The sequence below is a fragment of the Bacillus cereus group sp. BfR-BA-01524 genome (assembly GCF_022662595.1).
GTDB classification, from domain to species: Bacteria; Bacillota; Bacilli; order Bacillales; family Bacillaceae_G; genus Bacillus_A; species Bacillus_A thuringiensis_S.
Genome location: NZ_JAKUDW010000010.1, coordinates 1 through 97755 on the forward strand (window position 1 = coordinate 1; position 97755 = coordinate 97755).

Consider the following 97755-nt stretch of genomic DNA (forward strand, 5'->3'; position numbering starts at 1 on the left):
TTGGCTCGTCATAAAGGCGTAAACATTTTGACCAATTTCCACATAACGTTTCCCATTCACCAGCAGGATATACTTCCGTACGCAATATATGAAGTGGTATACGTAAATTCAATAACCGACCACTAAGCGTCGTACGAGTAACTCCCGCTGGCATTAAAAACTTTGCTTCAATTACCTTTTTCAGCTCCATCAACGAGTATTCTGGATAACTCATCAATATTTCATTTGAATGAGGCCAGACCTCAGTATCATTTGAATGACGGCGTACCGTATACTCATGTTGATATAAGCCGACAATACGATGCCATATCTCTAAATGGTTAAATAAATCGCTATTTAAATCCCTTGCATATAAAAAATGTTCTTGTTTATTTACTTCTGTAATTTTTGCAAGCAAACGTTTATTAGCAATAATCTTACCTGACCAAATTATTGTAGGTTCTTTCTTTAAATTATTTACCCATTCCCCCATTGGTAATAAATGATTCCAAGCACGAATTTTTATTTTTTCATCAGGTACTACCTGTACAGCAACGCGTTTACAACCTAATGCCATCATAGCCTTCATACGATGGGCACCATCAAGTAACAGATAATTACCATCACTAAGCTCAGATACTAAGGGAGGATTCCGTAAAACACCTTCGCTTTCCATTACACGACAAATTTGTTCCAATCTTTTGTGTTCATATGATTCATGAAAGCGAATTTGCTTGGGATGTAAGAGATCTAAGGCCGAAATAATTTCACTCATAAAAACAGCTCCTCAAATAATTACATAAATTCTAAGCTTATCAAATAACTAATTTTTTATAATGATTAGTCGTGTTTACCGATATTTAGCAGCCATTAGACAATTATTTCAAACTGCATTTTAATAATTTTACTAGTCTTCTAATAAAACACCAATTTCATTTTCCCTAGCCCTTTGATAGTAATAAGCAGCAATGACTACATCAAATATGGCCATACCCATTGGATTAAATAATATTGCTTTGTCATAAGGGAAGTTTTGCAGTGCTCCTCGGATTACAACGTCAGCAATTAATACTGTATCTTCTTTTTGTAAACCTCTTTCAAGGTGCATCCTTTCAACATCAGTTTTTTCACGACAGACTTCTTCCCAATTATCAACAACTAGTGTTTTTGTATATTCTAAGATATCAGGCTTAAAATCACGAAGAGAAACATTGAGTAGTAGCGCCCCATCTTTAGGTTTCTTATCAATATAACCTTCTGCAGAAACAGTACAAGTAATAAAAAATATCAGCATCATTATAGGCTTCTTCATATGCATTAACCTTTTGAGTTTTAGAATAAATTTCCTCAGGAATTAATTCGTCTTTAATTCCATTGATATCATATAAGTAAACACTTTCGATTTTATCGCCTAATAGGGCAATTACCATCTTTAAATGCATCTGACCAATAGGTCCAAATCCAATAATTCCAACTTTAACATTATTTAAATCTCTTAACTTGGCAAACTCTCTAATTTCTTGAGCATAATTTGCTTCCTTTCTTGGTTAAAATCTAAAAAAATAATTAAAGATAAATATGTGTAAATGTTCTTTCGAATGTACTTCAAATAGAACTTATACCTGAAAGACAATAAATGCTAGATTCTTTAGTATCGATAAGCTAAGCACCATTCAAGTACTGCCATAGCACTATTTAACTTATTTTCGGCCTGGGTAAATACAATACTTTTCGGTCCATCAATAACTGTTGCTGCTACTTCTTCACCTCGGTGTGCTGGAAGGTCATGCATAAAAGTAGCTTCCGGATATAAAGTCAAAATTTTCTCTGTCACTGCAAATGGATTAAATGCATCTTTCCATAAAGGATCTATTTTGCTTGTCCCTGTTGTTTGCCACCTTGTTGTATATACAACATCCACTTCACTAGGTAACATTTTTATATCATGACATTCTATAACTTTAGCGCCAGAAAATCGTGCATATTCTTTTGATTTTTCAAGCACACTTGGAGACACTCCATAACCAGCAGGTGTAAAAAGATATAACTCCGTACCTGGAAAACGAGATAAAGAAAGAGCTAGAGCTGCTGCACTGTTATTACCTTCTCCCATATATAAAACCCGTAATCCAGCTATTTCACCAAATTTTTGTTTCATTGTTGTTAGGTCTGTTAGCGCTTGTGTTGGATGTTCTTCCGCACTCATTGCATTAATGACTGACATACGACTTTGAGATGCCAGTTTTTCCATTTCCTTTTGACTATCTGCAGTTCTTGCTACTAGTCCATCCAGCATTCGCGAAAGCACTTGAGTAGTGTCTTCTATAGACTCCCCTGTATTTTCTTGCAAATCATTTGGACCATACGATACAATTTGTGCACCCATCTTTAATGCTGCAACAGAAAATGCCGATCGAGTTCTAGTCGATGTTTTACGGAAGTAAATCCCAATTATATTTCCAGTTAATATGTGATTAGGTTGCGATTTCCCTGTGGCAAATTCTACCCCACGAGTTACAATTTGGTTAAGATCACTATCAGTAAGATCCTCAAGAGTAATTAAATGTTTTCGAATAGCCATTATTATATTACCTCCCTTTTGAATAAGTGCATGTAACAAAAATGTATTTACATATGCATTTAAATAAAAACTATTAAACAGCTAAGGTAAAAAATAATAGATTGCAAATATAATTCATGTGGATCCATTACCACACTTTTCTATATTTGTTTTTAAACTAATGTATAGCAGTTGATATATAGCCTATATGAACTCGAATACTATTTTTACTCATAAATACTTACATATAATTCTATTGTTAGTCTATATTCCTATTTTTTATGATATGGCTCTGCTGAATATATTACACACTACAACGCTAAAAATATACTTAAAATACTGAATTTTCAGCTTTCTCAATTCTTTTATCAATTTTCTGTCAATTCATGCTTGAATTCTCTTTTTTACTAATAATATACATACAAAGTTGACCGTTTCTTTTATAGCCCCATCTCTAAAAAATCTCCCCATTCAAAAGTATCGTTTTCCAGATTATCAGTTAAGATGCAAATTACTGCTGCAGTTATTAAAGAGCCCTCTTTAAAAGAGATATACTCCTTCTACTGGCTCGCTATTAGTAGTTATGATAATCTCTTAATTGTTACAGCTACAACGTTAACAATTGCTATTTCAACTATTGATCTAAGTAAACAAACAATGAATGACATACTAATATATACAAAAAGTAATCTATTAAGCGTAAAATGATTGCATCTCCAGCAAGTTTAATTACTTATTTAGATCTTTATTTTCAGAATTTTCAAAATTAAATTCTCGAAAATTTTATTTCCTTAAGGAAATATCGATCATTTTATACTATGTAAGAATGCTTATCTTCTATAAAGTAATTACACAAATCAACAAAATCAATTTCAATTATTGATTCTGGAAAACTATCTATAGAAGCACAACAAGAAAGCTTATAATCTTTACCAATAGTAAACTTTTTATAATAAACCTCATTAGATAGCATGTCACCATAAAATATTGTATTTTTATTAATAACAAAAGAGTTTAAAGGTATAGTTAGTCCTTTCCCTATCCATTTAACAAAGCTTTCTTTTATAGTCCATAATTCATAAAACACCTCTAATTGTTGTTCTACATTTAATGAATTTAAATAATTAAATTCTTCCTCAGTAAATATATTTTTAATCATTGTAGTATCTATGGGCCGGACTTTTTCTACATCTATTCCTACTTCTTCCTCATGAATAGCTCCAACAACCCAACTTTCGGAATGTGATATATTAAAATGAAAATTATTTAACTCATCAACATAAGGCTTTCCGTACTCATTGTATTCATATTTAATATCTTTATTTTCTATTGAGAAGTTTGTAGTAATTAAATATCTTATTAAAATGTCTCCAATTAAGGCGCTATATTGATCGGGCTTTCTTTTATATTTCTGTATTTTCATCTGCTTTTCTTTCGAGACCAAACGTATAAGCTTCTGCATAATATCATGTTCTATATTTCCTGGCACACGTACCTTATATATATTCATTATATCCTTACCACCTAATCCCTTATATAGATACAAAAAACTCACAATGAATAATTCCCATTCATTTTCTAACCTCTTTATGTTTATTATTGAATAGGCTCAAAGTAAAAAGCCTCATAATATGTTATACACGAATTTATGAGACTTTTAGAAAATTAATAGTGTACAATTTTAAATAATATTTCACTTATTTACATGTGCTAATAAGAGCATTTGTTTAAAACTCCTTTTTATACTCTTTACCAATTCATGAATATGCTGCTTCTCTAACATACTCAGATGGGAACCTGGCACTTGCATAGCGTATACTTCCCCTGATGTATATTCATTCCATCTGTTACAATCTACTAGTGGGTGAATGTCATTAATAGATGCATTAAATAGAAAGATATCTGCTTTTATTTTTTGTTTACAATTATATTTTAGGTATGCATATCTATTAGCTATCATTACTTTTAACTTATTCATCATTGGATCTTCAAAATTTTGCTGAAAACTATTTTTATTCAATTTAAATTTTTTTAGTAAAGATTCTATTAATTGTTCTTCACTCATTTGTTCAAAACTAATTTTCTCAATCCCTAACTGATCATTGAATTTTTTCAATTCTTCAAATGCATTCTTAATATTTAAACTAAGAATCTCCTTACCTTGTTCAATAGGATGAACATCAAGTAAACCTAGAAAACTAACTTTATCACCTAGTTCTTCTAATTTTCTGGCCATTTCAAATGCAACTATTCCTCCAAAAGACCATCCTAATAAGGTGTATGGCCCTTCCCTTTTTACTTGTTTAATCTCTTCTATATATCTTACCGCCATTTCCTCTACAGATAAGTTTGGAAATCTACAATCATCATATCCTATAGATTGTAATCCATATACAGTCTTATCCTCCCCTAATTCTCTAGCCAAATCATAATAGTTTAATATACCCCCGCCTTGCCCATGAACAATGAACCATTGACTATCCTTGTTTGTTCCATTTTGAATTGGAATTAGACACTCACTGTCTATTCCTTTATTCCTACTTATTACATCACTTAATTGTTCAATAGTAGCCTTTTGAAATAATAAACTTAATGGCAGTTGCACATTAAACATTCTCTTGATACTTTCGAATAACTTTAATCCCTTAAGAGAATGACCACCTAATTCAAAGAAATTATCATTTATACCAATATTATTTACGCCTAATATACTACTCCAAATATCAATTAAACTACTATCTATTTCATTTCTTGGTGGTACATAATTACTATTGCTCATTGTATTTAGCTTCGGTAACTTGCTTCTATCTATTTTCCCATTTTGTGTTAATGGTATATTGTGAATTGGTATAAGTTGTTGAGGTATCATATAATGTGGTAACTTTGTTGCCAAATATGCTCTTACCTCTGGAATACTAATATCTTTTTCGGTAACTACGTATGCACATAAATACTTTTCTCCAGCTTCATCTTCTTGATCTATTACTACGGCCGTTTTGATTGTCTCATATTTTAACAAACTCGCTTCTATCTCACCTAGTTCTATTCGATATCCCCTTATTTTCACTTGATGATCCACTCGGCCCAAGTATTCAATGTTACCATCAGATAGCCACCTTGCTATATCTCCTGTTTTATATAGTTTCTCACCTGGTTCAAATGGATGATCAATAAATTTATCTACTGTTAATTCTTTTCGATTGATGTATCCTCTAGCTAACCCTATGCCAGAAATACATATTTCTCCTGGAACACCTATAGGTTGTATCCTGTGAAATGAATCCAATATATAAATTTTAGTATTTAACAATGGCGAGCCTATCGGTACGTTTTGTGTTGTAATTTCTTTATCACTCTCATATTGATAAGTTGTACAACAGACTGTAGCCTCTGTAGGTCCGTATCCATTTAATATTTGGAGGTTCCCCCTAAATAGATGATCGTATTTTGCGAGTAATTCTGTTTTAATTGGTTCTACTCCTACAAGTAGCTTATTTAACACTATCTTCTGGTTATCTCTAACAAAATAATCATATATTTCATTTAATAAAGTAGGTGGAATATATGATAATGTAACCAGTTCTTCAAGAATGACTTGTACAAGTTTTGAAACATCAAACTTCTCACCTTGATAAATAGTCATTCTTGCGCCATATATCAATGGGACAAATATCTCAAAAATAGTAACATCAAAAGAGATACTACTAGAGAATAGAACATTATCAGTTATCCCTATATCTTGAGAGAAATCTTCATACATTGCACACAAAAAATTAGTCAAGGATCGATGTTCAATCATTACTCCTTTAGGTTGTCCTGTAGAACCTGATGTATAAATAACATACGCTAAGTTGTGAGGTTCTATCATCATTTGCATGTCTTCTCCTGGTTCTTCTTCAAAAGACATATCCATTAGATCTATTACATTACCTTGAAATTCTATCCCCTTTATAATAGAGTTTTGATGTACTAATACATGTGAACACCCACTGTCTGTCAGCATATATTCCACTCTTCGTTTTGGTAAGTCGGTATCAATTGGTAAATACGCCCCACCTGCTTTTAAGACACCTAATATACCTATAACCATCTCGATGGAGCGTTCCATCATCACTCCAACAATGGATTCTCTTTTAACTCCTTGGTCTAATAACCTTCTCGCCAACTGATTAGCTTTTATATTTAATTCATTATATGTAATTCCTTTTTCATTACATACAACGGCTATTTGATTAGGGTTCTGTTTTACTTGTTCTTCAAACATTTTATGCACTAATAAATGATTAGAATTTGAATTCTCTTTTTTGTTAAATTCATTCATAATACAATGTTCTTCTTCTACAGATAACATATTAATATTACGCAATCGTACTCTAGGGTTATTAGTTACTTCCTCAACTATATTTGTAAAATGTACCATTAACCTTTCTATTGTCTCAGCTTTAAATAACTTAGTACTATATTCTACTTTTAAATGAATGTTATTATCTATTTCCGTTGCTACTAATGACAAATCAAATTTTGAAACTGACTGCTTAAACGGATACGGTGTAAATTCTAATTCCCCAATAGATATTGGATTCATATCCATGTTTTGAAAAACAAACATGGTATCAAATAATGGATTTCTACTTGTATCCCTATGCAAGTCTAAACCTTCTAATAGTTCTTCAAAAGGATAGTCTTGATTTTCATAAGCTTCTAATGTATTGAGTTTTAATCTACTCAAAAACTCAATAAACTCATCGTCATTTTCTAGATAATTTCTCATTACCAAAGTATTAATAAACATACCAATCATATGATTAGTATCAGAATGAGACCTTCCAGCAATAGGCGAACCTACAATAATGTCTTCTTGACCTGTGTATCTAGATAAAAGTATGTTATAAATGGCCAATAAAATCATATATGGCGTGGTACCAGTTTCAGCTGCTAGCTTATTTACTTTAAAAGTTAAATCTGCTCCCAAATTAAAAGAACAAACCTTACCTTTAAAGCTTTGTATAGTCGGTCTTTGAAAATCGGTTGGAAAATTTAAAACTGGGAGTTCTCCTTTTAAAGTTGTTAACCAATAATTCTTTTGTTCACTAATTAGATTCTTATAGTAAGGTCCATTTTGCCACATCACATAGTCTTTGTACTGCACTCTCAATTTTGGAAGCTCATTTCCTTTATACAATTCTACAAACTCTTTTATTAATATCCCCATTGATAAACCATCAGATATTATATGATGCATATCTACTACAAGGATATGTCTTTCTTCTGCTATCCTTAAAAGCAACACCCTTAATAATGGAGGTTTTGATAAATCAAATGGACTTATAAACTCATGTATTAAATAATCCGCATCTTTTTCATTTACATGAACGTATTCAATATTGAATTCTACATTAGGCTCAATTTTCTGCACTAATTCCCCATCTAAAATTTGAAAAGAAGTTCTTAATATTTCATGTCTTTGCATTAAAGATTGAAATATATTTTCAAACTTATCTTTACAAATATCCCCTTCTACTTTAAGTATAGTGGGCATATTATAAGTTGTATTTGTACCATCTTCGAATTGATCTACTATAAACATTCTCTTTTGTGACGTAGAAGCTAAATAATACTCTTGTTGTTTTACAGGTTCTATGGAAATATAATTACTTTTTTCCATTTCCAATATACATTTTGAAAAATCAATCAAAACAGGAAACTTAAATAGGGATTTAATAGATAATTGCACATTAAATTCTTTATTAACGATAGAAATTAGCCTAGCAGCCTTTAATGAATGACCACCTATCTCAAAAAAGTTATCCTGTATTCCTACCCTTTGAATTCCTAAAACATCTTTCCAAATCTCAACTAATTTTCTTTCTGTAGAATTTGTCGGCTCTATATGACTAGATTTTAAATTATAAATAGGTTGAGGTAATTTTTTTCTATCTATTTTTCCGTTTTGTGTTAACGGTATGTTTTGAATGGGTATGATCTGTTGAGGTAACATATAATATGGTAACTTTGTTGCTAAATATGCTCTTACCTCTGAAATAGGAATATCTTTTCCGGTAACTACATACGCACATAAATACTTTTCTCCACTTTCATCTTCTCGCTGTATTACTACGGCGGTTTTGATTGTCTCATATTTTAACAAACTTGCTTCTATCTCACCTAGTTCTATTCGATATCCCCTTATTTTCACTTGATGATCGACTCGGCCCAAGTATTCAATGTTACCATCAGGTAGCCATCTCGCTATATCTCCTGTTTTATATAATTTCTCACCTGGTTCAAATGGATGATCAATAAATTTATCTGCTGTTAATTCTTTTCGATTGATGTATCCTCTAGCTAACCCTATGCCAGAAATACATATTTCTCCTGGAACACCTATAGGTTGTATCCTGTGAAATGAATCCAATATATAAATTTTAGTATTTAACAATGGCGAACCTATCGGTACGTTTTGTGTTGTAATTTCTTTATCACTCTCATATCGATAAGATGTACAACAGACTGTAGCCTCTGTAGGTCCGTATAAATTTAATATTTGGAGGTTCCCCTCAAATAGATGATCGTATTTTGCGAGTAATTCTGTTTTAATTGGTTCAACTCCCACGAAAAGTTTATTTAACAATATCTTCTGATTCGCCCTTACAAAATAATCATATATTTCATTTAATAAAGTAGGTGGAATATATGCTAACGTGACCTGTTCCTCAAGAATGACTTGTACAAGTTTTGGTACATCAAACTTCTCACCTTGATAAATAGTCATTCTTGCGCCATATACCAATGGGACAAATATTTCAAATATGGTAACATCAAAAGAGATGCTACTAGAGAATAGAACGTTATCAGTTATCCCTATATCTTGAGAGAATCCCTCATACATTGCACACAAAAAATTAGTTAAGGAACGATGTTCAATCATTACCCCTTTGGGCTGGCCTGTAGAACCTGATGTATAAATAACATATGCCAAGTTGTGAGGTTCCATCGTTAACTGCAAATCTTCTACTTGTTCTTCTTCAAAAGGAATATCCATTAGATTTATTACACTACCTTGGAATGCTACTCCCTTTATAATAGAGTTTTGATATGTTAGTACATGTGAACACCCACTGTCTGTCAGCATGTATTCCACTCTTTGTTTTGGTAAATCGGTATCAATCGGTAAATACGCCCCACCCGCTTTTAAGATACCTAATATGCCTACAATCATCTCAATAGAGCGTTCCATCATCACACCAACAATGGATTCTCTTTTAACTCCCTGTTCTAATAACCTTCTCGCCAACTGATTAGCTTTTATATTTAATTGCTTATAAGTAATTTCTTTTTCATTACATACAATCGCTATTTGATTAGGATTCTGTATTACCTGCTCTTCAAATAATTGAGGAACTGTTACAGTCTCACAAAGTAATGTTTTATGAACTCTAGTCGTATGATTGAAATCATATAATATTTGATTCTTTTCTGTTTTAGACATTACATCTAGATCCATTGCAGATTTATTTGGATCTTTCATTAATATATCTAAAATATTATATAAATGATTAACTATTCTACTAACTAATCCTTCACTATATAAAGTAGAATTGTAATCCACTTGAACCTTTAACTGTTCTTCATTTTTCATAAACCTAATAACCATATCAGAGTTTATTTTATCTGTACTCTCATAACAATGAATATCATCTAACATTACTATTGTATTTAATAAGGGAAGATTATTACTTTCTCCATCTAGACTTAATAATTGAGTAAGTTTATTAAAAGGAAAATGACAATGTTCATTTGACTCTAAAATTGTTTCTTTAATTTTATATATTATTTCTTTGAAATTATCTTCTTGATTTATTTGAGTACGTAATAATAAAAAGTTGTTTTGAAAAACCGTCTCTTCTTGACCTTGTTTAAAAACTGGCATTCCAATTACTACATCATCCTTATCGGTATATCTACTTAAGAGATATTTCACACCTGATAATAAAATAGTGTACAGTAACATATCAGAATTATTGCTAATTGCTACAGCTCTCTTCGCAATATCCGATGGGAATTGACAATAATAACTTTCTTTAGAAACCTGAATACTATTTAAAGACAAACAATCACAAGGAAATCTACTTAACTCAACATCACCTGATAACTTGTCTAACCAATATTCTTTTTCCTTTTTAAATTTTTCACTAGATAATAAAACCTGCTGGGTAAATTTATCAAGCATTTTTTCTTCCCACCATTCTCTATGATATTGATACTAAATACTACATATTTATTGGTTATGTCCCTCATAGACCGATCCGTTTTATCATGAGGGGCACAATCATACTCGTCATTGGGAGTTTTCTTCCTCGGTAATAAAACTCTCCCAATGACGACCAATTGGATTGCTACTTTAACGATAGAAGTTTCAACATAAAGCATAGAAATGCACTTTTCTCTTACTCAGATACATCTCTTAATTTTTTTACTTCACAGATTTTACCCTATCTAGTATTTTCATAATTAACTCGCCCACGATGTCAGCTTGATGTAGTAAAAACATATGACCACCATTAACTGTTAGAAAATGAACCTCATTGCCCCATTCTACCCACTTCTTAGCCCCTTTTACTGTATAATTAGAGTCTGTTGTTCCACTAATAATGTATAGTGATGCTTTCAACAATGTTGTGTCATCATTTATATAATTCTCAATGGCACGAAAGTCTGATCGAATAACTGGAAGGATATAATTTAAAAGCTCCTGATGTTGTAATACTTCATCCGGTAATCCTCCCAAAGACTTTATATAATCTATAAAGTCTTTATCGTCTAGATGATTTGTTTTTCTTCTTATTTCCGGTGGATTCATAGCAGAGATAATAACATTTTTAGGATTTATGCCCTTACTTTCTAAAATTTGAGCCATACGGTGAACTATAATTCCTCCCATGCTATGGCCAAATAATGTAACCTCTCCCTCTAAAATTGGTTGCATCTCCATTAAATATAAATTAACAAGATCATCTATGTTATCAACTAGTGGAGAAAGATTAGGACCATGGCCTGGAGGATCAAATGAAATAAGTTTTATATCTTTCGGTAAATAATTCTTTAAAGGTAAAAAAGAATTCGAATAACCCCCAGCATAAGGAACACAAACCAAATATTTGTTACTCTTCAATCCTGGCGATAAATCTTTCATTAATTTTCTCAAGTGACTTCTCCTTTATTAAATAAAATTTTCATCAAATAGTTGTTTAATCAAACAAATTATCAATTTCTTCATCACTAAGGTTTAAGGTTTCAAAATCTGATGAAGTAAATTCTTTTGTTTGCATTTGACAACAGGATTGGATATATATCTGTAGTCGTTCTAGATAATCTGAAAATAAATTTTCTACAAAATTCTTTTGAAAATGACTTGTACTAAATGTCACATGAATTTCTAAGTTTTTATTCTTAACCATGGCCACAATATCTAATAATGCAGTAATATGATTATCTTTTGATTGTTCACTGCCACTTTGATAATCAACAATAGTAAACCATCCATCCCCGAGAGAATTATCTATCTCTCCTAAATAGTTAAAACGAATTGTATTTTGAGTTAAATCTTTGCAAGAAGGAAACTTCTCTTTAAGAATTCCATATCCAATTCCCTTATTAGGTCTTTTACGAACCTCTTCTTTAACACTCTTTATTTGATTAGCAATATTATGCGAAACTTGTAATACAATAGGATACATTGTCGTAAACCACCCTACTGTACGTGAAATATCAAGATGCTCAAATAATTCCTCTCGACCATGGCCTTCTAACTCAAATTTAATTTGATCTTGGTTTGTATATCTACCTAAATTTTCTGTCAACACAGCAAGTAACAACTCCATTGGCTGTGTATTGTAAGGTACATTTGCAGTAGTTAATAGTTTTCTTGTATCATCTGCATTCAATGTAAAGGTAAGAGTAGTACAACTTTTAGCAGTACTATTTTCTTTTTCTCTATTAATTTTAAAATTATTATCTAGCGTGTTATCTATGGATTCCCAATAATCTAATTCAGCACGTACTAAATTAACTCCTCGATTATTTAAAGCTTCAGACCAATCTTGGAAAGAGTTAGTTTTTAATGGTAGCGATGGAACTTCTCCTAAATACAAGCTATTCAAACATCGGTTTGCATCTTCAATTAAAATACGCCAGGACACAGCATCAACAATAAGATGGTGTGCAGTTAATAACAACAACTGTTGATTATTTGAAAGCTGGAATAAGGCCCCTTTAAATAATGGTCCTACATTCAATTTTAAACTTCCTTTTAACTCTTCGCCTTTTATATGAACCTGATTCAAAGCCATTTCAATTGGAATTCCAGACAAATCAAACATGGTAACCTTAGAATCAACAATCGACATATCTTCGTCATAATAGAAGTAATCCTGCTTATCCTCATACCTTAGCCGTAACAAATCATGATGATGCATGATCGTATTTAACATCTCATTAACATATTCTTCTTTAACCGGCTTCTTCAAAGACAGTAATACCGATTGATTCCAATGATGCGGGTTTTTAAACTGTTGATCAAGGAACCAACGCATAATAGGAGTAGGCTCTACCTTTCCTGTTACCAATGTTTGTGAGACTGTAACATCTTTTTGTTTAACTAACATTGCTGCCAATTCACTTACAACTGGATAATTTAGTACATCTTTAACTCTAACTTTCCATCCCAGTTCTTGTAATCTAGCGCTCACTTGGATCGCTTTAATAGAATCTCCACCTAAATGATAAAAATTACTATGCAATTCGATTCTATCAGTCTGTAATATTTCCTTGAGAACTTCACTAACCATTCCAGTAACATCTTCATCTACTTCTTCTAAATGAGTATGGTTAGAACCGTTATTTAACATCGGATCTGGCAACGCTTGACGATCTACCTTTCCATTGATAGTAAGCGGTAGCTGATCCATATAGATAAAAAATGAAGGAATCATATAACTTGGTAGCATATGCGAAATAAAGCTGCGTATTTCTATATTTTGAACACTGTCTTTCAAAACAATGTAAGCAACTAGATGATTTGAATTATCCTCACCTTGCCAATTCACCACTACTACATCTTTAACAGACTTGTGTTGTAACAGTGCATTCTCAACTTCCCCTATTTCAATACGATATCCTTTAACTTTCACTTGAGAATCCATCCGTCCTTGATACTCAATTAATCCATTTGGCAACATGACAGCTAAGTCACCACTTCGATACATCTTCTCACTCGAAATAAATGGATTGGATAAAAAACGTTTCGCTGTTAAATCCGGACGATTTAAATAACCTTTAGCTACCCCATCACCCGATATATAAATTTCTCCTTTTACACCAATAGGAACCGGCTGAAGATTCTTATCCAATAAATATATTTGAACATTATCAGCTGGTGTACCAATTGGTACGGATGCTCTTCGATCTAGGTCTGGATCATAACGATGAATCATACATCCAACCACAGTTTCAGTTGGTCCATATTCATTAATTATTTCAACTTTACCGCTAAAAAGATCATATATCTTTTCGGCTACTGAGGTTTTCAAATCCTCTCCACCCACAATCAATCTGCGAAGAGATGAAACTCTTGGGGGTGAATAGTTATTTAACAATGCTAAATGTGAAGGCGTAACTTTCAACACTGTTACTACATTTTCCTTTAGTATTTTTGACAAAATAAACTCATCTTCATTATCATGATATATTACTAACAATAAACCACTTATTAAAGGAGTGAATATTGAAGTTACTGTTAAATCAAAAGAAACGGATGAATATAATGCAAAAACATCATTTTCACTACTAATATAGTTCTTTTTAGCCCAGGAAATATAGTTAACCAATCCACGTTGAGTGATTACAGTTCCTTTAGGATTCCCCGTGGTTCCAGAGGTATAAATTATATATATTGGATCATTTGGTGCAGTTACTAGGGTTAGATTGGCATTATCTCCTTCATAAAGTTTCTGATCACATATATTAATTTTCTCACCTAAATATTCTAAATTACCCTCATTTGTATAGTCAGTTAAAAGTAATGTTGTGCCGCTATCATTCAAAATATAACGAATTCGGTCCTCTGGGTAGGAAGGATCTATAGGCAAATATGTACCTCCAGCCTTAATAACTCCCCAAATTGCAATTACTATCTCAAGTGAATGTTTAGCTAGTATACCCACGACTTGACCATTTTTGACTCCTTTTTCTCGTAACTTTCTTGCTAACTGATTAGATTTCTTATTTAATTCAAGATACGTCATTGATCTATCAGCATGTTGAATTGCTATTTTTTCTGGTGTCTGTTTTACTTGTTCTTCAAATAATTCTTGAATAGTTTTTTCTTTCGGATACACAACAGCTGTATTGTTAAATTTCTCTAACATAAACTTTTGTTCATCATCCGATAACAAAGATAATTCTTTTATTGATTGATCTTCATTACGTATAACTTGTTCTATTAAAGCTAAAAACCTCTCATGCATACAATTGATTTGATCTTCTTCAAAATCCGCGACTTTATAATCATATTGAATTTCTAAACCTTCATCTGCCCATTCCTTAATAACTAACTGCAATGAATAGGCTTGGTAGCCACTATAAAACTCCACGTTTTCTAAAGAAAATCCATCGATAGTATTTTTAAGTTTTGTATTATAGTAATTCACACTATATTGAAATAAACCATCGTATCCTTTACTAGTCAATTGCAAGTCTTTTACCAATAAGTTATAAGGATAACGCTGGTGAAATAGACATTGTTTTATTTCATGATTTACTCTTTTAATGAAAGATAGAACACTCTCATCTTCATCCACATTTAACCGTAACGGCATTGTGCTAGTAAACATACCCACTATTTTCTTTTCTAGTACGCCGGAACGATTTAGTACAGGAGATCCAATAATTATGTCTGATTGATCATACATTTTATGAATATAAATAAGCATAAAGGTTGAAAATAATGTATTCATAGATATTCTATGTTTTTGTATAAAAGACTGTAGTGCAACCGATTTTTCTTTTTCAATTAAAAATATCTTTCGTTTCCCTTCTAGAGAATGAGATGTTTTTGATAAAAAGAAATCTGGCAGATTCATAAATTTCTCATTCCAATAATTCTTATTTTTTACGTATCGAGGGGATTCCAGATATTTCTCCTCTGCTTGTAAATAAGACAGATAAGTAGATTCAACCGTATCATTTATATGCTCATTATTCTTTAACTTAGAGTAAAAATCGATAATTTGACTCGTCATAAGTTGGATTGTCCAACCATCAGCTATAATATGATGAAACTTAACAAAATAGGAGCTTTCTACATCACTTATTTTCAAGAGCACAAATTCAAACAGAGGGCCTCCTTCAAGTGGAATTTGTTTTTGAAATTCATCCTGGGCCCATTTTCTAGCTTCTAAACTTGGATTATGATGATTTGAAAAATCAATTAAACGTATTGGTGTAGGTTCAAATGGTGATATATATTGGTGGGGTTCTCTATGTTGTTGAAAAATCCGTAGACGTAAACCATCATTTTTCTTAATGAATAATTGAATTGCTTTTTCTAAAATTGTAAAATTAATTTCCCCATTAATAAGAACCATCCCTCCGATGTTATACATAGATGTGTTTGGATAAATTTGTTCATTATACCAAACTCTTTTTTGTGGATGCGTAAGAGAATGCTTTACAATTGTTTGTTGCATATTTCCACTTCCCCTCTATCCACATCCGTTGGTGTTTCCGGAAATTGTATATTAATATAGTGAGGATAAGGATTTATATTCTCAAGATTATGTTCTAAAATTAATATTCCATTTTCGTTGCTAGTTTCCTTAAATCCAGCTAATCGATACGTAACAAACATCATACGGTTACGGTCAGTCTGTCGAAACTCAGCCAAAAAGCGTTTACCTGCCTGTTTTGTTCTTTCCATTAGATATGTGAGGAGTATAGTACCAACGCCACGGGACATTACACGACAAGACATGAGAAGAAGTTTTAGGCAGTCGGCTTCCTCCGTCCTTTTTACAAGTGTTAAACCAATCTTCCCATAGGAGCCATATTTATCTGATAACTCACAAACTAATAATAAATAATCTGGATGATTACGATAATAGTTTAATTCATCATAATCATAGGTAATACCAGTCGAATTTAATTGATTCGTACGTACTGTTAACTCCTCAGCACGCTGCAAATCTTCCTCACGAGCCTCACTAATCACAAAATTCATCCCAAGTGAAGCTAAAAATTCTTCTTTTGGGCCTTCATATTCTTCTTCATCCTTCGTTCTCTTAAGATTTTCTAAATACATCAGTCTTCGACGGCGTGAATCTTCTGTAATTCTTTTTGGTTGTAGTCGTGGCAAGTCTAATAACGACTTATATTCATTTACATGTATACACAGAATATCATTATGAACACTCTGTACTTCTTCTAATTCAAAAGGTTGGTCATCAATGAACGCAAAAGTATCAATACCTATGTTTAAATTTTTTCTAATTTTCTCAATGGAACTAGATTTAGAGTTCCAATGAATCTCTGGATATAAAAAATACTCTTCTATTCCAAATTCCCGTAATTTAGCTATTGCATCTTCGTAGTTATTTTTACTAGCAACTGATTGCAGTATTCCACGTCGATCTAATTCACATATAATTTCATAAATTCCAGGTTTTAAAGTAACTGTACCACTCTCTAATAAAACACCATCCCAAATTGTACAATCTAAGTCCCAAACAACACATTTAATTTCCTTACTCATGATAATGCCTCCTTTGTTTTATTCATTTTCACAGTTCCCATCTCCATCACTATAAGCTTATCTGCTAAATGAAAATATTGATCGTCGTGAGTAATAGCAATAATACATTTACCCTTCGCTCGCATTTGAGGTAACAATTCTTCATAAAAGAAGCGTCTATAACCAGGATCTTGATCCGCTGCCCATTCATCAAATAAAAGTATAGGTCGATCTTCCAAATACGTAACCAGCAATGCCAACCTTTTCTTTTGTCCAGTTGATAGTTGCGTAGTAGTAAAACGCCCATTCTCAATGCCAACCTTGTCACTCAGTTGGAGAAGTTCTAAATAATGATCGATTTCTACTTTCATTCCTTCTGTATTAATCCCATATAACCTATCAAAAACATGAAAATCACTAAGGATAGCTGAATAGTATTGATTCAATTCCTCTGGAGCTATTTCTTTTCCATTTAATAAAACGTTACCTTCATTAGGTTCATATAACCCAGTAATCAGTTTTGATAAAGTAGATTTTCCACTCCCATTACCACCAGCAATAAAGACTATTTCTCCAGAATTAAACTCCATGTCTATTGGACCAATACCAAAACCAGTAAAATCTCCATCTTTATTCTTATACTTATAACTTACATTTTGAAGCTGCAAACAAATTGGCACATCTAAGTACTCTTTTGTTGTCGCGATTTGCTCATTTGCCTTTATATGATCTACACTCTTCACCATTTGTTGAATACGTTGCCAAGAAATACGTACATTTACGAGCTGAGGGATACCGCCCAGTATTTCATTAACTGGACCTGTCATATACAGAAAAACAATTACATAGTTACTTATCGTCTCTTTCGGCATATTAACAAAAATTTCTGGAAATACGAAAACTACAATACCAATAACAAAAATGAATAATAGTTCTCCCAGAACAAACACATTTGCAAATTTAATATCTCCTATCGTTCGTTTAACACGATAGTTATTACAGCTTTCATTCATAACTTCTCGAAAATCGTTTCGTTTTCCAGTATGAAGCCTAAGCTCTTTGAAACCATGCCTTAGATCACCAATCAAACGAAAATATACATTCTGAATATCTCTTGTTTCATTCCAAACTTTATCTGCTTGCCGTCCGATCAGAGAATATACCCCTGCAGTAATAAAGATGATACACAAGGATAGTAAAAAGGCATACATATTCATTACACCAAGATAGAGAAAACAAAACAGTAACGTTAATAAACTTGTTCCAGCAGTAACTAATAGATTGAGAGAACGAGAGATAACTTCCGTATCGTTATTTAATGTCGCCTCTATTCGGCCCTTCTCAATCAACTCCAATTTGTAATAAGGAGTCTGTAACAACTTATCTGTTAATTCCATCCTTTTTTCATAAACTAGCTCGTTTGTATACGATACAATGCTAGTTCTAATAATACGTTGTGAAAAGACATACATAACGATTCCAAGTACAAAGTAAAACAACAAGCCATTTTCCAAATTATTCGATCTAACAAACGTTTCATTAATCACAAAAATGAGAAAGGCATTACCAAATCCTGATATTAGCCCCAAAACAATTAATGTCAAAAGCGACTTTCCCTTTTGTCTTGGAAAACACAGATTTAAGAATGTATGGATAACATAGGCCAAACCCACCCCCGCAATTGCATATATTGCAAGTACAACAGTTGAAGGAGCCCAAACTTTTATAAATGCCCACGGAAGCCCTCCAAACAAGAGATTTGGTAGTTGATAGAGTGCATAAATCATTAGCCCATATATCGCAACAACTAATACCATATGTAACCATGTTTTTCCCGTTGGTAATATAAATTTTCTTTTTCTAAAAATAATCTCTCTGATTAAATGAAATAACATGACCAATAACGTTAGTAAACACAAAGATGAGATCACAAATAAGGCTGTTCCTATTTGATCTGTTTTCTTATATTCATCATAGAGTAACGGTTTAACTTCTTTATCTATCATCATATTTAAAAGACTGCTACCAATATAGTAAGTGTAATTACTATTCAGATTTGCTAATACTACGACCCCTATCTGTTCCTCATCACGGAAACCAATATACGATGAATAATTTGGGTTACTTCCACCATGTGAAATTTCCCCTCCACCACTTTGATAGACCTCCCATCCAGCTGCATATGAAGCTCCATTGTTATCTGGGGCAACCTTTCTATTCGCTTTATGAGAATCGTTAATCAATTCCTCCGGAAACATCCTAGGCTTTTCAACCCCAAGCTGTAATTTTAACCATTTTTCCATATCATTTATATTTGAAATAAAATATCCAGCCGGTGTATTCCCCCTATAATTAGGAGCGTCATAGGGTAATGATTGTAAGAAATTACGCTTGTAACCTTGGGCCATGTTATCTAATGGGGCCATCTCACGTCCAGCGTATGTACTCAATAAATCCAACTTTGATAGCACATGATCTTGAACATATCTTTCAAATGATTGATTAGTTGCCTTCTCGATTACTAAGCCTAATAGATCGTAGTTAACCGTAGAATATTCAAAACTGCTACCCGGCTCTCGGTTTAGTCCTATTGGCATAACATTTCTAATCGTTTTCTCAATAGAATCTTTGCCATTGGTTATAGGAATATATCCAATGGCCTTTTCCGGTATTCCACTAGTATGGTGTAATAAGTCATAAAGTGTAATTTCATAAGGTTTGCCTTTATACTCCATTTCAAACCATGAAACATATTTAGTTAAAGAATCACTAAGTTTAATTTTCCCTTCTTTTTCTAGCTGCAATACAGCTAATGCCGTAAAAGCTTTTGAAGTAGAACCTAGCTCGAAAAGCGTCTCATTCGTAACTTGACGTTTTTTGTCTGTATCGGCATAGCCATAATTCTTCTTATAAATCGTTTCGTTTCCTTTTACAATTACTACTGAAAGTCCAGGAATACCCGCTTGAGATATTTGTTCTTCTATATGCTTCTGTATTTTCTTCTCATTAAACTGTACCGTTTCCTGTGCTTCCACCTGTCGATAAGGGAGTACTATTAAAGTCATTAAAATGATAAACTTCAACCATATGTTTAACTTCATATTTTTAGCCCTCTTTTAGTTAACTTGGATTAACTTTTCAATTTTCTTTTTAAATGGTTGCACAACATTTTGACCAATACGTTCAATTTCATGCTCACTAATCTGAGAAGTAATAAGAAAATAATTTGCCCCTATTTCCCAAAAATCAGTTAACGTCGAGATGACTTCCTCATAGCTACCAACTATAGAAATTGAATTAGATGGGTTAACTAAACTTAGACCTCCCCAAAGATGATCATCTATCCACATGCTATCTTTTGTAATTAAATCTTTGTATCGGCGAAGTCCAACAGAATCTGCATTATCTAAAAATAGCTTAGTCATCCTCTTTAAGGCTGCTGGTGTTCTCTCAAGTAATTCATATGCCTCTTCATATGCTTCTTCTGAAGTCTCACGAGCAATGATGTCTACTAAAATAGCACCTGGAATTTTCTCGCGCCCATATTGCTTAGCGTAATTATTAACTGTTTGATAGTGTTCTCTAAGACTTTTGCGGTCTGTTGCATAAAGTATATAAGCATCACCATACTCTGCAGCTATTCTCATTGCCTCCTCGGAGGACCCCGCTACAAAGTAGCGGGCACTTCGAGAGAGATCTTCCTTTGGATAAATATCACTATTTTCTACTTGATAAAACTCACCTTTATAGCTAGTTACTCCTCGTCTTAATTGTTGTAACAGCTCAATATATTCTTTTGTCCTAGCATATCGAACATGGTGCGGTTCTGGTAATCCATCACGCGCAAGGACAAGCGAGGCACTACCAGTTACAATGTTAATATCTGCACGATTACCAATTAAACTATTTAAAGTATTCAATGCTTTTGCTGTTACAGTAGGAAGCATCTGGTTTGTATTTTGCGCAACCAAAATCTTTACAAACTCCGTATTCATTCCAATCATAGACGCTGCTATCATTGGATCAACAGATGTTGGTGCAATCGAAACCAATACCGAGTCAAAGTTATTCTTCTCGGCTCTTTTAGCTTGATTAACATATTCCTCTAGAAGTTCTTTTGTTTGTGGCGTTGGAATAACAGGTAATCCCCAGCAAAACTCAACTTTTGACGGAACTACTTCTTTATTAATCATGTTGTTCCCCTCCCTTTACTACTTTCTACTTTTTAAAGCAGATAATGTATTTTTCATAACCGATTTCGCTTTCAATAACTCTTTTTTATTTGTTAAATTGTTATTTACTTCTTGATTACTTAAATATTTAGCAAGAGATTTAATTGACGTATGCTCATAAAGAACAACTATAGGTAAGTCTCGTTTAAAAGCTTCTTTTAATTTCACATTAATACGAACAAGATCTAAAGAACTCATTCCTAGATCGAAGAAATTATCGTAAATTCCTATTTCTTCAATTCCAAACATATCTTTTAATAATTCGTATAATTGTTGTTCAATTTCATTAGTTGGTGGTCTATACGTTGTGGAAACATCTGAACGATTCTGCTTTAATCTATTCTTACTTCCTTTTTCCAATAGTTCATTATAATAGTTGGCACCATTTAAAAGTTTCCAATGTAAATCTATTGGAGAAACCACAACTTGTTGTTGATTTCTATTGATAATACTACGGAATACCTTTAAGCCCTCTTCTACAGTTACACCATCATGTAATACACTTTCCATATCCATATTAAATTGCTTTGCCCATATTTCAGCAGACTTAAGTGACATACCCACCTCTTGCCAATCTGGCCAGTTAATAGCTACAGTGAACACTCCATCATGAGCCCGCTTATAAAACGCAAATGCATCTAAAAATTCATTCGCTGCATTATAACCACTCTGACCAAATTTCATATGATACGCCACATTACCAATTGATGAACATAGTACAAAGAAATCAATTGGTTCATCTTTTAATAAAGCATCGAGTACTAGTGTACCTTTAATTTTCGGAGCTAAAATTTTATTATTAGATTCTTTTTCACGATTCATCATAATACCTAGATAATCAGCGACACCTGCTGCATGAATTACACCATTAATAGAACCAAAACGAGATTTAGCCTTTTCAATTGCCTGTTTCATATCATCTTGATTGGAAACATCAGAACTTAGTATCATGTATTCTGCACCTTGAGACTCCATCGTCAACAAATCAGAAATAACTCGGCTTACACGCTCGTCTTTATTTTCTAGGTACTGTTCCCATTGATTACGAGGCGGGAACTCTGAGCGGCCAATCAATATAAGTTTGACATTTGGTACTCTATTAGCTAAATCTTTTGCAATTTCAAATCCAATTCCACCAAGTCCACCAGTAATTAGATAGACGCCACTCTCTCGTAATCTATCAATTTCTACATCTTCTTCCTCAAAAGGACTTTGAATAATCGTTTGCGCCCATCGATGACGTCCTCGATAAGCTACAACTATATCAGTAGAATCCACAAAACTCTCCATTAAACCCGCTTCTTCAAACATTTGTTGAGAATCTGTATCCATATCAATGGTACGACATTTTATATTTTGAAACTCAAGATTGCATATTTTTGAAAAGCCTAGAATTGTAGCTTGCTCTGGTTTTAAATTCAGCTCTGTACCTGTAACTTCGAACATACGGTCAGTAAAGATATTTAACTGTAATGCTCCCTCATAATTAATTTTCCCAATTGTTTGTGCAATATAAAGTAACGAATAATATCCTTCATCCATTGATCGTTCAATTCTCTCTTGATCGAGAATAACCTCATTAACTGGATTAAAGCTCCAAGCATGTATAATCTTATTTGGTAATAAATCTTTTTGTTCTAATTCTGAAAATAGCATTTCATAATGCATTTTTTGAGATGGACATATCGTATATAAACCGTCGGATTTTTCAGAGAAAATACCACCTGTTTTAACTTCAATTACATCATGACCTTCTCTTTTTAATTTTTCTATTAGTCGATTGAATCGATTTAGATGATCATTGAAAATAAGCCATTTATATTTTTGTTCTTTCTTTATTTGTATAGATTTTAATGTTTTGCGTTCCCAAGAAGGCAAATAAAACCAGTCTTTAATATTAGCCTGTTTATTATGGCCTCTTGTTTCCTGAGTTAAACTCTGAGATTGTGTATTAAAAAATGGATCAGCTTTAAATCGTTTTTTCATGAAAGGATACGTTGGTAAATCTAATAACCTTTTATTTTCACTGTTATTAAAAGTATTCCAATTTATAGTTCCACCTTGCATCCATAACCGTCCCATTTGCTTGCATAAAAGCTCGAAGTCATTTGATTTATCCAGAGGATGACGCAACATGTTTAAAGCCAATTGATCTTTACTTCTATTTAAATGTTTTAATACAAAAGTTGATAATGCATTACCTGGGCCAATCTCAAGGCAAATTACATTTTTTAAATGAAAAATTTCAGATAATCCCTTTGAAAATTGAACAGTACTTCGTAGATGCTGTGCCCAATAAGAAGGTGATGCGGCTTGATTTGCTGTAATCATTTCACCTGTAACATTAGATATATAAGGTATTTTAGGACTTGATAATTTTATATTTCCTACAGCTTGCTCAAATGAATCTAGAACTTCATCCATCATTCGAGAATGGAAAGCATGCGAAGTAAATAGACGCGTTGTCTTTACTCCATGATTTAAAAGTAATTCCTCAATTTTATTGATTGAAAGTACAGTACCAGAAATTACTGAATGTTGAGAGGAATTTACAGCCGCTATATCTACATCATCTGTTATATAGGTTTGTAATTCTTCAACAGATAAATTTACACTTAGCATAGCGCCTTCTGATACGCTATTCATTAACTTCCCTCTAATCATTACTAAATGTAATGCATCTTCATAAGACATTACTTCTGCTAAACAAGCTGCTACAAACTCACCAATACTATGGCCAAACATTACCCTTGGATAAACACCCCAATTCATTAGAAGCTTGGCTAATGCATATTCAATAGTGAATAGTAGAGGTTGCGTCATTGAAGTTCTATTTAACTGTTCAGTTGCTTTATCCTCTGTCTCCTTTGTAGGATACAAAATATTTTTCATGTCTATATCTAGCCAATTTGAGAGTAAGGCTAAACCTTGATCAACGTGTTCACGAAATACAGGTTCATTTTCATATAAATCTCTACCCATATTGATATACTGTGATCCTTGCCCTGAAAAAAGAAAGGCTAAAGGTCTACTCTCCATTGCGTTTGTTTTCTCTAGTCCTGTATCAACAAGTTTTTCTATGGCATCCTCTATTCCATTAGCAACTACAGCAGTTCTATATGGAAATTCACGACGACCTTTTTGTAATGTATAAGCTGTATCAGATAGTGATATCTCTGGATTCTCCTTCAAATACACTAATAGATCGTTAGTAGCTTTATCTAAAGATTCCTCTGTTTTTGCTGAAACAGTTAATAAGTTCCAAGATTGTTTTTCAAAATTCTTAGCATTGTCAGGAACAGACTCTAACACTATATGTGCATTAGTTCCACCCATCCCAAACGAACTAACACCTGCTCTTCTTACCTCTTCTTTCCATGGGATAAGTTCCGTATTTACACGAAACGGATTTTTCCCAAAATCAATGCTAGGGTTTGGGTTATTATAATGAAGGCTCGGCGGAATTTTCTTGTTTTTCAAAGCTAAGACCGTCTTTATAAATCCTCCGACTCCTGCTGCAGCATCTAAATGTCCAATGTTCGTCTTCACTGATCCAATTAAAACTCTACCTGGTTCTTGCTTACCAAAAGCTAACTTCAATGCTTCTACTTCTATAGGATCACCTAGTTGCGTACCAGTACCATGAGTTTCTATATATGAGATTTCTTCAGGCTTAACACCAGCTATTTTATGAGCCGATTTTATAACAGCAGCTTGTCCATCAACCCCTGGCGCTGTAAATCCAGCCTTATTGGACCCATCATTGTTTACTGCAGCTCCTTTAATAACTCCATGTATTAAATTTCCATCTCGAAGAGCGTCCTCTAACCTTTTCAGTACTACAATACCAGCACCATTTCCACCCACTGTTCCTTGCGCATCCTTATCAAAAGCACGACAATGACCATCTGGTGAGAAAATCATACCATCTTCATATAAATATCCTGTTTTCGTTGGATAAGTTATACTTACTCCCCCGGCCAAGGCTATATCGCATCGTCCATCGATAAGATCTGCCCATGCATTTTGAATAGCAACTAAGGAGGTAGAACAAGCAGTTTGTACTGTAATCGCTGGTCCTTTTAGATTTAATTTATAAGCCAATCGAGTAGCAAAGAAATCTTTTTCGTTTAACAACATTGCTTGGAAATCTTCTAATGTATTAGAAGATTCACTAGCAATAGAACGAAGCCAGTGGAAATTTGGTGATCCTCCAACATAAACTCCTGTATTCATATGAGAAGAATTAACCTCACCTGCTTGTTCTAGTGCTTCCCATGCGCATTCATGAAGTATACGCAGTTGTGGATCCATCATTTCAGCTTCTTTTAGACTGTAATCAAAAAATTCATTATCAAATGCATCTACATCTTCTAAATACCCTTTAGATTTTATATAATTAGGTTTTTGAATCACTTCTTTTGGTATGCCCATCTCACTAAGTTCTTCATCTGTAAATGTACGAATGGATTCTATCCCTTTTTCTAAGTTTGACCAGAATTGCTTAAGATTAGATGCACCTGGCATACGAACCGCCATACCAACCACTGCTACATCATTTTTATTCATAGATAAAAGATTTTCTTTCTTAACTTCTTCAGGATGGTGGTCCATATCATTATCACTTCTAAAGTAGGAAGCTTGATCATGAACCGTTGGGTATCGGAATAACATAGGCATTGTAAGTTCTTTTTCAAACTTGCTTCGTAAACGAGAGAACAATCGAACCATTTTTAAGGAGTTCCCTCCAACATCAAAGAAATTATCATACAATCCTACTTTTTCTACCCCCAAAACTTCCTTCCAAACATCAGCTACTGTTGTTTCAAGCTCATCTAGCAAATCATTTGGTTGTACTAACTTAGTAGGCTTAGGTAAAGCACGACGATTAACTTTTCCATTCGTAGTTAATGGCATTTCACTTAAAAGCACAAAACACATAGGTATCATATACGAAGGTATTTTGTCAGTAAGATAATAACGTAATTCATTTTGAGATATATCTTGATCAGTTAGTATATAAGCACACAGTTCTTGCTCCTCTCCAAAAGCAATAGATAAAACTACCGCTTCCTTCACATCCGCATGCTGTTGTAAATGATGTTCTATTTCCCCTGTTTCGATTCGATAACCACGTATCTTCACTTGATGATCACTACGACCTATATACTCCATCTCGCCATTTTCAAGAATACGAACTAAATCTCCTGATCTATATAATCTTTCACTTGGATTATAAGGATTCTGTATAAAACGTTCACTGTTTAGTTCAGGACGATTTAGATATCCCCGCGCAACTCCATATCCTCCAACATAAAGTTCCCCTTGCATTCCCTTAGGTGTAGGATTCATATGTTTGTCAAATACATAGCACGAATACGTAGGAAGAGGCACGCCTATAGCACTAAGATTACTGTGCATTTCTTTTTCTCCAATTTCCTTATAAGTAACATGTACTGTCGTCTCAGTTATTCCATACATATTTACTATGACCGTATTAGGTGAACGCTTAAACCAACTTTGCAGTAAACCTGGCTTCAGCATTTCCCCTCCAAATGTAATTAACCTAATTTTAAAAGTGAGTTTAGGCATCTCTTCAACTACTTGTTGAAAAACATAGAATGCAGATGGAGTTTGATTCAATACCGTTACTCCCTCATCTGCAATCAACTGAGCAAGTTTATACGTATCACGGATTGTTTCTTTTGTTGCCAGGACAAGACGTCCACCATAAGTAAGTGATCCAAATATCTCCCAAACTGACATATCAAAACAGAAAGAATGAAATAGTAACCACACATCATTACTAGAGAATTTAAAACTATTTGGTTGATGCATGACAAGTTGTATTACATTACTATGTTCAATCATAACCCCTTTAGGACGTCCTGTTGTTCCAGAAGTATAAATGACATATGCTAAATTATTTGGGGCAACATCTACTCTCTCGAAATCTTGCATCGGTGTCTCATTAAGTTCTTCAATAAAAAGCATTGTGCTATCAAATTTAACTTTATCCTCAAATAAATTTGAGGTTATTATTACATTTGAACCACTATCTTGAAGAATAAAATCAATTCGTTCCTGAGGATAATCAGGATCAATTGGAACATAAGCCCCACCTGCTTTTAAAATACCAAGTAGAGAGATAATCATATTAAATGAGTAATCCAACATTACAACTACTGGAGAATCTAAAGTTACACCTTCTTTTAAAAGAGCAAATGCCACTTTATCCGCACGCTCATTCAACTCTCCATAAGTCATCTCACTATTCTCAAATGTAAGTGCTACTCTCTCAGGATGCTTTTCAGCTTGCATCTCAATTAATTGATGAAGTGTTGTGTGTGGGAATGTAGCACTTTGATTTTGACCACCTTGAAGCAAAAACTTTTCTTCTGCCTCATCTAACATTTTAAGAGTTTGTATTGGTTGTCCTTCATCTAAAAGCATTGAATCTAATAGCTGTATAAAATGGTTAGTTATACTGATAATAATAGATTCATCAAATACATCTTCAGGCCACATCATTGCAAGTTTAATAGAATCGAAACACTCTATTGAGACGGTTAAATCATAGTTGGTCATTTCATTTACTTCATAACCTGAAATTCTTACACTTTCATCAATTTCTTTCAGCTTTTCTATATCAAGAGGATAATTCTCAACTACCATAATAGTGTCGAATGACACGTTTAAATCAACAATTGGAGTCGTTTCATATTCAGTTCTTCTTTGGACATCACTTTGAATTCTTTGTAAAAGATCTGAAACAGTCATTCTCCCATCAGCACTTACACGAAGTGGTGGTGTATTTATAAATAAACCTACCATTTCACTCAGACCGTGCATTGGAATTGAACGCCCGGATACTGTTGTACCGAATATTACGTCCTCTGAATTTTTGTACCTTTGTAATAATAGACCCCAGGCTGTATAGAATAATGTAGCCAATGTTACACCTTGATTACTTGCAAAACTTCGAAATCTATCACTTAGCTCTTTATCTATCTCTTTTACATATGTTTTTGCTTTTTTTAGTTGATTAGAATTTTTATTGGATAAATTTATTTGTTCAGTTAATTCATTTAAATATTGTTCCCAAAAAAGCTTTTGTTTTGATTTATCTTGTTTTTGTTGCCATAGTATATATTCTTTAAATTTCTTTTTATTTATAGATGATGGTACATCTCCCTTTATTAACTCTCGATATACCTTAATAAACTCTTGTAAAATAATACTATTACTCCAACCATCAAACAAAATATGATGATGACGTAAAACCATTTCATATTCGCCTTCGTTCAAGTGGCATAGTTCAATAGAAAAGGGAACTGTTTGTAAATCAAAGCTTTCTATATCATTAGAGACTTTACCATCACTATATATAATGTTCGGAGTATGCTCTTTTAGTATAAGTTGTACAGGTTGTTTAACTTTTTCCCATCGAAAAATTGTACGCAGCATTTCATTTTCCCGCGTTACATAATTCCACGCCTCTTCAAACTTTGGAATATTAATTTTTCCAGTTAAGCAAAGTCGAAGTTCTTCATGATATAGCTTTCCTTCGGGTTCTTTCAAATAATGATAAAGAATACCTTCCTGCACTGGTGTAAGGGCGATTACATCTTCAATATCTTCTTTATGAATCTTTACTGCTTTCCTCATTAACAGAACCTCCTACAAGTGTGGTATGGTGTGAATATTTATCGGAACCTAATAAGGCAAGTACTTTTCTATCTATCTTTCCGCTATCCGTTAATGGCATTTCATTTACACGTACAAAACTGTTAGGTATCATATAATCTGGTAAAAATAAGCGTAGATATTTTTTTAACCTCTCTAACTCAATATCATTTTCTGACTCATAGAAAGCTATTAACTTAACTACCATCTCAGATTCTTGTCTTACAATTACCGCACATTGTAAAACTCCTTCACAAGACATTAAACACGATTCTATTTCCCCTAACTCAATACGAAGCCCATTAACTTTAACTTGAAAATCAATTCTTCCATGAAACTCAATATTTCCATCCGATCTTATTAAAGCTAAGTCACCGGTTTTATATATACGGGTATCAAGGGAATATTGTACAAACTTTTCTGCCGTTAATTGCGGCCTATTTACATATCCACGTGCTAATCCTATACCTGAGATACATAATTCTCCTATATGGCCTTCCGGAAGTTTATTACCATATTTATCAACAACAAACATCTCAATATTCTTAATTGGTCGCCCTATTGGAACGCTCCCTTCTGTAATCTCATATGTCGGACAATCATAAGCAGTCACATCAATGGTTGCTTCAGTAGGTCCGTACAGATTAGTAAGAAGTGTATCATTAGAGAAATTTAGCAGCTTGTTAAAACGGTTTACATGTTGAGATAGTAGTGCCTCACCACTAACAAATACTTGTTTCAACGATTTTATTCGGTTAGTTTCACCTGTCACATCAAGATAGTGTAAAAATGCACTTAACATAGATGGTACAAAATGCATAATTGTCACGTCATTACTTTCAGTTGTCTCAATAATAGCCTGTGGAAACTTCTCCATCCCTGGCGCAAGAATACATACTTTGGCTCCAACTATGGACCACCAGAACATTTCCCATACGGATACATCAAATGTATAAGGGGTCTTTTGTAATATAGTATCCTTTGAACTAATTGGATAAGCCTCTTGCATCCACTCAATTCGATTTATCAAGGCCGAATGCTCAATCATAACACCCTTAGGTTTCCCGGTTGAACCGGAAGTGTATATTACGTACACAAGATCAGAGGGTTTGTTAATACACTCTAGATTTTCACTCTTTCCTTCATAGGAAATCGAATCTAAAGCCAACATATCAGCTTTCAAACTATCTTGAAAACGATGTAGGATTTGCTTTTGCGTAAGTATTAATTTAGCACCGCTATCTTCTATAATGAATTGTAATCGTGATGATGGATGATTCGGGGAAAGCGGAAGATATGCTCCGCCCGCTTTCAATATCCCGAAAATTCCGACAACCATTTCGATAGATCGCTCTACCATAATACCTACAACTGTATCTGGACCAACTCCACCTTCACGTAAAAGACGAGCTAATTGGTTACTTTTTTCATTTAATTCCTTATAGGTTAATGTTTCTTTTTTAAAGATAACAGCAACCTCATCTGGCGTACGGACTACTTGTTCTTCAAACAGCTTTTGTATACATGTACTCATCCGGGTTGTATCACTCCTTTAGTTACAGGTATTTTTTCAATGGCACGTTTCGCTTTTTTAGCAAATCCCTTACCAAGTAATAGCTGATGAATCTGATTACTCCCCTCAACGATCTCCATTGTTTTAGAATCTCTAAAACACCTTGATATTGAATAATTATCATTACAACCAAGTGCTCCCATAATCTGTACAGCATTCGTTGAATGCCTTGTACCTGAGCGCGATGCAAAATATTTTGCAATCATAATCTTTTCAGTAGCATCAGCTCGATGTTCATTTTTGGCCTTACAAGCTTCTAAACTAAGGAGTATAGAAGCTTCTAAATCTACTCCCATATCCGTAACCATATGTGAAATCATGCCATGATCAATTAGAGAGTTACCAAATGCGCTTCTATGTAATACATGATTCCCACAGATTTCTAAACAAGTACGTAATACACCAAGAGCAGCAAAGGCAATTGAAATACGCCCAAATTCTAAAGCATACGGTGCAAGGTAAGTAAAAGCAAATCCTGGTCTACCAATGATATTTTCTAAAGGTATTTCTACATTATTGAATTCAATTTCTGCCAAATATGCAGCTTTAAATCCAAGCATGTCTCTTATATGAGTAACATTTACACCCACACTATCTTTTGGTACTAAACAGGCAATTGGTTGTTCACCATTTAGTTTTCCAAATACCAAAAACACATCAGCAGCTGCACCAAAAGTGATCCACTTCTTCACTCCATTAAGTATTAATTTATCCCCGTGTTGATCGAAGTTCGTTTTAATCATATTTAAATCTGATCCTGCTCCAGGTTCAGTAAGAGCTAATGCAGCTATTTGATTACCAGATGCAAGTAATGGTAACCACTGATTTTTTTGATTTTCTGTTCCCCATTTTAAAATCGTTTCTGTTACCATCGTATGGACATTAAATAATCCCGAAAGAGAGACACTACCTCTTGCTATCGCTTCAGTAAATAACCCATACGTTACATAATCCCACTCTAATCCACCATACTCTGCTGGAAGAGTTCCACCTAAATAACCATTTTTAGCACAAGTCTTTATAATATCTGATGGAATGCCTTGTTCAATCTCCCACCTATTAGCATGAGGTTCTATATTTTCACAAACAAAATCCAAAAAATTCTGATACATTTTATGTTGAGATGGCTCTAAGTATTGTTTCATGTCCATTACCGAACCATTTGCTTATTTCTTATAAAATTACCAATAGAATTTACAGACTTATAGTTATCCATATCTAAGTCATCCATAGTTACCTTTATGGCAAATTCTTTTTCAAGAAAAGTCATCAATTGGATTGCAAATAAAGAATTAACTAATCCTTCTTCAAAAATCTCAGTATCATCATTAAATTCAATACCTACATGATCTTGAATATACATATGAATAATTTGTTCCAAATTTTTATCTTGCATTTTATACACCCCTATTTGTAATTTTTAATTTTAATAAGCGTAAAAACCTTTACCACTCTTTCTACCACATTCACCTGCATCTACCATCTTTTTAAGTAATGGGCAACATCTAAACTTTGGATCTTGATATTCCTCATAAAGTACATTTAATGAATGTAATACTGTATCTAACCCAATTAAATCTGCTGTTTCTAATGGACCCATTGTGTGTCCGAAGCATTTTTTAAATATATCGTCTACCTGTTTAGGTGTTGCTACACCATCCATTACAACCCAAGCTGATTCATTCATGAATAAGTGGGAGATACGGTTAGAAACAAAACCAGTCTGATCATTAACAACAATTGCATCTTTATCTAATTGTTTGAGGAAAGATTGAGCTTTCTCGACCGTTTCATCTGAAGTTAAATGCCCTCTAATAACTTCTATAGATGGTTTCATATATACCGGATTCATAAAATGCATTCCTATTATTTTATCTGGACGCTTTGTTACTCCTCCTACTTTTGTTATTGAGATACAAGACGTATTGACCCCGAAAATTGTATCCTTTTTACATATCTCATCTAATCTTCTATAGATCGGCTCTTTAATTTGCCAGTTTTCTGGAACATTCTCTACTATATAATCACATTCAGCCACTTCATCAAGATTAGTCGAGCTACTTATTAACGAAAGTACTTCTTCCTTATGCATTCTAGGAAATGCTTTATTAATCAGAGGAGCAAAGCGAACTGTCTCTAATATTTTCTCTTCCGCTTTTTCTAACTGCTCTTCTGTAACATCAATTAATACCGTTTCTAGACCATGCAGCACTAAATCTACTGCCATGCCGATCCCCATTGTTCCAGCACCTACAATACCAATTTTCTTGAACATTTATCCATCATCGCTCCCTTAATATATTTGTAATTTATATCTAAAAACTTTTACATTGAAGAACTCTTTGCAGGTAACGTTTTTGTTCTCTCTCTTTAATCTGTTTTTCAGTAAGTGCTATTTTCATCATTTGGATTGCTTCTTCTACATCACTTTTCTCCACTGAATACCCCGAATTAATTTTTTCTTCGAATTGACTTTGGACCTTTTGAAATGGGCGTACTACCTTTTTCTGATACTCACTTAAATCTGTATTATAATTTTTTGTACTTACAACTACAGTTAAACACCCTGATATTACTTCTTCATAATCAGATTCTTGTAATGTAAAAGAATTTTTTGTATTTAGGATATCTTTCTCCCTTTCATAATTACATGTCGATATAGCAGGGTTAATAGCTTGCAGAAGATACTTCAAGACTTCCTTTGGTCCCATTTCAATAGCTTTCATCGACCCTTGATTCATTAGATAGTGAATCATGTCCAACCATTTCACAGGCTTTATTAATTGTAAGTAAAGGTTTTCTCTAATATTTTCTACACCTTTATACATTGAACTATCATGATTCGCTATGACAGGTACTAATGGCTGTTTCATATCTATATTTTCTAGTACACTCTTATATTTTTCAGCAGCAGGTTGCATCATAGGAGAATGAAATGGCCCACTTAATTTAAGGGGGATTGCAATTCCCCCATGCTCTACTACCATTTCACAAGCTAACTGAACCGCAGAGTTTGTACCAGAAATTGATGTTTTATTTGGAGTGTCATAAGCCGATATATATACTTCCTGTCCCTTGGTTAACAATTCTGAACAAATACCTTCAACAATTTCTGGAGCAAGATTGTTAACCCATGCCATAGTTCCATCTATAGTCAATGCATAGCTACTCAAAATCGTACTACGTTCTTGTACTAATTTTAAGGTATCTGAAAATGCAATTGCTCCAGAAGCACATAGAGCTGTATATTCTCCCAAAGAATATCCAATCATTGCCTCTGGTTTATTGCCTATTTCTTGTTCAAAAACTCGAAAAGCTGCCATGCTAGTTGTTACTAAAGCAGTCTGTGAATTTTGTAACTTTTCAAGGTCAGCTTTGTATATCTTCTCCATACAAAGGGAAGCCATGTCTATTTTTAGAGTGTCACTTGCTTCTTCAAATATCTCACGTGCTACAGGGAAGTTTTCATAAAGGTACTTACCCATTCCAGAATAATGGGATCCTACGCCAGGAAACATAAATACAATATTCATCTTTTTATCTCCCTTATTTTCATCTTAAACTATCTTCAACTCTATCTAATAAAGCTCGTCCCTCTTCAGTTTTTCTTAAATTCACTAAATCAACTACATAGCGAATATCTGATACATCATTCCATCCTAGATCTAGTGCAAGATTCATATGCTTTAACGAAAGATCGATTCTATCAATTAATGAATAACCACATGAAAGTAAAAAGTGATGCCATGCATTTAAATCTCCTAGAGTACGAGCTTTTTGTACAAACTCACTAGCTTTATTAAAATTTGAATAGTATCTTAATTGATGGTACGCGGTAAAAACGAAATTATCTAATTCGTTATAAGGAAACACATAAGCTGTATAGGTTTGAAGATTTGTGAATCCAACTTTTCCCGCTAGTTTAATAGATGGAATACGAAAATCCTCCGTCTTCCAATGTGGTGTTCTTCCTTGCCTTAAACAGTCCTCCAAGAATGCTCTTGCAGCCAACCAAGCATACCCTTTACCTCGCTGGAATAAATCATAAGTATTAATTCCAATTTCCACATCAGTATCTGTTGCAAAAACCGATAAGCAACTAGTTACAACTTGTTCATGTACCATTACTACATAACCAAATCCATTTCGGATGAAATCCTGAGTTGACTCCCAAAAATCAACAATATCATCCCGTACCATTGCGAACTTTTTATCTGATAGCATTTCGATTGTAATACGTTCCACCGTTACCTCATCAGGCATATTAGGTTTAGATAACTTATTATAAGACTCCGGATCAAAAGTAAATGTTACTCGAGTGTAAGGTTTAGGAATAAACATTTGCAATTGTTCCTCAACAACCTGTTTCCATTTTGATTCGGGTAATAATTCAACCTGAAAAAAGTCATCCCCTATCTGCTCAGCCTCAGGTGCAATTACTTCTTTAATAAAAGTTGGTAGACTTGAAACAAAATTACTTGTAGGATCACCTAATAAATAAAAAATTTCTTGTTCTGCCCATACAAGTGCACATCTAGGGTTATTAGGATTATCCACATAAATATGTCCCTTATTGTAACCATAAGTTATACCGTTAAGTATTGGATGGTTCTTATAATCAACGAGAAGTGGAGATATTTGTTTGAATTCATCCTTTTCTTTTACCAATTCATAAATCATATTCTTAAAAGTCCTCCCTTTTGAGAACAAGTGTGAAGTGCATGCTGCGCAATAATTGGCTGAAGTACCTGCGAGGTACCTTCAATAATTTCTAAAACCTTTGCTTCCCTAAATAAACGCTCAACAGGATATTCTCTTGAAAATCCGTTTCCACCAAACACTTGGACAGCGTCTGTGGCTACCTTCATAGCCATCTTTGAGGCAAAATATTTTGCAATGGTTGTTTCAATTACAGCATCAGTATGTCTATCCTGACGCTTTTTCCCAGCCTCTTGGCATAACGAACGAGCTGCTTTTATATTTACACTTGCTTCTGCTAAAATTGTTTGAATTGCTTCATATTCACATATATATTTATTCCCTTGTTTTCTTCTTCTTGAATAAGCTACCATTGCTTCTAGTGCTTCTTGAGCAATGGCTACTCCCGCCCAGGCAATACTATATCTACCATGATCAAGAGCTGTGTTAACTACATAACTCCATCCACCCCCAATTGGTCCTAACAAATTTTCAGCTGGTACCTTTACATCTTGCAAATGAATCTCAGCTATATGCGAGGAATTACTTGCTAACAGTTTACTCATTTTATTTGTAGAAACACCCGTCATTGACCGTTCAACAATAAAGGCGCTAACTTTTCCCTCACTAGACGCAAAAACTAAAAAACAATCCGCAATGTCAGCAAAAGAAATCCATTTTTTGTGCCCATTAAGAATAAAATGATCATTAACTTGTTTATAGGAAGTTCTAACAGCTTTTGCATCAGAACCAACCTCTGGCTCAGTTAGGGCAAATGAAAATAATAGGTTCCCCTTTGCCATCTCAGGTAACCACTTTCTCTTTTGCTCTTGAGTCCCCCACCTTTTAATTGATTCCCCTACTAAAGATACATGAACTGTAAGTAATTCACGAACCGAATTACAAGCTTTACCAATGATTTCAGTAAGACGACCATAATCTAAAGAATCAAGAGAAAGTCCCCCATATTCTTTTGGTATCGTTGCACCCAATACACCATAACTTGAGAGTTCTTGTATCACATCATAGGGAAGCTCTTCATTACTTTCAAACTCACTTGCTCGAGGCCGAAGCCTCTTTTCCGCAAACTCATCAACTACTCCCAGAATCCCTTCTGCATTACTCATACCGTGAAATTTCCATTCTTCTTTTTGTTAATTAGATCAACCATATTATTAATAGTAGAAAAGTTAATAATATCAAGTTCATCATTATCTACTACTATATCAAACTCCGTTTCTATGAAATTTAACATTTGCATAGCAAAGAGCGAATTTACATAACCTTTTTCAAATATGTTGTCATCATTAGCAACAATAGTTTCCTCTGCATTAAAAATAATAAGATTTTTTTTAATGTATTGACGTATTTTTTCATGATTATCCATGTAATTACTCCTTCTGAGACCTGGGAAATCAATTAACCAATATCCCAATTAAAATCGGTCTCTATTTTTATTTTTTCTTTCTCCTGAGTTGCAGATAAAACAAGTTCTTTTTCCTCACTTGTTAACATTTGAATATCTTTTAGACTAACATTAGGATGAGTTGTTATTTCTTCTAATAGAAGGTTAAATCGCCGTCCAAATTCTACTATTGTTGATTTATCAAATAAAGATGTAGCATATTCAAAAGTGAATTCATATATATCTTTATTTTCTTCAGCAATAAGAGTTAAATCAAACTTACTTGTTAGTGTATCTGTGTTTGTTTCCGTGCTAATTTCTAATCCATCCACAACTGTATGTTTTTCATCCGAATTTTGTAATACAAACATGACATCAAATAAAGCACTTCGGCTTAAGTCTCTAGAAAGATCTAATTTTTCCACTAATTGATCAAATGGATACACCTGATGTTCGAAAGCTTCTAACGTATCGTTTTTCACTTTTTTCAAGTGATTAATAAAAGATTGATCTGGATTTATTTGATAACGTAATGCAATTGTATTTACAAACAGCCCCATAAGAGCTAATAAATCAGCATGCGGCCTACCTGCAACTGGTGATCCTATAATGACATCCTTTTGTTCCCCATGCTTGTACAGAAAAATAGTGAAAGTAGCCATTAGTAACATAAAAGGTGTCGTATCAATTTCTAGTGCTATTTTTTTTATTTTTTGAGTAATTTCCTTGTTTACTTGGAAATTGTATTGTTCGCCCTCAAAACTCTTTACTGGTGGTCGACCTCGATCGTATGGTAATTCAAGAACTGGTATTTCCCCTGAGAATAATTCCTCCCAGTATTTCTTATGGATATCAAATTCTTTAGAAGATAATAATTTTTGTTCCCACACAGCATAATCTTTATATTGCAAACGATTTTCCGGCAATGTTTCCCCAGCATATAGGGTCTTAAAATCATGCATAAAGATACTTAAAGACACGCCATCTGTTATGATGTGATGAAGGTCAATTACAAGTAAATAACTATTATCTTTTAACTCCTTTAGTCCAGCCCGCATTAACGGAATCTTAGAAAGATTGAATGGTTGTAACCATTCTTTATAATCTCCCTTTATCATTTCTAGCTCGAATGTTACTTGTTCTAATACTCTCTGTACTAATTGATCCCCCTGCCACTCAAACTGTGTTCTGAGTATTTCATGGCGTTTAATAAGCTTTTCAAAGACTAATTCTATCCTTTTCCGGTCCACCGTTCCTTTAAGAATAAAACAACTTGGTACATTGTATGTCATCTGTACCCCATCCATCTCTTGTAATAACATCATTCTTTTTTGAGTCGATGAAACCGGGTATACCTCAGATTCCGGTACTATTTCTATCTCTTGCAACCTATTTTCTTTTGAATTTTTAATAAAATGACTTAAAGTTCTTATTGTTGGATACTCAAAAAGATTTGCTAATGATAATTGCACATTAAATTCTTTCCATATTTTAGCGTTGATTACAGTAGCATGAAGGGAATGACCACCAAGTGCGAAAAAATTATCTTCCACACCAACACAAGGATTACCTATAACTTCTTTCCATATATCAACTAGCTTTCTCTCCATATCATCGAGTGGTTTTACATAATTAGTAGTCTCCATCGATGGAGAAGAATCTATAATTACATTCTTTGTATTACCTTCTATAACAGAAATAAGAAATGTCATTATTTGTTCAGCTAAATTTTGCTCGTATTCTGCAGCATGGTGAATTTTATCTGAAATATTTACTATTCCTTCTTTAGTTACTGATTTTGTTAAGTGCATTTTTATCAATGATCCACGAATTACTCCCCAATTGGCAGCTGCTGTCTTCATAGATTCAGCGATAGTTTGGAAGTCCGAGTGATAATGCTCACCAAGAAACGAAAGCATTTTGGAAAACTTTACTCGGCCATCTACAACTTGACCCAAATGTGAGAATAACGGAACATCATTAAAGTCTAAATATCCATCTGTCTCTTTATTCAAATCAAACCTACTTATTAGTTGCGTAGCAAAAAGGTGCATTTGTGAAAAAATATGTTTTTCATCTTTTATATGTTTTATCCAATTTGACAAATCAATTGTAATCGATTGAATGTCTGTGATCTCATCTTCAGTAACTTTTAAAGTACTTACTTTTTGATAACCCTTATGAAAAAGTTCTGTTGAAAGTTTTGCATTTTTAACCATAAAATATGGATCGGTAATAATTAAAGCGTCTTCTTCGGGCTCATATCCTACAACAATAAATGAATGAACAATATGATTTTTTAGATAATTCTCATCCCAAGGAAGCCAGTATGCATTCATGGTTACCACCACAGGAAATCCCGAGTATAATTGTTCTAATATAATTTCAAATCCTTCACCGGATGAATCTGTATCAAATATAGTACTTTTTATACCATGATATTTTTCTAAATCACTTACAAAATAACCAGACTCTGTATATAATCCATCCCCTACATTTCCATTATCGACAGGAGAAAAACCAAAATCCCATAATCTAGCGTACATTAAATAATGATTACGCTTAAACCAATTAGCTAACGTAGCAATTACATCATCAATACAATTCTGTTCAGAACTCTTACAAGGCTCAACATCATATAAGATTGAATAAGTATAATTTCCCATTTACTCACCTCTATATTTTTACCAACAGGAAAAACTATTGTAATTTGGCTATTTCTCTATACTCAATTGACAGAGATATGTATATCTTCTTTAAAAAGCTATCAATTATTATTAATACATTTCATATGAAGAATCTTATTTCTCGAATCACTTTTTTTATTTTAATCATTCTAAAATAGGGAGGAGAATTCCCTAACTCATAGTCACCAGAATAAACACTAACATTCCAGAAAGCTAAGAGGGAAAGCTCCTTTAATCCCAGTTTAGCAAGTGTAAATTTAAACTCTTAAAAGTCGCTTTTACAATATAAAGTAATACTAATTATTTTTCTTTTCTGCTATATAAGCCGCTAGTTGTTTAATATTTCGCTTTGTATATGCGACTAAGTCATCCGTATTAAGATTCTCGTTTTCTAAAGCAAGATCAAGCTCAATAGCTAGTAGAGAATTTCCTCCTAAGTCAAAGAAATCATCCTCTACACCGACAGCTTCAATCTTCAATATACTTTTCCATATTTCAACCAAACGAGATTCTAACTCATTACTAGGAGACATCCTACTCTCCTCCTCATTCTTAGGTAAAGATCTAGGTGAAGGTAAGGAATGTCGATCAACCTTTCCACTTGGTGTTAATGGTATGTTTTCAACTTCAACAAAGAAAGTAGGCATCATATAACTCGGAACTAATTTCGCAAGATGCAATTTCAAATCAGAAATGGATACAAGTGATTTTGCTACGAAATAAGCTACAAGCTTTTTCTGCCCATCTTCATCTTGAATGTCTACTATCACAGCTTCTTTAATTGCATGGTGTGAAGATAAAGCATCTAAAATTTCACCTGGCTCAATTCGATATCCTCTAATTTTTAATTGTTCATCATTTCTACCGAGGAATTCTATATTCCCATCAGGTAACCAGCGTGAAAGATCTCCTGTCCTGTACATTTTCTCCCCTTTTACAAATGGGTCTGGTAAAAACTTCTCTTCAGTTAATCTCATTTGATTTACATATCCCCTTGCAAGCCCTTCTCCCGCAATATACAGCTCTCCTACCGCACCAATAGGCTGAAGTCTCTGTTTTTGATTAAGTATATAAAGCCTTACATTCGGAATAGGCTTTCCAATAGGAATAGTATTATAGTTTTCACTTTCTTGAAGTGAAAACGTACTTGCGATAACTGTCGCCTCAGTAGGACCATACATATTTTCTATCTGAGTCGATAGTCGATGCTTTTTAAACTTATTAACCACCTCATGTGTCAAAGCTTCACCCGCAAGTAATATATACTTTACTTTATTTAAAACCTGGCTATTTTCATTATTAAGTGTATTTACGAAAGCTCTAAACATAGACGGTACAAAATTTAATAATTTCACATCATATTTATCTATAGTTCTTAAAATTGCTCTTGGGTTTCGATGTTCCCCATTTTCCATTATTACTAATTTACTACCTACTATGGTCCACCCAAATAACTCTAGAACGGATACATCAAATATATAAGGTGTCTTCAGTAAATACGTATCTGATTCATCCATAGGATATAAATGAGACATTGAAAATAAGAAATTCACAATACTACAATGTTCAATCATGACTCCTTTTGGTCTACCTGTAGAACCGGAGGTGTATAAAATATAAGCTAAGTTATTTGGTTTTCCAGTAACCTCCAGGTTGCTTGTATCACCAACGTACAAATTTTCTTGCTTTAAATCAATAATCTCTCCTACAAATGGAATTTCACCTACGTATTTAGATTCTGTAAGTATAAATTGAGGATTACAATCCTCTAAAATATGTTCCATTCGACGCTTTGGATATTCAGGATCAATTGGTACATATGCAGCTCCAGATTTTAGCACAGCAAATATAGCTATAATCATTTCTACGGATCTTTCCACAACGATACCAATTCTAGTTTCCTGATCTACCCCTTTTTGTCTAAGAAAACGAGCAAGCTGATTTGCTCGATTATTGATATATGAATAACTGTACGATACATCATTTGAAATAACTGCGATTTCTTCTGGTTTATTTTCAACTTGATCCTCAAAAAATTGATGAACTAATTTACCCTGAGTAAAATCTAATGTTGTATTATTAAGTTCATTTAACATCCTTGTGGATTCACTTTTACTTAAAACATTAACATCTTCAATTTTCGCTTCAGGATTAGCTACCATCCACTCTAGCGTATTTATAAAATGCATCATAAACCGCTCTATAGTTTGCGGATAATATAGTCCTGTCGCGTATTCCAATTCTAATCGTAGACCCTCTTCTTCCGGAAATACTTCTATACTCATATCTACCTTTGAAGCTTGATGCTTAATTTCGTAAGATTTAAATGTAATATCTTTTATTTTTTCTGATGTTCTTCCGATATTCTGCATCACTAACATGACATCAAATACAGGATTCCGGTTAGTATGATAAGCCATGTCTAACTTATTTACTAACTCATCAAATGGGTATTCTTGATATTGAAATGCTTCTAGCGCATTTTCTTTTACTTCATTTAAGAATTGAATTATTGTCTTTTCCGCTTTAGGATGATTTCTCATAGGTAGTGTATTTACAAACATACCTATGATAGGCTCAAGATCATGATGAATTCTTCCTGCAATTGGAGAACCTACTATAATATCTTCCTGTTGTGTATACACATGCAATACTATATTTAGTGACGAAAGAAGTACCATATATAAAGTAGCTTCTCTTTCATCCGCAAAGGATTTTAATTTATTAGAAAGTTCAGGTGTTAGATGGAATACTAATCTATCACCTTCAAAAGTTTGATTTAGCCCACGTGGCTTATCAGTTGGGAACATAAGAATTGGTAACTCACCTTTAAACTTATCTACCCAATACTCTTCAATTTCTTTCAGCCCTTCATCGTGTAAACGATTGGTTTGCCAATTGGCATAATCTTTGTATTGTATTTTAATAGGCTCTAAGGCTTTGCCTGAATATAAATCTATAAACTCTTTTTCTAACTTCGCTAAAGATACTCCATCTGCTATTATGTGATGAAGATCAAATAGTAGCAGATATTGATTGAATTCTAATTTCATTAAACCGACGCGCATAAGTGGAGCCCTATCTAGCTGAAAAGGACGAACAAATTCCTGTATTAACTCTTCAATTGTTGATCTATCAGATTTATATAAATGTTCAATTCTAATATCTAAACTATCATGAATAAATTGAACTGGTTCACCTTTAATAAATTGGAATGAAGTTCTTAATGATTCATGACGTTCCACTAAGTCTTTGACACATTGTTCTGCCTTTATAAAATCAAACTCACCTTCAATTAACATTGCACCTGGTATATTGTAGGCAGTTCCTATTCCAGCAAAGCGGTTTAATATATATAATCTTTTTTGTGAAGAAGAAGCTTGATAAAATTCTCTATCAGGTACAATCTCAATTTGAGAATAATTTTTCTTCCCTTCATATTTCTCTATATACTCCGCTAATAGCATAATTGTAGGCCTTTGAAACATTTCACGTATAGGTACATCTACACCTAAACGTTTATATATGTGTGAAACAACAGAAGTAATTTGTAATGAATTACCTCCTAATTCGAAAAAGTTATCATTCACACCTATTTTCTCTATTCCAAGTACTACTTTCCATATCTCAGAGAGCATTTGTTCAATTTCATTACGTGGTTCAATAAATAAAGCTGTGGATTGCTCCCAAATTGGATCTGGAAGAGCTTTCCGATCTATTTTACCGTTTGATGAGATTGGAAACTGCTCAATCGGGATGATGTATGCAGGAATCATATAAAAAGGTAAATACTCTCTAAGGAATTGGCGTACCTCTTCTACTTTAGCTGAAGAATTCATAACAACATATGCACATAAAACCGGAGCATGTTCTCCCTCTTTTTTACGTGTAATTACAATAGCTTCACCAATTTCAGGATATCGTAATAGTTGCTTTTCTATTTCTCCCAATTCAATTCGTAATCCACGAATTTTGACTTGATCATCCATACGGCCTAAATATTCAAGATTTCCATCTGGTAACCAGCGAGCCAAATCTCCAGTACGATATACCTTGTCATCTATAATAGAAGAACCCTCTTTGTTGATTTGTATAGGAACAAATTTGTCCATAGTTAACTTAGGTTGATTTAAATAACCTCTTGCTAAACCTTCTCCTGAAATACACAATTCCCCAGGAATTCCAACGGGTTGTAATTGTTGATTATCACCCATAATATAAACTTTTTGATTAGCTAGAGGCCTTCCTATTGGTAATTGATTCATAAATTCTAACTCAGCGTGCTGAACATGATAACATGTAGAATCTACAGTTGTCTCTGTAGGTCCATAAGCATTTGTTAAATTTGGTCGGCAGTTTTCATTAAATAAACCAAGGAATTTCCGTGCTAATTTCGGCGGTAATTCCTCTCCAGCAATAATAAAATGTTTAAATGAATATTCTATTTCTTCATCTATAAAATTAGTTAATAATCGAAGATGCATCGGCGTTCCATCCGCGATATTTATTTGCTTTTCTTGATAAAAATTAATTAGCTTCTGCCCATCAGTTCTTGCTTCCTCAGGTACTATAAATAAACTATTTCCTAATAGAAGCGCACCAAACATGTTTTGTACTGAAGCGTCAAACTCAAAAGGTGAAACTAACCCGATTCGCATAGAAGAACTATATTTATCATATATTTCATTTTTTAACCCAAATATTAAATTTACAACACTACGATTTTCAACCATAATTCCTTTAGGATTACCTGTAGTTCCAGAGGTGAAAATAACATATGCCAAATCGTAAGGTGTACTTACTAAAGGGAAACTAACCAACTCTGTTTCAAGTAGTTCATTAAAACTCACCATACTACAATTCTGGATTTCTCTTGTAAAATCTTCACTAATAACCTCTGGTTTTACTATACAAAGTGGAGATTTACATTCTTTTAGCATCGCCTCTATCCGTTTATACGGCAAATATATGTTAATAGGTAAATAAGCAGCCCCACTCTTTAAAATACCTAGCATTGCAATGACTGCATCAATGGATCTATCCATCATAAGACCAACAATGTGTCCTTTTCCAATTCCTTTTTTATGTAGAGAACTGGCAACCAGATCTACCTTTTCTTTTAATTGAGCGTATGTTATTTCTCTTTTGTCATCAGAAACAGCAAGTTTATTTGGATTATGCATGACTTGTTCTTCAAATAACTGTATCACCGTTAAATGATGCGGGTAATCTAACTCAGTTTGATTAAATGCAATTAACTCTCTTATATCATTATCACTAACCCAATCTAAATCTATATGGGGCGTATTTGGTTGTAGTAAAGCTTGCTCTAACAAGTCTACAAAATGATGACCAAATCGCGTAACAGTAGATGTTTTGTATAGATGCTCATTAAAATACATATCAACTTCTATACACCCATTTACTTGACGGAAAGAGAATATAATCTCAGCATTGCTCTCACTTAAATAATTTAAATCTTGAATTTCCTCTAGCAAAATTGCAGTACGGAATGGATAATTACGTCCCTCTGGAAGGTAGTTACTCAAAACTGGTTGTAAACTTTCCAATGGGAAATTTTGATGTTCTAAAGCATTAACCATTACTGTACTAACATGCTGGAGAATTTGTCTAAATGTCATATGTTCCTCAAGACCATGTCTTAAAACTAACAAAGTATTAATAAGGTTAATATCACTGTCTTGTTTTAAAACAGGTGTACCAATGCATATATCTTGCAATCTAGTATATTTATTTAACAGCAAAGTAAGTCCAGCAGTAAGAATCATGTGCAATTGAAGATCTGATCCGTTTGCTAACTTTAAAATCTTCTCGGACAATTCCTCTTTTAGTTTTATGCTAACATTTGATAAATTCACCTGTTTGTTTAATGTCCGGTAATCATAAGGGAAATGGCAGTCAGCCAGTTCCCCTGATAAGTTTTCTAACCAAAATTCTCTTTCCTTTATTCGTTCATTTGCGGCAATGACTTTATCTTTATTCGCTATTCGTTCAACCATAGTTACTCACTCCTGACAATAATCAATTAAAAGTTAAAATCCCCAAAATCTACTGATACCTTAACTGGTTGCAGTTCTTGAATTTCTTGTTTAAATGAAATATCTTTTAATAAAATTTCAGGATGATCTACAATTTGTTCAAAAATCTCAACATAACGCTCACATAACTTTTGAACCGTGTCCCTAGTATATAAAGAGGTTGCATATTCCATAGTCAGTTCAATTGTATCTTCCAATTCAACCACTCTTAGCAATAAATCCATTTGCGCGCGCTTAAAGTCGTGATCATATGTCTTTAGTTCTAAACCATCGATAAACATATGATCTTCATCCATATTTTGCATAACAAATGAAACATCGAAAAGTGGGTTCCTATTATACGTTCCTTGAAGTCCTAATTGATTAACCAGGTCCTCATATTGACATTTTTGATGTTCAAACGCTTGTAAGACCTGTTCTTTTACTTCAAATAGGAACTGAGTAAACCTTTGTTCAGCTCTTGGATAGTTCCTTATCCCTAACATGTTTACAAATACTCCTATAATATCTTGTAAATCCGCATGTGGGCGACCAGTAATTGGTGAACCAATAACAACATCCTCTTGGCCAGTATATTTACCTAGCAAAATATTATATACAGAGAGCATTAGCGTATATAATGTAGTTTCTTCTTTTGCTAATAGACGCTTAATTTTCTTGGTAACATTTGAATCTATAGTAAAGGATATTTTACTACCTTTCAGATCTATTATTTCAGGTCTTGTATAATCAGTAGGCATATTCAAGACAGGTACACCATCTTTAAATTGCTCTAGCCAATACTGTTCATGTTTGAGAGCAATTTCTTTTTCTTTTTCACTCTGCTGCCATTCTGAGTAATCCTTATACTGTATTTTTAAGATTGGTAATTTCTCTCCAGAGTAAAGCGCAAATAGATCTCTAACGAAAATATCATAGGAAACTCCATCTGTTACTATATGATGTAAATCAATAATTAAAATATGTTTTTGTTCTGCCAATCTAATTAACCCTACACGGAAATATGGAGCATTATTAAAATTAAATGGGCAAATAAACTCATTAATTATTTGTTCCACTTCAGATTCAAAGCCCTCAATTTGAGTAATATGGAAATCAGCATGATCATGAATAATTTGTACCGGTTTATCATTTTTCATTTCAATAGTAGTTCTAAATATCTCATGACGCTTAATTAATTGAGTGAACGCCTTTTCTAAACGTTCAATGTTTAATTTTCCATTCAAAAGAATAACGGAAGTATCATTATAAGCTGTACTTTCTGGATACAATCGGTGTAATACATAAAATCTCTTCTGAGCTGAAGAAAGCTGATAATGAGATTTAGGTTCAGCTGGAACAATAACATCAAATTCACTCTTATCTGCCCTTGAAATATAATTTGCTAGTTTCTCAATATTTGATAGAGTAAAGAGTTCTTTAATAGGAACTTCAACATTAAACTCTTTATGAATTTTTGAAACAATAGTAATAGCCTTAAGTGAATCTCCACCAAGTTCCAGAAGATCATCATGAACACCAACTTCTGAAACTTTAAATATATTTCTCCAAATTTTTGAAAGCTTTTCTTCTACCTCATTACGAGGTGCTACATATTCAGTCAAGAGTTGTGGTCTAGAATGGTATAACGTAGAATCTAATTCTTCTTCCTTCTCATCATTGAAAGAATTTAATAACACCCATTGATCAATACGCGCTTGCAGTTCCCCTGGAGAATGAATCAGTACTTCCCCTTGTTTCCATGACAGTGCTATATTAAAGGCCTGAACTCCTTCTTCAGGTGTCATAGATAATTCATGTACACTTGCACCTATCTGCATATCTTTTTCTTCATCTTCCCAGTATTTCCAATCACTCCAATTGACACTTATCCAAGGCAGGTTGGAATAACGATTTATATATTGTGCAAAAACATCCATGTATATATTTGAAGCAGCATATGATACATAACCTAATCCACCTAAGACCGCTGAAATTGAAGACATTAGAACACAAAAATCTAAATCTTTATTTCGTAAGCACTCTTCTAAATTGAGAAGACCATAAATTTTTGCAGAAAATTGTTCCTCACAGTCCTCTTTTTCAAGTTCCTGAATCAAATTAAAAGTCTTTCCACCAAGAATACCTGCACCATGAATTACACCATTAATCTTTCCAAATTTTTGTTCTGCCTTATGAATTGCTTCGTATAGTTGTGATTGATCTGTAACATCAGCAGCAAGTACATAAACTTTAGATCCCGTTTCTTCTATCTCTAAAACTTTACGAATTCTGTCCGAATACATCGTATTTTCCTTCAAATGCATATCCCACTCATCACGATTTGGCAGACCTGTACGTGTAAGAAGAACTAAGTTGGCTTGTACAGTTTGAGCCAAGTGTTTCGCAAGAATTGTGCCAATACCTCCGAGTCCTCCTGTAATAAGGTAAACTCCATTTTTTCGTAAAGGCAGTTTCTCTTTAGCTGGCTGTTCTAGTTGTAAATGCTCGTAAGTTTGAACAAATCTTTTATTTCCTCGATAAGCAATCATCTTATCATTCGTATTTGAAAGACATTCTTCTACTAATTGATTTATTAACCTACTCTTCCATTCTTTGTTTAGAGGTAAAACAACATCAACACTTGAACAAGAAAGATAAGAATACTCTTGCGGAACGACTAATGAAGTTCCAAGTACAGTTGATTTTTCTGGAATTAATTCTTCATCACCAATCACTTGTTGAACACCATTTGTAATGATTCGAATTGAGATTGAATCAGAGATATTCTTGTCTCCTAGTGCCTGAGTTAAGTAAAAAATTGAATAGAATCCTAAGTTTTGTTTACAATTTACATATTCAATTGAGGCTTGTCTTTCCTCATCCGTAATTCCCCACATATGAACTATTCTTGTAGGTAAACCACATATTTCTTGTACTTCATCCAATAACTTAACGTAATCTGTACGTTCTTCAGGATTTATAATGAAGCGACCGTTATTCTCCTTATTAAAACCAAAGCCAGGTTCTACTGTAACTACTCTCTGCCCTTTATTTAATAAGTCCTTAACTAGTTCATTACCTAATCCTTCTTGATCTACAAAAACAATCCATGTCTCATTCACATCATGATTTGGTTCAAACAATGTAGAACTTTTCCATTGCGGCGTATAGAACCATTCAGAAATATTGTTATTCTTACTAATTTTAGATTGCTTACTATTAAGCTTTTGACCTAAATCATACGGATTACCTTGTAATTTATAAGATATTTTATTGAAAGAATACATTGGTAATGGAATACGTCTTCTCTTCTCATCTTTATAAAATTGTTCCCAATCTATAGAAATACCTGTTACCCACATTCGAGTGATATGACTAAATAAGAAATACATATCTGACACATCTTGTTGAACAGATCGAACCGTATTAAATATTCTTTCATTACCATTTTCATAGTCTAAAAGGCGACTAGTAAGCCTACTAAGGTCATTTCCAGGACCAATCTCTATGAATAGACTTGTGTTGTCCCTATTCAACTCTTGAATTCCATCAGAGAATCGAACAGTTCCACGCATATGTTTTACCCAATAAACTGGGCTTGTTGCTTCTTCAGGTCGTATCCAAGTACCAGTCAAGTTTGACAAATAAGGTATTTTAGGTTCTCTAAGTGTCAATGTACTAACATAGGAAGCATACTCGTCCAGAATTGAATCCAGTTCGTGTGAATGTGCTGCTCCTTCTATTGTTACTCGCATACACATTAAACGCTTTTTCTTTAATTCATTTTCAAAATCTACAATTGCTTCTTCTGTCCCAGAAACTATACAAGCTGGACCATTAACTACCGCTAAAGAAATGGTATGTTGATATTCTTTTTCAAAAGAATTAATCAAATGAATTAATTCCTCTTCTGGAAGTGGAACGCTAAGCATTACTCCTGCGGGAAGACTACTCATTAGCTGACCTCTTTTTACAACCAATTTAAGTGCATCTTCCAAAGTAAATACTTCTGCTAAACAAGCAGCCACATATTCACCAAATGAATATCCAATCATTGCTTCCGGTTTAATTCCCCAACCCATTAATAGTTTCGCAACTGAGTATTCAAACGCGAAAAGAATTGGTTGACTAAATTCCATTCTTTTTAATTTTTCCGTCGCTTCATCAATACTGAAAGTAGTTGGGTATAACACTTCTTTCATGTTTACATTCGTAAAAGATTGAAGGATTGCAAAGCATTCATCCATAGCTTCACGGAAAATTGCCTCTTGTTCGTATAATTCTAACCCCATGTTTACATATTGCGATCCGTTCCCAGAAAACAGGAAGTTAATTTTAGGATGTTCCTCTTTTACATTTACATATTGTACTCTTCTTCCTTCTGGCTGGTTTAACAGTTCAATTCCTTCTTGGGTACTGGAACAAACTAAAGCTCTCCTATGCTTGAATTCCTTACGTCCAATTTGCAATGTATAACTAGCGTCTGCCAAATTCACATAAGGATTCTGTTCAAGGTGATTTCCTAAATTTAAAGTCATACGATCCAAAGCATCTTTCGATTTTGCCGAAATCATTAACATCTGGTATGGTCTACTATTTGAGATTGCTTCAAGCTTTGGTGCCTCCTCCAAAATAATATGTGCATTTGTACCACCAATACCAAATGAACTAACACCTGCACGTAATGGTTTATTATCCTCTTTCCACTCATTTAAGTGTTGATTTACATAAAACGGTGTCTTTTCAAATCCAATTTGCGTGTTTGGTTTTGTAAAATTCACACTTGGCGGAAGAACCTGATCTTTCATCGCAAAGACCGTTTTAATTAGTCCAGCAACACCGGACGCTGCATTTAGATGTCCTACATTTGCTTTAACAGACCCAATTGGTACCGATTGTTTTTCATTAGAGTTAAACACTTCACTAAGCGCCTTGATCTCAATCGTGTCTCCTAGTTTAGTAGCAGTTCCGTGTGTTTCAATATAGGAAATGGACTCAGGTTCTATATTTGCTTCATGTTGCGCCATTTTTATAACTTCTACTTGGCCCTCTACACTAGGTGCAGTGTAACCAATTTTCCGATTCCCATCATTATTAATCGCCGTTCCTTTTATTACTGCATGTATAGTATCCCCATCATTTATAGCTTCCTGTAAAGGCTTCAGAACAACAATCCCAACACCGTCTCCAAAAAGCATTCCATTTGCATTTTCATCAAAAGGACGACAATGACCATCTGAAGAAAATAGCATTCCTTCTTGGTAGGTATAACCTGCTTTTTCAGGTTGAGTTAATGTAATTCCTCCAGCTATAGCAATATCACAATGCCCCTGTAATAATGCTTGGCATGCATTATGAATAGCCACCAATGATGTTGAACATCCCGTAAAGATATTCATACTTGGTCCTTTAAGGTTAAATTTGTAAGAAATTTGAGTACTAAGCGAGTCTTTGTCGTTAAGTAATGAAATTAAAAATTGCCCAGCTGGTTCATTTGCCTCTGATAGAGTAGATAACACTTGCCAATATAAGTTAGGAGATGCCCCACTATATACACCAATTAGGCCCGGGTAGGTCTCAATATTATATCCAGCATGTTCAAGGGCAGACCACGCACATTCATGGAATACTCGTAGTTGTGGATCCATTAATGATGCATCTTGAGGTGTATAATCAAAGAATGGAGCATCAAAATTATCAGTACCCTCTAAATACCCTTTCGCTTTAACATAATTAGGGCTTTTTACTTCCATAGGATTCACACCAGATTCAATTAACTCTTCATCTGTAAAAAATTGAATAGACTCTGTACCAGACTTTATATTATTCCAGAATTCATTTACATTCTGTGCTCCAGGAAAACGTCCATCTATTCCTATAATTGCAATATCGTTATCTTCTTTCTTTTTTCGATTAAAACGTTTTGTATGTTTAACTTGATTCTTTTGCTTATCTCCACTTAAGTATCTCGCTAAAGAACGAATACTTGGATACTCAAACATAACTCCAATTGAAATCTGTTTTTCTAATCTATTAATTAATCTCTCATGAATTTGAATTATATGAAGTGAAGTTGCACCAAGATCAAAGAAATTTTCATTTACATTTACAGTATCAACACTGTAAAACTCTTTCCAAATTCCTATAATTATTTCCTCTACTTCATCTTGAGTTCTGAACTTATCTCTCGTTTTCGTTTGAGTTTCCAATTCAGAAATTCGTTTACGAGAATTCAGATTAATCCATTGATCAAAACGTTTATTTAAATCTCCTGAAGAAATAATTACCTGATTTAAACCACTTAAACCAAGCACACATTGGAATGTTTTTTGTCCTTCCTCAGATGTCATTTCAAGTGCTTCTATACTTTGAGCATTGAATATTTTATTAACCTGTTGAGCTCCCGTATACTGCCAATCTCCCCAGTTAATACTGGTCCATCGATTATTAGATGTATTACTCACTTTGTCTGAAAAACTATCTAAGTAAAGGTTTGCTGCTGAATAGGCTACAAAACCTAATCCACCCAAAATAGGTGAAAGTGATGAAACAAGATAACAAAAATCAAGATCATAATTACTCAATAACTTATCAAGAACTAGCACACCATGTACTTTAGGAAGAAATTGCTCTTCACATTCAATCCTACTTATCTTTTCCATTGGACACTGAGCTGATTTAACACGTAAGACACCTGCTGCATGAATTACCCCATTTATGTGACCAAAATTATCCTCAGCCTGATGAATCACGTTTCTCATCTGCTCTTCATCAGCTACATCTGCAACAGCTGTCATTACTTTTGCTCCCAATGACTCCAACTTCTGAATATGGTTAATACGTTGACATAATTGTTCATTTTCAATCTGTGATTGAAGAATTTCATCCCATTCTTCACGATCAGGAAGAGCTGTTCTACTAACTAATATTAGTTTAGCCTTTACTGTACGCGCCAAATATTCTGCTAATTTAAGGCCTACTCCTCCCATTCCACCAGTAATTAAATAAACCCCTCCCGATCGAATATTCGGAATTTTTGAAGCTAATTCATTTTCATTTATCACTAGCATTTCACTTACTTTTTCATCAGGTATAGGCTCATAGATTCGAATGTAACGAGTGTTATTTCGAATTGCTATTACAGTGTCAATAATGTCCGTTTGAATCTCAGAATATAAGTTTGATATTAATTTTTCTTCATTATCAGACAACATAAAATCTACACTACGGCATCTAATATTTGGATACTCTTGCGGAAATACTTTTATAGGAGCCAAAAGAGTAGATTTTTCTGCAATAATAGACTCGTCTCCTACTACCTTTTGCATATTATTCGTCATAACATTTATATTGATAGGATAAAGTAAATTAAATTTACTAATTGTCTTTGCAAGTGATATTAATGAATAGAATCCAGTATCTAAGGTCTCGATACCTAAATCCTTATTATCCACATTCCATAGGTGAACAATCTCCTCTGGTAAACACTCTTGTTTTTGTAGCTCATTAAATAACTGATAATAATCTTCTTGTTTAGTAGGGCATATTGTAAATTCATTTAAACTAATCTTTTTATATGAAGGACCCACACCGACTGTTATAACACGATGTCCATCTCTTTCAAGCTTTTCTTTAAGAGCTAAGCCTATATGCTCATTGTCTAAAAATAACAACCAACTTTTAGTAGATTCTTTAGTTACATCTACAATTTCTTTTTCCATCCAACCTGGAGTATAGAACCACTCAGCTATATTAGAACGTTTCTTTATCGATGTTTCTTCACTATTAGTTATATTTTGCTGTTCAGCTGGATCTATCCAATATCGTTTTTTCTCAAAAGGATAAGTTGGTAAGGCAATACGTAATCTATATTCCTCTTCATACAGTTTACTCCAATTAATTTCTACCCCTAACTCCCACGCTTGTCCCAATACCTCTAACAAGTCGTTCTGTAAAATAATCTGATTATTATTAATTTCAGAATTTAATAACTCTCCAATATGTACAATCACAAAATTAGGATCTACATCCTTAACTTGTGTTAGAAATTCTACTTTTTCTCCATGCGTCCATTCTGTCTGTAACTCTATATAGTTCTCAACTAATGGATTCAGGACATCTTCTGGCTTAAGAGATTTATTATAAATATCTGAAACCATTCCAGCTAATCCTGTACCAATAATGTTAGAAGGACGTACATCACATTCAATTAATACATCAATAATCGATTGCAAGCAGACGAAGAAGGTTAAATCTTTAACCAAGCTATCATCTGTTCCTTTAAAGAATGCTTCTTTCAATGCTTTTCCAGTATACATTTGGGCATCAGTCATATTACGCTCAAATACTTTTAAGAATAATGGTTCCTTTTGGTATAGTTCTTTTACATTCTCAATAATTGATGAGTATTCGCTAGGTAACACAAATACCAAATCTGGATTTTCTTGCGTTTTTACGTGAAAATCTTTAACTGTTTTTAAATTGTCTATGGCGCTATCTATATCCTTACATAAGACCGCTCTTCTATACGGAAATGATCGACGGCCAGTTTGCAATGTGTATGCTACATCTGCTAATTCAACATCTTTATTAGATTCCAGATATTCAACCATATTTACTGTAGCATTATTTAAAGCTTCTTTTGATCTAGCAGAAAGAACCATTAGTTTTTTCTCTCTAGTAGAAGCAGAACTTTTAACTTTAGGGGCTTCTTCTAATACAATATGAACGTTAGTTCCACCATATCCGAAAGCACTTACACCAGCTCGAAGAAGATCATTATCATCACTTTGCCAATTTACCAAATCAGTATTGATATAAAATGGGCTATCTATAAAATCAATTTTCGAGTTAGGGCGCTTCACATTTAAAGTTGGCGGGAGTTGTTTATGTTTCATAGATAAAACTGTCTTTATAAGTCCGGTCACCCCTGCAGCTGTATCTAAATGACCTACATTACTCTTAACAGAACCAATTGCACAAAAAGATTTCTTGTCCACATCTTGAAACGCTCTCTTTAGAGCCTCTACTTCGATAGAATCCCCTAATGGCGTTGCCGTCCCATGCGTTTCTATATAACTAATTGTAGAAGGATCAACTTCAGCAAAACTATGAGCTGCTTGAATTACTTCAGCCTGTCCCTCAACACTCGGAGCAGTATAGCCTACTTTTCGACCACCATCATTATTTGCTGCTGATCCCTTAATTACACCATAGATTGTATCCCCATCAGCAATCGCCTCTTCTAATCTCTTTAGTATTACCATACCTACACCATCACTAAAAACTGCACCCTGGGCTTCTGCATCAAAAGTACGTACTTTGCCATCCGGTGAACTTGTCATTCCTTCATGGTATTTATAACCATTCTTTTTAGGATACGTTATAGATACTCCACCTGCAGCTGCAATAGAGCATTCTCCAGTTAACAATGATCTACATGCAAGATGAATGCTCAAAAGAGATGTAGAGCATGCTGTATATAATGTAAAACTCGGTCCCTTAAGTCCCAGCTTATAGGATGTAAGCGTTGAAATTGCATCTTTATAGGAAAGAGTACCTGCCTCTGAAAACTCAACCACACTATCACTGTTTAATAATGGCGTGTGCTTCATCCAATTAAAATTAGTAGATGCTCCTACATATAACCCTATTAATCCTTCATAATCAAATGGATTATAGCCTGCCATCTCTAATGCTTCCCATGTCGTTTCCTGTAACATACGGATTTGGGGATCCATTATTTTCGCTTCCCTAGGTGTATAAGCAAAAAAGGATTCATCAAAATATTCTACTTCCTCCAAATACCCTTTTGCTTTCACAAAATTAGGATGTTGTAAAACATCTAAATTAACACCTTCTTTAATTAACTCATCTTCAGTAAATGTAGAAATTGAATCAACACCATTTTTTAGGTTATCCCAGAATTGGTTTATTTCATTTGCACCTGGAAATTTACCTGCCATTCCAATAATCGCTATTTCCAAACCAGTTTTACTATCATCTTGATGCTTCATTTTCACTTTCCTCCTATTTTGTTTAATTCGGATTTTCTATGCTTTACATACTCTTAGCTACAATACTTAGAGCTAATACTCCTATTTCATAAACTTAAGCAAAAGAAAAAACACATGAAATTACCCATAAAGTAGCTAAAGTGATTTACATACCTGACAGAAAACAAAAAATTTTAATTACGATTTCTATTCCTGGATTTCAATGATATTTTGAGCACTCATTTTTCATTCTAAAAACCTAATACTTTGGTAACAATTCTGTTAATATTACACTTTATGTAGTTAGTAACATATTCACAAGAAGTTTTCTTTAAGAAATTAATTTGTAGAGTAATAATTTTGTAGGGGATTTATGTTATAAAATTAAGCATACTTTTTCCAATATCATATAGAAAAAAACAAAAAAGTGACATACAGTGAATATTGAGAAATAAAATTCATTTATTCCATATCTAACCAAAATAGAACGAATTTTCAATTTAAAATTAGATTTTCTTGCATTTATAATTGCATTCTCTATAAATCATCTATGGTGAGCTTTTAAACTTTAAACATAAATGAAATTATATATGAAATTTTTTAATTTAGATGAGGATCTATATGTGAATCCATTCCAGAGGAATTACATATGCTACAGATTTAATATTCTTCATAAAGTTATATACATAAACTAAATTCCTTCAAACGTTTTAAAAAAATATTGAGTATGAACATCGTTAGTGGAACGTTTCCTACCGAAGGCAAACTTATTTCTAGGATTGCTGACTTACAATTATGCATTGTACGACTCCTAAGACAGACCAAATAAGTTCCATATGCTACAGTACTGTTTATCCTTCCGTTATGTTTCGCTATGCACATACAATATTTTCATCTTATACCCATAACTATTGTCCTGCAGACGCTTTATATTATCTTCAAACCCACTATTTCACTAAACTGTAAAATTAAAACCACTAAATTTCCGAATAAACTGAAAACTAATGAGAAATTGACAAGAAATCTCAATAAGATCTTTTCAATATATCTTAACTTCAATCTCATGGAATCAGGACTCAATAATGATGCTATACAGGGGAGTATTCTATTAAGTAGAATTACAGAAACGATTCTGCTTATGCAGGATAAATTAAAAATTTTCCATTTGATCCTTTAACCTTTTTAAAAATCAGGTATTTAAATGTTATAAACAAAAAACGTAGGAATATTTAATTCCTACGTTTTTCATAAATAAATTTAATTTATTTATACAATTCCTCAAATTCGTCAATCTCAGCTTTACGCTTTAAAAATAGTTCCATATCTTTATTTTCTCTTTCTATTAACCCCAGAGCATGTGTATCATCCAAGGCTAACTCTTTATATCCCCATATATAATCTATAGTTGTCTCTTTAACCTGTTTGTGTTCTGCACAATACCATTCTAAAGGTTGTAACGCATCGGATATTTTAAATAATTCTGCTGGATACCATGATGGCATATTTTCACGTTCTCCTAAGATTAAATATGTTAACTCACCACTTTGTAATTTACATATTCCATAAACAATATACTCTTTTTCAATGGTTAAATTAAATGTTTCCTCTGTTATCTTAGATAGGGCATTGCCGGTATTATATAAACAAGTTACTTTCATAACATATTCCCCTTATTTATTTTTATCTTTAAACTTAAAATTCAACCGTTTCACCTGTCCCCACATCAAATGCTTGATAATAACAAGCATAGCGTTTAAAAAGAAATTCATAATATTGCAGAGGTACAGAAACGAGTTGAGATATAAAGAATCAATATGAAAGAAAATCAAATTGATATAATATAAACCGCAGGAATTAAATATTTCCACAGTTTTATGTTTATCTAAGGTCCGTTTAATTATTTTACAACAATATAGAATTTACTTAGCATTTTTTCTTTTGCAAATTCTTATCTTTCAATTTTTATATCCTTACACCACATTTCTAATTCCATAGGAGGCATAATTATATTACAGGTATATAATTTCAAACCCTCTTTTTCTATTTCACCGATTTCAATATCATGAAGAAAATATGGTAACTGTTCATATGTAAATGTTTTTATTGGTTTTTCTTTTACATATCCCATACTATGTTTGAAATCTATTCTATAGCAACCGCTAAATTGAAAATCTACATCGCCATTTTCATCCTTATAAGTTAGGTGTACCTCATCACCAAAATAGTCGCATACTAATTTAGTAACCCATGCATCACAATAGTGTAACTTTTCAAATTCTGCTTGTATTCTCTGTACGTTCATTTTCGACCTCAATTCTTACTTTTTATATGGAATATGAGCATCTGGACTTTTATCATCTACTATACTCCCATTTACATCTAATAGCTTTTTATTCTCATCATATAAATGTACATGATCATATTTTGTTACTTTATCTGGTAAATCTATCCTCATCCTTATTGTACCATTACCATCTCGAACATGAACAAAATCACTATTCTCTGTATATTTCCATCCTTCTGGAAGTTTTTCTAATATTTCTTTATTAGACATATTGGGAAGGAATCTTTTCTGTACCCCTAAATTATCTTTCCAGAAAAAAGAACCTGATTTCCATGGAAAATAGGTTCTTTTTCATAATTACTTCTCCGCTATACATTCTTTTATTTTTTGTGCTCAAATAATTAAGATTTTCAAACAAAAAATTCCGAAAAGAAATCCATCTTCTCTTTTGTTCAAAATAGATAGAATATGCTATAACAGTATTGGTTCTTTAATTAATGGTAAATACTCTATACTCATAGCATAATTTAATAACAAATTAATATACTCTTGATTTGGCTCTAAACAATGTATGTTCTTCAAATATCCTTGCGTGTATAGACAAGATGGTATAGCTACTGATAGCTCTTCTACAGATTCTAATAAAGGCATTATGAGCTCTAAAGCTTTCTGTTCATCAGTAGTTAGATTCGTATTAAAAAACTTCTCTATATACTTCTCTTGTTTCATTAACAGGATATCGTATCCAAAAGCTTGTAAACTATTAATAAATTGGTCCCATTTAAGCTGATTTGGATTACAAATATGCATGGTTTTATTTACTGTATTGGCCTTATAAGATAATTCAGTAATAGCTAAACTTCCATAGTCTACAGGCGTTAAATCTACATACGTATTGACATCAGGAGCTATGCTAGATAGACATATTCCTTTTAATAATCTATAAAATGCGTTTTCATTAATATTGTATTGAAATTTACCTGTTTTAGAGTTACCCACTAAATTCCCCACACGGTATATCGTGGCACGAACTCCTTTTTCCATTGCTTCTCTGACCATTTTCTCGCCTTGAAACTTACTTTCTAGGTACAGATTATCTAAATTTTGCCCTCTATCAAAATTAGACTCAAAGAATTCAAATTCTTTTGGATCGCTTTCAGCCTGACCTACTACACTTAAAGTCGATATATAATGAAAACGTGCATTTGTGTTCTTAGTTAATTCCAATAAGTATTTTGTAGACTGAACATTTACCTTTTGAAAATGCTCACGTTCTCCATAGTGTCTAACTTCTCCACCACAATGTATAATTGACTCTACCTTATTCTTTAAATGGTCCAATTGCTTTGAATCTAGACCTAGATTCATCAAAGATAAATCTCCTTCAATTAATTCTACTCTCTCCTCTAACTTTTGAAGGATTTCTTTACCGAAATAAAACTGCATTCTTTCTTTTAACTTTGCACCAATTACTTGATCCTCATTTTTCCTTACTAAACAGTAAATAGTCGTAGATGGCAACTGTAATAACCTTTCTAAAATATGTGCTCCTAAATATCCTGTTGCCCCTGTAAGGAAAACTGTTTTTGGATAATTCACCATATCTAATTCACTTTCTTCTGATTTAGTTGTTTCATAAACAGGAGTCGCTTTCGCTTCATTTTCCATACATACTACATTCATATTTTTCTCTTTCTTAAACGATATATCTTCCATCTCTTCAATATGAGAGGCTAAATTTTCTATTGTTCTATACTTAAAGAAGTCTTGAATTTTCAAGTTAGGATATAACGGTTTTAATTTAACTAATGCCGGCATAACTTTTAACGAATGTCCACCCAAATTAAAGAAATCATCTTTTAAACCTATAGATTTTATGTTTAGAACCTCAGACCATACCTTTGCAATGTTTTTTTGCACTTTAGTTTGAGGTTTAATTTTACACTCATCGTTTTGCTCATGATCAAACTCTATTTCTGGTAGTTTTTCAAAATCAATTTTCCCATTCGCCGTTATTGGTATTTCTAACACATGAGAGTAATATTTAGGGATCATATATTCTGGCAATACATTTGATAAATGGAAAGCTAACTTATTTTTCTCTATCCCTATACCGTCCACTGTTTTATAATAAGCTTGCAGTAACATTCCATCTTTCGTTTGTGTTACCACAGCCTGACTTATTCCATCAAGTTGTAACATTGCATCTTCTATTTCTCCTAATTCAATTCTGTGCCCTCTAATTTTAACCTGCTTATCTTTTCTTCCCATAAATTCTATATTTCCATTTGGTAACCATCTTGCTAAATCACCTGTTCGATATAATCTTTTACTCTTATCTTCTGAAAATGGGTTTGAAATAAATGCCTGTTTTGTTTTCTCTTCCTGCTTCCAATACCCTTGGGCCAATCCTAAACTTTCAATATATAATTCACCCCTACCCCCTACCGGACAAGGTTGCATATATGAATTCAATATATGAACCTTTGTATTAGAAATTGGAATACCAATCGGTACGCTTCCTAAAAGATTATTTTTGCTTTCTAAGACTGGTATGAAATAATACATTGCTGAGACAGTTGCTTCAGTAGGGCCATACTCATTTACCAGCTGTACTTGGTTTTTAAAAATACTTTGCCAACTTCTAATAGCATTTGTTGATGCAGCTTCCCCTCCCATTATTATAAATCTTAAAGAACGTATCTTTTCGCAATCCAGTTTCGTTAATGAAGTCGATAATTCATTGAAAAATACTGTTGGTAAGTCAGAAATAGTTGCTTGAGTTTCTTGAATGGCTTGAGCATATTCGACAGTTGAATAGCGCTGTTCATCACTTAATAAATATAGTTCCGCCCCATTTAACAAGGTAGAAAAAATTTCTGATACTGAAGAATCGAAACTATGGGAATAAAACTGTGTTACTTTATCATTTGGAGAGATCTGAAATACTTCATTTCTCCATTCAACTAAATTTAATACTCCTTTATGCGTTAATAATGTACCTTTCGGTTTTCCTGTTGAGCCTGAAGTATAAATTACATATGCCAAGTCATTTGGTTTATTTAAAATTTTTACATCCTCATTTATAGTCGTACGATATATATCCTCTATTATTGAAACCTGATAATCACTTACATTCAAATGACTTTTGAATTTGTTACTCGTTATAATTCTACATGCCTCACTGTCACGAACTATATAATTTATTCTATCCTCAGGATATTTTACATCGATTGGTATATAGGCAGCACCGGCTTTTAATATTCCAAGCATAGAAACGATACTATTCATACTTCTATCTAAAAATATGGCTACCTTATCACCTCTTTTTATACCTTTTTCGAGTAAATGTTGAGCTACTTGATTAGAGCTCATATTTAATTGTCTATATGTTAAAGATTCCGTTCCAGTCACTATAGCAATCCGATTGGATTGTCTATCTACTTGCATATAGAATTGCTCCTGTATATTTTGAAAATAAGGATATGGTCTTTCTGTATGATTTACCTTTTTATATAAAGATTCTTCTTCCTGTGATAGGAATGAAAGATTTTCATATGCTACTGTTCGTTGATGAATGAATGCGTCCAGTATAGTAAGTAAATTTTGAGTAAACCTATTAATTGACTCTTCCTTGAAGAGATTAATATCATACTCAAATGAAACCCCTACATAATCAAATCCTTCCTCAACAGCTAAAGAAATGTCAAACTTACTAATATCTTGTTTATTAGGTAACAATTGAAGCTTGTATGCATCATGTTGCTGTAGAATATCTTTCTGATAACTAAACATAGTAGAAAAGATCGGGTTATTTCCAAAGCTTCTATCAGGATTTATTTGTTCAATTACTTTATCAAATGGGTACGATTGGTTTTGGAAAGAATTCAAACATTTTTCTCTCACTACTTGTAAAAGCTGTGTTAAATTTTTCACATCATTTAATTGTGTTCTAATTGCTAGGGTATTTACAAAGAATCCTTGTATTTGTTCAAATTCTTGATGATTCCTTCCAACAACCGGTGTACCTACAATAATATCTTTTTGATCCGTTAGATAATGTAACAATTGAATATACGCTGCTAAAAATAGCATATACATAGAAACATTCTCTTGTTCACATACTTGTTTCAAAGACTCTTTCATTTCATTATCTAACTTCATTTCAAATACTGTACCCTTATTTGTACTTTGACGATTCCTACTAAAATCTAAAGGAAGATTTAGTATAGGAAGAGGTGCTGCAAGTTCGGCCATCCAATAAGATTTTTCCGTATCCCACCGACCTAAATTTAACTGCTCCTGTTCCCACTCAGCATAATCTACATATCGATTAGAGATAGTTGGCAACTCAGGATTTCTACGTTTTGCAAAGGCACTATATACCTTCATTAATTCATCTAATAAATTCCTTACACTCCACTCATCTGTAATAATGTGATGTAAATTGATATATAAATAAGAATTTTTCTTATTCAGATTAAAAATTCTAATCCTAAAAAGAGGGCCATTTTCTAAATCAAATGGTGTATGATCCGTTTGATTTATTGTTGTACGTATATATTCTTGTTGTTCTTTTTTAGACATGTGTTCAATCTCATCGTGAATCAAATCAATCGCTATTGAGTTTAAGATGACTTGTCTAGGCTCCCCATTTCTTTCAATAAACACTGTTCGTAGCATTTCGTGTCGTTCAACTAAAAATCTTATGGTATCTTGTAAAATATCCTTTTTTAAACTCGGCTCAATATATATGTGTAGTGGTGTATCATATACTCTATTAATGGCGTTATACTTATTTAAAAACCAGATTCTTTTTTGAGCACTTGATAATTGATAACTTTCCTTATCTGCAACTTTTAATACTTGCGTCTCCTGTTCTTCCCTATCATGATTTACTGCCATTAATTTATCGATGTAAGTAGACAGACTAGCAATCGTTGTATGCTCAAAAATATCTCTAATTTCAATTTTTAGATGAAACTCTTTTTGAATTTGATTTAACACTTGCACAGCAATTAATGAATGTCCCCCAAGTTTAAAAAAGTCATCATCTCTGCCGATTCTATATTTCCCTAAATTTAAAATCTCTGCCCATGTTTTTGCCAATCTTTTTTCTGTTTCACTTATCGGTGGAACATATTGCTTCTGCATGTTTGCAAGTAAAGATGGGATTTGTAATTCTAATTTTTTTCTATCTAGTTTCCCGCTTGGTGATACAGGAAAACTTTCAAGGTGAAATACATAATTTGGCATCATAAAATCTGGTAAACTTTCACTTAAGAATGTTTTTAATGCCTCTTGTTTTAGTTCTGTATTGTCTTTTGATAAATAAAAGCTAACGATTTTGTCGTTTTGATAAGTGAATACTACAGCATCTCTCACTTCTGGATGTTTAAATAATGTTCCTTCAATTTCATCCAGCTCAATTCGATACCCACGTATTTTTACTTGATTATCTTTCCTTCCGATAAATTCTAAATTTCCATTCGGTAAAAGACGTACTAAATCTCCAGTACAATACATCTTTTTATCATGATTATAGGATTTATCGAAAGAAATAAACGCCTCTTTTGTTTTTTCCTGTTGATTTAAATATCCGTTGGCAACTCCATCACCGCCAATAAATAACTCACCTACTACACCTGACGGACATAATGTATTGAACGGACTAACCACGAAAACTTCACTATTAGCAATTGGTTTACCTATTGGGATATTAGAGATTTCTTTTTGTATCTCACCATTTACTTCATACATCGTTGCACATACAGTAGTTTCAGTAGGACCATATGCATTAAGAACTGGAATCTTTAACCCTAATTTACTTTGCCATTTACGAACTGATTCAGCAGGTAAAGTTTCCCCTCCTACAAATACGCGTTTTACAGAATTTAATTTAAGTAACATTTCTTTTGGCATATCAGCTATTAATTTAAAAAACGCAGTTGGTAAAACCACATTTGTAATACTATTCTTCTCAATTACATTTATAAATTCCTCTGCTGAACGTTTTTCGATTTCAGAAATTAAATGCATTCTCCCTCTACATAGCAAAATCGGAAATATTTCCATAATGGAGGCGTCAAAAATGATCGTTGCAAATTGTAAAAATACATCTTCTTTGCCTAAATGAAATGTATTGATTACTGAATATGATAAATTAATTACGCCTTTATGTGGTACAACGACTCCTTTTGGTAAACCCGTTGAACCTGACGTGTAGATAATATAAGCTGCATCTTCTATGGTATGTGTAGGTGCAATATTTTCTATAGAATTAGCATAATGAAAATCTTCTAGATAAATTGTATGAATCGCAAAACTTTCAACCAATTCCCTGTATTCTTTCTTCGTAATAATCATTTGACTTTCGCTATCTTTTAAGATGTATTCTATTCTTTTTTTAGGAAACTTTGGATCAATTGGTACATAAACTCCACCTGATTTTAGGATACCTAGAATCCATACAATGGTATCAATCTCTCTTTCCATAGTAATACTTACACGCTGTCCCTTTTTTATATCATTTTCACACAAATAATTCGCTATTTGATTTGACCTTTGCTGCAATTCATAATAGGTAATGGATTTATCCCCCATTGAAATCGCTATTCGATTTGGCGATTTTAATGCTTGTAGATCGATTAATTGATCTAGTGTTTTTGAATGAGGATATGTAAGAGCATTTGAGTTCATTTCTTTGTATAGACGATGATCTTTCTCTAAAAGTAAATCCAATGAATGGATAGGTTCGTTCACATTCTTCATTAGTTTTTGTAACAAATATATATATCTTTCGACTAAATCACTCATACTCCCTGGTTTATATAATGCTGAGTTATAGTCAACCTCAATTTTATTCTCTGTTTCCCCTTCATATCTCATTATTCTCCAAGTCATGCTAAAAGGATTTACTCTTTTACAATCTGTTAAAACTGTTGACTCAATATCAGGAATTTTTAATTCCGGTATCTTCATCGTATTAAATGCTGTGGAATATATCATATTATGATTTGTATTTGTATTTAGATTTAAATCTTTTACTATATGTGAGTAAGGATTATGTTTATACGTAATAGCTAGATGAATAGATTTATTAACTTTATTAAGTATCCCCTTAAATGTCTCGCCCTTTTCTATTGTTATACGTATAGGTACTGTATTAACAAAATAGCCAAAAGTATCTCGTTCTTCTGTATGTGGTCTAGTATTAATTGGAATACCAACAATTATCTCTTCAGCATTTGTCATTTGATGAAGTAATGTACAATAAGTACTTAACATTACTCGATAAATACTTATATTATTTTTTTTAGCAAAACATTGTATTTGATAAAATAGATCCGAATTAATATTCTTGCTTATATTTTTATCTGTATACCTCTTTTCATTCATTTTATTAAAATCAATAGGAAACTCTGTAGGAGTTAATTCACCTTGTAAATAATCTTTCCAATACGATGATCCTTCTTTATATATTGCACTATCAATAAAACCCTCCTCATACTCTACGAGGTTCTTATAAGGAGATTCAAATTCTACATTCGTCTTCCCTTGAAGTAATTCACCATACGTATTGGATAATTGTCGGATGAAAACTCCTAAACTCCATCCATCGTAAATAATGTGATGAAACATTAAATGTAAAACAAATGTATCTTCACTGAATTTAATAATGTGGAATTTAAACAAAGGCCCCTCTTCTAAACTAAATTTCTCATTCACTATAGATTCTAAGAAATTTTTTAAAATAGATTTTTTTTCTGTGTTTTTAAAAGCAGTTAAATCTTTAATTGGTATATCAAATTCTACATTCTTTTGAATTAATTGCTTTATTTTTTCATCCCTCTTCTTAAATATTGTACGTAGCGCCGGATGTGATTGCACTATTTCGGTAAGCGTTTTCTTTAAAATCTCAATTTGAAGATTCCCTTTTAACTTTATTATAATCGGTTCATTGTTCATTCCTTTTTCTATTTCCATTTGATGAGCTATCCATAATGCTTCTTGGCCTACTGTTGCATCCAATTCTTCTACAATTTCATATTTCTCTTGTATTTCTTTCATATGAATTTCTCCTTTTATAAATATTTGAAAACGGATAATATTTACATTTACAACTATATGTACATATTCTGCAATTTGTAAATTTATATTTTCCGACTAAATTCAACATTTATTTCGCTTATTGCATAGTTATTAAAATTATGAATAAAACTCATATTTATACTGTAACAGTTCATACTTTTATTCAATTTAAGCATAAAAAACCATTTAACTAATAATTCTAATTTCTTTTTATACAGTATTCTTGCATATATTTATTAAAGTAAATTGCCTAATTTATTCTCCGAAAATAAATTCAAGAATATTCCAACTGGTCACTATATATACTTCTTATAACATAAACTGTAAAGGAGGAGTCCGTACATAATGGAATATAGATTATTAGGTAACACAGGATTAATAGTTTCAGAGATAGGATTCGGTTCTTGGGCAATTGGTGGAGATGAATGGGGTGCAGTAAAAGATAATGAATCCATTGATGCAATTGAAAAAGCAATTGACCTAGGGGTCAATTTTATTGACACTGCTGACGTTTATGGACTAGGTCATAGTGAAATGCTAGTTGCAAAAGCCATAAATAATCGCAGGCAGGATATCATTCTTTCTACAAAAGGTGGATTAATTGGTCATCATTATGACCCAAATCAACCAGCCGTTTATGGAGATCCTCAAAAGATCATTGATGCGTTTGAGGCTAGTTTACTGCGGCTTAAAACGGATTATATAGATGTATACTTTTGTCATATTTGGTGGGATAAACCTGAAGAAACAGAAGCCTTTCTACAAGCTTTCCAAACCTTAAAAAAAGCTGGCAAAGTGAGAGCCGTCGGTGTTTCTACTAATGATTTAGATTATATAAAACATTTTAATCAGAATAATGATTTAGATGTCGTACAATTCGACTATAGTATTTTGAATAAAGAACCTGAAAAAGACATCCTTCCTTATATTGAAAAACATAATTTAGGTGCTGTGATAAGAGGTCCACTTAAGATGGGAATTTTAACTGGGAAATTTAATCATGAAACTCAATTTCCAGACGATGATTTAAGAAAAGATTGGCCAAAAGAAAAGTGGTTTAAAGATAGCTTAAACACAGTAGAGAAATTACGTTCACTTGTACGTTCAAATCGAAGTTTAGCACAAGTTGCTTTACGTTATGTTTTAAGTCACCCAGCCGTTTCAGTTGCTATTCCTGGTGCAAAAAATTCTACCCAAGTTGAAGAAAATTCTTCACATTTAATTCGTCCATTATTATTAGATAATGAAATTGAATTCATAAAAAAACTTTGATTGAATAATTATTAATCCATAAAAAATCATGCTGATTTTTCTACCAAATCCATACTACTTCTTCTCCACTAGAACATATCTTTAGCACTTCCACTCTATTTTTTTATCTTTCTCCAACAATTTATACAGTTTATAAGGTAGTTGAACCCTTTTATTCAACTACCTTATAATACGTTCTACATTAGATCAAATTATCTACTACACTAGTTGAATACATGCTAGGGTATCATGCAAACCAAATAAACAATTAATTCAGAAATATTTTGAGAAACTTCATTATCTCACAATTACTTTTTTTAAAATAAATCAAAAAATTTTTCTTTACTTTAAATTCCATAGTTCATATAATCTTCTATGGAATTACATTTTTTTCTAAATAGCTCCTCATTTCTAAGTATTCAAAAGGGAAATTACAAATTATTATACCCTTATGTTTAACCAAGTAAAATAAAAATCCAGTTTTTCACAAGGAGAAGTGACTGCATGCAAGATATTTTAAAATTATTTCCGAGCGTTGACGGAAATGAAGAAAAACAACAACTTTTATTAGAATCTATGCAGAAAATAATTAAAAATCTTGACCGATTAAAAAATGAAGAGCGAGCTACTTTAGGTAAATGTGAGGAAAAATCAGAAGGATACTACAATGACTTAATTCACCAAAGTCATATTCCACTAGCTGGCATCACTATGTCTGAGGTTATAGAAGAGCTAAACCAATTTATGAATGGCCATCCTTATCCAAATAAATACTATTTATCGAACGCAGTACCACTACCAAGTGTTCCATCATTATTGGGTATACTAACCATGGCACTTTTAAATGGTAATGGTGTTTGGGATGTTTATGGCCCAGGGGCAGCAGAAGCAGAAGTAAAAGTTGTATCCATGCTTTCAAAACTGATTGGTTATAATCCGCATAATAGCGGCGGTTATACAACATGGGGTGGACAAGGTTGTGTATTTTCGAGCTTACGTTTAGCAATTTCTAAACAATTCCCATTAGCAAAAGAATATGGTGCTCCACAAAATGTATATTGCTTTACTTCTGAAAATGCACACTATAGTTTATTAAAATCAGCTGAAGCAACTGGTATTGGGTCAAATCACTTAATAAAAGTGAAAACTGATCCTTATACAAGTTCTATGGATATAGAAGATTTAGAGGCTAAAATGATACAAGTTATTAACAATGGCGGTATCCCCCTTTATATTCTAGCTACCATGGGATCAACAGACACATTTACTATTGATGATATAAGAAAAATTAAAGAGAGCGCTGAAGCAATACAGAAAAAATATAAATTAAAACCGATTTATATCCATGCTGATTCTGCAATGGGTGGATTCTATAGTTTCTTTAATAATTATAATTTCGAAGAAAATCCACTTTCATTTGAACCTAACTTAAAAAATGCTTTACTATACGTACAAGATAAAATGCAATACATGGCACTTGCTGATAGTGTATGTTTTGATTTTCATAAATTAGGACAAACACCTTATGCTTCAAGTATTTTAATCGTAAAAAATCATACTGATTTACAACTGATGGACATTGAACAAGATGATACACCTTATCTTGGTAATAGGTCATATGGAAGTTATCATACAGGCTATACCTTAGAATGTTCACGATCTGGTAGTGCTATTCCAATGTATATCAATCTATTAGCCTTTGGAATTGAAGGATATCAAAAATTATTAGCAAATTATATTCGTGTAAATCTATTATTTAGAGAGAAGTTGCGCAAGGCTCTCCCTCAAGTCGCAATCACAAATGATTTTACATATGGACCAATTACAACTTTTCGGTTCTATATGAATGGAGATGGCCAAGAGAATTGGGAAAAAGAACGAATAGGTCTTGCAAGAAAAGAAGAAATTGAGGATACAAATCGGTTAAATATAGAACTATTTAATTATCTAGGAAAAAATCGTGATCAAATATTTTTAGGCGATACAACTCGTTCATGTGTAGTAGACGCAATAAACAGTTGTGATAGAAATCCGATTTCTACATTAAAATTCTTTTCTATCTCCCCATATACAACTGTTGAATGTATAGATGAGGTCGTAGCATTTCTTTATGAACATATTTCGATTGCTACTAAACAGATTCATTCATATGTTTAATAACCATTTTTGTTAGCGCTTTAATAGTTAAACTTAACTAAATGAAATAAAATTTTTAATCCTTTTAATTACTATTAACTATATCAGGAAAGAGGAAAAACATATGAATATAGAGCTACTTGATACACACCACGTGAAAGATGCAGCACATTTACTTGCACATTCTTTTGTAAATAATGAACCTCTTGTAAGCAGTTTACAAATTCCTTTTGCTCCTTTTCACAAAATGTGTGAAGAAATGATGAAACAAGCTGTATCTCAAGCTATGTCATTTGTAGCAATAGAAAATTTTCAAATTGTTGGCGTTCTTTTAACAAAAAAAGTAACTCAGCCACTAATAGATACAGAGAAAGCGATTGAACTATGCCCGCAAATGGAACCTATTTTTCAACTTTTAGATACATTAGAGACAGAATCTATTGAGTTTTCTCATTTAGATAAAGAAAAATTGGTCTATCTAGATATGGGCGCTTGTCATCCAGATTGGATGGGAAGTGGTATAGTCACTACCCTTCTTTCTCATGCCATTCAAGAAATAAGTAAAAGAGATTATGATTTTATTGCCGCTTGTACAAATAAAATTTCTCAAAAAATCCTTAAAAAACTGTATACGACCTTTGAAATGAATGAAATAGTGTATAGTAAATTTCTTTATAAAGAAGCATACCCATTTGCTAATACAACAACTTCCTTAGCAGCCCAATTACTTTATATACCTCAATCTCAATTTGTCATCGAGGCCATATAAATTCGTGAAGAAGACTAGCTGTACTTGAGTGCAGCTATTTTTTATACAGAATAAATTAGTAAAAGATATTCAAGTTAACATAAGTGTCAACTTCCACAATTTACCGAATCATTAAAGGAATCTCCTTCCCCCTATCGAATTATTGTAGAGGAAAGGAGAGGAATACATGGAAATTCTAGGATTAGATCCTCGCGCATTAGCAACTTTAGGTGCACTTGAATACACCAATCGACGCAATAAATTAATTGAAGACTCGGAGAATAACATATACGAGTGTAAAGAAATAAAAGAAATACTTCAATCACTCCCTAAAGAGAAGCAGATTGAGGTTCTTGAGAATCAAGCTCACTTTGAAGCAGTGGCAAAGATGATTGAACAAAACAATTTAATTCTTATAGAACAGATGAAAGCTCTACAGTTAATTCAGAAATAACAAACTTATAATTGATTAATTCTACATATGCTTCCATAAATAATATATCTTTATTTATACCATCAGCCTCTGTTTTTACAGGGGCTTTTGTTATACGTTGATTTCATATTTTGAATTTGAATGGTTTCTTTCACATGTACGAGTATGTCTTCTAATAAACCTGTAGTAGACTCTAATTCTTACTTTTCCATTTTCTCTGTTACAGCACTGATAAGTTCTATAGTACTTTTGCACCTAGTGTTATCCTCCAGGTAGCACCAGGTTAAGATCCTTGTTTTGTTGTAATAAGAATAAGCCGTTTAGCCTTTATCTTTGTTGCGTATGAAGTATGAGCTGCTCCTATTCCGTCTACTTATGAAGAGGCCTGTGTAATATCTCATCCGTATGTTAAAATTATTATCCTGTAATGGGCGAGCCATTATCCCAACGAAGGTTGAATCTATTTCAGATTGTACTTCCCATTCAAGGCATGTGCAGTTTCTTTTTTTAAAGGGGACTAATCTTTATCAATCTTTTATTAAAGACAAGTGTATGTTCACAATTGCTATACTCTCCAGTCCTAAGAATTCTAGGGCGATGGTATATACGTTTAAAACCTATAACTAAAACGGTTTACCTGGAAATGAGTGTGTTACTCTCATTACTCCCTGACCGGTATTATAAACATAGAATGTCCAGTACTTATTTGGGTCCCTTAAATCATCGAACCAACGGGCAGATGTAACGCCCGCGGGAACCCACTGGTGAATAACGGTCGGCTCGTTTTCACTCAGCCCACGATCAACCCAAGAACCTTCGCCAGGAGCTAATCCTGAAGGTGCTGGTCTTTTCCCTCCCCTGAAAAACAACTCAAGTATATTGAAATCTCCCTGTTGATTTCCCGGTTGCGCACTAAAACTAAGAGCGCCACCTCCCCGGACAACTAGTGGATAGCTTTGTCTAATGGACGTTTCCTCTCCCACATATTGCCCAGGTTGTGGCGCATCTTGATAACCAGCTTGATAGCCGTCTCGATAACCAGCCTGGTATAAATCTGAATTAGGACCAGTTGTACGATTCGTTATACCATCGTCATAAGTATAAGGTGGATAATACGGGTTATACGGATAATACACAGACAATAACTCCTCAATTTTAATGTATTTTTCACGGTATTATATTTTGCTGTCTATGTGTTAGATGATTGTCTATTCAAAATTGGGGGATTGCCTAACAAAAAAACTTTCTCCGATATCAGAGAATTAAACGTATACAAGATATAACCCTATTTTATCTATGTTGATTTTTTACAGTGCTCTATCCCTTTACTTAATTAAACTTAAACCGGTAACTCCCATAAGAATATTTCGTAATATACCTTTACTATCTATAATCAAATTATAGATAGTAAAGGTAATACATTATCTTTCACGATATAACACAAAGATAATAATTGTTTCAAAGTATTTTGATTAAATTCCATAATTACACATGTTAAGAATATGTAATTCCCTCCTGTTTTAATTAGGTAATTTACGTGTTGACCATTTACGCTTAGCGTTTCTCTTTCCTTTTCAATTAAGATAATTGGGCATTTTAATTTGCCCTAAGCATCGAATTTCCAACTTAAAATGTATACTAAAATAAACACTACATACCATCTTTCATTTCATAGGAAGATACAAAGTCGCAGGAGCTATCACACCGCGCACACTTTCCGATAAAATTAACGATTATACTAATCAAACCGTGTGAAATGTCCTTCCCGCTCATTTCCCATGTAAATATGCAAAAAAAAGCACATGTTTAGGCTGCACGTGCTTTTATCATTCTATTTAAAGTTGATATCGTTATTTTCCGTCTTTTCTTGCCAAAATTGTTTTTGTTGACGTCTAATTGTCGCTAGAAAAATTCTGCTTTTCCATAAATTTAATAACGCTCATTTCTTGTATATTTTTCATTACCGCTCTTCAATAAACAACGACATCAAACTACTTACGAAAATTACTTTCTTATTTCTATCAGACGGCAGTGACTGGCAATATGTAATCCATTGTAAAAATATCAAATCCATTCCCCCATACGATTTTCCCTATTATTATGTTTTAGCCTATACACAAATTAAATTAATGAATATATAGGTTAATGTATTAAATAAATTTACAAAAAGAAAGAGGTTAGATTTATGTATCAGAATCTATATCCATATAACTATTATAATAATTCAAATGAATTTCGTGCATTTGAGGTTGGACATTTTTATGACACGCAAAAAGATTTAAAAATAGAAATGACCCCTACTGGTCAAACACCTTTTCTATTTGTAATTCCTGCTGGAACACGTTTATTTGTACACAGAATTGACCATGAGGCAGGTCATGAGATGGTTACAGGAATATTCTCTTTTAAAGATAATGGGATGTGTACAATTAAATCTCTTAGAATGCCAACTGATATGCTTAACACCAGCGGAGCAAGAAGATTATAAATCTATAATACAACCACCTAGCGCTAACCCATTAACAGCAGCTATAGTCGGTTTAGACAGATTCTCTAGTTGCTTAAGAGGTTGGTGCAATTCTAATGATTTCATCTCGGCATATTTTTCACCTTTTCCCATCCAATCTGGAAATTCTTTTATATTCCCTCCTGCTACAAAGGCCTTTTCTCCACTTCCAGTTATAATTACGACTGAAATATCATTATCAATTTCTATTTCCTCTAATACATCTACTAATTGTTGAACTACTTCTAAACTTAAAGTGTTGACTGGTGGATTTTGAATTGTAACGACTGCAATACTTCCTTTTTTATTACAAGTTACTACTCGTTCATTCTTCATAAAAAATCCCCTTTTAAACTACCTAATTTTTCACAACACCAAGCATCTTTCCTTCACTCACCATCAGCCTAAATTCCCGAATATGGTTCCGCTTTTAGAAATTCATCAATTTATTGTATGAACTGTAGAAGCATAAAATGAGCAATCCTTTCTTGGCACCATTTTATAATCTCAACATATTTTCAAATTGTTCTTTTACTGTATTAATTGGCTTTATGTTTCTTTGGTTTCCGTTACACAGTTTCTGAAGCTGGGATGACTCTTAGAAAAAATGAGATAAGAAGACTGATACATGAGGTACATTAAATGAGAACAATTTAAGAAAGACACTATTTTAGTAACCACTTGTATTTAATTCTTTCTTAACTAATTTGTTGTAATAACAAACAAATAAATCACTTTATCACTTGTTTGCTTTCTCACTATATACCTAACAGTCACTTCCTTTAGATGACATTCCATTTTCACGTTCTGTTCCTGCTTGGATTTCTCCTCTTATTTGTTTTATTTGCTCTTTCAAAAGTAACAATCTTTCGCTTTTTCGCAAATTTTTTTATGCCCTTTAACCACTACACTCTATATAACATATGACTCACCCATTTCACGTAGAAATCATGATTTTTTTCACTTATACTTACTATGTCGCAGGAGCTATCACACCCGCGCACACTTTCCAATAAAATTAACAATTATACTAATCAAACCGTATGAGATGAGGTGTTAATGACATTTTTTGAAGAAGGATGCATAAACTCTTTCCATTCTCTCAAAAAGAAAAAAGAGCAATCTCACGAATGCTCTTTTAAATGCGATATCTAAATCTTATTCTATAATTTTTGCTTCAATATGAGGTAGCGTAATTTTATAATTAGCTGTTGATTCATATGTATGAGACCCTATTACCCTTCCATATACTGTAACTATATCTTTATCAACAAATTGCGTTGTGCCATCATAAGTGACATAGATAATATCATTAGAATTATAGCCATAGGACTCTTTTGTAACAGCTAATCGTATCATTGTTGAGTTTCCACTTTCCATTATTTGCAATATCTCACCTTGATACTTTACAAATTCCATTTTAAATTTATCAGGGTTTTTCTTTAATTCTGCATAACGAATTTGTTTAGCTTCTTGCTTCTGTTTCTCTCTTGATTTTTTATCCGATTCTTCTTTAGTATAAGCATTGGCTATCTCCAGCTCGCCTAATCTATTAAACCTAATTTCGTAATTTTTAGCATCAAAAGAAGATTCTTTTATTTCTCCATTCTCTACAGTCACTTTCTTTTGAATATCTTTATAATTGCCATATTTATGATGAAACTCTTGATTATTTGCACTATCGACATACATAGTAGCAGTTACTTTATAGCTTCCATTTACTATAAACTCATAATCTCCTAGTTCAATATGAATTTTACCATCTTTAACAGGCACATTTCCTCCATAATGCTCTTTTGTTGTTTCGTCTTCGATTGAAACACCAACTGTTGTACCTTCTGGTATATTAGTATTCGCATTAACGGTAACAATATCTTTGTCTTTTTCGTATGCAATATTCTCTAATTTGAAATACATGGTTTCTTCTTTTTTTATTTCAGCTGTTTTTTCAGTTTCAATCGTTTCTTTATCTTTAGCAGAGACTACTTGTTCCCTCTTCTCTTTACTAGTAGAATTTTCATCAGTATATTGAGCACACACCACCCATAAAATTAAACAGCCTATAGTTAATCCAAACCATTTCTTCTGATTACCTTTTCTTTTTAAAAGGGACATTATACCCATAATGAATAGGACAATTGCTCCTAAAAAACTAATTAAAGACAAAAAATCAGACATTCTAAAGTTCCCTCACATTCTATGTATTTACTAAACATTCCAATCAAAAATACTAATAACATAATAAATTGATATTTTGATGACCCAAAGCAATAATAACATTTGGATGCTAAATATAACAATAATTTCTTTTAAAAACCAATAAAGTAAAATTACTCAAAACAACTACATTAAAAGAAAAAGAAATTCAAAAGGTCATTTTTATTTGGTGGGCTGAACTGATTGATACATGTGACAATAAATTTAGGTATATGGCTATGAAAATACAACTAATTCGTGATGACTTAGATAATTATCAGCGAAATTAAGCCTGTACATTTGGAATAATCCCCCCTGTAAACGGCTTATATACTCTAAAACCCTAGATGTTCCTCTACCTCTGAGATCCGAAGTTTTAAATTTCACATGAATTTTTAGACACCTTGCGAACCAAACTCCCTCCGCTCGCGCAGAAATCATGAATTTAATTACTCATACTTACTAAATTGCATAAGCTATCGTACCCACATACACTTTCTAAAAAAATTATCCATTATACTAGCTAAGCCATGCAAGATATCCTTTCCGCTCATTTCCCATGTAAATATACGTAATAAAGCGACAATGAAGTTATTTACGTTTAAAAGTTTAAACAAGTATAACCCCGTTCTATAATTAGAACGAGGTTATACTTAAAATCGTTTAATTTTTGATGTAAGATATTCACTACCAAAAAATATAACAATAAATTCGTTTAAAAATGAATTCTTTGGCTCTTTTATATATTTCTTCTTGAGCGTTTATACATTTTCATTGTAACTAGCCAGCTAGTAATTGTGATTCCTGCAAAAATTAATAGCAACTTACTATACAAATGAGTGGACGGATCAGCATTTATAGGTAGTAATTTTCGATTTAGCAAATGTATCGATAATAATCCACCTACAATTGCAATACCTATTCCTTCTGATAGAAAGCTTGTAAATTTAAGCAGACTCATTCCAGCACCAGCTTCCTTTTGTTCCAAACTACTTGAAACAATGGTAGAGATAACTGTTTTTGTAAAAGAAAGCCCGCCAAAAACAAACATTACTATAATTGTTATGAGCCAAGGCGTTGTTTCTATATAAAGGGCGGCTACTAAGAAGCTTATAGAAAGAAATGCAACTCCAGTTGTTAATACAAATAGAGAACCTTTCTTATCAACAAGCACTCCCCCAATATAACCTAAAACAATAACACTCATGACTCCAGGAAAAATAATCTCACTTCCAATTGTGGTAGTACTTAATTGGTAGACATCTCTCATCATATAAGGAACCATAGAAATAAATCCTGCTACGGTTCCCAATATAAGTCCTCCACAAATGATTGCAATCATAAATGATATATTTTTTCCTAGCGAAGGATTAACAAAAGGATTAGACACTTTCCTAATATGTTTAACAAATATCAAGAAACATATAATGCTAACGACTAGAAAGGAAATTCTATAAGATGTCATAAACATTATAAAAAATACAATACCGACGGACATAAATATTATTCCTTTAACATCAATACTTCCTTTTATTATATCTTCCTGTTTCAATAATTTTGCAAGGAAGGGAACAGTGATAATCGTTACAACAGGCAAAAGCAGTGTATAAGACCAATGGGCATATTCGGCAATCACTCCACCAACAGAGGGTCCGACACCTTCTCCCATTGCTACAATGGACCCAATAAGCCCAAATGCTTTACCGCTATTTTCTTTTGGAATATAACGCGCAACAACAACCATTACAAGTGGTGGAAATGCAGCTGCGCTAGCTCCCTGAATAAACCGAGCCATAATAAGTGCAGGAAAGAACGAACGTCCAACAAACCCGATAACTAATCCGAAGCAATTCACTATAATTCCAAATAAGAGTAGCTTTTTGATCCCTAACTGATCTGAGAGTTTTCCATATACAGCTGTTCCTATAGAAAAAGTTAATATGAATGCTGTGTTTATCTAGTTTATACTTGCTGGTTCCTTATTAAAATCACTAGCGATATCAGGTAATGAAACATTCAAAACCATTTCGTTTAAAACGCTGAAAAAAGAAAGAACACAGAGCCATAATAAAATTTGATTATGACGTTATATTGAATGTGAATGAGATGAATTCACACTTTACCCTCCAATAATAAGGGTAGACGTAGTTTATAGGGTCATTGATACGCTTTCCCTCTTTAAATGTACCCAATTATATTTATTGCACTTCATAAATAATTCCTCCCCAAAAATAATTTATATATTATATCACACATATATAATTTAAAATAAAACATATTCTACAATACGTTGTGCATAGATAATAAATTAATCCGACAATCCAGAAATAACATATTTGAGCATAAAGAAATAAAATTCCTTAAAGAGAAGCAGGTTGAGGTTCTTGAGAATCAAACTTATTTTGAAGCTGTGGCAAAGATGATTGAACAAAACAATTTAGTTCTTTTAGAACAGATGAAAGCTCTACAGCTAATTCAGAAATAACAAACTTATGATTGATTAATTCTACATATGCTTCCATAAATAATGTATCTTTATTTATACCATCAGCCTCTGTTTTTACAGAGGCTTTTGTTATGCGTTGATTCATATTTTGAATTTGAATGGTTTCTTTCACATGTACAAATAGATCTTCTAATAAACCTGGTGTAGACTCTAATTCTTGTTTTTCAATTTCCTCTGTGACAGCACTTATAAATTCCCATAGTACTTTTGCACCTATTAGTTCTGCTAATCGTTTTTCACGCATTTCAAATGTCTTCATATTCATATTGAACACTTCCTCTTCTGTATTTTTTACTATTAATTGGACTATCTAAATTATGATGGAACAGCTATATTGGCAATCAAATTCTCTATCTTCATCATTGTAAACTATAGTTTACAGGAGGGGCTAAAAATAGATTCCACGCTTGTTCCTAAAACTTTTGCTATTTTTATAGCTAACTTAACGTTAGGTTGTTTTTTATTATTCTCTATCTCAGAAATATAAGTGCGCGATAAACCAACTTGTGCCGCTAACTTTTCTTGTGATATTAGTTTTTCTTTCCTTAATTCAGCTATCTTATTCATTGCTCTACTCCTCTCCACTTATGTATTCATATGATTACAAAACAATTGTAAACCATAGTTTACTTAATCATCAACAATGTTTTACATGTTTTTTCTCTATTTTAGTTTCTTTTTGTAAATTATTGTTTACAATTGTACTAGGAGGATTATATATGAAGAAAACTCTTGGTGAAATTATAAAAAATTATCGTTTAACAAATAAACTGTCCTTACGCGAGTTTGCTCAAAAATGTGATGTTAGTCATACTTATATAGACAAACTTGAAAAAGGCGTAGATTCCAGAACTGGAAAACCGGTAGAACCAACACTATTAGTAATAGAAAAAATAGCAAACGCCATGAATATAAGTACTAAATCCTTATTAGAAGAGATAGGATTCATTGCACATGATAGTATTGAAGTACCTGATACAGAATTAGAAAAATGGTTTAAGGCTATTAAAAGTGCCTCTCCCCAAAAACGAGAGGAATTAAAGAAGTTTTGGGAGTTTATAATACACAAGAAAGATTAATATATCAAAAAGCCCCCCGCCTTGACAGGGTGGAGGTCGTGAGCTCGATCCTCTCCGGGGTCATAGTTGTAGAAGCCGTGTCAAATTAATATTTGATACGGTTTTTATTTGTTTGCTTTTATACTCAAAAAAACCACCAATATATCTGTTCATAAGATAAAACGAATTAAATCTAGTCTAGTTTATTCTTATACCATAACAGAAAAAATTATAGGCAAAACTGTCTATCTTGCAAACAACTTCCCTATAGTTGGGATTAAAGAAGCAACTATGTCCTCGCAGGTATTATTAGCAACTGTTTTTGAATAACTAATTTTTATAACTAAAATATTTACCAATAAATAAGTTCCTACTCTCTAAATTTTTTTAAAAAGACAAATGAACTATAGAAGAATTAAATAATAACAGCAGTTTAGATATAATAAACATTGCCAACTAAAAAAGATAGTATATACACATATACCATCCTTTTTAGTTTAACTATCAAAAAATTCATTTATACAAATAAATATTTTATTTGTATAAATATATTCATATGATAATACATTTTTAAAGAAATTTCTTATTTTTCAAACCGACATGTAATGCATTTGTTACTTCCTCTGAAATTGATGAAAAAAGAAGTGTTTTACTAATTGATGTAAGCTGGGTATTAGACAATGGAACATCTTCTCCATTATCTAAATTGAACTGGTAATCCTCTTCACCATACTCCCCAAATATCTTCAATTCATTTTTTACTGCACTAAATAAACCATCGAATTCAGAAATACTTAAAGTCTCCTTTGAAAAATTCTGGGGGGTTAACGGCATTGACCCGTATTTTAGTAAAGTCTCAACATCAGTCTTTGAGATTCTAATGCTAAGCTCCAAAATCTTTTCTAGTATTTCATATTCTATGGACTTAACAATTTTTATATCTTCAATTAACCTATCAATTTGTATTTTTATTTGATTATAACAGTCTACTAACCTAGTAAATTTAGTTAAGTTCATAAAACTATTATGAGCTACGTCACATCTAATTTGATATAAATCTTTCCACATTGCGATAAAATTCCCTATAGTTATATGTTCTTCAAAAAACTTTTTCCAATTACCCAATAACTTATTCTTTAACCCTTCAACTTTTCTATCAAATTTATCCCCATCTTCCCTAGCACTTGATAAAAACTCTATAGCCTCTATAATATCATGGTTTTCTACTCTGACTTTTCCATCCAATAACTCTGTTAAATCAATGAAATCTATACTATAAAGTTGCAAGTCTAGTAAACCACTAAACGTTCTTTCACCCCTTTCTTTGATTTTGCCCTCTAATTGAGGGATTTTATTAACCTCCCACCATTTAAGACCAAATTTCTTTGTGAAAAACCTTAGAAGATAATTTCTTAACATATTTTCTAATTCTCTTAACATTGGATATGCAACTGTACAAATTTCATCAGAGATTTCATCATATAGACAATGCTTTTGTTTAACAAACTTGTAGTTTACTAATGTTGACAGAAACCTAGTTCGAAAATCCTCTAAAGTCGCAAATCCCCCTTCAAATACTACCTCCCACAAAGAATTATTATTTTCAGATCGTTGATTACTTATTTTTACAGTAATTTCATTTGATTCCCACAAAACAGAGAAGTGGTTTTTATTTGTTATTTGAGGATATTCATCTAGCTCTATTGCATCAAATATTTTATTGATAATCTTATTTATAAATCTTCCTTCAACATCTTCTCCTACAATCATAAGGTAAGAAACCTTAAACTTCTTTTCTAAAGCCTTTTTAAAATAGTCTTCCAAAATAATATCTTTATGATTTTTCTTATTTGGAGTTAATATAGATTCTTCAGTTTCTATCAATGCCATATTTATTACTCAACCCCTAAATAAATCTTCTCTTTTTCTAATTGTAATTGTTCCTGTGTAAATTTAATTTTATTATCAAATGAGACTTCTACAGAGTCATTTATACAATCTTCCCTTGTAGAGACTGACATTATTAAATCATCATCAATAGCAAAATTCATTTCCAAAGTATCTCCTGTAAACATAAAAGGGTGAGAATAATTAATAGTCTCTAATAATATATCAATTTCTTTCCCTTCTGCATCATAGTATTTTTGGATTATTTGAATAGGAGCTTTTGTATCCAAAGCAAAAGGAATCTCATAATTAATATTTTTTTGTTTATTCGTACTATCCTTTTTAAATATCGGCAGGTATTCTTGGTCATTTTTTATGTAAAAATCATGAGGTATAACTGTTTTATAGTCATCTATTAATACATTTTGCCCAGCTAATATAGAAGCATATATAGCAGCTCCCCTTGATACAGAGATATAAACCTCTTGACCAATAATTGGTTCCTGTTTAAACATATCTGTACAATATTGTTTTACTGCAGGAATATGAGTTGACCCTCCTACAAGTAATACTCCTGATAAATCTAACCAATCTTTGAAATCATCAGTACTTTCTGTAGCTTTTAATAAGATTTCATCCACATGCTTTTGGATTTTCAAGAAATACGGTGCTAGTAATCTTTCAAATTCACCTTGACTAATCTCAACTTTATAAACTCTTCTCTCATGCGAAAAAAAGCTAACCGTCCTTTTTTTATTCTGGCTTAAATACTCTTTACAAGCCTCGCAATCCCTTATAAGTTGCGCTAAGGCATTTCTTATTTCTTCGCTTGCATCGTGAATACCTTGACCTTCAGCAAATTCTAATAATTTTTTTAATGGTTCTATGTCTTTTGGGTAGAGCTTTAAAGCTTTGTTTAAAACATAAATCATTAAATCTTTATCAAAATTTATTCCACCTAAGTACTTATTTCCTGAAGAAGTTACTACTCTTGTACTTAATCCCCCTTCGGCATTAAAACAAATTGCTGATAAGGATAAATCAAAAGTACCTCCACCTAAATCAAAAACAAGCATATACTTTTCTTTTTCAGAAAAAATCTCTCTTAAGTTGTCTTTTTCATATGTCTTATATATATAATTAAGAATTGCTGCATTAGGCTCAGGAATTAAGTGGACCTCTTTAAAACCTGCAATTTTTGCAGCGTCTACTGTTGCCTGTTTTGCTTTTGTATCAAAATCAGCAGGTACAGTTATTACTACATTATCAATAGCATCTTCAATATTCCCTTTTTCAGCATAAGATTTTAATTCCTTGAGAATACAAGCTGAAATAGCTTGTGGGCTTAGTTCCCTATTTCCAAAGTTATAATTATATTCTAACCCCATTTTCCTCTTAACCCATCTTACAGTTTTATTAGGTTCATGCTTATAATTTTCTAAAGCATATTTTCCAACGAGAGGCTCTTCTTCATCTTCAAAAAAAACTACTGATGGTGTTAATAAATCACCGTTAGTATTTGTTAATGTCACAAGTTCAAAAAAATCTTTTGAAGGTATTTCAATGCCGTAAGAAATTGCCGAGTTTGTAGTACCAAGATCTATACCATAATACATTTCTTAATCTCCTTTAGGACTAATAATGTTATTTTTGATAAAATCGCTTTTTATATCTTTTAAAGATTGGACTTTCGAATCGAAGTTATCTGATAGTTCCTCTAATTTATAATTAAAACTCTCATTATCCATAATTTTCTTTTTTTCATCTGAATTAATCTCTACAGAATCTAAAACCTCCCCTAACAACGTCTTAAACTTGTCTTTTAGTGTTGTTATCTCTTCAAGGTCAATTTGCTTTTCGATAGCTATGGCAGATAATTTAAGTTCACTTTTAATTTGGGTTAAAGCTATTAATTCGGCTTTTTTTCTTTCATTATTCATCATTCTTCTATCACGAATTAGTTTCTCTAGTTGAAAATTTAACTCTTCAATCATATTATCTTTTTCACTTATTACAAGTTTCATCTGATTATGTTCTAAGAGGTTGTTTATAGAATTATTTAGATAATTTAGTTTCGAATTCATCTCACGAGAAAGTTCTGTTAACATATTATTATTTTTCATCACCAATTCTAATACTTCTGGATTATTATTAAACATACTCTTAGGCAAACTCAATGTAGCTTCTACATACTCTTCATTATTTGTAGCATTACTATCAGAGTTTCTCGATGAGTTAATTCCAGTGCTTTTAATGATATTATTCCTAGCATATTTAGATGTCTTTTCATATTTTTTCAGATTAGGCATCATAAAAATAATCTTTTTTTCTTTTTTATCTAGCAAAGTAATTAACAATCCACCATAACGACGTAAACTCTCAAAATCTTCACTTATAATTTGATGCTTTATTTCACCAATATTTCTATTCAATACAAATAGAAACGACTGCTCGTTTATTTCTTTTATTAAAACTTTGCTATAAGGTTCAATAAAAGAAATAAGAATATCCTGGGCTAAAACTTTTAAAAAGGACTGTCCCATATCCTCTATTAAATTTTGTAATTCTTTTATTTGTAATTGAGGAAGGGATTTTTCACCTATTTCCCAATCAATAAGACCTAAAAGAGAATCTATTACTAAAGTTCTATTACTATATTGTTCATAATAAATTTTTTCTTTCAATTATCTCGCCTCACTTCTTTTTTATTTATACAGAGTACACCAGATATAACAGCTACTGAATTCAAATAGCGACTTGGATAAAATTCAATTAGTAAATAAGTATCATTTTCTTGCATGTAATTAATCCATTTTATTTTCTTCTCTGTAAACGCCTCTTCTCTAGAAAGCATTAAATCTCTCCAGTACGCTTTGAACCTCATATCCTTTACAGCAACTCCAGGAGCAGCTTTGTATTCCCAATAATATCCATATACATCTTTAAATTCTAGTCGGCACTCCCAATAATACGTTTGCTTTAAATCATATGCAGCTCTTTCTTGCATTCTCTTAAAAAAATATAAATCATCAATTTTGGGATTCCTTAAAATCCCTACCCAAGATGGGCTTTCTTGTAATTCTGATACGCTACTTAAAGAAAGTTCCTCTAAGATTTCTTTTCTCTTTTTATTACTCTTACATGCTGGCTCACTTAAATAAGGAACATAATTATCACTTATGACTTCATAAACATCATTTCTATTTTCTAACTTCCTAACAATATCCGCTTCCGTTACTGCAAATATATCCCAAACATATTTCCCGTCAATCTTAAATAGTTTCTTCGAAAGAGTTGGAATTATTACCCAAGAATTATTATCAAGATTTCTTGCAATGACTGCATAGCCTTTTTCTTTATCACTAGTAGTTTCTGCTAACGATAAAACTAGTAATTTTGCCAAATTCATCCCCCCTACTATCTTTAAATTTTCTATAATTTTTTGTGAAGATGCAAGCAATGTTATTTACAAAACTAACAATTTTCACTTCAAAGTAAAGCAATAAAATATTACCAAACTTTTCTATATAAAATTATATATAAATATTGTTATTATCACAATCTCCTTATTAAAATACTCTTAGCATCCTTTTAAATTTCTTTATCACACTTCTCTTTCAAAGCAAAATACTAGAGTATGTTACTGCTTCCATAAAAAAAGTAATTAAATGTCCCATTTACACTTCATTAGAACATAAATATAAAATTAAATTATTTTATATACAGAAATAAAAATTAAATATTAAAAGTGAGAACTTTATTCATCCTCGGAAAAATTTAAAACATTCTGGTGTACTCTTCCCTATACTTAAATTCATTACGTATAGAGATTATTATCCCTTACTGCAAAATAGACTGTTTAAAAATCAATCGTAGACTACTTCCTCTATCCTCTAATAAAATTATAAAACTCTCCAAAATATTGAACCTTTTTTCTCAAAGAAACCCTACGCATTAATTAGATAAATTTAATAAAGATATTTCATTCGTTTATTGCAGTTTACGAATGAAATCTATATGCCTTTATAAAGTCTCCAAAATCCTCAGAACAACAGTAACTATACCTCAAAATTAAGAAGAGATAGCAGTATAATTACTGCTATCTCTTCTTAATTTTACTTGTTTATCAAAAACAAATTAAACACTCTTATAAAAATAAGCATATAAATTCTCCAAAATCTATATGCTTATTTCATTACTTAATTTTTTTATATCATTCTTCATAGAATCTTATGCCCTTCAAACAATTCCAAGTTCTGTAAATTAACAACCAATTCTTTTGTTGATAATTCCCGATTAACATATAAACAAAGCGTAAGGAACAGATGCCCAATCAAATATACATAAGTGCTTGATTCGATAGCCTCTTTGTTAAACGTTTTACTATTATACCTAGATGCGACATTTCCATGAAAGGAAGTGTTTCGAATTGCATAAAGAATACATTTAAAAACAAATTTTAGGTAAAGGCCATCATCTTTTAAATTAAAAGTGTATTTTTCCTCTTCAACTAAATCACTTTCTTTTACATCCTTAAATGTAGCTTTCTTGTTTATCAACAGTTCCTTAAGTTTTGTAGCAAGGCTATGTACCAATTTTCTAGATTTATCCCTATCAAGAGTATCTACATCAACTTGAAAATTATGTATATTCGACTTTAAGAAAGTTATATTTCGATACGACTCACCATATGTTTCGTCTATAATAGAAAGTAAGTCCTTGAAAGAACTTCTAAATGTTGTATACTGCGACGAAAGATGTGATTTTTTCTGATTACCACTAAGCCCATTATATACTAATTTGTCATCTATTATTAATCCTTTTAGAACATAGTTTGCTACAAATCGAAGAGTCTTAATAGGTATTTTTTCTACATATAAGTCAATTAGTTCCCTTATCGTAAAAATCTTCCCTTGATATGTAATGCTATCATCGAGAATACTAGACATACTTTCAATAATTAAATTAAGTTTTTGCCCATCTCCTTCTCTTCCGTCTATTAGTTTACCTTCAATACTTCCCCCTGTTCCTGCCTTAGTCAAGTAATGTTTATTATAGACACTATTTATTGCCTTCCATAAAAAAGTAAACGCCATATCTGGCCTTTCAGGTAAACAGTAATATGAATCTAGAAGGTGTGTAATTGTTACATAAGGATATTTAGACCCAACATCCCATTTTTCATTATATATATTTTTTATATCTTTCAAAATTAGATAATCTCCAATTTTATTCTCATATAAGGTCTCTAGATGTTCATTTTTATTATAATCCCCTAATATTTCAAGCCAATTATTCATATTTTCACTCCTAGTTTATATTGATGTTACTAACTCTTCCTTGGAATAATATCTTTTTTATAAGCCTACGACCACAAATAATAACTCTAGTTATTTATCTGCTACCCAAATAATCTTTTTTTAAATTATACCACTTCACATGTAAGAAAAAAATTTTTTCTGATTTTTTAGAACTTTAATGATAAAAATCCTTAATATAGTCACTACTACAATCCTAACGCTGTATTTATAACTTTTTATAATTACAAACTTAATATTTACAAATGAATATTAATACCGTTATATCAAAAGAAAATGTTATAAACTAAACCAATCTGTTAATAAAATTAAAATTTCGCTAGTTAACTTTATGAGAACGAATAAAAGATAGTGTGTCTCTATTATTATAAAAAGCTTTAATGATTTTAACTGTAAGAGTATTAAATGTTTATTTTCTTACACCTTTATAACAAACAATTTTTAACTGCGCCAATTTATGCATCTCATTTTAAATCTGATTTAAATCCTTAATTACTTTAGGAACAGTTTTAATAAATTTCTCTTCAAATTCTTTATTCAATTTATCCCAACCCTCTAGTGACCCTTCAAAAAAGTAATTTGTTGTTAATTTTCCATATAAAGTAAAATCATTCAAGTTAATACATGCCGACACAGTGAAGCCCTCAAAGCTTGCCATCCACTTAAAAAAATTCGCACTTAAAATTCCCTTTGGATTGCTAATGCTAGCACTTTTATTCAACTCTTCACCTTGTTTTCCTCTTCTTTTTAAAGATACTTCTTCCAAGGATTGTTTAAATCCATGTAAACGACCCCTTATTTCAAATAACTGTGAGCCTAAGGGTAATAAAATAAAGGTTATTGTTTCTTTTGGTTCTTCTTTAAAGCTTAGTTCCCCTAATATATTTTGAAAAACATTATTTTCAGCGACATCTTGGCTATTAAACTGTTTATCTAGTTCTTGTAGATAATAATCTACATTATCCTTTATTTCTTCTAGAAAAGGTGTCTCTTGTAATCGAGAAATAAGTTCACTAGCCTTCTTAAAAGCTTCTTTACTCCTTTCTTTGTCACCAACCCATAACTCCAATTGTCCTTCTTGCATGCAATGATAAATCTTATCCTTATTATTTTCAATTTTAGAATCCATATAAGTATTTCTCCAAATCCTTTTGTTTTAGTTTCTTTATTTTAGTACCTTCATACTTTTTTAAACTGAGCATTTTATTTAAACCTTTTCGATTTTTTTCTCTACGTATCAATAATGTAAAGGTTATTTTTGGCTCAGCAATGTCCCTAAATTCTAAGTTCGAAACTAGTCCAAATCCAAAATCATCTGAGTATTCTCCTACTATTCTCCAATACGATGCTATTTGTCTAATTGCTTCAATATATTGTGTATTCTTGCACTCTCCAGGCATGTAATTTGGAAGTTCAGGAGGACTATCTTTAGTGCATTCTTTTCGATAGTTATCATAAAAAGAAACAAAAGCATCTGAGTTTAAAAATAAATCTGGTGTTTTTGTACGAGTTCCACTCTTTAATTGGCAAATGTTATACCTTACTGAAGGTGAAAGTAATTTTAATGCTTGAATCGTTAAGACCTCTCCAAAGTTTCCAGAAATTGAGCTTCCGTAATCCTTTTTTTATTAATAGTAAAAGGGTTGACTAAAATTGGAGCAGTTAAATGGCTACTAGCGGCTGTTAGATTATTGTTAAGCGCCCACTCTGATACAATCTGATTTCTGTAAACATTAAAATGTTGACCTAGGTTTAAAACCATTCTCTCGCCCCATTGTGAACCAAGAGCATCTAATTCCCAATCGTCTGTATAATAAAAAAATTTTTTCAATTCAATTTTACTTCCAATTCTTATATGTATTTGTATCCTATGATTCATCAATTTTGTTCCCCCAAAAGACAATAGAATTAAACTTATACAAATTATAAAACATATCACTCAACTTAGTCTTGCTACTCGAAAATTTAACAAACTTCTTAAACAAAGACGGCTCTTGATAAATGCCTCTTACACTGTAAAGATAATTAAATTTTAATTTTGTGCAACTCACTAATGCAATTTTTATTACAGTCTACTCCCTGAAATTTACCTCTAGGGAAATAATACCAGATTGATACAAAAAGAGCAGTCCTTCTTTACACTCTAATCTTGTGAAATTTTGTAACACTTGTCTGTACCTACACTATTGCATTGTATAATATTGAATAATACAGAAGCTCCCCATTACATTGCACATTGAGAATGTTGTAGCTAACTATATAAAAGACGGGTTTTATTAGTTTATGTAAACCGATGTGATGAACTCCAAAACCATGTTCAATCATTTGCTGCAAGGTACAAAAAAGAAAGCCTCAATTAAGAGACTCCCCTCAAAGTATTACTTTAACCCCTTCTACAACTTTAATCTTTTAATATGTTTCTGTTTTTTGTATAGCCTCTTCTGTAATTAAATGCTTATGCTGGTATCCTCCATTGAAGTTTTTATCCTTCTTCGCATGCATCTTAATGGTAATACAAAATAGAACTTCAGCTTCATACAACAATTTAATGTATTTCATTACTGTACGTCTGTCCAACCCTATAATTTCTGTAAGTTTCCCAATTGTTATAAATACAGAATTCTGCGATAATAAAACAATTACGATAGCCATATAAATGAATTAAATAGAAAATAACCCTCAAGAAATAAACACTCATAGTCTATTTCTGTTTTCCTCAAAATTCTAACTAACACAATTAATTTATACTTAAATATGTTAAGACCCTCTCACAAATCCCAATTTACATACTACATAATAGTGATTTAACTTAGTAGAAGAGTACTATACTAAAATTCTATATCAACCTTTTCTAATGCTGTACAGAAGGTGTTAAACTGATACTGCTAAACCATTTTTTTTCAAAATCAAAAAATACATAATTTAAAGCATTGGAACTAGCAATACTTTTGTACCTGATTCCAGAAATCCCATGGTACTTAGCACATTGAGCTAAAAAATTAGGTAAAAAATATTCTTGTCCATTTTGAGATGTCTTTGTGAAGCTGCAATATTGTACCAATGGAGAAGTAGAATTTGATAAATCTAACATTTTTACAGATTCATTAAGTTTCCATTCTACAATATCGTAAACTAAATCACTATTAGCTATATTATTAACTTCTTTTAGAGCTACATCTCTATCCTCACATGTATACAATTCTCCTTGACCAAGAATATTGTACCTACCATGACCAGCAAACCCATATGGAGCTTCAAACATTTCTGGATAAGTAAAAGGTGCTTGTCGTTCTTTTAAATTCCTCTGTCTTACCCTGAATAAATTCAAATTTCTAACTTCAACCAAATCACCCTTGCTAATTTCATCCAAAATTCTCCTTCCTACTGAATGATGTAAGCCAAGCATCGGAAATTCTACCAGATGATTGTAAAAAGCAGCTACCTCATCAATCTTTAAATTTCTTATGACATCGGTAACTGCGACAGTACTAGGTATCCCTTTCATAGGTATTGCCCCTGTACTGTCTTTCCTTTCTAACACATATTCTAAACTATCATTTTCCTCATCGAAACTGTGGCTTATTCTATAATCCTTCTGAGATATTTTATTAAATATATATTTTGTTTCTACCTCTTTATTAGCTAAAGACATTTCATTTAGCAACGGTTTAGAAAGAACCCAATTCGAGCTTATTAATGGTGGATTAGACTTAACTTCCACTTTCGACATTAGCCCCGCTAGCCCTAACACGCTTTCTTTTTCCACTTTCGGCACTAACCCCGCTAGCCCTAACACACTTTCTTTTTCCACTTTCGGCACTAACCCCGCTAGCCCTAACACACTTTCTTTTTCCTTCTCCTGTATTCTCAAAGAATTCCCCCCCTTTTTTTTCTGGTCGCAATTAAGCATTTGTATGTTTCTATTCTTTTTCTTGCTTACCATTTATTCCACCTCAAATTTACAAATAACATTTCCAGGTAAATAATAACATATGTTTTAGATTAGCTACTATATTTCTACTATTTCTTGGTACATTTTTAACAAATACCCTTTATAACATATCAGATAAAATCCTTGTAAAATTGAACCCATAAAATCAAGATTTCATTAATATAGGAAGAACAATACCAATGGACACGGCATTCCAGAGTAAGAGGACTAGGGCGAGGCGGGCAGTACCTCCCATCCTTATTCACACCAACCCTTGAGTAACACACTGTCTACTATCTTTGTATTTTACAGTAACTTAGATATACTATTCATTTTCCCTATGTTTTGAAATACCTTAAAATTTCAATAAAGATTTAGTTTTAATATTGACCTATTCGTCTCGATAACATGTAGATAAGAGCAGGTGATATTGAACAAATTGACCTCATTTGCTCCTCATTATCGTAATCATAACTCTTGTCGAGAGATGGGCAAGTATTCACTGACAAATGATACTTTGTTTGAGTTCCACAACCTCATTCCCCTCGTATCGGTAAATTTACAAGTGATGTGTATAACATCCAGCTTCATCCAAATATCAGACTTCTTGTATCCTGCTTCCATAAAAATAGGACTGTACAAATCATACAGTCCAAACCTGTTAAACCTTATTCAACTACTCCCTCAACTAGTTGGACAGCTTCTCTTTGCAAGACTCCTGTATTCACTATTGCTTCTTCTGTAATCAACTCTTTATGCTTGTATCTGCCATAGAAATTCTTATTCTTCTTCGCTTCCACTTTAGTTGTGATGCAAAATAGCACTTCGTTCTCATACAAATACTTAATGTACTTCATCACTGTCTTTCTATCTAACTGTGTCATCTTTGCAAGATGTTCAATGGTTGTCCATACCGCTTTATGCTCCATAGATTTATCTTTATAGTAGAACAAATGCGACACAATAGCCAAGTAGATGATGAATAGCTTTCCCTTGTAATTCGATTGCATCGTAAGTATTTTTTCAATATCCAACTCGAATACCTTTGCAAAGCAGTCCTCATCCTTGCTAGTTGGTTCAATGAAGTAGGTTTGAGCAGGCTTAATATTCACTACCTTCTTTGTCTTTTGTCTATTCTCATAAATAATAATGTAGTTCATCGCTTGCAGTCGAACAATACTCTCTCTTGTCGCTTGACTAGCTTCTTTATTCTTAGGATTGACTCCTCTGACAATCATCAAATCATTAACACTCGTCATAGCTGATTTAATTAGATTATTTGCTAATGACTTAATGATTGCAAGCTGACAAATATCTAGGTCTCTGCCTTCATAATCATTCTCATACAGTAGAACTTTTGGGAACATAATGAATGACTCTTGTTGTTCTTCAATAATTGATTGTGGTAACTCTACTTCTGACACTTTACATTATCCTTATCTTTCAGCAGAATGACAGCTTACGCTGACCATGTGTTGCTGAAGCACATGTATTCATCTCTCCCTTCATATTTGGATTTAAGCTTCCCATTTAACTATGTACCCGAGACCGCTTGCGGGCGGGGGCATAGTATTTCTCTCTTCTTTATTTCTTCTCTCTTCTTCTTTAGAGAGCAGTTTGACCCTAAGCTGTTAAAAACTTTAATCGATACTGACAAATTACCAAAAGATATATTATAGATAATAACTTTTTCTGACTTAATAAACTCGCTGTATATACCACATCTTTTTTTTCCTTGACCTCATCCTATCTCGTAAAATCACCTCGTAGTCTGTTAACGGACGGCGTGTAGGTATATGATGATTTTTGTAATCAGCGCTGATATACTCTAACTTCTTTAATGGGACCTTTCCCTTTCTTAACCCCCTTAACGAATTATCTCCTAGACAACTGATGATCACTCATTATCGGATATTCATCACGAGTCATCTTATCCGGCTGTGTATCATGTAACTCCTCGTATAGAAACAAATCTATTACTCGTTCTAGCTGTTTCGGTTCAGGGCGCTCTCATTGATTTTTGAGTTTTCGCCAACCAATACAGTTATGCTTTATCTATATTACTATTTAGCGGAGTATATTTTATATAAGTAATTAATTGATAATATATAAGTTAGGAATTATTTTCGATAGAAAACGATTGCCGAAGGGTAAAGGTAAGCAAAAACTTCGCTATCATAAATATCTTTTCTTAAATCTCGTTATAATAAATCTAGTTAGACAGTAATTAATACCGTTCTTTAAAATTCCTAAAATTCGTCAACTAAGTAAGCACTATAAAGTTCTTTTTTACACTCTAATCCCACTTCTCTTTCCGCCTTCAATTTACGAAATGCTCTTTCATATATCTTCTTTGCATCCGGAAACACTTCGAAAAATCCGTCGTCATTTAGCGGTTCATATGGTCGATAACTATTGCCTAATAACCCCCTGCACTTTTAAATCAATCGTAACTCTTCTAGTACATTTAAACACGTTCGTACTGTCTTTTCTGCTTACCGTATTCCATTGCTAATTGATGTGTTGATGGCCAAGCATACCTGCCATATAATTAATTACTACCATCATAATTAAGTTTTCAAATACTCCTCTCCCAATTAATTCCTGCAGAATGTACTAAAAGTATCTGTAAATGTTTTCATTAGTATATCAACACGATTTGCAAAATAAGCAGCGAGTCGTTGGCCTCTCCTTTCTCATAAACTATTTGATTCTATTAACACGGCTAAATTTATTTATCTGTTATCATATATCTTTTAAAATACTCCTTCCTTCACCCTTTTATCATCTGTTAATTTAACATTCTTATGTAAACTGGATTTTCATCAATAAACAGTCAACAACTTGGTTAGACACGCAATAAAAAATATGTCTTCTAACAAAAACATACCCAAAATAGTACTAATGAATAAAATTCATTAAAAGTTTAATTTTATACTTCCACTTGTTCTATTTTTATTAAAATTAACAGTGAAACCATTTTTTTTATAAAATCGCTCTAGTTTATCAAACTTTTCTATATCTACACATGATAGCATTCCATTAACTTGACATACATCCATTTTTTTTGCCCATTTAATTAAATACTGTATCAGTATTGAACCATTACCAACATCTTCTTCTACTGCAAAAACATCGATGATATGGCACGTTACAATAAAAGGATTCTCAATATCATGATAGAATTTTGCATATAATCTTGGATATGGGTGTCTCGTTCTTTTATTCTGCAAAGATAAAGTAATACTCTTACTATCCATTAAAACACAAACATAATATTTTACAGAACTCTTATTGAATTCAATTCCATCAATTACATTCCCTTTTTTTAACATATATTCAACAAATTCATTATTTGCTTCTATCTCTAGCAAACGTTCTACTTCTTTTTTTAGTATTTTCTCACTATCTTGTATTCCACCCTACATTTCTTTCAATTCTTGATGCTTCATCTTTAAACTTTTTATTTTATTAAAAAACATACAAAACCACCCTCAATATTATTTAATATATTACTATTAATGGTTTTTCACATGATAGAAACTAAGTTCCATTTCTCGCATTTTTTTATCCTTAAAAACTGTAAAATATGCAAAATAAAGAAGAACAGCTTATTGCTGCTCTTTCTCTATAATGAAAAATTTACTCTTGATTATATTTTCCTATGCTTACTTCTTCTGAAATCTATACTATGTTTAGAATCAAAAATTGAAATAACTATAGTTTCTCAATAAGTGGATAAGTCATCATCTGAATCATAATTTTTCTGATTTCCCGTGCATTATCTAGAGAAGATATATTTCTTTTGAGTTTATTCTTTATGTCCCATCCCTTAATTATTTCCATATCTTCATCATTAAATTTTAATAACTCTTCATCATATACTGCTTCTATGATTGCTTCTTTAGCTTCATTTGATAGCTCAACATATTTAATAAAATGATTAAAACGAGAAAAAATAGGATCACCTAGTTTTTCTTTTATTTCTTTTTCATTATGGTAATTTGAAGTACAAAAAATAATAGTATTTTCTAGATTTACTTCATAAAATTTATCGGTATATATTCCTTCATCAAACAATTGATAAAATGCGCTATAAAACATTGGATGTGCTTTATCAAATTCATCCAATAAAATAACATTTGTCTCCCTATCTAGCAAATCCTTTGCAAATGAACTACTTTTATCACCAAAGATATAATTCATAAAACTTTCATTATGGAACATAGATAACTGCTTTCTAAATAATTTTTGATTTGGATTTATAATTTCATTTACAAATTTAGCTGTCTCTGTTTTCCCTACGCTAGAAGGACCATATAGCATAACTACTGTTGGTTTATGAATCCCATGATTTGTCAGACTATATAATGTTCTCAAAAGTTCATCTTTAACATTAGTCTGACCAAATATAACATTCTCAAAATCACGTTTTATTTTCGATAAATTTGCCAAATCTAATCTAGGATATTCATAATTGATTATTTCAATTTCTAATTGTAAATTTGCAGATTCTATTTGATTCAAAATTTTAGCAGGTGGATTATGTAATAATATTTTTGTATAACCAAATTTCTCAGAAAAATGTATGCAATAAATCAAAAAGCCTTCAATAAAAAAATCAGCAACACCTGAATATTCATCCGAATGAATTACTAAAGTATCGTAGTTGTATTGAGCTTCCTGCAAAGAAGGGTCTTTTGATTCTTTTGAATCTATAAATCTAACCAAATTAGTAAGTGTAAAGCTCCCTTCAGTTGACACTTGTTTTATAAATTCTCCTTTTGGCCCATTAAACATTTCAATTTTCATCAGTTTTCACCTCTACCCCAGCTAAAATAACATCATACATTTTCAAGGCACTATTTACTTCTTGATTAAGGCTATCACTATCACCCATCAACTCACTTACCGAAGGTCGCTCAGAAACAGTTTCCACATTTAGTTCATTTTCTATTATAAAATCTGCCTCTTCACTTTCACCTACCTCCACAGCGTAATAGGTTAATTTCATTTTAGGTAAATCCATTAAACTATACGCATTTTTTAAAGCATTAATATTAAATCTTAATATTATACGATCATTATTTTTATATGCAAGGAGCTCATAGTATCCCCTTGCATTTTTTAAAATCTCATCAAAGTTTTGAACATCAAAATCTTTCATTCCCTCAACAAGAGCCGAATCTTCCTTGAAAATTTTCACATAAGGTGTATACATCTTTATGAATGAAAAAGAATTTTTGATGGGCCTAATTTGAAAATCTCTAAAGATATATATCTTTTTCTCCTTTTCTAATTTACTACTAAGATTATAAAAATCAGCTAAAATTGTATTTGAAATTGTTTTAGTAACCAGAGAATCCTTTGCGAATGAAGAGTTCACATTTACTTTTGTTGTAAAAGCCGCCTTAATCGCCGTAAAAAAATTAGTACCTGCGCCTACCTCCACTCCAGCTTCTGCTTTTCCACCAAACTGTACTGTTCCTTTATCTTCATCAACTGAAATAAGTTCTCCACCATATTCTATCTGCAACATATCTGTTGCAGATCCTTCATCAAAATAAATTACCTTTTGCATGTCAATACACTCCTATAACTTTAAAATTATGTATAACTTACATTAAATTCCGATTTATATTCACATTTATATATTATATTAAAAATTTCATATATAATCCTTAATTTTTTGAATTTATATAATAATAGTACTAATACAGCTATTTTAAGTTTACTTAAAACCCTTTGATTGAAAGGAAAAAAAGATTTACCTAAAATAGTAGCATAATACAAAATATTCAATGAAAATCTTGATGAATTTTCGAATATGAAACATGTCGTATGGTTTCATAAAAAAGAGCCCTTATATTATGACTCTAGGAAATCTTCAAGATAATAGCCAAACTCATTGACTAATGCTTTCATTTTTTCTAAATCAGTGATTTGTCCATTTCTACATCTCAAAAATGCACGTGGGCTAAAAATCCATATGCTTAGTACTTACGTTTTCGTATCTCTTCTATCATTTCTTTTGTTAGTAGATTAAAGATTCTTTTAACCTCCTCTGGCTTAATAAAGATAGAGCCATCACCACATAAATAGCACGTATACCATCGTCTAGATAACATGAATGACATCTTTTGATTTCTGCTAACTCACGATATGTCATAGCTTGGACGTCACCATAATCAGTCCAAACGTAACTATTATGCGTAACATCAGAATTATACGAAACTTTGCCTGACGTGCTACACATTACTTTAACCGAGTGATCATCGACAAACGTTAAGACTCCATTTTGTTTTTGTTCTTTTTTCAAGGGTACAAATCTATTTTTGATTTGGATTTAAAATTAAAACTGCTTAATGTGTTAATTAGTTCAAATGGTTCTGGAAAATCTAATTTTATATCTTTTTTCGAACTCTTGAATCATTTAGTAAATGAGAATCTTCAAAATGCTGTGGTAAAATCAGGTGGTGCAAATACCGTGTTCTATTTTGGAACGAAGACTACAGAAGAAATTGATTTCAAACTTTTCTTCGGACCAATTCATATAGAGTAACTTGGGAAATATCCGATAAATTTAAACTATACTTTTCACCAGTAAAGTTAGTTTTTTTAGGTGATGGTTATGATACCCCTTTAATAGAAAAGCTAGGAGTAGGCCATTTTGAAACAGAAATTAGACAAGAATCAAAACGTAATAGAAGAGTTGTAATTGCAGATCATGTGATAAGAAATTTAGAAGAGGACTTATGAAAATAATGATGATTTTTTGAGAAGTAAGATTAAGATTCGAACTTATAAATTGCTTTCTTTAGTTCGAAATCAGCTAAGCAAATAGTTAATTAATCTTTTTATTGATATAATGTAATTAAAAAACTTATTATTTGGAGGATTATTTTAATGAAATTTTCTGAACGAATGGGATTTGTTCCTGTAAATCAATTAATACAAATCGATTCCATGAACGAACCATTAAGAAACGGTTTATGGAATTCTTTTTATACTTTTATTTGGCGAACAGAGTATAAAAAACACAAAAGCTCTAGGTCTAGTATGTCAGGAAAAGAAGGTTTAAAAAACTTAAATACAATAGCTGGCGCCTTATGGTATGACTTTTTCAAATTACCTCTTAGTAAAATACCTTCTAATCTAGATAATTTTTTTAAATATGTAGAAAATCAATATTTCGCTGCCGAATGGTACCAAGCATACGATTTCATCGAATATATCGTCCAAAGTTTCTCTTTTCTTGATGAATTTGAATCATTTAAAAAAGAATGTAATCGGATTTTAGAACAAGAAAAATCAGCCTATAGATTTACATATAACACACTTACTCAAATTACTACTGAACAAGAGATTGAATCTATCGAAAAAGCAATTAACTCTAAAGGTACTAAGGCTTTTGTAAGTATGCACATAGAACAAGCCTTACGTTTAATGGCTGATCGAAATAATCCTGACTATATTAATTCTATTAAAGAATCAATAAGTGCCGTTGAATCCATATGTAAGGTTATTATAGAAGACGAAAAAGGAACCCTAGGGCAAGCTTTAAATAAGTTAGAACAAAGAGGAATAGTCATTCAGGATGCATTAAAAGAAGGATTCAAAAGAATATATTGGTATACAAGTGATAACGATGGTATTCGTCACGCTCATAAAGATGTACCAAATGTTTCTTATGAAGATGCTCAATTCATGCTTATAACTTGTTCCGCATTTTGTAATTACCTAACTGAAAAAGCAAATAAGGCTGGAAT

Annotated in this window: 51 protein-coding genes and 2 pseudogenes; 7 read left to right on the forward strand and 46 right to left on the reverse strand. The window is 32.4% G+C overall.

Annotation, left to right across the window (positions count from 1 at the left end):
* The 26 genes from MR170_RS05085 to MR170_RS05210 form a co-directional block, all read right to left on the reverse strand.
* Positions 1 to 754 (reverse strand): ParB N-terminal domain-containing protein (locus MR170_RS05085; RefSeq protein ID WP_242307458.1); only part of this gene is annotated, 754 nt, incomplete at its 3' end.
* A gap of 132 nt (positions 755 to 886) precedes the next feature.
* Positions 887 to 1291 (reverse strand): hypothetical protein, encoded by a 405-nt coding sequence (locus tag MR170_RS05090; RefSeq protein WP_242307461.1) that lies wholly within the window; start codon positions 1289 to 1291, stop codon positions 887 to 889.
* A gap of 336 nt (positions 1292 to 1627) precedes the next feature.
* Positions 1628 to 2560, reverse strand: a complete 933-nt coding sequence (locus tag MR170_RS05095) for an ornithine carbamoyltransferase (protein ID WP_098640809.1) — start codon at positions 2558 to 2560, stop codon at positions 1628 to 1630.
* 790 nt (positions 2561 to 3350) lie between these two features.
* The gene (locus MR170_RS05100; protein WP_242307463.1) at positions 3351 to 4049 is read right to left on the reverse strand and encodes a 4'-phosphopantetheinyl transferase family protein; all 699 of its coding nucleotides are present in this window, start codon (positions 4047 to 4049) and stop codon (positions 3351 to 3353) included.
* Positions 4050 to 4232: 183 nt separating this feature from the next.
* Positions 4233 to 10769 carry an amino acid adenylation domain-containing protein gene (locus MR170_RS05105; protein WP_242307464.1) on the reverse strand — a complete coding sequence of 2179 codons (6537 nt, stop codon included), beginning with the start codon at positions 10767 to 10769 and terminating at the stop codon, positions 4233 to 4235.
* Positions 10770 to 11012: 243 nt separating this feature from the next.
* A complete protein-coding gene (locus MR170_RS05110; RefSeq protein WP_242307470.1) occupies positions 11013 to 11744 on the reverse strand; it encodes a thioesterase II family protein in 732 nt (243 codons plus the stop codon).
* 43 nt (positions 11745 to 11787) lie between these two features.
* The gene (locus tag MR170_RS05115) at positions 11788 to 16284 is read right to left on the reverse strand and encodes an amino acid adenylation domain-containing protein (RefSeq protein ID WP_242307471.1); all 4497 of its coding nucleotides are present in this window, start codon (positions 16282 to 16284) and stop codon (positions 11788 to 11790) included.
* Positions 16266 to 17345 (reverse strand): HAD-IIIC family phosphatase, encoded by a 1080-nt coding sequence (locus MR170_RS05120; RefSeq protein WP_000031545.1) that lies wholly within the window; start codon positions 17343 to 17345, stop codon positions 16266 to 16268. Before MR170_RS05120 ends, MR170_RS05115 begins: the two co-directional genes overlap by 19 nt.
* Positions 17342 to 20425 (reverse strand): cyclic peptide export ABC transporter, encoded by a 3084-nt coding sequence (locus tag MR170_RS05125; RefSeq protein ID WP_242307476.1) that lies wholly within the window; start codon positions 20423 to 20425, stop codon positions 17342 to 17344. The genes MR170_RS05120 and MR170_RS05125 overlap by 4 nt, the downstream gene beginning before the upstream one ends.
* A 15-nt stretch (positions 20426 to 20440) precedes the next feature.
* Positions 20441 to 21517: an LLM class flavin-dependent oxidoreductase gene (locus MR170_RS05130; RefSeq protein ID WP_000608545.1), complete on the reverse strand. Its 1077-nt coding sequence runs from the start codon at positions 21515 to 21517 to the stop codon at positions 20441 to 20443.
* Positions 21518 to 21535: 18 nt separating this feature from the next.
* Positions 21536 to 29224 carry a non-ribosomal peptide synthetase/type I polyketide synthase gene (locus MR170_RS05135; protein ID WP_242307477.1) on the reverse strand — a complete coding sequence of 2563 codons (7689 nt, stop codon included), beginning with the start codon at positions 29222 to 29224 and terminating at the stop codon, positions 21536 to 21538.
* Entirely contained in the window at positions 29199 to 30776 is a 1578-nt protein-coding gene (zmaJ, locus tag MR170_RS05140; RefSeq protein WP_242307479.1) for a zwittermicin A synthase ZmaJ, read from the reverse strand. The genes MR170_RS05135 and zmaJ overlap by 26 nt, the downstream gene beginning before the upstream one ends.
* Entirely contained in the window at positions 30773 to 31966 is a 1194-nt protein-coding gene (locus MR170_RS05145) for an acyl-CoA dehydrogenase family protein (RefSeq protein ID WP_242307482.1), read from the reverse strand. Before MR170_RS05145 ends, zmaJ begins: the two co-directional genes overlap by 4 nt.
* A complete protein-coding gene (locus MR170_RS05150) occupies positions 31966 to 32211 on the reverse strand; it encodes an acyl carrier protein (RefSeq protein ID WP_001152970.1) in 246 nt (81 codons plus the stop codon). Before MR170_RS05150 ends, MR170_RS05145 begins: the two co-directional genes overlap by 1 nt.
* A gap of 30 nt (positions 32212 to 32241) precedes the next feature.
* The gene (locus tag MR170_RS05155) at positions 32242 to 33090 is read right to left on the reverse strand and encodes a 3-hydroxyacyl-CoA dehydrogenase family protein (protein ID WP_000473350.1); all 849 of its coding nucleotides are present in this window, start codon (positions 33088 to 33090) and stop codon (positions 32242 to 32244) included.
* A gap of 40 nt (positions 33091 to 33130) precedes the next feature.
* Positions 33131 to 34348: an ACP S-malonyltransferase gene (locus tag MR170_RS05160; protein WP_242307484.1), complete on the reverse strand. Its 1218-nt coding sequence runs from the start codon at positions 34346 to 34348 to the stop codon at positions 33131 to 33133.
* Positions 34349 to 34367: 19 nt separating this feature from the next.
* The gene (locus MR170_RS05165; RefSeq protein ID WP_242307487.1) at positions 34368 to 35495 is read right to left on the reverse strand and encodes a GNAT family N-acetyltransferase; all 1128 of its coding nucleotides are present in this window, start codon (positions 35493 to 35495) and stop codon (positions 34368 to 34370) included.
* A complete protein-coding gene (locus MR170_RS05170; RefSeq protein WP_242307489.1) occupies positions 35492 to 36640 on the reverse strand; it encodes an acyl-CoA dehydrogenase family protein in 1149 nt (382 codons plus the stop codon). The genes MR170_RS05165 and MR170_RS05170 overlap by 4 nt, the downstream gene beginning before the upstream one ends.
* Positions 36637 to 36900 (reverse strand): acyl carrier protein, encoded by a 264-nt coding sequence (locus MR170_RS05175; protein WP_000368639.1) that lies wholly within the window; start codon positions 36898 to 36900, stop codon positions 36637 to 36639. Before MR170_RS05175 ends, MR170_RS05170 begins: the two co-directional genes overlap by 4 nt.
* Positions 36901 to 36932: 32 nt before the next feature.
* Complete coding sequence (locus tag MR170_RS05180) at positions 36933 to 39584, reverse strand: condensation domain-containing protein (RefSeq protein WP_242307492.1); 2652 nt, start codon at positions 39582 to 39584, stop codon at positions 36933 to 36935.
* Between the two features lie 317 nt (positions 39585 to 39901).
* A complete protein-coding gene (locus MR170_RS05185; RefSeq protein ID WP_242307495.1) occupies positions 39902 to 45625 on the reverse strand; it encodes a non-ribosomal peptide synthetase in 5724 nt (1907 codons plus the stop codon).
* A gap of 26 nt (positions 45626 to 45651) precedes the next feature.
* A complete protein-coding gene (locus MR170_RS05190; protein ID WP_242307499.1) occupies positions 45652 to 55662 on the reverse strand; it encodes an SDR family NAD(P)-dependent oxidoreductase in 10011 nt (3336 codons plus the stop codon).
* A gap of 1241 nt (positions 55663 to 56903) precedes the next feature.
* Positions 56904 to 57299, reverse strand: coding sequence for a hypothetical protein (locus MR170_RS05195; protein WP_016083019.1), 396 nt, complete (start codon positions 57297 to 57299; stop codon positions 56904 to 56906).
* 290 nt (positions 57300 to 57589) lie between these two features.
* The gene (locus tag MR170_RS05200; protein WP_016083020.1) at positions 57590 to 57943 is read right to left on the reverse strand and encodes a hypothetical protein; all 354 of its coding nucleotides are present in this window, start codon (positions 57941 to 57943) and stop codon (positions 57590 to 57592) included.
* 15 nt (positions 57944 to 57958) lie between these two features.
* Positions 57959 to 58195 (reverse strand): hypothetical protein, encoded by a 237-nt coding sequence (locus MR170_RS05205; protein WP_016083021.1) that lies wholly within the window; start codon positions 58193 to 58195, stop codon positions 57959 to 57961.
* Between the two features lie 201 nt (positions 58196 to 58396).
* The gene (locus tag MR170_RS05210; RefSeq protein WP_242307506.1) at positions 58397 to 65995 is read right to left on the reverse strand and encodes a non-ribosomal peptide synthetase; all 7599 of its coding nucleotides are present in this window, start codon (positions 65993 to 65995) and stop codon (positions 58397 to 58399) included.
* A 366-nt stretch (positions 65996 to 66361) separates the two neighbouring features.
* Between MR170_RS05210 and MR170_RS05215 the strand changes: the two genes are divergently transcribed.
* From MR170_RS05215 to MR170_RS05230, 4 genes are all read left to right on the forward strand, one after another.
* Positions 66362 to 67288, forward strand: a complete 927-nt coding sequence (locus MR170_RS05215) for an aldo/keto reductase (RefSeq protein WP_105434039.1) — start codon at positions 66362 to 66364, stop codon at positions 67286 to 67288.
* Positions 67289 to 67771: 483 nt separating this feature from the next.
* A complete protein-coding gene (locus MR170_RS05220) occupies positions 67772 to 69424 on the forward strand; it encodes a pyridoxal phosphate-dependent decarboxylase family protein (RefSeq protein ID WP_242307513.1) in 1653 nt (550 codons plus the stop codon).
* A 103-nt stretch (positions 69425 to 69527) separates the two neighbouring features.
* A complete protein-coding gene (locus tag MR170_RS05225) occupies positions 69528 to 70172 on the forward strand; it encodes a GNAT family N-acetyltransferase (RefSeq protein WP_089607902.1) in 645 nt (214 codons plus the stop codon).
* 166 nt (positions 70173 to 70338) lie between these two features.
* Positions 70339 to 70605 (forward strand): hypothetical protein, encoded by a 267-nt coding sequence (locus MR170_RS05230; protein WP_105434037.1) that lies wholly within the window; start codon positions 70339 to 70341, stop codon positions 70603 to 70605.
* 602 nt (positions 70606 to 71207) lie between these two features.
* Here the strand turns inward: MR170_RS05230 and MR170_RS05235 are convergent.
* Positions 71208 to 71720: a hypothetical protein gene (locus MR170_RS05235; RefSeq protein WP_242307515.1), complete on the reverse strand. Its 513-nt coding sequence runs from the start codon at positions 71718 to 71720 to the stop codon at positions 71208 to 71210.
* Positions 71721 to 72769: 1049 nt separating this feature from the next.
* Here MR170_RS05235 and MR170_RS05240 point away from each other — a divergent pair.
* Complete coding sequence (locus MR170_RS05240; protein WP_000284559.1) at positions 72770 to 73072, forward strand: hypothetical protein; 303 nt, start codon at positions 72770 to 72772, stop codon at positions 73070 to 73072.
* 12 nt (positions 73073 to 73084) lie between these two features.
* Here the strand turns inward: MR170_RS05240 and MR170_RS05245 are convergent.
* The 6 genes and pseudogenes from MR170_RS05245 to MR170_RS05265 form a co-directional block, all read right to left on the reverse strand.
* Positions 73085 to 73426: pseudogene (locus tag MR170_RS05245) on the reverse strand (enoyl-CoA hydratase-related protein); the annotation flags it as partial.
* An 822-nt stretch (positions 73427 to 74248) separates the two neighbouring features.
* The gene (locus tag MR170_RS05250) at positions 74249 to 75268 is read right to left on the reverse strand and encodes a hypothetical protein (RefSeq protein ID WP_242307517.1); all 1020 of its coding nucleotides are present in this window, start codon (positions 75266 to 75268) and stop codon (positions 74249 to 74251) included.
* Positions 75269 to 76025: 757 nt separating this feature from the next.
* A pseudogene (gene tet / locus MR170_RS05255) lies at positions 76026 to 77360 on the reverse strand (Tet(L)/Tet(K)/Tet(45) family tetracycline efflux MFS transporter).
* Positions 77361 to 77435: 75 nt separating this feature from the next.
* Complete coding sequence (locus MR170_RS32665; RefSeq protein ID WP_106081929.1) at positions 77436 to 77498, reverse strand: tetracycline resistance efflux system leader peptide; 63 nt, start codon at positions 77496 to 77498, stop codon at positions 77436 to 77438.
* Positions 77499 to 77646: 148 nt separating this feature from the next.
* Complete coding sequence (locus tag MR170_RS05260; RefSeq protein WP_242307518.1) at positions 77647 to 78057, reverse strand: hypothetical protein; 411 nt, start codon at positions 78055 to 78057, stop codon at positions 77647 to 77649.
* A 104-nt stretch (positions 78058 to 78161) separates the two neighbouring features.
* Positions 78162 to 78359: a helix-turn-helix transcriptional regulator gene (locus tag MR170_RS05265; protein WP_001033047.1), complete on the reverse strand. Its 198-nt coding sequence runs from the start codon at positions 78357 to 78359 to the stop codon at positions 78162 to 78164.
* 152 nt (positions 78360 to 78511) lie between these two features.
* Between MR170_RS05265 and MR170_RS05270 the strand changes: the two genes are divergently transcribed.
* Positions 78512 to 78871, forward strand: coding sequence for a helix-turn-helix domain-containing protein (locus MR170_RS05270; protein WP_242307519.1), 360 nt, complete (start codon positions 78512 to 78514; stop codon positions 78869 to 78871).
* A 549-nt stretch (positions 78872 to 79420) separates the two neighbouring features.
* On the opposite strand, the gene MR170_RS05275 is transcribed toward MR170_RS05270, so the two are convergent.
* The 13 genes from MR170_RS05275 to MR170_RS05340 all read right to left on the reverse strand — a co-directional run bounded on the left by MR170_RS05275 (position 79421) and on the right by MR170_RS05340 (position 95567).
* Positions 79421 to 80740 carry a HEPN domain-containing protein gene (locus MR170_RS05275; protein WP_242307520.1) on the reverse strand — a complete coding sequence of 440 codons (1320 nt, stop codon included), beginning with the start codon at positions 80738 to 80740 and terminating at the stop codon, positions 79421 to 79423.
* A gap of 5 nt (positions 80741 to 80745) precedes the next feature.
* A complete protein-coding gene (locus MR170_RS05280) occupies positions 80746 to 82353 on the reverse strand; it encodes an Hsp70 family protein (protein ID WP_097879927.1) in 1608 nt (535 codons plus the stop codon).
* Positions 82354 to 82356: 3 nt separating this feature from the next.
* Positions 82357 to 83421, reverse strand: coding sequence for a hypothetical protein (locus tag MR170_RS05285; protein WP_242307521.1), 1065 nt, complete (start codon positions 83419 to 83421; stop codon positions 82357 to 82359).
* The gene (locus MR170_RS05290) at positions 83418 to 84140 is read right to left on the reverse strand and encodes a hypothetical protein (protein ID WP_242307522.1); all 723 of its coding nucleotides are present in this window, start codon (positions 84138 to 84140) and stop codon (positions 83418 to 83420) included. Before MR170_RS05290 ends, MR170_RS05285 begins: the two co-directional genes overlap by 4 nt.
* Before the next feature lie 817 nt (positions 84141 to 84957).
* Complete coding sequence (locus MR170_RS05295) at positions 84958 to 86037, reverse strand: hypothetical protein (RefSeq protein WP_242307527.1); 1080 nt, start codon at positions 86035 to 86037, stop codon at positions 84958 to 84960.
* A 487-nt stretch (positions 86038 to 86524) separates the two neighbouring features.
* Positions 86525 to 87184 (reverse strand): hypothetical protein, encoded by a 660-nt coding sequence (locus MR170_RS05300; RefSeq protein WP_242307532.1) that lies wholly within the window; start codon positions 87182 to 87184, stop codon positions 86525 to 86527.
* 447 nt (positions 87185 to 87631) lie between these two features.
* Positions 87632 to 87937 (reverse strand): hypothetical protein, encoded by a 306-nt coding sequence (locus tag MR170_RS05305; protein WP_242307534.1) that lies wholly within the window; start codon positions 87935 to 87937, stop codon positions 87632 to 87634.
* Between the two features lie 527 nt (positions 87938 to 88464).
* Positions 88465 to 88707, reverse strand: coding sequence for an HTH domain-containing protein (locus MR170_RS32225; protein WP_276575557.1), 243 nt, complete (start codon positions 88705 to 88707; stop codon positions 88465 to 88467).
* A 199-nt stretch (positions 88708 to 88906) separates the two neighbouring features.
* Entirely contained in the window at positions 88907 to 89998 is a 1092-nt protein-coding gene (locus MR170_RS05320) for an RES family NAD+ phosphorylase (RefSeq protein WP_242307536.1), read from the reverse strand.
* Positions 89999 to 90654: 656 nt separating this feature from the next.
* A complete protein-coding gene (locus tag MR170_RS05325; RefSeq protein WP_242307539.1) occupies positions 90655 to 91410 on the reverse strand; it encodes a hypothetical protein in 756 nt (251 codons plus the stop codon).
* A gap of 1494 nt (positions 91411 to 92904) precedes the next feature.
* The gene (locus tag MR170_RS05330; RefSeq protein WP_242307541.1) at positions 92905 to 93360 is read right to left on the reverse strand and encodes a GNAT family N-acetyltransferase; all 456 of its coding nucleotides are present in this window, start codon (positions 93358 to 93360) and stop codon (positions 92905 to 92907) included.
* Positions 93361 to 93703: 343 nt separating this feature from the next.
* Positions 93704 to 94798: an AAA family ATPase gene (locus MR170_RS05335; RefSeq protein ID WP_242307544.1), complete on the reverse strand. Its 1095-nt coding sequence runs from the start codon at positions 94796 to 94798 to the stop codon at positions 93704 to 93706.
* The gene (locus MR170_RS05340) at positions 94788 to 95567 is read right to left on the reverse strand and encodes a DUF6414 family protein (protein WP_098211596.1); all 780 of its coding nucleotides are present in this window, start codon (positions 95565 to 95567) and stop codon (positions 94788 to 94790) included. The genes MR170_RS05335 and MR170_RS05340 overlap by 11 nt, the downstream gene beginning before the upstream one ends.
* A gap of 1325 nt (positions 95568 to 96892) precedes the next feature.
* Here MR170_RS05340 and MR170_RS05345 point away from each other — a divergent pair.
* A partial coding sequence (locus tag MR170_RS05345) for an AbiJ-NTD4 domain-containing protein (RefSeq protein WP_242307545.1) occupies positions 96893 to 97755 on the forward strand: 863 nt, incomplete at its 3' end.

What these genes read in the sequence shown, in the direction of transcription:
- zmaJ (WP_242307479.1), bottom strand. Translation starts at nt 30,776, where the DNA reads ATGAGTACATGTATACAAAAGCTGTTTGAAGAACAAGTAGTCCGTACG.
- MR170_RS05120 (WP_000031545.1), bottom strand. Translation starts at nt 17,345, where the DNA reads ATGAGTAAGGAAATTAAATGTGTTGTTTGGGACTTAGATTGTACAATT.
- MR170_RS05320 (WP_242307536.1), bottom strand. Translation starts at nt 89,998, where the DNA reads ATGGTAAGCAAGAAAAAGAATAGAAACATACAAATGCTTAATTGCGAC.
- MR170_RS05190 (WP_242307499.1), bottom strand. Translation starts at nt 55,662, where the DNA reads ATGAAGCATCAAGATGATAGTAAAACTGGTTTGGAAATAGCGATTATT.
- MR170_RS05180 (WP_242307492.1), bottom strand. Translation starts at nt 39,584, where the DNA reads ATGGGAAATTATACTTATTCAATCTTATATGATGTTGAGCCTTGTAAG.
- MR170_RS05210 (WP_242307506.1), bottom strand. Translation starts at nt 65,995, where the DNA reads ATGAAAGAAATACAAGAGAAATATGAAATTGTAGAAGAATTGGATGCA.
- MR170_RS05170 (WP_242307489.1), bottom strand. Translation starts at nt 36,640, where the DNA reads ATGAGTAATGCAGAAGGGATTCTGGGAGTAGTTGATGAGTTTGCGGAA.
- MR170_RS05090 (WP_242307461.1), bottom strand. Translation starts at nt 1,291, where the DNA reads ATGAAGAAGCCTATAATGATGCTGATATTTTTTATTACTTGTACTGTT.
- MR170_RS05230 (WP_105434037.1), top strand. Translation starts at nt 70,339, where the DNA reads ATGGAAATTCTAGGATTAGATCCTCGCGCATTAGCAACTTTAGGTGCA.
- MR170_RS05160 (WP_242307484.1), bottom strand. Translation starts at nt 34,348, where the DNA reads ATGAATATTGTATTTATGTTTCCTGGCGTAGGATCCCATTATTCTGGA.
- MR170_RS05220 (WP_242307513.1), top strand. Translation starts at nt 67,772, where the DNA reads ATGCAAGATATTTTAAAATTATTTCCGAGCGTTGACGGAAATGAAGAA.
- MR170_RS32225 (WP_276575557.1), bottom strand. Translation starts at nt 88,707, where the DNA reads ATGGCTATCGTAATTGTTTTATTATCGCAGAATTCTGTATTTATAACA.
- MR170_RS05205 (WP_016083021.1), bottom strand. Translation starts at nt 58,195, where the DNA reads ATGTCTAATAAAGAAATATTAGAAAAACTTCCAGAAGGATGGAAATAT.
- MR170_RS05125 (WP_242307476.1), bottom strand. Translation starts at nt 20,425, where the DNA reads ATGAAGTTAAACATATGGTTGAAGTTTATCATTTTAATGACTTTAATA.
- MR170_RS05200 (WP_016083020.1), bottom strand. Translation starts at nt 57,943, where the DNA reads ATGAACGTACAGAGAATACAAGCAGAATTTGAAAAGTTACACTATTGT.
- MR170_RS05165 (WP_242307487.1), bottom strand. Translation starts at nt 35,495, where the DNA reads ATGATTTATGAATTGGTAAAAGAAAAGGATGAATTCAAACAAATATCT.
- MR170_RS05185 (WP_242307495.1), bottom strand. Translation starts at nt 45,625, where the DNA reads ATGGTTGAACGAATAGCGAATAAAGATAAAGTCATTGCCGCAAATGAA.
- MR170_RS05145 (WP_242307482.1), bottom strand. Translation starts at nt 31,966, where the DNA reads ATGGACATGAAACAATACTTAGAGCCATCTCAACATAAAATGTATCAG.
- MR170_RS05135 (WP_242307477.1), bottom strand. Translation starts at nt 29,224, where the DNA reads ATGAGGAAAGCAGTAAAGATTCATAAAGAAGATATTGAAGATGTAATC.
- MR170_RS05100 (WP_242307463.1), bottom strand. Translation starts at nt 4,049, where the DNA reads ATGAATATATATAAGGTACGTGTGCCAGGAAATATAGAACATGATATT.
- MR170_RS05155 (WP_000473350.1), bottom strand. Translation starts at nt 33,090, where the DNA reads ATGTTCAAGAAAATTGGTATTGTAGGTGCTGGAACAATGGGGATCGGC.
- MR170_RS05115 (WP_242307471.1), bottom strand. Translation starts at nt 16,284, where the DNA reads ATGCAACAAACAATTGTAAAGCATTCTCTTACGCATCCACAAAAAAGA.
- MR170_RS05340 (WP_098211596.1), bottom strand. Translation starts at nt 95,567, where the DNA reads ATGCAAAAGGTAATTTATTTTGATGAAGGATCTGCAACAGATATGTTG.
- MR170_RS05300 (WP_242307532.1), bottom strand. Translation starts at nt 87,184, where the DNA reads ATGGATTCTAAAATTGAAAATAATAAGGATAAGATTTATCATTGCATG.
- MR170_RS05240 (WP_000284559.1), top strand. Translation starts at nt 72,770, where the DNA reads ATGTATCAGAATCTATATCCATATAACTATTATAATAATTCAAATGAA.
- MR170_RS05175 (WP_000368639.1), bottom strand. Translation starts at nt 36,900, where the DNA reads ATGGATAATCATGAAAAAATACGTCAATACATTAAAAAAAATCTTATT.
- MR170_RS05095 (WP_098640809.1), bottom strand. Translation starts at nt 2,560, where the DNA reads ATGGCTATTCGAAAACATTTAATTACTCTTGAGGATCTTACTGATAGT.
- MR170_RS05215 (WP_105434039.1), top strand. Translation starts at nt 66,362, where the DNA reads ATGGAATATAGATTATTAGGTAACACAGGATTAATAGTTTCAGAGATA.
- MR170_RS05130 (WP_000608545.1), bottom strand. Translation starts at nt 21,517, where the DNA reads ATGATTAATAAAGAAGTAGTTCCGTCAAAAGTTGAGTTTTGCTGGGGA.
- MR170_RS05225 (WP_089607902.1), top strand. Translation starts at nt 69,528, where the DNA reads ATGAATATAGAGCTACTTGATACACACCACGTGAAAGATGCAGCACAT.
- MR170_RS05280 (WP_097879927.1), bottom strand. Translation starts at nt 82,353, where the DNA reads ATGTATTATGGTATAGATCTTGGTACTACAAACTCGGCAATTTCTTAC.
- MR170_RS05105 (WP_242307464.1), bottom strand. Translation starts at nt 10,769, where the DNA reads ATGCTTGATAAATTTACCCAGCAGGTTTTATTATCTAGTGAAAAATTT.
- MR170_RS05275 (WP_242307520.1), bottom strand. Translation starts at nt 80,740, where the DNA reads ATGGCATTGATAGAAACTGAAGAATCTATATTAACTCCAAATAAGAAA.
- MR170_RS05260 (WP_242307518.1), bottom strand. Translation starts at nt 78,057, where the DNA reads ATGAATATGAAGACATTTGAAATGCGTGAAAAACGATTAGCAGAACTA.
- MR170_RS05295 (WP_242307527.1), bottom strand. Translation starts at nt 86,037, where the DNA reads ATGAATAATTGGCTTGAAATATTAGGGGATTATAATAAAAATGAACAT.
- MR170_RS05195 (WP_016083019.1), bottom strand. Translation starts at nt 57,299, where the DNA reads ATGAAAGTAACTTGTTTATATAATACCGGCAATGCCCTATCTAAGATA.
- MR170_RS05150 (WP_001152970.1), bottom strand. Translation starts at nt 32,211, where the DNA reads ATGCAAGATAAAAATTTGGAACAAATTATTCATATGTATATTCAAGAT.
- MR170_RS05250 (WP_242307517.1), bottom strand. Translation starts at nt 75,268, where the DNA reads ATGTCTGATTTTTTGTCTTTAATTAGTTTTTTAGGAGCAATTGTCCTA.
- MR170_RS05265 (WP_001033047.1), bottom strand. Translation starts at nt 78,359, where the DNA reads ATGAATAAGATAGCTGAATTAAGGAAAGAAAAACTAATATCACAAGAA.
- MR170_RS05335 (WP_242307544.1), bottom strand. Translation starts at nt 94,798, where the DNA reads ATGAAAATTGAAATGTTTAATGGGCCAAAAGGAGAATTTATAAAACAA.
- MR170_RS05270 (WP_242307519.1), top strand. Translation starts at nt 78,512, where the DNA reads ATGAAGAAAACTCTTGGTGAAATTATAAAAAATTATCGTTTAACAAAT.